105 protein-coding genes and 1 tRNA gene are annotated in these 112903 nt (G+C 67.5%); 52 read left to right on the forward strand and 54 right to left on the reverse strand.

What is annotated here, in order from left to right:
• Nucleotides 1-52: 52 nt before the first annotated feature.
• A complete protein-coding gene (locus FZP69_RS23035; protein WP_152041323.1) occupies nt 53-742 on the forward strand; it encodes a helix-turn-helix domain-containing protein in 690 nt (229 codons plus the stop codon).
• Nucleotides 743-902: 160 nt separating this feature from the next.
• Here FZP69_RS23035 and FZP69_RS10900 read toward each other — a convergent pair whose 3' ends face one another.
• Nucleotides 903-2513 (reverse strand): GMC family oxidoreductase, encoded by a 1611-nt coding sequence (locus FZP69_RS10900; RefSeq protein WP_152041324.1) that lies wholly within the window; start codon nt 2511-2513, stop codon nt 903-905.
• Entirely contained in the window at nt 2506-3108 is a 603-nt protein-coding gene (locus tag FZP69_RS10905; protein ID WP_152041325.1) for a gluconate 2-dehydrogenase subunit 3 family protein, read from the reverse strand. The genes FZP69_RS10900 and FZP69_RS10905 overlap by 8 nt, the downstream gene beginning before the upstream one ends.
• A gap of 119 nt (nt 3109-3227) precedes the next feature.
• On the opposite strand from FZP69_RS10905, the gene FZP69_RS10910 reads away from it, so the two are divergent.
• The 4 genes from FZP69_RS10910 to FZP69_RS10925 all read left to right on the forward strand — a co-directional run bounded on the left by FZP69_RS10910 (nt 3228) and on the right by FZP69_RS10925 (nt 7162).
• Entirely contained in the window at nt 3228-3905 is a 678-nt protein-coding gene (locus tag FZP69_RS10910; protein WP_192918541.1) for a zinc ribbon domain-containing protein, read from the forward strand.
• Between the two features lie 108 nt (nt 3906-4013).
• Nucleotides 4014-4727 (forward strand): metal-dependent hydrolase, encoded by a 714-nt coding sequence (locus FZP69_RS10915; protein ID WP_152041327.1) that lies wholly within the window; start codon nt 4014-4016, stop codon nt 4725-4727.
• Nucleotides 4728-4868: 141 nt separating this feature from the next.
• Entirely contained in the window at nt 4869-5315 is a 447-nt protein-coding gene (locus tag FZP69_RS10920) for an SRPBCC family protein (RefSeq protein ID WP_152041328.1), read from the forward strand.
• Between the two features lie 125 nt (nt 5316-5440).
• Entirely contained in the window at nt 5441-7162 is a 1722-nt protein-coding gene (locus tag FZP69_RS10925) for a sensor histidine kinase (protein ID WP_152041329.1), read from the forward strand.
• 97 nt (nt 7163-7259) lie between these two features.
• Here the strand turns inward: FZP69_RS10925 and FZP69_RS10930 are convergent, their stop codons facing one another.
• The 3 genes from FZP69_RS10930 to FZP69_RS23345 all read right to left on the reverse strand — a co-directional run bounded on the left by FZP69_RS10930 (nt 7260) and on the right by FZP69_RS23345 (nt 12779).
• Complete coding sequence (locus FZP69_RS10930; RefSeq protein ID WP_192918542.1) at nt 7260-11480, reverse strand: PKD domain-containing protein; 4221 nt, start codon at nt 11478-11480, stop codon at nt 7260-7262.
• A 165-nt stretch (nt 11481-11645) separates the two neighbouring features.
• The gene (locus tag FZP69_RS10935; RefSeq protein WP_152041331.1) at nt 11646-12269 is read right to left on the reverse strand and encodes a hypothetical protein; all 624 of its coding nucleotides are present in this window, start codon (nt 12267-12269) and stop codon (nt 11646-11648) included.
• Between the two features lie 306 nt (nt 12270-12575).
• Nucleotides 12576-12779: a hypothetical protein gene (locus FZP69_RS23345; protein WP_343198881.1), complete on the reverse strand. Its 204-nt coding sequence runs from the start codon at nt 12777-12779 to the stop codon at nt 12576-12578.
• 28 nt (nt 12780-12807) lie between these two features.
• Between FZP69_RS23345 and FZP69_RS10945 the strand changes: the two genes are divergently transcribed.
• Together FZP69_RS10945 and FZP69_RS10950 are read left to right on the forward strand one after the other, a co-directional pair.
• Nucleotides 12808-13077 carry a hypothetical protein gene (locus FZP69_RS10945; RefSeq protein WP_152041332.1) on the forward strand — a complete coding sequence of 90 codons (270 nt, stop codon included), beginning with the start codon at nt 12808-12810 and terminating at the stop codon, nt 13075-13077.
• Between the two features lie 29 nt (nt 13078-13106).
• Nucleotides 13107-13514: an OsmC family protein gene (locus FZP69_RS10950; RefSeq protein WP_152041588.1), complete on the forward strand. Its 408-nt coding sequence runs from the start codon at nt 13107-13109 to the stop codon at nt 13512-13514.
• Between the two features lie 105 nt (nt 13515-13619).
• Here the strand turns inward: FZP69_RS10950 and FZP69_RS22540 are convergent, their stop codons facing one another.
• The 4 genes from FZP69_RS22540 to FZP69_RS10965 all read right to left on the reverse strand — a co-directional run bounded on the left by FZP69_RS22540 (nt 13620) and on the right by FZP69_RS10965 (nt 17930).
• Nucleotides 13620-13760, reverse strand: a complete 141-nt coding sequence (locus FZP69_RS22540) for a hypothetical protein (protein ID WP_192918543.1) — start codon at nt 13758-13760, stop codon at nt 13620-13622.
• Nucleotides 13761-14425: 665 nt separating this feature from the next.
• Nucleotides 14426-15427: a lysylphosphatidylglycerol synthase domain-containing protein gene (locus tag FZP69_RS10955; protein WP_152041333.1), complete on the reverse strand. Its 1002-nt coding sequence runs from the start codon at nt 15425-15427 to the stop codon at nt 14426-14428.
• Between the two features lie 454 nt (nt 15428-15881).
• Entirely contained in the window at nt 15882-16814 is a 933-nt protein-coding gene (locus FZP69_RS10960) for a hypothetical protein (protein WP_152041334.1), read from the reverse strand.
• 327 nt (nt 16815-17141) lie between these two features.
• Nucleotides 17142-17930 carry an HAD-IIA family hydrolase gene (locus FZP69_RS10965; protein ID WP_152041589.1) on the reverse strand — a complete coding sequence of 263 codons (789 nt, stop codon included), beginning with the start codon at nt 17928-17930 and terminating at the stop codon, nt 17142-17144.
• A 76-nt stretch (nt 17931-18006) separates the two neighbouring features.
• Between FZP69_RS10965 and FZP69_RS10970 the strand changes: the two genes are divergently transcribed.
• Both FZP69_RS10970 and FZP69_RS10975 read left to right on the forward strand, forming a co-directional pair.
• Complete coding sequence (locus FZP69_RS10970; protein ID WP_152041335.1) at nt 18007-18282, forward strand: hypothetical protein; 276 nt, start codon at nt 18007-18009, stop codon at nt 18280-18282.
• A 163-nt stretch (nt 18283-18445) separates the two neighbouring features.
• On the forward strand, nt 18446-19237 hold the full coding sequence (locus tag FZP69_RS10975) for a GTP cyclohydrolase III (protein ID WP_152041336.1): 792 nt from the start codon (nt 18446-18448) through the stop codon (nt 19235-19237).
• A gap of 766 nt (nt 19238-20003) precedes the next feature.
• Here the strand turns inward: FZP69_RS10975 and FZP69_RS10980 are convergent.
• The 6 genes from FZP69_RS10980 to FZP69_RS11005 form a co-directional block, all read right to left on the reverse strand.
• Entirely contained in the window at nt 20004-20864 is an 861-nt protein-coding gene (locus tag FZP69_RS10980; RefSeq protein WP_152041337.1) for a hypothetical protein, read from the reverse strand.
• A gap of 521 nt (nt 20865-21385) precedes the next feature.
• Nucleotides 21386-22318, reverse strand: coding sequence for a hypothetical protein (locus tag FZP69_RS10985; RefSeq protein ID WP_152041338.1), 933 nt, complete (start codon nt 22316-22318; stop codon nt 21386-21388).
• A 511-nt stretch (nt 22319-22829) separates the two neighbouring features.
• Nucleotides 22830-23006 (reverse strand) — tRNA-Trp (locus FZP69_RS10990).
• A 56-nt stretch (nt 23007-23062) separates the two neighbouring features.
• Entirely contained in the window at nt 23063-23287 is a 225-nt protein-coding gene (locus tag FZP69_RS10995; RefSeq protein WP_152041339.1) for a DUF5795 family protein, read from the reverse strand.
• Between the two features lie 72 nt (nt 23288-23359).
• On the reverse strand, nt 23360-23758 hold the full coding sequence (locus tag FZP69_RS11000; RefSeq protein ID WP_394350150.1) for a secondary thiamine-phosphate synthase enzyme YjbQ: 399 nt from the start codon (nt 23756-23758) through the stop codon (nt 23360-23362).
• Between the two features lie 54 nt (nt 23759-23812).
• The gene (locus FZP69_RS11005; RefSeq protein ID WP_152041340.1) at nt 23813-24763 is read right to left on the reverse strand and encodes a DUF5794 domain-containing protein; all 951 of its coding nucleotides are present in this window, start codon (nt 24761-24763) and stop codon (nt 23813-23815) included.
• Between the two features lie 567 nt (nt 24764-25330).
• Here FZP69_RS11005 and guaB point away from each other — a divergent pair.
• Entirely contained in the window at nt 25331-26824 is a 1494-nt protein-coding gene (guaB, locus tag FZP69_RS11010; protein ID WP_152041341.1) for an IMP dehydrogenase, read from the forward strand.
• 62 nt (nt 26825-26886) lie between these two features.
• Here the strand turns inward: guaB and FZP69_RS11015 are convergent, their stop codons facing one another.
• Nucleotides 26887-27387, reverse strand: a complete 501-nt coding sequence (locus FZP69_RS11015) for a hypothetical protein (protein ID WP_152041342.1) — start codon at nt 27385-27387, stop codon at nt 26887-26889.
• A 7-nt stretch (nt 27388-27394) separates the two neighbouring features.
• Between FZP69_RS11015 and FZP69_RS11020 the strand changes: the two genes are divergently transcribed.
• The 3 genes from FZP69_RS11020 to FZP69_RS22545 all read left to right on the forward strand — a co-directional run bounded on the left by FZP69_RS11020 (nt 27395) and on the right by FZP69_RS22545 (nt 29678).
• Entirely contained in the window at nt 27395-28474 is a 1080-nt protein-coding gene (locus FZP69_RS11020) for a TrmB family transcriptional regulator (protein ID WP_152041343.1), read from the forward strand.
• Between the two features lie 166 nt (nt 28475-28640).
• Nucleotides 28641-29255, forward strand: a complete 615-nt coding sequence (locus FZP69_RS11025) for a response regulator transcription factor (RefSeq protein ID WP_152041344.1) — start codon at nt 28641-28643, stop codon at nt 29253-29255.
• A 282-nt stretch (nt 29256-29537) separates the two neighbouring features.
• Entirely contained in the window at nt 29538-29678 is a 141-nt protein-coding gene (locus FZP69_RS22545; protein WP_192918544.1) for a DUF7503 family protein, read from the forward strand.
• 12 nt (nt 29679-29690) lie between these two features.
• Here the strand turns inward: FZP69_RS22545 and FZP69_RS11030 are convergent, their stop codons facing one another.
• The 7 genes from FZP69_RS11030 to FZP69_RS11060 form a co-directional block, all read right to left on the reverse strand.
• On the reverse strand, nt 29691-31802 hold the full coding sequence (locus tag FZP69_RS11030; protein WP_240137553.1) for a hypothetical protein: 2112 nt from the start codon (nt 31800-31802) through the stop codon (nt 29691-29693).
• A gap of 90 nt (nt 31803-31892) precedes the next feature.
• On the reverse strand, nt 31893-32636 hold the full coding sequence (locus FZP69_RS11035; RefSeq protein ID WP_152041345.1) for a DUF7504 family protein: 744 nt from the start codon (nt 32634-32636) through the stop codon (nt 31893-31895).
• Nucleotides 32637-32722: 86 nt separating this feature from the next.
• Complete coding sequence (locus FZP69_RS11040; RefSeq protein ID WP_152041346.1) at nt 32723-33874, reverse strand: aminotransferase class I/II-fold pyridoxal phosphate-dependent enzyme; 1152 nt, start codon at nt 33872-33874, stop codon at nt 32723-32725.
• Nucleotides 33871-34359 carry an Lrp/AsnC family transcriptional regulator gene (locus tag FZP69_RS11045; protein ID WP_152041347.1) on the reverse strand — a complete coding sequence of 163 codons (489 nt, stop codon included), beginning with the start codon at nt 34357-34359 and terminating at the stop codon, nt 33871-33873. Before FZP69_RS11045 ends, FZP69_RS11040 begins: the two co-directional genes overlap by 4 nt.
• A 203-nt stretch (nt 34360-34562) precedes the next feature.
• Nucleotides 34563-35729, reverse strand: a complete 1167-nt coding sequence (locus FZP69_RS11050; RefSeq protein WP_152041348.1) for an FAD-dependent oxidoreductase — start codon at nt 35727-35729, stop codon at nt 34563-34565.
• Between the two features lie 7 nt (nt 35730-35736).
• A complete protein-coding gene (locus tag FZP69_RS11055) occupies nt 35737-36186 on the reverse strand; it encodes an ArsR/SmtB family transcription factor (protein WP_152041349.1) in 450 nt (149 codons plus the stop codon).
• A gap of 163 nt (nt 36187-36349) precedes the next feature.
• Nucleotides 36350-41404 carry a PAS domain S-box protein gene (locus FZP69_RS11060; RefSeq protein ID WP_152041350.1) on the reverse strand — a complete coding sequence of 1685 codons (5055 nt, stop codon included), beginning with the start codon at nt 41402-41404 and terminating at the stop codon, nt 36350-36352.
• A gap of 369 nt (nt 41405-41773) precedes the next feature.
• On the opposite strand from FZP69_RS11060, the gene FZP69_RS11065 reads away from it, so the two are divergent.
• The 7 genes from FZP69_RS11065 to FZP69_RS11095 all read left to right on the forward strand — a co-directional run bounded on the left by FZP69_RS11065 (nt 41774) and on the right by FZP69_RS11095 (nt 50001).
• Complete coding sequence (locus FZP69_RS11065) at nt 41774-42046, forward strand: hypothetical protein (RefSeq protein WP_152041351.1); 273 nt, start codon at nt 41774-41776, stop codon at nt 42044-42046.
• Nucleotides 42047-42264: 218 nt separating this feature from the next.
• A complete protein-coding gene (locus FZP69_RS11070; RefSeq protein WP_152041352.1) occupies nt 42265-44067 on the forward strand; it encodes a vWA domain-containing protein in 1803 nt (600 codons plus the stop codon).
• Nucleotides 44067-46463, forward strand: coding sequence for a vWA domain-containing protein (locus FZP69_RS11075; protein ID WP_152041353.1), 2397 nt, complete (start codon nt 44067-44069; stop codon nt 46461-46463). The genes FZP69_RS11070 and FZP69_RS11075 overlap by 1 nt, the downstream gene beginning before the upstream one ends.
• Nucleotides 46460-47101 carry a uroporphyrinogen-III C-methyltransferase gene (locus FZP69_RS11080; RefSeq protein ID WP_152041354.1) on the forward strand — a complete coding sequence of 214 codons (642 nt, stop codon included), beginning with the start codon at nt 46460-46462 and terminating at the stop codon, nt 47099-47101. The genes FZP69_RS11075 and FZP69_RS11080 overlap by 4 nt, the downstream gene beginning before the upstream one ends.
• Nucleotides 47101-48171 carry a DUF7502 family protein gene (locus FZP69_RS11085; RefSeq protein WP_152041355.1) on the forward strand — a complete coding sequence of 357 codons (1071 nt, stop codon included), beginning with the start codon at nt 47101-47103 and terminating at the stop codon, nt 48169-48171. Before FZP69_RS11080 ends, FZP69_RS11085 begins: the two co-directional genes overlap by 1 nt.
• Nucleotides 48172-48191: 20 nt before the next feature.
• Nucleotides 48192-49133 carry an AAA family ATPase gene (locus FZP69_RS11090; protein ID WP_152041356.1) on the forward strand — a complete coding sequence of 314 codons (942 nt, stop codon included), beginning with the start codon at nt 48192-48194 and terminating at the stop codon, nt 49131-49133.
• 7 nt (nt 49134-49140) lie between these two features.
• Entirely contained in the window at nt 49141-50001 is an 861-nt protein-coding gene (locus FZP69_RS11095) for a DUF58 domain-containing protein (RefSeq protein WP_152041357.1), read from the forward strand.
• Nucleotides 50002-50044: 43 nt separating this feature from the next.
• Here the strand turns inward: FZP69_RS11095 and FZP69_RS11100 are convergent, their stop codons facing one another.
• Nucleotides 50045-51265 (reverse strand): CaiB/BaiF CoA transferase family protein, encoded by a 1221-nt coding sequence (locus FZP69_RS11100; RefSeq protein WP_152041358.1) that lies wholly within the window; start codon nt 51263-51265, stop codon nt 50045-50047.
• Nucleotides 51266-51378: 113 nt separating this feature from the next.
• Nucleotides 51379-52770 (reverse strand): cytosine permease, encoded by a 1392-nt coding sequence (codB, locus tag FZP69_RS11105; protein ID WP_152041359.1) that lies wholly within the window; start codon nt 52768-52770, stop codon nt 51379-51381.
• Nucleotides 52771-52948: 178 nt separating this feature from the next.
• Between codB and FZP69_RS11110 the strand changes: the two genes are divergently transcribed.
• Nucleotides 52949-54229: a cytosine deaminase gene (locus FZP69_RS11110; RefSeq protein WP_152041360.1), complete on the forward strand. Its 1281-nt coding sequence runs from the start codon at nt 52949-52951 to the stop codon at nt 54227-54229.
• A 31-nt stretch (nt 54230-54260) separates the two neighbouring features.
• On the opposite strand, the gene FZP69_RS11115 is transcribed toward FZP69_RS11110, so the two are convergent.
• Nucleotides 54261-55037: an iron-sulfur cluster assembly protein gene (locus FZP69_RS11115; RefSeq protein ID WP_152041361.1), complete on the reverse strand. Its 777-nt coding sequence runs from the start codon at nt 55035-55037 to the stop codon at nt 54261-54263.
• A complete protein-coding gene (locus FZP69_RS11120) occupies nt 55037-56089 on the reverse strand; it encodes an amidohydrolase family protein (protein ID WP_152041592.1) in 1053 nt (350 codons plus the stop codon). The genes FZP69_RS11115 and FZP69_RS11120 overlap by 1 nt, the downstream gene beginning before the upstream one ends.
• 121 nt (nt 56090-56210) lie before the next feature.
• On the opposite strand from FZP69_RS11120, the gene FZP69_RS11125 reads away from it, so the two are divergent.
• Nucleotides 56211-57254 carry an NAD(P)-dependent alcohol dehydrogenase gene (locus FZP69_RS11125; RefSeq protein ID WP_152041362.1) on the forward strand — a complete coding sequence of 348 codons (1044 nt, stop codon included), beginning with the start codon at nt 56211-56213 and terminating at the stop codon, nt 57252-57254.
• 45 nt (nt 57255-57299) lie between these two features.
• Here the strand turns inward: FZP69_RS11125 and FZP69_RS11130 are convergent, their stop codons facing one another.
• The 3 genes from FZP69_RS11130 to FZP69_RS11140 form a co-directional block, all read right to left on the reverse strand.
• On the reverse strand, nt 57300-57899 hold the full coding sequence (locus FZP69_RS11130) for a thioredoxin family protein (RefSeq protein ID WP_152041363.1): 600 nt from the start codon (nt 57897-57899) through the stop codon (nt 57300-57302).
• A 284-nt stretch (nt 57900-58183) separates the two neighbouring features.
• Nucleotides 58184-58633, reverse strand: coding sequence for an RNA-binding protein (locus tag FZP69_RS11135; protein WP_152041364.1), 450 nt, complete (start codon nt 58631-58633; stop codon nt 58184-58186).
• Nucleotides 58634-58635: 2 nt separating this feature from the next.
• Complete coding sequence (locus FZP69_RS11140; RefSeq protein ID WP_152041365.1) at nt 58636-58845, reverse strand: DUF1918 domain-containing protein; 210 nt, start codon at nt 58843-58845, stop codon at nt 58636-58638.
• Between the two features lie 115 nt (nt 58846-58960).
• On the opposite strand from FZP69_RS11140, the gene FZP69_RS11145 reads away from it, so the two are divergent.
• Entirely contained in the window at nt 58961-59443 is a 483-nt protein-coding gene (locus tag FZP69_RS11145; RefSeq protein ID WP_152041366.1) for a dihydrofolate reductase, read from the forward strand.
• Between the two features lie 29 nt (nt 59444-59472).
• Here FZP69_RS11145 and FZP69_RS11150 read toward each other — a convergent pair whose 3' ends face one another.
• Nucleotides 59473-59862, reverse strand: coding sequence for a 2Fe-2S iron-sulfur cluster-binding protein (locus FZP69_RS11150; protein WP_152041367.1), 390 nt, complete (start codon nt 59860-59862; stop codon nt 59473-59475).
• 97 nt (nt 59863-59959) lie between these two features.
• Here FZP69_RS11150 and FZP69_RS11155 point away from each other — a divergent pair, with 97 nt between their 5' ends.
• The 5 genes from FZP69_RS11155 (at nt 59960) to FZP69_RS11175 (ending at nt 66628) form a co-directional block, all read left to right on the forward strand.
• The gene (locus FZP69_RS11155) at nt 59960-60604 is read left to right on the forward strand and encodes a DsbA family protein (protein ID WP_152041368.1); all 645 of its coding nucleotides are present in this window, start codon (nt 59960-59962) and stop codon (nt 60602-60604) included.
• A 135-nt stretch (nt 60605-60739) separates the two neighbouring features.
• Entirely contained in the window at nt 60740-61252 is a 513-nt protein-coding gene (locus FZP69_RS11160) for a TlpA family protein disulfide reductase (protein ID WP_152041369.1), read from the forward strand.
• A complete protein-coding gene (locus FZP69_RS11165) occupies nt 61252-61944 on the forward strand; it encodes a cytochrome c biogenesis protein CcdA (RefSeq protein ID WP_240137555.1) in 693 nt (230 codons plus the stop codon). Before FZP69_RS11160 ends, FZP69_RS11165 begins: the two co-directional genes overlap by 1 nt.
• Nucleotides 61945-61989: 45 nt before the next feature.
• The gene (locus FZP69_RS11170; RefSeq protein ID WP_152041370.1) at nt 61990-63558 is read left to right on the forward strand and encodes an outer membrane protein assembly factor BamB family protein; all 1569 of its coding nucleotides are present in this window, start codon (nt 61990-61992) and stop codon (nt 63556-63558) included.
• A gap of 235 nt (nt 63559-63793) precedes the next feature.
• The gene (locus FZP69_RS11175) at nt 63794-66628 is read left to right on the forward strand and encodes a right-handed parallel beta-helix repeat-containing protein (protein ID WP_152041371.1); all 2835 of its coding nucleotides are present in this window, start codon (nt 63794-63796) and stop codon (nt 66626-66628) included.
• 393 nt (nt 66629-67021) lie between these two features.
• On the opposite strand, the gene FZP69_RS11180 is transcribed toward FZP69_RS11175, so the two are convergent.
• Complete coding sequence (locus FZP69_RS11180) at nt 67022-68296, reverse strand: DUF7405 family protein (protein ID WP_152041372.1); 1275 nt, start codon at nt 68294-68296, stop codon at nt 67022-67024.
• Nucleotides 68297-68394: 98 nt separating this feature from the next.
• Here FZP69_RS11180 and FZP69_RS11185 point away from each other — a divergent pair, with 98 nt between their 5' ends.
• The 3 genes from FZP69_RS11185 (at nt 68395) to FZP69_RS11195 (ending at nt 71420) form a co-directional block, all read left to right on the forward strand.
• Entirely contained in the window at nt 68395-69072 is a 678-nt protein-coding gene (locus FZP69_RS11185; protein ID WP_152041373.1) for an SCO family protein, read from the forward strand.
• The gene (locus FZP69_RS11190; protein ID WP_152041374.1) at nt 69069-70124 is read left to right on the forward strand and encodes an iron transporter; all 1056 of its coding nucleotides are present in this window, start codon (nt 69069-69071) and stop codon (nt 70122-70124) included. The genes FZP69_RS11185 and FZP69_RS11190 overlap by 4 nt, the downstream gene beginning before the upstream one ends.
• Before the next feature lie 99 nt (nt 70125-70223).
• Nucleotides 70224-71420 carry an MFS transporter gene (locus FZP69_RS11195; protein ID WP_152041375.1) on the forward strand — a complete coding sequence of 399 codons (1197 nt, stop codon included), beginning with the start codon at nt 70224-70226 and terminating at the stop codon, nt 71418-71420.
• Between the two features lies 1 nt (nt 71421).
• Here the strand turns inward: FZP69_RS11195 and FZP69_RS11200 are convergent, their stop codons facing one another.
• Nucleotides 71422-72396 carry an aldo/keto reductase gene (locus FZP69_RS11200; protein ID WP_152041376.1) on the reverse strand — a complete coding sequence of 325 codons (975 nt, stop codon included), beginning with the start codon at nt 72394-72396 and terminating at the stop codon, nt 71422-71424.
• A gap of 256 nt (nt 72397-72652) precedes the next feature.
• On the opposite strand from FZP69_RS11200, the gene FZP69_RS11205 reads away from it, so the two are divergent.
• Both FZP69_RS11205 and FZP69_RS11210 read left to right on the forward strand, forming a co-directional pair.
• Complete coding sequence (locus FZP69_RS11205; protein ID WP_152041377.1) at nt 72653-73735, forward strand: bactofilin family protein; 1083 nt, start codon at nt 72653-72655, stop codon at nt 73733-73735.
• Between the two features lie 91 nt (nt 73736-73826).
• Entirely contained in the window at nt 73827-75449 is a 1623-nt protein-coding gene (locus tag FZP69_RS11210; protein ID WP_152041378.1) for an acyl-CoA synthetase, read from the forward strand.
• Between the two features lie 9 nt (nt 75450-75458).
• Here the strand turns inward: FZP69_RS11210 and FZP69_RS11215 are convergent, their stop codons facing one another.
• Nucleotides 75459-75812, reverse strand: a complete 354-nt coding sequence (locus FZP69_RS11215) for a hypothetical protein (RefSeq protein ID WP_152041379.1) — start codon at nt 75810-75812, stop codon at nt 75459-75461.
• A 61-nt stretch (nt 75813-75873) separates the two neighbouring features.
• Nucleotides 75874-76464 (reverse strand): response regulator transcription factor, encoded by a 591-nt coding sequence (locus FZP69_RS11220; protein WP_152041380.1) that lies wholly within the window; start codon nt 76462-76464, stop codon nt 75874-75876.
• Between the two features lie 249 nt (nt 76465-76713).
• On the opposite strand from FZP69_RS11220, the gene FZP69_RS11225 reads away from it, so the two are divergent.
• Complete coding sequence (locus tag FZP69_RS11225; RefSeq protein WP_152041381.1) at nt 76714-78225, forward strand: cryptochrome/photolyase family protein; 1512 nt, start codon at nt 76714-76716, stop codon at nt 78223-78225.
• A gap of 97 nt (nt 78226-78322) precedes the next feature.
• Nucleotides 78323-78967, forward strand: a complete 645-nt coding sequence (locus FZP69_RS11230) for a hypothetical protein (RefSeq protein WP_152041382.1) — start codon at nt 78323-78325, stop codon at nt 78965-78967.
• 21 nt (nt 78968-78988) lie between these two features.
• Here FZP69_RS11230 and FZP69_RS11235 read toward each other — a convergent pair whose 3' ends face one another.
• Together FZP69_RS11235 and FZP69_RS11240 are read right to left on the reverse strand one after the other, a co-directional pair.
• Nucleotides 78989-79612: a peroxidase-related enzyme gene (locus FZP69_RS11235; RefSeq protein WP_152041383.1), complete on the reverse strand. Its 624-nt coding sequence runs from the start codon at nt 79610-79612 to the stop codon at nt 78989-78991.
• A 243-nt stretch (nt 79613-79855) separates the two neighbouring features.
• Nucleotides 79856-80350: a metal-dependent hydrolase gene (locus tag FZP69_RS11240; protein ID WP_152041594.1), complete on the reverse strand. Its 495-nt coding sequence runs from the start codon at nt 80348-80350 to the stop codon at nt 79856-79858.
• 87 nt (nt 80351-80437) lie between these two features.
• On the opposite strand from FZP69_RS11240, the gene FZP69_RS11245 reads away from it, so the two are divergent.
• Nucleotides 80438-81583: a mechanosensitive ion channel family protein gene (locus FZP69_RS11245; RefSeq protein ID WP_152041384.1), complete on the forward strand. Its 1146-nt coding sequence runs from the start codon at nt 80438-80440 to the stop codon at nt 81581-81583.
• On the opposite strand, the gene FZP69_RS11250 is transcribed toward FZP69_RS11245, so the two are convergent.
• A complete protein-coding gene (locus FZP69_RS11250) occupies nt 81580-81804 on the reverse strand; it encodes a hypothetical protein (protein ID WP_152041385.1) in 225 nt (74 codons plus the stop codon). The two genes, FZP69_RS11245 and FZP69_RS11250, sit on opposite strands and share 4 nt — an antisense overlap.
• A gap of 293 nt (nt 81805-82097) precedes the next feature.
• Here FZP69_RS11250 and FZP69_RS11255 point away from each other — a divergent pair, with 293 nt between their 5' ends.
• On the forward strand, nt 82098-82778 hold the full coding sequence (locus FZP69_RS11255) for a DUF4013 domain-containing protein (RefSeq protein ID WP_152041386.1): 681 nt from the start codon (nt 82098-82100) through the stop codon (nt 82776-82778).
• Between the two features lie 99 nt (nt 82779-82877).
• Here FZP69_RS11255 and FZP69_RS11260 read toward each other — a convergent pair whose 3' ends face one another.
• Nucleotides 82878-83354 (reverse strand): chemotaxis protein CheW, encoded by a 477-nt coding sequence (locus tag FZP69_RS11260; RefSeq protein ID WP_152041387.1) that lies wholly within the window; start codon nt 83352-83354, stop codon nt 82878-82880.
• Nucleotides 83355-83569: 215 nt separating this feature from the next.
• Here FZP69_RS11260 and cheB point away from each other — a divergent pair, with 215 nt between their 5' ends.
• The 4 genes from cheB to FZP69_RS11280 are packed head-to-tail and all read left to right on the forward strand — an operon-like array spanning nt 83570 to nt 88643.
• Nucleotides 83570-84649, forward strand: coding sequence for a chemotaxis-specific protein-glutamate methyltransferase CheB (gene cheB, locus FZP69_RS11265; RefSeq protein ID WP_152041388.1), 1080 nt, complete (start codon nt 83570-83572; stop codon nt 84647-84649).
• Between the two features lies 1 nt (nt 84650).
• On the forward strand, nt 84651-86969 hold the full coding sequence (locus tag FZP69_RS11270; RefSeq protein WP_152041389.1) for a chemotaxis protein CheA: 2319 nt from the start codon (nt 84651-84653) through the stop codon (nt 86967-86969).
• Nucleotides 86969-87778 carry a CheR family methyltransferase gene (locus FZP69_RS11275; protein ID WP_152041390.1) on the forward strand — a complete coding sequence of 270 codons (810 nt, stop codon included), beginning with the start codon at nt 86969-86971 and terminating at the stop codon, nt 87776-87778. Before FZP69_RS11270 ends, FZP69_RS11275 begins: the two co-directional genes overlap by 1 nt.
• Before the next feature lies 1 nt (nt 87779).
• Complete coding sequence (locus FZP69_RS11280) at nt 87780-88643, forward strand: CheF family chemotaxis protein (RefSeq protein WP_152041391.1); 864 nt, start codon at nt 87780-87782, stop codon at nt 88641-88643.
• Nucleotides 88644-88922: 279 nt separating this feature from the next.
• On the opposite strand, the gene FZP69_RS11285 is transcribed toward FZP69_RS11280, so the two are convergent.
• The 7 genes from FZP69_RS11285 to FZP69_RS11315 all read right to left on the reverse strand — a co-directional run bounded on the left by FZP69_RS11285 (nt 88923) and on the right by FZP69_RS11315 (nt 96631).
• Nucleotides 88923-89957 carry a CheF family chemotaxis protein gene (locus tag FZP69_RS11285; protein WP_152041392.1) on the reverse strand — a complete coding sequence of 345 codons (1035 nt, stop codon included), beginning with the start codon at nt 89955-89957 and terminating at the stop codon, nt 88923-88925.
• On the reverse strand, nt 89954-91615 hold the full coding sequence (flaJ, locus tag FZP69_RS11290) for an archaellar assembly protein FlaJ (RefSeq protein WP_394350160.1): 1662 nt from the start codon (nt 91613-91615) through the stop codon (nt 89954-89956). The genes FZP69_RS11285 and flaJ overlap by 4 nt, the downstream gene beginning before the upstream one ends.
• A gap of 84 nt (nt 91616-91699) precedes the next feature.
• Nucleotides 91700-93382 (reverse strand): type II/IV secretion system ATPase subunit, encoded by a 1683-nt coding sequence (locus tag FZP69_RS11295; RefSeq protein WP_152041394.1) that lies wholly within the window; start codon nt 93380-93382, stop codon nt 91700-91702.
• The gene (locus FZP69_RS11300) at nt 93382-94131 is read right to left on the reverse strand and encodes an ATPase domain-containing protein (RefSeq protein WP_152041395.1); all 750 of its coding nucleotides are present in this window, start codon (nt 94129-94131) and stop codon (nt 93382-93384) included. Before FZP69_RS11300 ends, FZP69_RS11295 begins: the two co-directional genes overlap by 1 nt.
• Nucleotides 94128-94577, reverse strand: coding sequence for a CARDB domain-containing protein (locus FZP69_RS11305; protein WP_152041396.1), 450 nt, complete (start codon nt 94575-94577; stop codon nt 94128-94130). Before FZP69_RS11305 ends, FZP69_RS11300 begins: the two co-directional genes overlap by 4 nt.
• 1 nt (nt 94578) lies before the next feature.
• The gene (locus FZP69_RS11310) at nt 94579-95013 is read right to left on the reverse strand and encodes a fla cluster protein FlaF (protein ID WP_152041397.1); all 435 of its coding nucleotides are present in this window, start codon (nt 95011-95013) and stop codon (nt 94579-94581) included.
• Entirely contained in the window at nt 94997-96631 is a 1635-nt protein-coding gene (locus FZP69_RS11315) for a flagella accessory protein C (protein WP_152041398.1), read from the reverse strand. Before FZP69_RS11315 ends, FZP69_RS11310 begins: the two co-directional genes overlap by 17 nt.
• Nucleotides 96632-96935: 304 nt before the next feature.
• On the opposite strand from FZP69_RS11315, the gene FZP69_RS11320 reads away from it, so the two are divergent.
• Nucleotides 96936-97685 (forward strand): RAD55 family ATPase, encoded by a 750-nt coding sequence (locus FZP69_RS11320; RefSeq protein ID WP_152041399.1) that lies wholly within the window; start codon nt 96936-96938, stop codon nt 97683-97685.
• Between the two features lie 97 nt (nt 97686-97782).
• Here the strand turns inward: FZP69_RS11320 and FZP69_RS11325 are convergent, their stop codons facing one another.
• The 3 genes from FZP69_RS11325 to FZP69_RS11335 all read right to left on the reverse strand — a co-directional run bounded on the left by FZP69_RS11325 (nt 97783) and on the right by FZP69_RS11335 (nt 99756).
• On the reverse strand, nt 97783-98367 hold the full coding sequence (locus FZP69_RS11325) for an archaellin/type IV pilin N-terminal domain-containing protein (RefSeq protein ID WP_204959961.1): 585 nt from the start codon (nt 98365-98367) through the stop codon (nt 97783-97785).
• A gap of 15 nt (nt 98368-98382) precedes the next feature.
• Nucleotides 98383-98952 (reverse strand): archaellin/type IV pilin N-terminal domain-containing protein, encoded by a 570-nt coding sequence (locus tag FZP69_RS11330; protein WP_152041401.1) that lies wholly within the window; start codon nt 98950-98952, stop codon nt 98383-98385.
• 462 nt (nt 98953-99414) lie between these two features.
• A complete protein-coding gene (locus FZP69_RS11335) occupies nt 99415-99756 on the reverse strand; it encodes an ArsR/SmtB family transcription factor (protein ID WP_152041402.1) in 342 nt (113 codons plus the stop codon).
• Between the two features lie 155 nt (nt 99757-99911).
• Here FZP69_RS11335 and FZP69_RS11340 point away from each other — a divergent pair, with 155 nt between their 5' ends.
• From FZP69_RS11340 to FZP69_RS11370, 6 genes are all read left to right on the forward strand, one after another.
• The gene (locus FZP69_RS11340; RefSeq protein ID WP_152041403.1) at nt 99912-100463 is read left to right on the forward strand and encodes a DUF7500 family protein; all 552 of its coding nucleotides are present in this window, start codon (nt 99912-99914) and stop codon (nt 100461-100463) included.
• A 64-nt stretch (nt 100464-100527) separates the two neighbouring features.
• The gene (gene cheY / locus FZP69_RS11345; protein ID WP_152041404.1) at nt 100528-100896 is read left to right on the forward strand and encodes a chemotaxis protein CheY; all 369 of its coding nucleotides are present in this window, start codon (nt 100528-100530) and stop codon (nt 100894-100896) included.
• Nucleotides 100893-102077 carry a chemotaxis protein CheC gene (locus tag FZP69_RS11350; RefSeq protein WP_152041405.1) on the forward strand — a complete coding sequence of 395 codons (1185 nt, stop codon included), beginning with the start codon at nt 100893-100895 and terminating at the stop codon, nt 102075-102077. The genes cheY and FZP69_RS11350 overlap by 4 nt, the downstream gene beginning before the upstream one ends.
• Nucleotides 102077-102583: a chemotaxis protein CheD gene (locus FZP69_RS11355; protein ID WP_152041406.1), complete on the forward strand. Its 507-nt coding sequence runs from the start codon at nt 102077-102079 to the stop codon at nt 102581-102583. The genes FZP69_RS11350 and FZP69_RS11355 overlap by 1 nt, the downstream gene beginning before the upstream one ends.
• Before the next feature lie 89 nt (nt 102584-102672).
• The gene (locus FZP69_RS11360; protein WP_152041407.1) at nt 102673-103371 is read left to right on the forward strand and encodes a FlaD/FlaE family flagellar protein; all 699 of its coding nucleotides are present in this window, start codon (nt 102673-102675) and stop codon (nt 103369-103371) included.
• 4 nt (nt 103372-103375) lie between these two features.
• On the forward strand, nt 103376-104371 hold the full coding sequence (locus tag FZP69_RS11370; RefSeq protein ID WP_192918545.1) for a hypothetical protein: 996 nt from the start codon (nt 103376-103378) through the stop codon (nt 104369-104371).
• Between the two features lie 33 nt (nt 104372-104404).
• On the opposite strand, the gene FZP69_RS11375 is transcribed toward FZP69_RS11370, so the two are convergent.
• The gene (locus FZP69_RS11375) at nt 104405-105373 is read right to left on the reverse strand and encodes a carbohydrate kinase family protein (protein WP_152041410.1); all 969 of its coding nucleotides are present in this window, start codon (nt 105371-105373) and stop codon (nt 104405-104407) included.
• A 151-nt stretch (nt 105374-105524) separates the two neighbouring features.
• On the opposite strand from FZP69_RS11375, the gene FZP69_RS11380 reads away from it, so the two are divergent.
• Nucleotides 105525-105896, forward strand: coding sequence for a hypothetical protein (locus FZP69_RS11380; protein WP_152041411.1), 372 nt, complete (start codon nt 105525-105527; stop codon nt 105894-105896).
• A 29-nt stretch (nt 105897-105925) separates the two neighbouring features.
• Here FZP69_RS11380 and FZP69_RS11385 read toward each other — a convergent pair whose 3' ends face one another.
• Both FZP69_RS11385 and FZP69_RS11390 read right to left on the reverse strand, forming a co-directional pair.
• The gene (locus tag FZP69_RS11385) at nt 105926-108058 is read right to left on the reverse strand and encodes a histidine kinase N-terminal 7TM domain-containing protein (protein WP_152041412.1); all 2133 of its coding nucleotides are present in this window, start codon (nt 108056-108058) and stop codon (nt 105926-105928) included.
• A gap of 197 nt (nt 108059-108255) precedes the next feature.
• Nucleotides 108256-109398, reverse strand: coding sequence for an acyl-CoA dehydrogenase family protein (locus tag FZP69_RS11390; protein ID WP_152041413.1), 1143 nt, complete (start codon nt 109396-109398; stop codon nt 108256-108258).
• A 228-nt stretch (nt 109399-109626) separates the two neighbouring features.
• Between FZP69_RS11390 and FZP69_RS11395 the strand changes: the two genes are divergently transcribed.
• The gene (locus tag FZP69_RS11395; RefSeq protein ID WP_152041414.1) at nt 109627-110424 is read left to right on the forward strand and encodes an RIO1 family regulatory kinase/ATPase domain-containing protein; all 798 of its coding nucleotides are present in this window, start codon (nt 109627-109629) and stop codon (nt 110422-110424) included.
• Between the two features lie 46 nt (nt 110425-110470).
• Here the strand turns inward: FZP69_RS11395 and FZP69_RS11400 are convergent, their stop codons facing one another.
• The gene (locus tag FZP69_RS11400) at nt 110471-111253 is read right to left on the reverse strand and encodes a beta-ketoacyl-ACP reductase (protein WP_152041415.1); all 783 of its coding nucleotides are present in this window, start codon (nt 111251-111253) and stop codon (nt 110471-110473) included.
• A gap of 94 nt (nt 111254-111347) precedes the next feature.
• On the opposite strand from FZP69_RS11400, the gene FZP69_RS22550 reads away from it, so the two are divergent.
• Complete coding sequence (locus FZP69_RS22550) at nt 111348-111524, forward strand: hypothetical protein (RefSeq protein WP_192918546.1); 177 nt, start codon at nt 111348-111350, stop codon at nt 111522-111524.
• Between the two features lie 28 nt (nt 111525-111552).
• Nucleotides 111553-112632, forward strand: a complete 1080-nt coding sequence (locus tag FZP69_RS11405) for a hypothetical protein (RefSeq protein ID WP_192918547.1) — start codon at nt 111553-111555, stop codon at nt 112630-112632.
• Here the strand turns inward: FZP69_RS11405 and FZP69_RS11410 are convergent.
• Nucleotides 112517-112861 carry a DUF4112 domain-containing protein gene (locus FZP69_RS11410; protein WP_152041416.1) on the reverse strand — a complete coding sequence of 115 codons (345 nt, stop codon included), beginning with the start codon at nt 112859-112861 and terminating at the stop codon, nt 112517-112519. The two genes, FZP69_RS11405 and FZP69_RS11410, sit on opposite strands and share 116 nt — an antisense overlap.
• Nucleotides 112862-112903 lie beyond the last annotated feature (42 nt).

A 112903-nucleotide genomic window follows, 5' to 3' on the forward strand; every position in this document is an offset into this window, starting at 1 on the left:
GGGCGACGACAGTGCGGTCACCCTCCGACGCCCCGCGGCGCGGTCACACCCCATGATCGTAGAATTCGACATCGACTCCGACGTCCTCTCGCACGCGCTCCAGCACGCCCCGGAGATGTCCGTCGTCGTCGACCAGCTCGACGCGTCCGACGCGGTGCCGCTCCGGAACCTCTTCTGGGCGACCGGCGGGGCGTTCGAGACGTTCGAGGACGCCCTCGCCGAGGACCCGACGATCACCGCGTTCGAGTGTATCGCCGAAGAGGGTGACGCACGGCTCTACCGGGTCCAGTACACCGACGACGTCCCCGAGGTCGCCGCCTACCGTGCGTCGGTCGCACTCGACGGCGTCGTCCTCCGCGCGGAGAACGACGGCAGCGGCTGGCTCGTCAGGATGCGCTTCCCGGACCGCGAATCCATCGCCGCGTTCTGTGAACGCTGCTGGGAGTCCGGCTTCGACCTGCGTATCCGGGCCGTGTACGACCAGCGGAACGAGGCGCCCGAGAAACGGTACGGGCTCACCCAGGCGCAGTACGAGACGCTCCTCACGGCGCTCGAACACGACTACTTCTCTATCCCACGCGGCGCCTCGCTGCGGGACGTCGCCGACGAACTCGGTGTCTCGAGCCAGGCCGCCTCCGAACGACTCCGGCGAGGGATGAAGACGCTCGTCCGCGCGACGCTGGCCGATCCGGAGGAGTACAGCGACGCCGAGGCGGCGGCCGAGGCGAACGCCGATCAGTGAGTGGGTGAGCGGCGTGACCGACGGGACGGCGTGGACGACCGACTGACCGGTCGACGGGAGGACGTGGACGACTACCGCGACGAGATCCACGACGACCGGTCGTCGACGACGGCTCGGCGACGTGCCAGCAGTTCCGAACGTTCCGGAGTCGGCACCCGCCTCAGAGGTCGGCGTCGATCCGATCGGCCGCACGGAGCGCGAGCGCCGCGATCGTGAGCGTCGGGTTCATCGCGCCGCCCGTGGGGAAGACGCTCGACCCGACGAGCCAGAGGTTCGCGAGGTCGTGCGTTCTGAGCCCCGAATCGACGACGCTCTCGTCGGGGTCGGTTCCCATTCGCGTCGTCCCCATCTGGTGGAACGCCGGTCCGGTGTTCTCCGGACCGACGCGCCACTCGATCGTCGCGCCCAGTTCGTCGAGTACCGATCTCTGGACCCGGTTCGCTCGCCGCAGGGCCGCCCTCGTCGACTCGTCGAGCGACCACTGCACGTCCGGGACCGGGTTGCCGTGGTCGTCCGTTCGAGCGGGATCGAGCGTCACGCGGTTCTCCCGCCGCGGGAACTGTTCGACGAGCGCCCCCATCCCGACGTGGGTGCCGTACGCGTCGGCGACCGCGGCCTGCAGGTCGTCGCCCCACGTGCCCGCGGAGAGCGCCACACCCACCGGCGTCGGTCCGGCGTAGTTGAGGAACTCCAGTTTGACCCCGTTGATCGGCTCCGTGTCGTCGTAGAACTGGTGTGACTCGCTGGTGTTGAAGCCGACGTGGTGTTGCCGGGTGTCGGCGTCGAGCCGTCCGCCCATCCCCGCGAAGAGGTGGTCCATGAAGTACCGTCCTACCGCCCCGGAGGAGTTCGCCAGGCCGTCGGGATACGCGGGAGAACGCGACAGCAGGAGCAGGCGCGGGGTCTCGACGCCCCCGGCGGCGACGACGAATCGGCGAGCCGTCTGTTCGTGTTCGGTCCCGTCGGGTGTGGCGTACACCGCCGCCTCGATCCGGTCGCCCGCCCGGTCGTGGACCAGCCGCTGGACCGGGGCACGGTCGATCACGCGCGCTCCCGCCTCGACCGCCCGCGAGACGTGCGTCTCCGCGGTGTACTTCGCGCCCGAGGGACAGACCGGCTTGCAGGTGCCGAAGCCGACGCAGGCACCCCGACCGTCGTACGGTTCGGAGTTGCGCGCGTTCGGCACGGAGTGCATGTCGATCCCCAGTCGCTCGCAGGCCGGCGCGAACAGCGAGTCCGAGTACGACGGGGGGAACGCCGGGAGCGGAAACGGCTCCTCCCGAGGTGGGGCGTACGGGTTGTCGAGGGCCCCGGCGACGCCCAGTTCACGCTCCGCGTCGAGGTAGTCGGGGCGGAGTTCCTCGTACGAGAGCGGCCAGTCGACGCCGACGCCGTGTCTCGTGCGGAGCTCGAAGTCGCGCTCGTGGAGCCGCATCACCATCCCGTGCCAGTGGAGCGACGAGCCGCCGACACCCTTGACGCGCGCGGCGTTCAGGGGGTAGTGTCGTCGTCCCGACGACGTGTAGGCGTCGCGCGGGCCGCCCATCTCCCACGGGTTCGCCATGTCGGGCCGGAGGTGCGTCTCCATCCGTCCCCGGCGGTCGCCCGCGTCACCGTCGAACCGCGGCCCCGCCTCCAGGATCACGACGTCGTGGCCCGCCTCGGCCAGTCGACACGCGACGAGTGCTCCCGCCGGGCCGGAGCCGACCACACAGACGTCCGTCCGCGGCGAGGGGGTGCGGTCGCGGTCGTCACCGGACGGGTCAGCCATCGTCGAGCGCCTCCGGACCGCGCCGGTACGAGCCGATCCCGCCGGGGTAGCCCACGGGGTTCTCCGTGCCGATGAGCTCTCCTCCCGTTGGAGACGTGTACAGCGCGTACAGCAGGTCGTTCACGACGAAGAAGCGCAGGCGGGCCGAGATGGCACCCCCGGGATCGGGGTCGGCCACGTCCACGCCGAGGTCGCGCAGGAGTCGATCACGCGTCTCGGGGGCGAGCGAGGCGAACGCCTCGCCGTGCCAGTCGCGGGCGATCGCGTCCAGTTCGGCAGCCGCCGCTGCCACGCCGGCGCGGTGGTCGGGGTCGCTTCGGATCCGTCCCCGGACGTACGTCTCGACGAACCGCTCGTGTCCCTCGACCGCCGACGGGTAGAGCACCTCCGCGGCCGCGACGAGCACGCCGAGTGCGTCCTCGTCGACGCGCTGACGTCCGTCGGAGCGCCCCACGTCTCCGTCGCGGTCGTCGTCGTCACCGTCGTCGGCGACCGGCGGTCCGTGCGTCGCGAGTTCGCCGAGCGCCGCCCCGCCGCCGACGCTCACTCCGACGCCCGCGAGGACGGCGAGCGCGTCGCGTCGCGACAGTCTCATCGCCCCGATTTTGGTTAGCCTAAACTTATGGGTTGCCATCTCCGGTGGCACCGTCCCCCGGAGTCTCTCCGACCGGAGACGCCACCAGACGTATGTGGCGGCGGTCTCGAACGGGTGGCATGGGAGAGACGCACAGGGACCGGGCGGAGCGGGTGGTGGAATCGCTCGGGCTCGGACTCGGCGACGACGGCTTTCCGGACGTCGCGGTCGGACGCCGACTCGCGTACGCGACGGTGCCCGACTGGATCGACACGAGCACGCCCGGTTCGACACTCGAATCCGAGCGGACGAGCGGGCTGGACGGCGCTCGCGGCGTGGTGTACGAACTCCCGACGTTCGGCCTGCGCGTGCTCGTGTTCGAGGCCGGCGTGGTCGTCTGCCCGGACGCGTCGGACCGCGACGTGGCGGGGGCGGCGCTCACGGCGACGGTGACGAAGCTCGCCGGGACGCCGGTCGACCCCGCCGCCCTCGGGCTGCGGACCGTCTCGCTGTCCGCGGGACCGGACGGCACGTGGTCGCCGACGGCGGTCGAAGACGTGACCGGAACCCCCCTGCAGGAGGTCGAGCCCGACGACGGGGACGACGCCGAACGCGACCGCCCCGACGTCGGGACGGGCGTCGGCGTGACTCCGGGACCGTGTTCGGCGTGTGGGCGCGTCCCCGACGGCTGGGAGCAGTACTGCCCGCGGTGTGGGACGGATCTCAAGCCCGAACAGTGCGCGTCGTGCGGGGCGTCGCTCGCCCGCTGGATGCTCTACTGCCCGTCGTGTGGCGTCGACGTGACCGGATCGCTCTGATCGGGCGTCGCCGCCGCGACCGCCCTTCCCTGGTCGGCGTCCGGCGGCGACCCCATCCTGCCGACGCGGTATCATTTATACTCCTCGTGGCACAACTCCCGAACGCACATGGAACTCACCTGGCACGGACACTCCTGCTGGCACGTACAGGTCGACGACACCTCGCTGCTCATCGACCCGTTCTTCGACAACCCTCACACCTCGCTGGAGCCGGCCGAGGTCGACACGCCGGACTACCTGCTTCTGACACACGGCCACGCCGACCACATCGCCCACGCGGGCGAGTTCTCCGGGGCGACCGTCGTCGGAACGCCCGAACTCACGGGGTACGTGAGCGAGGAGATGGGGTTCGACGAGAGTATCGGGATGAACATCGGCGGCACCGTCGAGTGCGGCGACGCGTACGTGACGATGCACCGCGCGGACCACACCAACGGCATCATGACCGGCTACGAGTACGACGCCGGGATGCCCGCCGGCTACGTGATCTCGGACACCGTGCCGACGCAGGTGTCGGACGAGGAGTCGACGACGTTCTACCACGCGGGCGACACGGGTCTCATGACCGAGATGCGCGACGTGATCGGGCCGTATCTCGAACCCGACGCCGCCGCCCTCCCGGTGGGCGACCACTTCACCATGGGGCCGTGGCAGGCGGCCGTCGCCGTCGACTGGCTCGACGTCGACCACGCGTTCCCGATGCACTACGACACGTTCCCACCGATCGAGATCGACGTCGACGACTTCGTACGCGAGGTCGCCGGGACGGGCAGCGACGCCGAGGTTCACGTCCTCGCCGGCGACGAGACGTTCGAGCTCTGATCGGTCCGGCGACGACGAACGCTTCCGGACCGATAGTCGACCGTCCGAGGGCGAGGTCGTCCCCGGTTTCGGCGACCCGCCCGCATCCCGAGCCGGACAGCCAGCACGTTTTCGGCCGTCCGCGTCGAACCTCGACCGAGCATGGTGACCGTCTCGGCGACCACGCAGGTCGCAGTCTGCCCCGACCGCGCCTTCGCGTTCGTCGACACGCCGGCGAATCACGAACGGATCTCCCCGAGCATCGCGTCCGTCCACGACGTCGAGCCGCTCGACGGCGGCGGCCACCGCGCCGCGTACACCTACCGGATGGTCGGCGTCCCGCTCGGGGGCGAGATCGAAGTCGTGCGACACGATCCCCCTCGACGGCTGACGTTCGAGATCCGGGGCGGGATCGACGGCGAGATGGACTGGCAGTTCGAACCGAGCGAGGCGGGGACGCGCGTCACCTGCGAGGCGACGTTCGCGGTCCCCGGCGGCGCGCTCGGGTCTGTCGTCGAGCCGGTGATCCGTGCGTACAACCAGCGCGAACTCGACCGGACGCTGACGAACCTGGCGGCGGCGCTCGCGGAGTCGGAGCCGAGCTCGTAACACGACCGACCGCGGACGCCCCCGCCCGGTTCTCGGAGGCGATACTCGCGGCAGCGGCTTTTTACGATCACGCCAGCACTCATCGGTGAGTACGGCGACACCACGTGGTGTCTCTGTCGTGAGAGATGAAGCTCAGAACGAAGTTCGTCGTCGTGCTGTTCGTGGTCACGCTGGTCCTCAGCAGCGTCACCTACGGCGGGCTGGAGCTGTACAAGGGTGAGACGCTCGAACGGAACCAGGCGAGCGTCGACGAGTCGGCGCGGCTGGCGGCCGACCAGATCGACAGCGAGATCCGCGAACGTCGTGACTACGTCGGCTACGTGGCCTCACAGCCGGCGACCGCGGACTTCTCGCGGGGCGACGAGACGATCGGTGGCGTCGTCAACAACAGTCGGTTCTTCGCCGCACAGATCGTGGCGGCGAACGGGACGGTCGTCGCGTTCGGCGGACAGATCGACGAGACTGTTCGACGGGACGCCATCGGCTCCGACGTCTCCGACGAGGCGTACTTCGCGGAGGCGACGACGAGGAGTTCGTACGTCTCGGCCCCCGAGTCGGTTTCTTCGCGCGACCGATACCTGGTCGTCATCAGCGCCCCCATCCTCACCGAATCCGGACTCCACGGCGTATTCGCGGCCTCGATCTACGTCTCGACCGACACGCTACTCGACCCCGTCGCCACGCTCGACACGCGGACCCAGCGCGTGACCGTCACGGCCGGTGACACGGTCCTCTTCGATAGCGACGACCGGTTCGACCAGGTGCTCACCAGTACGGTCGCGGTCGAGGAGACCGGCTGGCAGCTCACCGTGGCGCGGGACCGTTCGCTGCTGAACGCACAGCTCCAGTCGCTCGCGGTCGCACAGGGGGTCGGGCTCCTCTTGGTGCTCGTGGCCGTGGTGGGGTTTTGGATGTGGGAGTACCGCATGAACCTCCGACAGACCGAGCGTCTCCTCGACGGCTTCTCCGCGCTGCTCGACGGCGACCACGGCCACTCGCTCGACATGGCGACGAGCGAGGAGTGGATGCAGATCGGCGAGGGGTTCAACGAACTCTCGGCGGGACTGGCCGCGCGGGAGGCGGCCGTCCACGAGCGCGAGGAGCGACTCGCGGTCCTGAACCGCATCCTCCGGCACAACCTCCGCAACGACATGAACGTCATCCTCGGCTACGCGGACGTCATCGCCGGTCGCGCCGAGCGCGAGGCAGTGGCTGCCGCCGCCGAGACCATCCGCGGGAAGGGGACGGACCTGGTCGATCTGAGCCAGAAGGCACGGTGGATCGACGAGGGGCTCGGCGACGGGACGGTCGAACGGCGTCGTCTCGACATCGTCCCGCTCGTCTCCGACGTGGTCACCGACCTCGCGGAGGCGTACCCGACGGTCGAGGTCGCGACGGCGTTCCCGGAGTCGGCGACCACGTTCGTCGCACCCACGGTCGAGACCGCGATCCGCAACGTCGTCGAGAACGCCTTCGAGCACAACGACGCCCCTGAACCGTTCGTGTCGGTGTCAGTCGAGGCTGCAGCCCCGCCCGCCGACGGCCGCGATCCGTGCGAGAGACCGTCCGAACCCCACGCGGCGAACGCACCCGAACGGGTGAGTGTCGTCGTCGCCGACAACGGCCCCGGTCTCTCCGACTACGAGCGAGAGGTGGTCGTCGAGGGCCACGAGACGGCGCTCGAACACGGCAGCGGGATCGGCCTGTGGCTCTCGCGGTGGCTCGTCGAACACTCCGGTGGACGGCTCCGGTTCGCGGACAACGAACCACGAGGGACCGTGGTCACCCTCTCTTTCCCGACGGCTGATGCCGACCTCCGCCGGGGACGCGGGACCGACCTCCGCTGAGGACGCGGGACCGATGAATCGACCGGGTCGCCGGAGCGTCGATGTCCGTTCGAGTCAGTGTCGATCGAGTCGTCAGCGGTCAGTGTCGATCGAGTCGTCAGCGGTCGGTCGAGTCCTCGACCCCGCCGTCGGTGTCCGGTGCGTCGTCAGTCGGGTCGTCGACGTCGTCGGCGTCCGTCGCCTCGTCGGTGGCACCGATCGATCGGCCCGAGTGCCGTCGGTAGTAGCCGACGAGCGTTCCCGTGAGTGCGAGCACGCCGAGGAGGACCGCTCCGACCGGCGCGACGTCGTCGGTGCCGACGGTCGCAGCCGTGTCGGTGGTGGCGTCGGTGGTGGTCGTCGTGTCCGTGTCGCCCGCTTTCGTCACGATCACCTCGCCGGCGACGGCGTCGTTCACCCGGACGGTGTAGGAGCCGACCGCCTCGATGGGGCGCTCGAACCGGACCTGTCGCCGCCCACCTGCAGCGATGGTCAGTTCGCGGCGCTCGACGACCGCGTCGTCGATCAGGAGGTTCGCGACGAACGAGCCGTCGGCCCCGCCGTCGTTGGTGATCCGGACGAACACCCGGAGGTCGTCCCCGACGCGGATCTCGTTCACGTCGACCCTGACGGTCTGGAGCGCGAACTTCGGCTGCTTCGCCCCGACGGCGAACTCCGAGAGGCCGGGCGACGACGCGCTGAAGGCGTAGCCGTCGTCGCGTTCGCCGACGACGGCCGTCGGTAACTCGGTCCACGTGCCGTCCTCGTAGCGGTAGAGGGCGACGTCTTCGGCGGGCACGCCGAGATCGGCGAGGCGCGCCTTCGAGACGCTGAACCCGACCGAGACGTCCGTGACGTCGGCGTCGTCGATCGAGTGGTCGACCCGTACGTGCGAGAGTTTCGCCGTGTTGTCCTCGCGGTCGAACGCCGGCGACCCGTCGAGGTCTCGCCCTGTCGTGACGCGGAGCGTGACCCGCTCGCTCACCGACGGCGTGAAGCCGATCTCCGTCACGCCGACGTCGCGATCGGCCTCCGCGTCGCCGCCGGCCAGTTCGATCGTGGCGGGGGTCCCTGCGGTCACGTCCGCCTCCCCGGTCCGGACCGTCGGGTCCGGGGACGACGCCGTTCCGGTCGGCGTCGACGTGGTGGGTGCGGGTGTCGGCGTCGGGTCGGCCGCCGTCGGTGGTGGCACACCCCCGGCCCCACCGCTCGTGCTCGTCGTGTCGGCCGTCACCGTGACCTGTATGGATTCGGAGGCGCGGTTGCCGGCCGCGTCGCGGACCGTGAGCGTCACCGACCGGGCGCCGGTCGACTCGAACGTCCGGGTCGTCGACGGGCCCGTCACGGTCTCCCCGTCCTCGAACTGCCACACGTACGCCGTGACGCCGACGTCGTCGGTGGAGCCGCTGGCGTCGAACTCGACGGACCTGCCTTCTGTCACCGTCCGGTCGCCCCCGGCGTCCGGCACCGGGTCGGTCGTGTCCGAGACGTACACCGTGACCGACGCCGTATCCTCGTTGCCGGCGGCGTCGGCCACGGTGAGGGTCGCGGTGTACGTCCCCGGGGTGTCGTACGTGTGGCTGGGCGTCGAGCCGGTCGTCGTGGTCCCGTCGCCAAACGCCCAGTCGTGCGAGTCGACGTCGGTGTTGTCGGTCGAGCCGGAGCCATCGAATGCGACCGATTCGCCGACTGAGACGGTCCGATCCGTGCCCGCGGCCGCGACCGGATCGGTCACGTCCGCGACGGTCACGGTCCGGGTGTCGTCGGCCGTGTTGCCCGCGTCGTCGGTGAGGGTGAGGGTCGCGGTGTAGCTCCCCGGCGTGGTGTACGTGTGGCTCGGCGTCGCCGCCGTCGACGTGTTGCCGTCCCCGAACTCCCAGTCGTACGAGACGACACCGACGTTGTCCGTCGCGGTCGCGGTCGCGAACGACACCGAGGTGTCCTCGTCGACGCTCGTGTCTGCCCCTGCGTCGACCGTCGGATCCGTCACGTCGCGGACCGTCACCACGGTCTCGTTCGAGCCGACGTTACCGACGTCGTCGGTGACGGTGAGGTTCACCACGTAGCTCCCGGGGTCGTCGAACGTGTACGTCGGGGTCACGCCGGTCGCGACGTCGCCGGTGCCGAAGTCCCACTCGTAGGAGGTGATGGTGCCGTCGTCCGTCGAATCCGACCCGTCGAATCCGATCGTCGTGTCCTCGTCGACGGTCCGGTCGGGGCCGGGCCGGGCGATCGGCGAGAACGTCCCGTTGACCTCGATCGTCGCGGTGTCGGTGCCCTCGTTGCCGGCGGCGTCGGTCGCGGTGAGCGTCACGGTGTACGTCCCCGTCGTCGTGTACGTGTTCGTCACGGTCCCCCCGCTCGTCGTGGTCCCGTCGCCGAAGTCCCAGTCGTAGGAGACGACGCCGACGTCGTCCGTCGACCCCGTCCCGTCGAAGCTGACCTGATCGTTCACGTGAACGGTCCGGTTCGCGCCGGCCTCTGCGACGGGGTCGGTCACGTCGGTCACGGTCACGGTCCGGGTGTCGGTGTCGGTGTTCCCGACCAAGTCGGTCACGGTGAGCGTCGCGGTGTACGTTCCCGGGGCGGCGTACGTGTGGCTCGGCGTCGTGCCGGTCGTCGTGGTCCCGTCCCCGAACGCCCAGTCGTAGCTGGCGATGCCGACGTCGTCCGTCGACCCCGTGCCGTCGAACCCGACCGCCGTGTCATCGTCGACCGTCACGTCGGCCTGCGTCGTCGCCGTCGGAACGGTGTCGTCCGTGATCGTCGCCGACAGCGCGGTCTCCGTGTCGTACGCGTCGGTCGCGGCGTCCGTCGTGAGCGTCGCCGACAGCGTGCCCGTCGTTGCGGGGGAGAGCGTCACGTCGACCGTCGTCGTCCCGCCCGTCGAGAGCGTGACGGGCGAGGGATCGGTCGAGACGGCGAACGACCCCGTGTCGCCGGCGAGCGCGAACGCGTCGACCGTCACGTCGCCGCCGACACGACTCTCGACCGTGAACGACTGCGACGCCGTCGAGCCGAACGCGACGCTGCCGAAGTCGTACGGGGCGGGCGTCACGTCGAACGCGGCCGTCACGTCCGTGAGCGGGTGGCTGTCGGTCGTCCCGCTCCCGACGGTGTACGACGTGTCGAGGAACGCGTCCCCGTCCGCGTTGTCGTACAGCTGGCTCGGGCCGTCGCCACCGGGGGCGGCCCAGTAGTTGCCACCGACGAGCGCCCCGCCGACCACGTTCGTCCCGGTCCGGCGCGAGACGTTCCAGTCGGTCGGCGGAACGTTCCCGGCGAACCGGACGTTCTCGGAGTTGTTCAGGTAGTTGTCGTAGAGGAGGTTGTTCTCGGGTCTGTCGTCCGGGAAGTAGATCCCCGCGGTGCCGCTGGCGTTGATCCGACTCCCGTGGACGACATTGTCGTCCGGTTCGTCGAGGTAGATCCCGTACTGTGAGCTCGACTCGACCGTGACGTTCGCCACGGTGTGGACGTGCTTTTTGAGACGAACCCCTTCGACGTTCGCCGTGAGTCGGCTGTCGTTCAACGTCGTCGTGGGCGAGGAGAGGTGAACACCGTGGGTGTTGCGGTCGGCGGTGACGTTCGTCACGACGGTGCGATCGCTGTGGTGGACTCTGACCCCCGCGTCGCCGTTGTCGTCCGCGACCGAGTCGACGACGCGACCGTCGAGCGCGTCCTCGACGTAGACACCGTGGAGCGTGTTCCCCGTCGCGGTGGCCTCGCGTACCGTCGACCCGTCGGCACCTTTGAGATGGACGCCGTGTTCGGTGTTCGTGTCCGCGGTGACGGCCGTCAGCGTCGCGTCGCCGCCGTCGACGAAGACGCCGTCCACACCGTTGCCCTGGACGGTGGTGTCGACCACGGTCGTCCCCGTCGCGTCCTTCAGGTAGACGCCGTACTCGGCGTTCGACGACGCCGAGACGTTGTCGACGGTCGACGACATCGTCCCGTCGAACTCGATCGTGTGCTTGCTCGAACGGCCGACGACGTCGCGAACCGTCGCGTCCGTAACGTCCTTGACGAAGACGCCGCGGTCCCAGTTCTCGACGGTGAGGTTCCGAACGGTGACGTTCGAGTACGATCCATCGACGTGGACCGCGTTGTTGTTCCCACCCCCCTCGAGCGTGTGTCCGTCGCCGTCGAGCACCACGTCGCTGGCCTCGATCTCGACGTAGTTGCCGTCCTCGTGCTCCTCGACGTTCCCGTCTATGACGTAACATCCCGGGGTGCTGACGACCGTCGCGCCCGAAATCGTGGTACAGTCGGCGCCGCGTGCGTCGCCGACGGGTCCGTGCCACGCGACGGCCGTGAGGACGACTGCGAGGACGATCACGAGAACGAGCCAACTGCGTCGTCGCGGGCGAGTCACTCCCGAATCCCCCGGTTGTCTCCGACCATATCGTCGTCTGCGTGCAGTACCGGCGGTCGGTTACAAAAACCCACTCTCGGTGCTATCACGAGTGATAGCCGAACGAGAGCGAGGGGCGAGCGACACCGCTTACAGCTCCCGCTCGACGACGGCGGCGAGGAGCGCGAGGAGCCAGCCGACGCCGAGCGCGACCGTGGCGACGACGGTCACGGACGGGAGCCAGGGGAGCGGTGCGTACGGTCCGCTGACGCCGTTCGAGGGCGACGCGAACGCGCGGACGGTGTCGACGCCGGCGTAGCCGAGCCCGAAGCCACAGAGCGCCGAGAGGACCGCGAGCGTCCCGACGCCGAGACCGACCATCGTGGCGACGTTGTCGACGGCGACGAGCTGGAGCGCCTCTCGCTCCGTGAGCGCCGCCTCGCGTGCGAGGAACGAGACGGCTGTGACGGCGACGCCGGCAGTGAGTTCTGCCGCGAGTCCGACCAGTCCGACGACGAGGATCGCGGGCGACGCCGCGAGTGGCATCCCGCCCAGATAGCCGTCCCGTACCCCGGGAGGAAGCGTCAGCCCGATCGGGAACAGGAGCGCCAGCGCGCCGGCCGTCGTGGCGAAGACGGTGAGTTTCCGGCGCTGTGAGAGCCTGGTGATCCCGACGGCGAGCCGTCGTCTGTGGAACGACGTCCCGTCGACGATCGTCCGGGCGACCGGGTCGTCGTGTCGGTCACCGGCGTCACGGCGGTCGTCGCCACTCATCGTCTCGACGCGCGCCCCGGTGGCCGTCGCGGTCGACCCGACGGATCGCCCGGTCGGTCGACGAGGCGGTCGGGTCGATGGTCGTCCTGCACCGCCAGATCCGGTCCGTTCTCGAACACGGTCGACGCTCGGGACCCGACACACCTAACTCTCATGGCAGGTTCGACACGCTGCGCGCGCCGGAACGGACGACCGCCGTCCCGGCTCGGATACCGGACACCGTGGACCGTTCGGGGTCGGGACGACCCGCCGACTGCCGACCGCCACGCGTTCGTGGGAGGACTCACCAGAGTGGCGAGAGAGCTATCACTCGTATGCCAGTTGGACGCTCGGAGGCGACGTGGGAAGGCGACCTGAAGAACGGCCAGGAGACGATGGCACTCGGCAACGGCGCGTACGAGGGGTCGTCCTCGTATCTCTCACGGCCTCCACGTCGAGGTGGACGTTCGCTTCCGCGTGGACGCGCTCCGGGTCGTGCCCGTCCGACGCGAGGTCGTTCGACAGCGCCATCGCGTAGCAGCCCGCGTGTGCGGCCGCGATGAGTTCCTCCGGGTTCGTCCGGTCGTCGTCCTCGAAGCCTCACGATCGACACATCGAACTCGTCGTCGAGGCCAGCGTGCCCGGCATCGACGAGGCGACGTTCGTGGAGTACGCCGAGGGAGCGAAGGAGAACTGCCCGGTGTCGCGCGTCCTCGCGGGCGCCGAGATCACGCCCGACGCTCCGCTGATCGGGCACGACGCGGCTCCGGCCCCGGACCAGGCAGCGAGGAGGTCGTGCACGGGCGGAGTCCGGAGTATCAGTTTTTAAGTCCGTCCGCTTCCGTGCGTATCATGTCTATGACGGATATCCAGACACACACCCTCAGTACCGAAGGCTTCGCCTCGAAGAGTCAGGTCGGCGACTTCATCCTCGACATCGACGCACTCGGCGAGGACGGTCCGACGCCGAACCAGGTGCTCGTCGCGGACTACGCCTCGTGTTTCCTGCCGGCGTTCCGCGTCGGCGGCCAGCAGACGGGCCACGACGACCTCGGCAAGATCCAGATCGACGCCGAGGCCGACCTCGACGACGACGACGACCTCTCGGCGATCCGGTTCGACATCCACGTTGAGGCAGACCTCGACGACGAGACGTTCGCCGACATCACGGAGCGCGCCGAGGGCATCTGCCACGTCCACGCGGCGCTCCGTGAGGAACTCCACGCCGACATCGCGGTCCACGGCGACGCCGAGATTCAGGGCTGACGGTTCGGATCGCGGCGAGGAACGAGACGACTCTCCCCACGTTTTCGCCCGCGACGAGCGCGGACAGCCACGGCTTGCGGAGACGCGCACCGTGGAGAAACCGTGCTACCGCCGGTACATCCGGTAGCTCATCGCGCGTCCGTCGACGATGACGACCTCGCGCTCCTCGGGATCGTGTGACGGGGGCGACTCCCGCTCCTCGCGGAAGACGTACGGACTGTTGGGTTCTTCTGCCGACTCGTTCATGTACATCGGTATCACACCACACGTATTTAATCCTTCGTCAGACGTTCCCGTGCGACGCGACTCCGTGGACGGCTCCGGGCGAGAGGAGTGATCGACCGACGCGTCCCAGAGCGACGAGCAGCAGTGTTCGTACGCTCCACCGTGGTCGATCGAGTACTGGTCGGATCCTCTCGACACCGGTACAGCAGATATGGTCGACGCCCGAGGCTCGTCTCTCACGGCGCTGGGGCGCGGAATACGCCGGCAGACGCAGGGGATCCGCTCCCTCCCCGCGTCGTCGGTACGGTGAGCAGTCGCGGCTCCAGCGCCGACGGGGTCGCCGTCGAGCGGGGGCGAGTCCAGTGTATCGGAGTCGCTCGTGGTCGCGTGCGGTGTGGAACCGGAACGAGGCCCGGTCGGGGGAAGACACTTGTCGCAACGTCTGGACGTTTTCGTCGTGGCCCCCGAGCCGACGGACTCGACGACGAGACGCGCCCTCTACACCGCGGAAGCCAGCCGAACCGCCGTGATGCTATCGGGACGTTCGTGTGGGGCACGGAGGCTGTATCGTGGACGTGTGTCGTCGGTCGCTCCAACGACTGTCGAAACCTCGTACTGAATGTAGCGGGGAGAGTCGTCCGCCCAGTCGTCTTCGTGAGCAGTCCGGGTGATACGATCCGACCGACTCACGGCCGCCATCCCCGGAGGAACGCGACTGCCAATCCGCCCCCAGCGAGCGAAACGCCGAGCCCGAAAGTCCGAACGACGAGCACGGCCGCGGCAGCGCTTGCTGCCGGTGCGCCGGTCGTGGCGACGAGCGCGCCGGCGAGTAACAGGTCGTACGCGCCGAGGCTACCGGGGATGGGGACGACGCTCGCTGCCTGTGGGAGCGGAACCAGCGCGACGACGGCGATGAGCGCGACGCCGGTACCGGTTCCCGAGAGCGCGATCCACAGCGCGCCGGCTGTGAGGAACTGCTCGAGCAGGCCACCCGCGGCGATAAGCGCGATCAGGCCCGGTGCGTCCACGAACGCGGCCGCTCGCGTCCGGAAGCGAGCGACCGCGTCCACGACCGCGTCTCGTCCGTGCGGTTCGGAACGGTACAGGCTCGATATCGTCGCGACGACCGGCGTGAGGACGACGACGACGGCGCGGGTCACCCAGTCGCGCGCGAGCACGACGGCGGCCCCCACGACGCCGAGTACGAGCGCAGCGCCGCCGAGCGTGAGGAACAGCGACCGCGGTGCGGAGCCCCCCACGAGGAGGACGCTCACGAGGAGTACCGACAGGAGCAACTGCGAGGCGGATTTGACGTACTTTGCGACGCTGCGGACACCCAGCGCTTCGCTGTAGCTGGTCCCCGTCGCGACGCCGAAGAACTGGGCCATAATCGGCTCGGAGCTGACCGGCCCCGCCGGGCTGAGCACGTCGAAGAAGTCACCGGCAAACGCGAACTGGACGCTCCGTCGCGCCGAAAGCCCGCCGTTCAGCGGGCGGACAGAAGCCCACACGCCGACACCGTCTGCGGCTGCCTCGGCGACGACCAAAACGGCGACGATGGCGACGGCCCACGTCGTGACGGCGGACGCGCGCGTGAGTACCGTCGTCGGGCCGACGTACCAGAGGAAAGCCGCAAGGGCGCCTCCGCCCAGGAGGACGCCGAGGACGAACCGCAGGTGTCGGTGCACGTTTCGGAGCGGGGCGGACAGCAGTAAAAAAGCCTCCGCAGTACGCCGGCTGTCGGAGAATCCGCCGTTTCGGAAGCGACGAGCGAGGGGACGGCCCTGGTCGCAGCCAGAGAGTCCCAACGAAACCACGGGTCCCACCGACGTGTTCCTCTCCGCCGGTCGTCTCCGTTCCCTGGTAGGCCCGTATCGATACAACTGAACGGAGCACGTCTGCGTGGCAGCGAGCATGCACAGGTACGCGCCGTCGTTCGTCGCGACCCCCGTGGGAGCGTTCGTCGGTCGTGGTTCTCGGCGCGAGAGACGCACACTGTCTTCGGCACGGTCTCGACAGACGGCCGGCAACTGTGGATTTCGACCGATCCGGTGGCACCGGATCCGGTGCGTCCGGTCACGATCCACGCGCGTGGCCCATCGCCGAGTGAGATGGGACTGAAAGGGGCAGCGAGGTCGACGATCACGCCGGATGGCTCGTGCCGGTGATCGTCACGAACCGGCCGTCGCGGGAGACCGTCGTCTCCTCCCACGTGCGCGTCGCGTCCGACTGCGGGTCCGAGGCAAACGCCTCCGCGGCGTCGCCCGTCGCGAACGCGAGCACTCGTGTAGCGTTCTCGGCCTCGGCGTTCGTACGGGCGGTGCCGCTCGCGACCGGCTCGCCGTCAGCGTCGTCGGCCCCGGCGGCTGGTGGCTCGACGCTGACAGTCATTCCGGTGCCGAGTCGACGGACGACACCCGCCAGGGTCTCGTCCGTGGCAGTGTACCGTCCCTCGCCGTCTCGAGCGTCGATGATCGCCTCGACGGCCGTTCGCTTGTCGCCCAGCGGGTCGGGTGCCATACTGGCGAACGCTTCGACGACGACCCCAGCCTCGACGCCGACGACCCAGTCGGTGTCGGGGGCACCGAACAGCCGATACCCGTCGTACTCGCCGAGACGGTCGAACGGTTCTCGAAGCGGCTCGCCCGACTCCGGGGTCTGAAAGGCCTCGACGATGTCGTCGGCGAGGAGATCCGTCTCCAGTACCGACAGTCCTCGCCCGCCGGTACGGATCTCCATATATGCCTGGCTCGGGTCGATGTCGAGTACCGGATGGGCACTGCCGTCCTGATACAGCGCCGTCGGCTCGAACGATTTTCCGCGGTCTTCGAGATACGTTGCCAGCTCGTCGAAGCGTCGAGCACGGAACGGGTACCACCGTTGCACAGGGTCGGCGTCCGCAGCGAAGACGCGGTCGGGCGCTGGGAGCCACGTGGCAGGGTACGGGACGTCGGGGCTCCCGTCGACGACTGATCCGATTCCCGAACAGCCAGCCAGGCTCGCGAGCGTCGCTGTCGTGGCGGCCGTCGTCCCGCGACGGAGCAGGCCCCGACGCGTGCAGGAGGGCTGTCGCATATACGGACGGCGATACCGTCCGCCCGGGTAAGTGTCTGATGGGTCGTACGGTCGGCGAATTCGCTGGACGGGTCGCCCGGCTCGACTCGTGAACGGCACCGTCCGTCTCTCTCGCTTCAGGCTACCGTCGGACGACGAGCGGCCAGTGACCGAGTCGCCCTGTATCCTGCACGGCCGTTCTGGCACGTCTGAGAGAGTGCAGTCGTAGAGTGGACGGATCCGACTGCGAATCCCTCCCGGGAACCGGATCGACGAGAACGGACGGACAGTGGACGAAACCAGGAAACCCACTGGAGATGGAGGCGGGGACGCGGTCGTGGCCGCGGCTCAGGCGAACTCGTCGATACCGGGGAGGTCGCTGAGCGAGTCGAGGACGTAGTCCGGTTCGACCGCCGATCCGGCGAGCGTCGCCTCGTCCGTGACGCCGGTCCTGACGAGCCCCGTCTTCATCCCCGCGTCGGCACCCATCGCGATGTCCGTGTCGAGGCGGTCACCGACGACGAGACACTCCCCGGGATCGAGGCCGATTCGCGACTGGACGAGGTCGCGGGCGAACGCCGATGGCTTCCCGAGGACGGCGTCGGGGTCGCGTCCGACGACGCCCGCGATCGCGTGGATGACCGCGCCCGACCCCGGGACGTCTCCCTCGGCGGCCGGGATGACCATGTCGGGGTCGGTGCCGACGAACGGGACCGACTCCTCCCGGAGCACGCGCATCGCCACGCAGAGCTCGTCGTAGTCGAACGCGCGGTCGATCGACGCGACGAGCACCGTCGCCTCGGCGGGATCGGCCGTGACGTCGAGACCGGCTTCCCGGAGGATCGACCGGAGACCCTCCTCGCCGACCACGTAATGCCGGTCGTCGCCGTGGCGCTCTGCGAGGTAGCGGGTCGTGACGGTCGCCGCCGTGAGCACCTCGTCGACGGCGACTTCGAACCCCGCACGGGCGAACCGCCGTTCGTACGCCGCCGGCTCCTTCGTCGGGTTGTTCGAGACGAACAGTCGACGGAGGCCCGCCTCGCGGATCCAGTCGAGCCCCTCTCGAGCGCCCGGGAGCGCCTCGTCGCCACGCACGACGGTCCCGTCGACGTCGAGGATCACACCCTTGATCATCACCGGAGGGTTGGAGCCGCCAGGGTTGAATGTCGCGGTCGGGGACATCGTTAAGTCGTGGTACGTGGTATCATCACACATGAAAGGGGAACCGAACGCCTGTGCGCGGCCAGGGGAGCGATCGGGGGTCGGACGCGTCGGACAGGCGACCTGCGGCGTCGTGAGCGTCGGGGTGGCGGTCGTCGCCCTCGTCTTCGGCTACTCGGGGGTCGTCGCCGTCGCGAGCGTCGTCCCGCTGCTGTCGACGACGGCCATCGTCTTCACGTGGGTGTTCCTGTGGCTGGTCGCGTGGCTCGTGCTCGTCGTCGCCCTGTCGCTCGTCCGGGCGCGTCTGACCGGCCCGATGGGCGCCTGACGACTCGGCGGGCGTCTGACCGACTCGACAGCCGGCCCCGACCGTGTCCAGTTTCGCGATAGTCGGGAGGCCCCACACGGGATCGTCTCACATTCGTGACGGGCGTCTCACGAGTGTGATGCGAACCAAAGGAGGCATATCCCCCCCGTCCTACGTGACAGTCGTGACGAATACGCAGCTGACTCTCGTCCAGATCGACAACTACGGGCCGTGGACGGTCACCCCCGAGCCTCGGCGCGAGATGGACCTCCAGACGATGCAGTCGCGGCTGTTCGCCGACCTCGCGAACTTCGTCGGCGCGCGCGACGGCTACGTCTTCTTCACGCGCTTCGACAACATGGTCGCGGTCACGAACGGCCTCTCGCGCGAGGACCACGCGCTCTTGCAGGAGTCGATCGGGAACCGGTATCCGGTGACGGTGAGCCTCGGCATCGGCGTCGACGCCGTACCGGCGGTCGCGCTCGAACGCGCCACCGAGGGGCTCCAGCGGATGGGGAGCGCACAGGACGGCGACCGCCGCCAGGTGCTCGAAGGCGCACCGCTCGCGCTCGCCGACCGGACCGACGACGACGTCCACATCGCCCACTTCGACGTCAACGACGCCACCGGCAAGTACACCGACCGGCTCAACGAGTTCGACTCGTTCATCGAGATCGAACAGGGGTACGCGACGCTCATGCGCTACATGCGCGAGGCGCACGGGGCGCTCTCGTTCTTCGTCGGCGGCGACAACATCATCGCCGTCTGCCCGACGCTGTCGGACGCCGACTACCGCGGGGCGATCGACCACGTCGAAGAGCAAGTCGGCGTCGAACTGAAAGTCGGCGTCGGCGCCGGGGCGACCGCCCACGACGCCGGGATGGCCGCGAAACACGCGCTGGAGACGTGTCGGCACGACGGGACCGAAGTGGAGTTCGGGCCGCACGCGGCACCGGCGGGAGTGGAGTCGGACTAACTCGGCATGGATCATAGTGGGAACGGAGCGAGTGCGGCGTATCGGTCTACCTCGAAACGAATCAGCAACGCAAGACAGCAAGGGACGACGGGAGGTATCTACAGAGCTTAGTGTGGTACTGATGTCGGAACACGCTGCTCACCTTGGACGATGGTTCCGAAGACGGAGACTAACCAAGCTCCGTGCTTCCCAAATGAGAGCCAAGCTGCCGGGGCTGCTGCTGGCGGGTCCATGCCATCCAAACGACACTGATAGTAGCCGCGTCGTATCGAAGCCCGTGGAATAGTTTTGACAACACGATACCGGGGTGGGGGTAATCTCTTATGTAAGTCCCCGCGTAGAATTTTTGTGAGAAGCCAGAGTTTTGTTGGGTCCCAGAGATCCCCTCGGGAGGAGACCGACGTATGGGGACTCAATGCCGTTCCAACTGGGTGAGCAAGGAACGATAGTGAATCCTGAATCCACCGCACGAGCGCAAGAGTCTGGGCGGTTGAATCATTCACAGAAGAGTCCAGTCTCAAAACCCCGGACGGAGTACACGGTTTCGGAGGGCTGACAAAAAGATCCGTACATTCGATCTTCTTGCTATCCACCGGCTGATAGGAACAGCGTGCGAGATACATAGGGTATATTCAGCAAAGAAAAGTAGTATTTCCAGCAAACTGGTGGTGAGCGACTGATACTTAGGTATATGAAATTACTTGGGGTATTTCGGCCCCGAAGATCGCGTATAACGTCAGTCGGGACACTGGTTCTGGTATCGAGTTTATATAATGAGAGTAAGACTGATAATCAGATGGGGGAGAATCAAAAGGAAGTACCAGGCTTGAGTGATGAACTGTCTCCACGTCCCAATTCGTGAATTGCTTGTTGCTTCTGAACGTTCATACAGATCGCCAAGGATCATCCGGACTCCTTGATGAGGTGGTTCGTCAGTGACCTTTCTAAGTAGGCTTTGCCGTCGGTTTTCGTCAGTCGGAAGCATATGTATCAATGCGATCATAAAGATGACTCCCGTTGACGTTCCAAGTCCATACAGCAACATAAGCGATTGGTACGTAACAGCATAAAAGAGCACTATCGCGAGCAAAAGATGAATGAAGAGCCATGTTAGATTCATGTAAGCATTTCTCAGGTCATCCTCGGCGGAAGCGATTGTTAATTGATTTGCCCGGATCCATCCAAGTTTCCCATCATCAGAGTTGGTCTGAATCTCATCCCCAACGATCGGATGCACAGCAAGACCATCCAGAGCAACTCTGATTCCGATTGTGGAGAGTAAGACCAATCCCTTAGCAAACGCCCAGAATAGATGAGTCAACATAATCACAAAAAGTAGTAGCCAAGACCAGAACCCGATCACCTCTCGTGCCGCGCCAAAATCTTCTAATTGGAAAACTGACGCAACAGACCCAGGCCCAAATACAGCAAGTCCCGTGAACGTGAGTCCGATCAATGTGAGGAGAACTTGACAGAGTCGAATTGTTTGAGTATAGAGGTGGATCGAGATATCCTTCTGCGCATTCAGCACCTCCCATTTCTCATCATTGTCTAACTGGTCAACGAAATCTGTAGATGAGTGTTTTTCATCATCGCCGATGTCATCATCCTGATTCTTACTAGTCACGCTCCAGGAGGAAGTGACACACAATGTTGAAAGTTCGGATAAAACGGTCCTTTTCAGAGGTCTAATAGGTACCTTTGAGAAAAATCGCTATACAGAAACGTCTCGTCTTGCTTATACGAATATTTCAGTCTGCGAGTATCCGAACCAGTATATTTCTGTACGTAGTGATCCTGTAACTATCCACGTTCAGCCACTCTATGGCCGACTCGCGCGTTATATTCAGCACGGCTGCTGCAATCTGTCACCACTTGGGGGTTTCAACAAGGACAGAATAACATATCTCGCGTCCTAACCTGAGAGGGGTTGTGCGTTGAGAAGACTCGACTTCCCTCGTCGCACATTGAATCAGTGTCTCCCTTCTGCAACAAGGCCCAATCGCCACCAGTCCTTGATCGGCCCTCCTTGTGTTCGTGTTCGGGCGACGGGCGACACGATGAGGATACTCATCTGCACAGAATCGCAGTTTGGACATGAAGCCGCGACTGACGGCGGACCGATGACCCCGGCGATACGCAGTTCAATCAGGAGTCAGGATCGCGGTCAGGCTCCTCAAGAGCGATGAAATATTCCTCAGAAAGGTCACTCTCTGCGTCAAGCAAAGCCCGCATCAAATCATCTATAAAATCTATCAGTTCCTGTTTAGTGTTCTTGAAAGTATCTAATTCTGACATATATGACTCGCTAAGTCCTATCGAATACTTCTCGCTTCCCCCATGGGTAGCTTGGATCTCCTGAGGGGAGAGGGACACCGCATCTGGTAGGTCAGATGTGCTTTTCCGATTGTTAACGATCTGCTCAATCACAGCATCAACAGCGTCGTTTTGTGTCTGTTTATCCTCTTCGGGCATTCTTGCACGCAACCAATCACGAATACCACGAGACAGAGCTTTTGAGAAAGTAGTCGCATCACTATCGAACTCATCGATCAAGTTGTCATGTTTGCTGAATGACTCGCTTAGTTCATCGAACTCGCTTTCGAAGACTCTGAGATTTGTTTCGTGAGTTTGTATATGATCGTGTATTTTTTTAAAATCAGATCCACCCTGTTTATTCCAGTTATAGGAATTTGATTCTAATTTTGTCTTATTCTCTTCAATCACATCTTTCGCAGGTTGGATTACCTGCTCGTGTATGACCTGATATTTTTCCTTCTTGTTCATTCGATCTAATTTGTCTACGCGTTCCTCCTGTAACGAGACGAGATCTTCATTTTGTTCGATCGTCAATCGGTTCTGCTTAACTGTCATAAGCGTAGAATAGGCCAGAAAGAGCGTTCCAAGCGCCCCGAGACCGGTCATAATTGCCCCAGTATTATTCGCGATCGGCTGTGTCCACAACATATACCCGATCAAGATCATCACAATCGCTAAAAGCACGATTACCACCACCCCTGGCATTCCCGCAGCTGTAAGTCGAGATTTGATGCGTGAAATAGGATTGTCCTCGGATGACATTATGATATTCACCGACTACCGGATTGTATCCTGTGCGAGGATAAAAATGATAGCCACAAACAAAAAGCGCCCACGGTCACGTCACAGCGACTCCATCTTAAATTACGCGAGCGCGGACGAGGAAGGGGTCGGAGAGTTGGCAGAGAGTCTGGAGGAGTTGTAAGCCTGGGCTACCCTGCGGTGGGGTGGCCCGATTTTTTATTTATTACCAGAACTTTTATCGCGAAACGGGCGTTGTGTTAATCCGCAGATGGCGTCGGGGTGACTCGATGCGGTATTCAAATCCAGCCAATTAATCTCGGGGCTAAATCGGGATTTGGCTGGTACAGCGGCTCTGCGGTGCGTTTGCGGTGGTTGAGAAACGGTAGTGGGGTCGGAGGGATTGTGAACCGCGAGGCCTTCGCTTCGCTCGGCCTCTGGGCACAAATCCTCCTCGTCAACGACGCACCGCGCTCACGGTGGGCGAGCACACGCGACGCGGTGCTCGCCGTGTAATTCGCGCGGAAAGTAGTGGGGTCGGAGGGATTTGAACCCCCGATCGACTGATATCTCCGGTCGCGCCTCGGTCCTCCAGAGGGTCGTCAACACGACCGATGATCAGTCGGTCGCTCGGTATATCAGTCTGGAGTGTCGTCACCGGGCGGTAGCCTCTGGAGTCAGTCGCCATGCCGGGCTTGGCCACGACCCCTGCACCACTCCGTATGGCGATTCGATTAAAAGGGCTTTCGATTCACGCGGTCCGGGTCAGCGCCGGTCGGCGTCCTTCCAGTCGCACTCTTGGCACTTGTACCCCGTCACGAACTCCGTGACCGAGGGCATGTAGCCCACCGAGAGCACGTTGCCGCCGCAGTCGGGGCAGTCGCGGTCGGCCTCCTCGATGCCGTCGGTCTCCATCGGTCGCGACCCCTCGACGAGTTCCGCGAGTTTGTCCGGCGTGACCATGCGACCCTGCACGACGCGATTGCTCATACGCGTCGATGGAGAGCCGTGCAAGTAAGCCTTCGTCCTCGTCGCTCGCGGGAGCGTCTCGGGTCGACGCGATCAGTCGACGACAACCCGTAGCGTCCGATCGCGCGGCCCGTCGCACTCGACGAGGAGGATCGACTGCCACCGTCCGAGTGCGAGGTCGCCGTCGACGACGGGGACCGAGGCGCTGTTCCCGAGCAGCAGCGCCCGCAGGTGCGAGTCGGCGTTCCCGTCCAGCCGGTCGTGGTCCCAGCCCTCGTCCGGGACGACCGAGCCGAGGAAGGTCTCCACGTCGCCGAGGAGCCGCGATTCGGCCTCGTTGACGACGACGCCAGCCGTGGTGTGTTCGACGAAGACGGTGCAGACGCGCTCGCTCGTGGCGTCGGACGTGTCGAGGGCGTCGGCGACCCTGTCGGTCACGTCGACGACGGTCAGTCGCTCGTCGGTCGAGACGGTGAATCGGCTCACGATCACACCGACACGGGGCACCGAGAAGGCTCTTGTTCCGAACGTGACCGTACAACCGACTCAGAGCCAGGGGAGCCGAGAGTCCTCGCTCCGGGGGTACCGGTAGGCGTCGCCGTCCGCCTCTTGGACCGGGTCGCCGTCGCCGCCGTCGGCGACGGCCGGGGTTCCCGTTCCCGCGGACACGGGCGACCGCTCCGGATCGGCGTCCACGTCGGTCGTCTCGTCGGCGGCAGCGTCGACGTCGTCCGGCTCGTCCGCGTCGCCGGCCACGGGCGCGGCCGAGCCGTCGGGATCGAACGAGAAGACGGCCGTCACGACGAGCACGCCGAGCGCGACGGGTGCCTCGGTCGGCATGAGTTCGAGCACCGAGAGCGCGAGCATCCCGAGCGCGACCGACGAGCCGAAGCGGAACCGATCGATGTCGACCACGCCGCGGAGCTGCGGGCCCGCGAGCGCGACGGCGAGCGCGAAGGCGACGCCGACGCCGGCGGTCGCCGCGGCCTTCCCCACGAGAACGGGGTCGGTGGTGACGACGAGGTCGGGGCTCCCCAGCTGGACGCTGGCGACGAGGCCGAGGCCGATGATGACCGCCGGTCGCGGGAGGTATTCGCCGACGCGTGCGGACGCGGTCTTCGCCGCGACGGCGACGATGACCAGCCCGGCGAACCGGCGGAACGTCTCCATGTCGAGCAGGCTCTCGATCGTCGGAGCCAGCGCCGCCTCCATCGCCGCGACGGGGACGAGCACCAGTCCCAGGAGGAGGATCGAGGGGACGATCTCGCGCGGCGATTCGTCCATCTCCGCGAGGATCACGGCCACGGTGGCCGACCCACCGAACACCAGGAGGCCGGTCTCGAGGATTCCGAACGGGTAGGTGAGGGCGCCAGCGAGGACGAGCGCGGGGAAGATGCCGTCGACGAGGGGGAGCGCCATCACCGTCGCGAGCAGGCGGGTCGACTTCCCGACCTGTCGCTCGACGGAGAGGGCGACCGGGTGACGAGAGACGCTCATCTCACGTCAGAGGCCGTCACCAGCGGCCAAACGGCGATACGGGCGCAAGCCCGACCCGGACTCCCTCGGGACCTCGGTGAGGTTGTGGCCGTTGGACGGTTTAAATGTGCGCTCCATCGCTGTAAAGAATCGGCTGCCGGTCGAACGGCTCGACTCACCGGCACGGCGCGTCGCGATGGAACGCTCGGAGTCCATGTGCCGAATGTGCCGGACTGGGATATTAAGCGTTGTGTGGGACGCGTCCGCACCTAGCAACAGAACGGCTGTCGAATGCGGTCCGTGCCGAACGATAGTCGCTGAAACCCGCGATAGATCGAGAGATGTTCGACGATGTGCCGTCTCGGTGGCAACGCTTGCGACACGTATTCCGACGCACGTCGGCCCGCTGGCGGCTACCGGACGACGACACCAGCGCCGACGGCCCGCCGTTGGGCCGGCCACGAGACACCGACGGTCGAGGCGGGACGTATCCACCACCGTGGACATCTCCCGGCGCGCGGATGCGAGCAACGCCCACACACGTGCAGTTCTCGCAACGCTTTTGTCGCCCGCTCGTTGACGGCTTATATGGCGAAGGACGCTGACTCCGATCCGTTCTCGGCGAAACTCCGTGTGCCGGAGGCGTTGACCTTCGACGACGTCCTCCTGCGACCGATGGAGTCGCGGGTCGAACCCGACGACGCCGACGTTGCCACACGCGTCTCCAGAAACGTCACGCTGAACATTCCCGTGTTGTCGGCCGCGATGGACACCGTCACGGAGGCCGAGATGGCCATCGGCATGGCCCGCAACGGCGGCCTTGGCGTGCTCCACCGCAACATGACGGTCGAAGAGACGACCGCGCAGGTCGAGGCCGTCAAGCGTGCGGACGAACTGTTCATCCGCCGCGAGGACGTCGTCACGGCGTCGCCCACACAGACCGTCCGTGAGGTCGACGAACTGATGGAGCGCGCGGGCGTCTCCGGCGCGCCCGTGGTCGACGACGACGACACCGTGCTGGGGATCATCTCCGGGACGGACATCCGGCCGTTCCTCGAAGTCGGCGAGTCCGATCAGGTTCGCGAGGCGATGACGGACGAGGTCATCACGGCGACGACGGACGTCACCGCGCGGGAGGCGCTCGAACTGATGTACGACCACAAGATCGAGCGCGTCCCCATCGTCGACGACGACGAGCACCTCGTGGGGCTCGTGACGATGCAGGGCATCCTCCAGCGCCGCGAGCACGAGGAGGCCGCCCGCGACGACGAGGGCCGCCTCCGGGTGGGGGTCGCCGTCGGCCCCTTCGAGGACGAGCGCGCCGTCGCCGCCGACGAGGCCGGCGCGGACGTCCTCTTCATCGACTGCGCTCACGCGCACAACATGAACGTCCTCGACTCGGCGCGGGCGATCAAAGAGGAGGTCGACGCGGACGTCGTCGTCGGCAACATCGGGACCCGGGAAGCGGCCGAGGCCTGTGTCGACTTCGCCGACGGCGTCAAGGTGGGGATCGGTCCCGGGTCGATCTGCACCACGCGCGTCGTCACCGGCGCGGGCATGCCACAGATCACCGCCGTCTCCGAGGTCGCCGACGTGGCCGCTCCGGAGGGCGTGCCGGTCATCGCCGACGGTGGCATCCGCTACTCCGGTGACGCGATCAAGGCCATCGCCGCCGGTGCCGACGTCGTCATGCTGGGGTCGTACTTCGCCGGCACCGACGAGGCCCCTGGGAGAGTCATCACGATGAACGGCAAGAAGTACAAGCAGTACAGAGGCATGGGCTCCGTCGGTGCGATGCGCTCGGGCGGTGGGGATCGCTACCTCAAGGACGCCGACGAGGGCGAGGAGTTCGTGCCCGAGGGCGTGGAGGCCGCCACCCCGTACAAGGGGACGCTCGCCTCCGAACTCCACCAGCTGGTCGGTGGGATGAAATCCGGGATGGGGTACGTCGGGGCCGAGAGCATCCCCGGGTTCAAACAGCGAGCGCGGTTCGTCCGGGTCTCCGCCGCGGGGCAGACCGAGGGGCACCCTCACGACGTGATGATCACGGACGAAGCGCCGAACTACAGCCCCGACCAGTAGCGTCGACGCCGGAGCGGACGGTCGCGTCCCGCCGCATCGAGGACGGTCGCGTCCCGCGCAGGTCACGGCACCAGCGACACCGCGCCGGTCCAGAGCGCCCCGAAGACGAGGGAGAACGCGGTCCCGAACGCCGCGCTCGTGACGACCACCTGGGCGGGATCGCGGCGCGGCAGCGTGTGTCGGAGAGACGAGATCGTCGTCAGCTCCGGCCGCGTGAGGGGGTAGTTCATCGAGAGGGCGAGCGCCGCGACCACGACCGGTCCCGTCGAGAGGCTGTTCGTCACGCTCGGCACGAGGTCCGTCGTCGCGTCGGCGAGCCGGGCGGTCGCGATCGGACCGAGTACCGTCGCCGGATCGGGAATCCCCAGCGGAGCGAGCAGGTCGCCGTACCGGGCGTACAGGAACAGCGCCGTCCCGGCGACGAGCGTGGCCGTGGGACGACAGTTCCGACAGGGAGGTGAGATGACGATCCCCCGTGCCGGCGATCGAGCGGTCCTTGTGACGGTTTCGACACGTCGCGGACGCGTAAGGAAGATTATTAATATCTGCGTCCGTGGTGACATACGTCCGATGAATACGGCCGAACTCCGCGCGGCACTCGAAGAGGCTGGTCTCTCGCAGTACCAGGCGGAGGCGTACAACACACTTCTCAGGCTCGGTGCCGCGAGTGCGACCGAGATCGCCGACGCCTGCACCGTCCCGACCGCACGGATCTACGACGTGCTCCGTGATCTCGAGTCGAAGGGGTACATCGAGACGTACGAACAGGACAGTCTCCACGCCCGGGCCCGGGATCCGGACGAAGTGCTCACGGACCTCAGAGAGCGCGCGACGCTGTTGACCGACGCCGCCGAAGAGATCGAAGACCGCTGGGAGGAGCCCGCAGTCGACACACACAAGGTGAGCATCGTCAAGCGGTTCGACACCGTCTTCGACCGAGCGGCGGCGCTCATCAAAAACGCCGAGAACGAGGTCCAGCTGGCGGTGACGCCGACGCAGTTCGAACAGCTCCGTCCCGCACTCCGCCGAGCGTTCGACAGCGGTGCGATCATCAAACTCTCGATTCACACCGACGAGGACGACGAGGAACTCCCGGACAGCGCGTCGTTCGACGGAGTGGTAACCGAGGTCCGACATCGGACGCTCCCCACGCCGTTCGTCGCACTGGTCGACCGCACGAACACGTGTTTCGCGCCGCACGCGCACTCGCTGAACCAGTACGGCGTCCTCGTCGACGACTACACCCTCACCTACGTCTTCCACTGGTACTTCCTCACCTGTCTCTGGGAGGTGTGGGACACGGTCTACTCCTCCCGGTCGGCGTCGCTCCCGCTCGACTACGCCGACATCCGCCACTGCGTCCGCGAGATCGAGCCGCTGTTGAGCGACGGTGCGCGGGTCCGTGTCGCGGTCGAGGGGTTCGAGACCAGCACGGGTCGGCCGACGTCGTTCGTGGGTGACGTCAGGGACGTCCGGTACTCGGGCGGCACCTCCTCCGACGGCGCGCCGGCGCTGTCACAGCTGGCCGGGCAGGTGAGCCTGACCGTCGCCACCGACGGAGACGTCTACAGCGTGGGCGGGTGGGGTGCCGTGCTCGAAGACGTCGAAGCGACGCGCATTACTGTCCGAGAGATGACTGGAGTGGCCTGAGCGAGAGGTAGTTATATGTGGCCCCACCTATGAAGTACGACACTGATGCGAGCGTTATGCCCGGGATTGCACACGACGACCCGGCTTCTCGACCGGACAGGACGTTCACTCGTCGTCGCAGTGTTACACCCATCGGGTCGCCGATCGACCCCACATCCTCCAACCCATGAGTGACGAGACACCGGTCGTGCTCATCGTCGAAGACGAGCCCGACCTCGCGGACCTGTACGCGACGTGGCTCGACGACGACTACCGCGTCCGCGTCGCGTACGGCGGTCGAGAGGCACTGGAGGAACTCGACGAGAGCGTCTCCGTCGTCCTCCTCGACCGACGGATGCCCGACCTCTCGGGCGACGAGACGCTGGCGGAGATCCGTTCGCGTGGCTTCGACTGTCGGGTCGCGATGGTGACCGCCGTCGAACCCGACTTCGACATCGTCGCCATGGGGTTCGACGACTATCTCGTCAAACCCGTCTCGAAGGACGCCCTCCACGACACCGTCTCGAACCTCCTCCTGCGCAACGCCTACGACTCCGGCGTTCAGGAACTGTTCTCCCTCGCGTCGAAGAAGGCCCTGCTCGAATCCGAGAAGGGACCGACCGCGCTGGCCGAGAGCGAGGAGTACCAGGAACTCGACGAACAGCTCACCTCGCTCAGAGAGCAGCTCGACGAGACGCTCACTCGGTTCGACGAAGGCGACGACATCACCTCCCTGTACCACGACCTTGGCCGGGACGCCGCGGAAGACGACGGGGACGACGACGCGACGGACCTCTTCTGACCGCCGTCCCCCTCCCGCCGACGGTGCGGGGGCGGCCCGCCGACGATCGCGCCCACTAGATGTAACTCGTCCGACATACGATCGGTCGCACCCGGGACCTGCTCTCCCTGATTTTTGAAAACTGTCTTTCATGTTCCGCGATCGGGCCTGCACCGCCGCCGAGAACCGCTCATCGCCTCCCTGTGCGTTTAGTGAGTTTAAATAGCTCTTAATTAAATAAATTTAGTATCAGAACTACACGAAAATATTCATCTCGTCGCGCCCTGACTGTCAGGACGTCCCATGTCGGATGACAACACCGCGCTGGTGGCGTACCTCACGGACCACCCGCGCATGATGGGTGCACTGTTCACGATCGTCCTGCTGCTGTCACAGGCGGGAAGCGCGCTCGCCGGTAACGCGGGCGTCACCTCGGGACCGTAGCCGGGGCCGGAATCAGAGCGACGCGACGTCGAGTTCGTCGCTCCAGCGGAGTTCGTTCTCGACGACGACCGGAGTCACCTCGAGCGACAGGAACTGGGCCAGTTCGTCGCGCGAGAGGTCGAAGGTGTCGATCGTCCCCGAGGAGAGGTAGTGCGTCTCGTTCGTCTCCAGGTACGGGATGATGAGGCTCCCCATCCCCCGGTCGGTCGTCGGGAACGCCCGGTACTCGAGTTCGAACCGGTCGTCGTCGACGCGACGGACGACGCAGACGTTCGGGACGCCGCTCTGGGACTGTGCGATGGCGAACCCACCGTCGCCGACCACGGCGTACTGGCTCCCGAGCGCACTGTCGTCGCCCGCGACGTCGAGGGCGTTGCCGAGCGGGAAGCCGCGGTCGAGGAGCCGGGCGAGCGTCTTGCCCATCTCGACGGCGCCACTGTTCACCACGTCGCTGAGCGTGACGATGCCGCCGATCGCCCCCGCGTCGACGAGGGCGACGCCCTGTTCGTACGACTGGCAGGCGTTCAGGAGGAACGCGTCGGGGCCGACGTCGTCGAGGGCGGTGGCGTCGAGCCGACCGTCGGCACACTCGAATCCATCGGCGTCGATGTGTCCGATGTAGTGGAGGAACTCCGCGTCCGTCGTGAGCAGGTCCCGGAGCTCCTCGACCGTGAGATCGTACGAGACCGTGACGTCGAACGGGAGCTCGTCCCGGGAGCCGTACACCCCGTCGACGACGTCGCGCTCGTCGACCATCCGCGCGTCGTTACAGACGACGGCGATGTCGATGCTGTCCGGCGCGGGCGATCGGTCGAGACGGTTGTGGAACGCCGCCTTCGTCGTCTTCGACGCGCCGAGGGGCGTTCCGTGACCCATCCAGGCCTGTTCGAGCGAGTCGGTGGTTTCCGGCTGGACGTACGCCCGACTGGTGGTGGCCGCCGAACTCCGGACCTCGCCGCCGTCCCCGGCGCGGAAGAACTCGCCGACCGCCGTCGACTGCACCTCCGACGTCGGAACGGCCGTCGCCTGCGGCGTCCGGACCACCGCGAGGTCGTTCACTGCGAACGGGAGGAGTTCGACGTTGTCCGGGCGGGGCGCGACGTGCGTCGTCAGTTTCCACTCGGGGATCTGGTCGCGGACCGTCCGGTACGGCACCGAGAGCGTGCTCGCCAGGCGCTCCGCGAGCGACGCGTCGTAGAGCGCGGCGAGATCGAGGTCGACGCGGGGTTCGACGGCCGCGCGCTCGTGGAGATCGACCCGGTAGTAGCCCTCCGTCCGGACGAGACAGTCGAAGAGGAACGTCTGCTTGAGCACCCGCTCGACCTCGCGTTCGAACCCACGGGGCGTCTCGAGCCGGTGCTCGAAGCCCTCGTCGGTGACGATCCGCGGAGTCCCCCCCGGGACGAGGTCGGCCCCGAGGTAGTACGCGAGCGGCGCGGCGACGTACGCGTGTTTCAGCGTCGGTGGGAGTTCGATCGTGACCCCGGTCGACGGCGTCGTCAACCCCGCCGGAATCGACACCGCGTCGCCGACCTCCACCAGCGGCGGGTGTCCCCGGAGCGTGGGGTACGACCGCTCGACCGAGGTGGTCTTCAGCGCCGAGGAGAACGTCGAGAGCACGCGCATCACGTCGGTCGGGTCGTCGGTCGTCGTCACCGTGGTCGCGGGCCGCTCGTGGTGCGAACGCCCCCCGACGAGGACCTCGGTCGGGCCGTCGAACGCGATTCGGGTCCGTGCGGCGTCGGCGGTCACGGCGACCGCTCCCTCGACACGGAGGTACAGCTTCATCGGCGCGCAGAGTTCGAGTTCGTACGTTCCCGCGTCGAAGGACTCGTCCGCGAAGTGGGCGGCCTCGGCGAGCATCCGCCCGTCGCCGTCGCGGACGTAGACGGAGACGACCGACGGCAGGTCGACGTGCTCCGTGACGAACCGGACGGCGTCGGCGACCGGGAACCGGAGCGCGGACGGATCGGCGGGCGACAACGACGGGGACGTGGACGTGAACAGGCGAAACCGGTGTCGCTCGATCGGATCGGTGACGAGCACTCCGGCGTCGTCCGCCAGCGGAGCGAACGATACGCCGAACCCGTCCGACGCGTGACGCTGCCCGCCCGTGTCAGACATACTCGTGACAGTACGCCACAGCGGTAAAAGCTACTGGTCGACGGACCGCCGCCGAGGCCGTGCGACCGTCGACGCCGTTCGCCCGTCCACTCAGTCGAACTCGAACCAGTCCGTGGAGACGTTCGCGTCGCGGAACTCCCAGCGCTGGGCGAGCCGCCCGTTGACCCGGAGTTCGACGACCGCGTCGAACAGCGGTTCGAAGAGCCGAACCAGCCACGCGTCGCGCGGCTCGGGGAGCCACACGTGGAGCATCCCCGAGGCGGCACGGACCTGTCCGGTCAACAGGGTGAGAAACCGGAACACCGTCTCGTCGTCGAACCGTTCGGTCAGCGACGGCAGGCAGTCGAACGCGACGCGAAGCTCCGCGGGTTCGAGGCCACCGGAGACCTCGCAGAAGCTCTCGATGGACCGACTGATCGCCGTCCCGAGTTCGCCGAGTGCTCCGTCGGTGCCGGTCTTCGCGTAGGGACCTGCCGCGTCCGGAATCCAGGTGGCCGGCGACGCGAAGGGGTCGTCGGTTGAGGCGTCGGCCACGACGCCACGCGCCCCGTCGCCGCAGGTCACGACGTGGGTCAGCTCGGGGGCGACGGGACCCGTCGCCCGCAACCGGTCCACGATATCGCGTCCGTGCGGCCCCGGTGTGACGAGCAGGCGTCGGCGTGGGGGGGTCGTGTCGCCGTCGCCGAGCATCGCTCGCGAGGCCGTGTGGTACGCCTCTTCGGGGACGGCTCCGACGACCAGGAGCGCGCTTCCCTGCCGCTTGAGCGCCGCGAGCGCGTCGACGAACGATTCCGTTCCCGCGTCTCCCGGCCGATTGTCCTCTCCGACTCCCATCTGTGTTACAGACCAAGCCGCCGGTTTAATATCTTACGTATTGAAAGGAATTTGTCATGATGCGGGCCGGCGCGACGGGTCCGGTGTCACACGGCCGTCCACCGCTCGGCGACGAACGTCTCGATGCGGTTCATCGCCTCCTTCAGCTCCTTCATCCCCGTGGCGTACGACACGCGGAGGTGGCCCTCCCCACCCGCACCGAACACGCTGCCGGGGACGAGCGCGACGTTCTGATCGCGGAGGAGTTCCTCCGCGAACCGTTCGTCGTCCCCACCGCAGTACGGGAAGGCGTAGAACGCACCCTTCGCCTCGAAGCAGTCGAGCCCCATCTCGTTGAACCGCGAGATGACGAACCGGCGGCGGCGGTCGAACTGGGTCCGCATCTCCTCGACCGCGTCGTCGCAGCTCCGTAACGCCTCGATCGCCGCGTGCTGGGCGGTCGTCGGCGACGAGAGCATCGTGTACTGGTGGATCCGGTTCATCGCCGTCACGGCGTCCGCGGGTGCCAGCGCGAACCCCAGCCTGAGGCCGGTCATCGCGTGCGTCTTCGAGAAGCCGTTGAAGACGATCGTCCGCTTGCGCATCCCCGGGAGCGTCGCGATCGAGGTGTGTTCGCCCTCGTACCGGAGGCCGGCGTAGATCTCGTCCGAGAGCACGACGACGTCGTGTTCGCGACAGAACGCCGCGACGTCGGCGAGCTGAGACCGGGACATCACCGCGCCGGTCGGGTTGTTCGGGTAACAGAGCATGAGCGCGTCGGCGTCATCGGCGCCCGCTTCGCGGAGGGCGTCGACCGTGAGCACGAAGTCGTCGTCGTCGGTGGTCCGGACGGCGAGTGGCTCCCCACCGGCGAAGGTGACCGTCGGCACGTACGAGATGTACGACGGCTCCGGGACGGCGACCGTGTCACCTGGATCGACGACGGAGCGGACGGCGAGGTCGACGGCCTCGCTCGCGCCCGTCGTCACGAGGATCTCCTCGTCGGGGTCGTAGTCGAGCTCCCACCGCTCGACGTACGCCGCGATCTCCTCGCGGAGTTCGCGCATCCCACGGTTGGCGGTGTAGGAGGTCCGCCCCCGCTCGAGCGAGTCGATGGCGGCCGTCCGCGCGGCCCACGGCGCGCTGAAGTCGGGCTCGCCCACCCCGAGAGAGATGACGTCGTCCATCTCCTCGGCGATCTCGAAGAAGCGTCTGATCCCCGACGGCGGGATCGCCTCGACGCGACGAGCCCGTTTCATGGCGAGTACGTCAGCCGGTCGTCGTCCGTGTGGTCGCCGAGCTCGATCCCGCGCTCCTTGTACGTGTCCATGACGAAGTGCGTCACCGTCTGGGTCACCTCGGGGATGGGCGCGATCCGTTCGGAGACGAACATCGACACGTCGTGCATCGAGTCGCCGACGACCTCGAGGGCGAAGTCGTAGTCGCCGGAGACGAGCTTCAGATCCGAGACCTCGGGGAACTTCGCGATGCGCGCGGCGATGTCGGTGTACTTCGTCTCGCGGTCGAGTTCGACGTTGAGCTCGACGATCGCCGTGACGCGCTCGGCGTCGACCGTGTCCCAGTCGACGATGGCCTGGTAGCCCCGGATCGTCCCCTCGTCTTCGAGTTCCGCGACGAGTGCTTCGACCTGCGCCTCCTCGATGCCGAGCTGCCGAGCGATGTCGGCGGTGCTCTCGCGCGCGCTGTCCAGCAGCAGGTCGAGCAGTTCCCGCTTCTCGTCCATACGAAGTCGCGGACCCGCATCCAGTAAAGCGTTTGCGAACCACGCGAGCCGACAGTCGCGGCGTGAGTCGCGAGCGTCCACAGCGGCAGAACGAGGGACGGCAGAGAGACGCGCTCCGTGGCACGCCGGGATCGTGCCCGAGGACACGTCAGGGCCGTTCCGGGGAGTCGTGGTGACGCGTCGGATCGTCGATCGTCGTCGGGTCAGAGACGGTCCACGACGTCCGCGGCCATCGCCGGGACGCGGCCGGCGAACAACGACCGGAGCAGCGCCGCCCGACGGTCACGGAGTCCGGCGAGACCGTCGGCGTCGAGCCGCCCACGGGCAGTCGCGTCGGCGAGCGGGACGCATCGTTCGAGCGCCCGCCGTCTCCCCCGTCGGCGGTGGGCGTACCGCTCGAGCGCCGCGAACGACGTCCCCGGAGTCGCGAGTTCGTCGGCGAGCACGTACGCGTCCTCGACCGCCAGCGACGGATCCAGCGGGACCGTCGGCGGGAACGACCGCGCCGCATCGCCGACGAGTGCGACCCGCCCGGCGATCCACCGGTCGGACCGGACGCCGTAGTCGGGCCGACCGTCGACGACGCTCAGCGCCGACGGGTCGACACCGCCTCCCGGGAACGCCCCCGGTGGAACCGTCCGCGATAGCAGGTCGGCGGCGGCACCGGGGTCGGGATCCTCACGCGAGAGGGCCGTGGTCACGAACCGGAGTCGGCTCGTCGTGCCGGGTGGCCCGGACACCACCAGCCCCTCGGTCGTCCACAGTTCTGTGACCGTCTCGGGCGCGCCGAGCCGACCGTCGGCATGGACGTCCCAGCTCGTCGTCCCCCACGCCGCGGGTGATTCGGTGTCGAACCGTGCGCCGCGGACCCACGAGCGGACCCCGTCGGCCCCGACGACGACGTCGAACTGCTCGCGGACGCCGTCGTCGAACTCGACGGAGAGGTCGTCGTCGGCCCCCTCCAGACGACTCGGCGTCTTCGACAGTCGGACGCTGTCGGCCGGGAGCCGCGATCGGAGGAGTTCGCGGAGGTGGGCACGGCCGACCGCGACGCACGGCCACTGCCCGTCGTGGGCACTCGTCAGTCGTTCCACCTCGTCCGCATCCCGTCGCACGTGCCACCATCTGATCGCCGGCGTCGACGCGACAAGATCGGCCGCGACGTCGAGTTCGTCGAGGAGGACGACGGCCGAGTTCCAGAGGACCACGTCCCGGTCGGTCTCGGAGACGTCGTTTCCTCCCGTGACGACGACCGGCGAGAGGCCGTTGCGGCGGAGGAATGCCGCCGTCGCGAGCCCCCCGATCCCGCCACCGACGACGAGCACCTGCCGGTCGGGCGTCGGGGAGGTCGATCCGGACAGTCCGGACATGTGGGCGTCAGTCGGACTGACCGACGACGAGCGGTGGCGTCTCTCCGTCGTCGGGTCGCTGGTCGTCGGTCCAGTCCGTCTCGCTACGGGCGTCCCTGGGGGACGGCCTGTCGGTCCCACCCGGCGCGATGACCAGCTCGTCGTGGGCCGGTGCGTACACTTTCATCTCGACGCCCCGAGACGAGTACCAGGTGTCGACGACGCGGATCAGATCGGAGTCGCGGAGCCGTTCGAGGTGGTAGTGGGCGTTCTGGAGCGACGTGTCGACGCACTCGGCGAGATCCGAGGCCGTCGTCGGCTCCTCGAACAGCTGCGAGAGGATGCTGGTCGCGGTCTCGGACGCGAGGCTCCCGCAGAGCGAGGCGGCCTCCTCGCTTCCGAGGGAGACGACGCGCGTGTCGCGCTCCGGTTCGTCGACCGGTGGACGGTGGGGGAGCAGTCCGGCGTTCAGTGACATGTACTTCTCACGTGGTGTCCCGTCCCCTCGGGCGTACTGTCTACGTGTGTTGCCCCCGCCGCGAATCGGGGGCTACACACGTCTCCCCACCCCTCTGGCGCGGATTCGCGACGTCTGCTCGCTGCTCGCCGGATCGTCCGTCGACAGTCCTTCGGCCCCCCGTTCAGTCGGGATACTCCCGGTTCAACAGCATCGAGAACGTCTTGCGCTCGGCCGATCTGAGGTGCTTGTTGAACGTCGGCTGAGTGATGTCGAGGAGTTCGGCGATCTCCTGCCCGCTCGACTCGCGCGGCCAGTCGAAGTAGCCCGCCGAGTACGCGGTCTCCAGCGTCTCCAGCTGCCGGGGCGTCAGCTGGTCGGAGAGGAGATCCTGGAGTTCGAGGAGTGTCTGTACCGAGCGTTCGCGGGTCCGCTGGGCGACCAGTTCGACCCCCGGGTAGCGCTCTGTGAACGTGGTGACGAGCGCCCGGACGTCCGTCGCCCGCGGTGCCTCGACGACGATCCGGCTCTCGTGGTCGTCATCGGTCGCCCCCTCGTCGGCCTCGGCCGTCCGGACGACGGCCCCGTGGTCGACGAACTCCGTCCCGAACCACGACGCCGTCTCGACCTCCACCAGACACGTCTCCTCGGCCGCGTCCGCGCCGACGAGCGTGACGTCCGCGACACCCCGGAGCGTCGTCGCCGTCTGCACGACCGCCTCGGGATCGGCTCCCTCGACGGTGTAGAACGCGCCGAACGCCCCGTCCGACCGCCGGACCGTCCGTTCGAGCCTGACCGTGGCGTCGGTCTCGCGGGCCAGCCTGACGAACCGGAGGTCGTCGTCACCGCCCGCGAACTCCAGTTCGGTGGTGGTGTCGGATTCGAGCGCCCGGCGTCGTTCGAGGACCGACACCGCGTGGCCGACCGACCGGCCGAGTTCGGTGAGGACGGTCTCGGTCCGCTCGTCGAACGCGGTCGGGTCGTCCGCGACGATGGTCAACACGCCGTGGACGGCGTCGTCGTGGCCGACGGGGACGGCGATCACCGACTGGAACCCCGCGCGGAGGATCGACTTCCGCCACTCGCCGCGCGACGTGCTCGTCGCGAGGTTCCGGACCGTCCGCGTCTCGCCCGTCGCGACGGCCTCGGCGGCCGGGTGCCGGTCGACGTCCGATCCGCCGAGGTCGACCGCGAGCGTGTCGACGTACCCCTCGTCGCTCCCGCTCTTCGTCCGGGTGACGAGCGCGTCGTTCCGGCGGTCGGGTTCGGCGATCCAGGCCACCCGGTAGGAGTCGATCGTCGTGAGCTGGTCGCAGACGACCCGTTCGATCGCCTCGCGGCTCGACTCCTCGACGGTCGCCTGTTCGATCTCTCGGATGACGGTGTTGAGCCGATCGAGCCGCTCGGCGCGCTCGCGGTGCTCGCGGAGTTCGGCCTCGCGTTCCTCGAGTTCGTGCTGGCCCCGGACGTGGTTGAGTGCGCCCTCGAGCGTCGCCGCGAGGATCTGGGCGAGTTCGACCGTCTCGGCGTCGAACTCCCGGTCGGGGGTGCCGACCAGCATCACGCCGTGCGAGCCGAGCGGCAGGACGAGGTCCGGGTCGGAGACGCCGTGGCCGTACAGCCCCGTCTCGGACTCGATCTCGGTCCCCCGGACGGACTCGCCGTCGACGAACACCTGCCACGGGAGCCCCTCGCCGGGTTCGAACGACGGCAGGAAGTCGAGCACCTCGCGGAGCCGGTCGGTCTGACTCACGGGCCGGAGCGCCCCCTCGGATTCGTCGTACAGGTGGACGCTGACGTGTGAGAGGCCGAGCACCCGGTCGGCCGCGTCGACGGCGACCTGGCTCGCCTCCGTCCGCGACCCGGCCTCGGTCAGTTCGCGCGTCGCCTCGTGGAACGTCTCGAGGGTGTCCTCGCGCTCCTTGCGCTCGGTCACGTCGCGGCTGACGACGACGAACCGGTACTCGTCGTCACCCCACTCGATCGGGTAGAAGTCCGACTGCACCCAGCGCGTCTCGCCGTCCGGTCGCTCGATGCGGTACTCCGAGGTGTAGCTGTCGTCGTGGTCACGGCGTTCGACCGCTTCGACCCGGTCGCGCAGGGCGGCCTGGTACGCCGCGCGGTCGTCGGGGTGGACGAGGTCGACGAACTCGGTCGAGTCGTCGGCTACGAGATCCGCGTACGACAGGCCGAAGACGTCCTCGTAGCCGGCGCTCGCGTACACAGACCCCGCCTCCTCGTCGAGCAGCCTGGTGCCGTCTGTGAGGAAGATGGCCTCGTCGATCCGATCGAGGATGGCGCTCATGCGGCGCTCGCTCTCGCGGCGTTCGGCGGCGCGCGCCACCCGGTCGAGCGCCGTCGTCGTGTGCCGCGCGAGGATGCGGGCGGCGTCGAGCACCACCTCGTCGAACTCCTCGACGCTCGGATCGGCGGCACCGATCACGCCGTGGTCGCCGATCGGCACCATGAGCGCGTGGTTCAGCGAGGTGCGGTCCCAGCGCTCGCTCGGGTCGTACACCGCCGACTCCCCGCGTTCGTACAAGTCGTACTCGAACGTCCCCGGTTCGAGCGGGCCGGGACCGCCGTCGAACGCCCACGCGGCGTCGCTCGCCGCGACCGGTTCGAGCACCGCGTCGTCCTCGCTCTCGTCTGCGTTGTCGCTCCCGGGGGCGCGATCACGCCGGAGCCAGCAGGCCGGCAGCGAAAGATCCAGCACCTCTTCCATGGCCGTCACGGTCGCCTCACAGACCGCCTCGGTCGTCTGCGCGTCCTGGATGCGCGTGGTCGTCTCGTGGAGCGCCCTGATCACCCGTTCGTGGCGCTTGCGCTCGGTCACGTCGCGCGAGATGCCCAGCACCCGCGGCTCGCCGCCGATCCGTGCGGGCGTCGTGTCGACCTCGTACCAGCGTCGCTCGCCGTCGGCCGTCTCGACGGGCCACTCCACCGTGACCGGTTCGCCCGTCTCCGCGACCTCCCTGATTATCTCCCGCGAGTGCTCCGCCGAGTACCCCTCCACGTCGGCCGTCAACCCCTCGACCCCGATGTCGACGATGGTCGACTCGTCGTAGCCGGCGGCCTCGACGTACGGCTCGTTCACCTCGAGCACCTCCCCCGTCTCGGGGTCGTGGACGCTGATGATGTCGTTGACGCCGTCGAAGATCTGTTCGTACTCGCGCTCGCGCCGTTTGCGCTCGGTGATGTCGCGGACGCTCGCGAGCACGCGCTCACAACACGCGAGCTCGACGATCGTGAGGCTGATCTCGGCGTGGAACGCCCCGCCGTCCTTCCGCCGGCCCTTCCACTCGAACAGCTGTGGCCCCTCGTCGCGGGCTCTCTCGATGAGCGACCTGGCCGCAGCCTCCGAGTAGTCGGGGTCGTCGGTCATCACCAGCCCGACGTCCGCGCCGACGAGTTCGTCGCGTGAGTATCCCGTGATGTCGCAGTACTGGTCGTTCACGTCGAGAATCTCGCCGCTGTCGGGTTCGTGGACGACGAGGCCGTCACTCACGTTCTCGAAGATGTACTGGTAGCTTCGCTCCAGCCGGCGCTCGTCGGTCACGTCGGTGACGGTGCCGACGACGCGATCGACGGTCCCGTCGTCGTTCTCGACGGGGTAGCGCGTGGCCCGGACCCAGCGGGTCTCGCCGTCGACCTCGAGCCGGTACTCGCCGTCGTACACCTCCTCGGGATCGCCGGCGTCGATGTCGGCGATCATCCGCTCGACGTCCCGCTCGTACCGCTCGCGGTCGTCGGGGTGGGCGGCCTCGACGAACGACGTCGGGCGGTCGGCGAGCGACTCGACCGGCTCGCCGTAGATCTCCTCGTACGCCGGGTTGATGTAGCGGATCTCGGAGAAGTCCGCGGTCGCGAGGTAGATCACCTCGTCGATGTGGTCGGCGATCAGCCGGAGCCGGCGCTCGCGCTCGCGGAGCTCCTCCCGGAGACGGTTTCGTTCGGTGACGTCGCGGGCGATCCCGACGATCTGTCGCACTTCGCCGTCGACGACCACCGGCGAGAGCTTCGTCTGCCAGACGTGCGTCCCGCCCGGCAGCGACAGTTCCTCCTCGTAGGTGATCGTCTCCCGGCGGTCGTAACAGCGGCGGTAGTTCGCCGCGACCTGGCTCCCCAGTTCGTCGCCGAACGTCTCCCGCGGCGTCTTTCCTCTGAGTTCGGCCGTCGACAGCCCCGTCTTCTCCTCGTGGGTCCGGTTGAGCCGTCGGTAGGTGAACCGGACGTCGCCGGCGTCGCGGTCGGCGTCGCCCTCGTGCGGTCGCGCGTCGGCTTCGTGTTCGGACGTGTCGCCCTCGTGCGGTCGCGCGTCGGCTTCGTGTTCGGACGTGTCGCCTTCGTGCGGCGGTTCCTCGACGTCGACGAGGAACAGCGCGTCCTGGGCGTTCTCGTACACCGTTTCGTACTCCCGCTTGAGTCTGCGGAGCTCCGTCTCCCGCCGCTTGCGCTCGGTGATGTCGCGGAAGGTCGCCATCGTCGCCGGCTCGCCCCCGTGGGTGATCCGCGAGACGGTGAGTTCGATGTCGACGTGGTCGCCCCCCGCGGTCCGAAGTTCGACGTCGTAGTTCGAGGGAGGCTCGTCGCCCTCGATGCGCTTCTCGTACCGTTCGCGGACCAGGTCGCGGTCGTCGGGGGCGAACACCTCCTGAAACGGGCTGCCCACGAGCTCGTCGCGACTGCGCCCCACGAGCTCGCAGAACCGGTCGTTGACGAAGGCGTAGGTGCCGTCCTGGACGATGACGACACCGTCGTCGCTCGCCTCGACGAGCGTCGTGTACTTCCGCCGCCCCTCGGCGCGGTGTCGCTCCCCCTCGTCGTGATCGGCCACGGACCGGCTGACGCTCACGATCCGCTCGACCGATCCCGCTTCGGTGACCGGATATCGCCGTACTCGGACCCGTCGACTCCCGTCATCGACCTCGAGCCGGTACTCTCCCGTGTACGCCTCCTCGGGGTCGCCGGCCGCGACGTCGGCGAGCAGCCGGTCGACGTCCGCCTCGTACTGCTCGCGGTCGTCGGGGTGGATCGCCTCGGCGACCGACCGTGGATCCTCGCCGAGCCGCTCGACCGACTGACCGAACAGCCGTTCGCCCCCCGGACTGACGTACTCGACCGTCGAGAACTCCGGGTCGGTGATCCGGACGACCGCGTCGACGGTCTCGACGAGCCATCGAACCCACTCCCGAGCCCCATCGAGTTCTCGGATCCGATCCGTTGTGGGTTCTGACATACGTCATCTACGCCGATGGAGCGGTAAGTATTGTCGGGGTCGTCGGTCGCCGGCGGCCACGAGTACCCCTCAGTCTTCCACGCGACGGGGGCCACGGCAGGAGCGGGTCGGACGTGTCGACCCTGCCGACTGGCGGTCGCTCGCACGCCGAGACGCGGCCGGGGCTAGCTGTATAGCCCCCTGGGACACGGTCTCGTCCACACACGTACACCGAACGGTCTGGTGGCCCGGGGACGTACGAGTGTGTGTGATCCGAACGTCGCTCGTCGACACGAACCGATGCGACCGACGCGACCGTCCGCACGACCGCTCACACGACCGTCCGCACGACGACCGACGTGCGTCCCGGGCCCGACGATGTATCCACCCGTGACACCCGACGCCCGACGGTCGGCGAGACGACCGCCCACCTGGCGCGGACTGGCCCTCGCCGCCGTCGTCGTCGCCGCGCTGCCGGTCGTCCTCTGGACCGCGACCCACCCGCTCGTGGCTGTCGCGGTCGTCGGCTGGCTCTGTGGCGTCGCCGTCCTCGCGGCGCGCTTCGCCGACCGCTGGCGAGGTCGCGTCGGCCGGTCGTCGCCTCCCGTCGGCGATCCGACCGCGTCCGCGGCGGCCGAGCGAACGGTGGCTCGCCGGCGATAAACCGTCCGGTCGTCCGGCACCTCGACCAACGGATCACGGACCCTCGCTTCGGCCCTCCCCTCCGACGACTCGTCGACCGCCGCGACGCCCCTCGCCACGAGTGGCCGCCCCACGTGTCGGCGCCGCCCGACACGAGGCGTCCCGACGGCGTCGCGGCGGTTCGGCGCGCACGAGCGAGAGCACAAAACCAATACGTACCGGGCTCATTCACCGTCCCAATGGTCCTCTCCGACGTCTTTCTCGCCCCCCTCGGGCTCGTCGCCCTCCTGACGGTGGTCCCGCTGGTGGTGCTGTACCTCGTCAAGCCCGAGCCCGAACGGGTCGAACTCCCCACGCTGCAGTTCCTGACCGAACAGCTGGGCCAGTCGGCGTCGAGCCCGCTGCTCGAACGGCTCCTGCGGAGCCTGCTGTTGCTCGTCCAGCTCGTCGCGCTGGTGCTGCTGGCGACCTCCCTGGCGACGCCGTACATCACGGTGTCGGAGGAGACGACGGTCGAAGAGACCGTGCTCGTCGTCGACGGCAGCGGCTCGATGACGGCCGTCGACGGCGGCACGACACGGTTCTCGCAGGCGATCTCTGCCGCCGAGAACGAGATCACCGGCACCACCTCGGTCGTCCTGGCCACGGGCGAGCCGCGGGTGACGGCCCGGGCGGTTCCGCCCGACGAGGCGACGGCTGCGCTCGACGAACTGTCGGTGACCGCGGCGAACGGGAACCTCCGGACCGCGATCTCCACGGCCTCGTCGATCGCCGGCGAGGAGGCACAGATCGTCGTCCTGAGCGACTTCGCCGACGAGTCCGACTGGCCCGACGCGGTCCAGTCGGCCCGCGCACAGGGGTTGCGGGTCGAACTCCGGCAGTTCGCCGGCGGCGGCGAGGACAACGTCGGCCTCATCGACGCGCGGTTCTCGGGTCGAGAGGTGACCGTCTCGGTCAAGAACTACGGCGACCGGCAGGTCCAGCGCACGCTCTCTCTGGGGAACCAGCAGACCGACCTCACGCTGGCGGCCGGCGACGTCGCCACCAGAACGTTCACGGTGCCGGCGGGTGGAGCGCCCCTCGAGATGACGCCCAGGGACTCGTTCCCGCTCGACGACACCGTCTACCTCGCCGCTCCCCAGGACGCGACGATCGACGTCCTCCTCCTGACGAACGACCGCAATCGGTTCCTCGCGACGGCCCTCTCCGTGATCCCGGAGGTGGAACTGACGGTGGACGACCCCCCGACGACGGTCGACAGCGACGACTACGACGTCATCGTCTACAGTAACGTCGAGCCCTCTCGCCTCCTGCAGGGCAACGTCGAGGCCGGCCGCGACCTGCTCGAGGAGGGCGGCGGCGTCGCGATCCAGGCACAGCCGAACCTCCCGGAGCGCTACGGCGACCTGTCGCTGGTCGAGCCGTCCGGTGTCGCACAGACCCCGTCGATCCGACGGACAGCCGACGACCCGCTCGTCCGTGACATCACGTTCTCCCCACCCGAGGCGTACGTCGCCGGGCCGCTCACGGACGGCCGGAGTCTCGTCCAGACGGGCGATGGCTCGCCGCTGATCGCGACCGCCGACCGTGGATCCGGGCGGATCCTCTACTACGGCTACATCGAGCAGTCGTCGTCGTTCAAGTTCAACTTCCAGTACCCCGTCTTCTGGAAACGGGCGGTGTTCTACCTCGCCGGCCGGGACACGCTGCCCGAACTGAACCGGGCGGCGGGCGACAGACTCCAGTTCGACGCCGAGACGACGGTCGAGACGCCGGGCGGCGTGGTGACCGAGACGGCCATCACCCTCGACCGGACGGGCTACTACCGGGTCGGCAGCCGTCGCATCGGCGTCTCGCTGCTGAGCGAGCCCGAGTCGGCCGTCGCGGCGACGCCGCTCGAGGAGCGAGCCGACGAGGGAGGTGTCCCCGCCCGCGAGGAGAGCCGGCTCGTCCCGCAGCCGGTGACGGAGTTCTTCGCCGGTGCGGCGCTTCTGGTGACGCTCGTCGAACTCGCGTACCTCCGCCGACGGGGTGACCTCTGATGGCCGGGTTCGCTCCCGCCGTCACGCGAGCGGTGCTCCAGACACAGGTCACGGTCGCCGACGCGGTCGTCGGCCTGCAGCGCCCGCTGGCGTTCGTCGCCCTGCCGGTCGCGGTCGTCCTGCTCTGGTGGCTCGTGTTCCGGGGCGGCGGGACCGCCTCGACGCGGAGCCGCCGGCTGCTGTTCGCCTCGCGGGTCGTGATCGCCCTCCTGCTCGTGACGGCCGCGGCGGGCCCGTTCACCGTCGTGACCCGCGAGACCACCGGCGACCCCCGCGTGACGCTCCTCGCCGACCGCTCGGACAGCATGGCGGTCAACGAGAACGTCACCGAGGGCCTCGTCTCGCGGATCGAAGACCAGGGCGTCCCCGTGACGGTCGCGACCATCGGCGACGAGACCCAGTCGCGGATCGGCGACGGCATCGCCGCGAACCTCCGGGAGAACGGGAGTGTGGTCGTCGTCACGGACGGTCAGGTGACCGGCGGGCGGAGCCTCGGTTCGACGGCCGATCTGGCCGCGTCGCTCAACGCGAGCGTGAGCACGGTCGACGTCGACGCCGACGAGCCCGAGCGGTACGTCACGGTGTCGGGACCATCGAAGACGAGCGTCGGCGTCAACAGCACGTTCCTCGTGCGCGTCGACGGGACCGAACTCGACGAGGGTGCCTCGCAGCTGACGGTGTCGGTCGACGGCGAGGAGGTGCTCTCGCGGGAGCTCGAAGCCGGCGGCGGCTCGGTCGAGTTCTCCCGGGCGTTCGAGTCGACCGGCTCTCACCGCGTCACCGCGACGGTCTCCGGCCCCGACACCTTCTCCGAGAACAACGTCTTCCGCAAGACCGTCCGCGTCGTCCCGCAGCCGAAGATCCTCTACATCTCGCGGGGGCGATACCCCTTCGAGAGCTACCTCTCGGAGCTGTACGACGTCGAGCGGGCGCAGTCCGTCCCCGAGAACCTCGATCAGTACTACGCGGTCGTCGTCCAGGACGTCGCCGCGGACGATATCGGGGACGTCGACGCCCTCCAGCGGTTCGTCATCGACGGCAACGGACTGGTCGTCGTCGGCGGCGACAACTCGTTCGAGAACGGCGGCTACGACGGGTCGTCGATCGCCTCGATGCTCCCGGTGTCGTTCGGCGAGGCGTCCGCGGGGAGCGCCCGGATCGTGATGGCGATCGACATCTCCGGCAGCGCCGAGTCCGGGATGCGGCTGCAGAAGTCGATCGCGCTCGACGCGCTCAACCAGCTCGGCGACGAGAACACGGTCGGGATCGTCGCGTTCAACTTCCAGGCGTACTCGGTCGCCGAACCACAGTCGCTGTCGGAGAACCGCGCGGTCCTCGAGGACCGGATCCGGCGGCTCGAGAGCGGCGGCGCGACGACGATCGCCGCCGGGCTCCGCGGCTCCGAGGAGATGCTCGCGGGCGAGCAGGGCACCGTCATCTTGCTCTCCGACGGGCAGGACCGCGTCGGCGAGGCGGCTACCGTCGCCAACCAGCTCGGCTCGCGCGGCACCCGCGTGATCACCATCGGGGCCGGGCAGACCGTCAACGAGGGGACGCTCCGGCGGATCGCCTCCCAGTCGGGCGGGACGTACTTCCGGGCCACGGAGACCGACCGCCTGCGCCTCTTCTTCGGGGGTGCGTCGAGACAGTTCGACGGGCAGGGACTCACCATCGTCGACCCCAACACGTTCGTCACCGCCGGCGTCACGCTCGAGTCGAACCCCGCACGGGCGAACGACGTCTCCATCCGCCGTGGGGCCGACTTCCTCGTCGCCACCAGCGACGGGACGCCCGCCGTCGCCACCTGGCGGTACGGACTGGGTCGGGTCGCGACCGTGACTGCGTACGGTGCCGACGGCACGCTCGACGGGCTCTTGCAGCAGCCGGATTCGCTGCTGTTGACCAAGACGGTGAACTACGCGATCGGCGACCCCGAACGCAAGAACCAGGACGTCACGGACGTCGCAGACACCCGCCTCGGGGAGTCGACGACGGCCGTCTACCGGGGACAGAGCCGGCCCGGCACGGACACGGTGGCGTTCCGACAGGTGTCGGAAGGCGTCTACCAGGCGACGATCACGCCCCAGGAGCAGGGGTACGACAGCGTGCTCGACGCGTCGTACGCGGTGAACTACCAGCGCGAGTACGGCGCGTTCGGCGCCACCGGCGAGCTCCGGTCGGTCGTCCAGACCACCGGCGGACGCCAGTTCGAGCCGGGCCAGGCGGCGGAGATCGCGCAGTTCGTGCGTCAGGAGTCGACGCGCGTCCGCGAGATCGAGCAGTCGTGGACCTGGCTGGCGCTCCTGCTCGCGCTCGTGGCGTACTTCGCCGAGGTCGCCGTCCGCCGTCTTCAAGTGTACCGGGGGCATAGCCGGAGCGAGAGTGGTCTGACATGAGCGCCCTCGGTTCCTCCATCAATCTCGCCCTCGTCGTCCTCATCGTCACCAGCGTCGTCGGGACCGCCGGTGCGACGATGTACTTCCAGCAGTCCGTCGAGCGGCTCGACTCCCAGAACACGGAGCTCCGCGAACGGAACGAGGAGCTCCGGAGCGAGCTCGAATCGACGCGCGAACAGCTCGAGTCGACCCGGACGCAGTTGAGTGAACTGAACCAGAGCCTCCAGACGACGCGCGGCGACGTCTCACAGGTGTCGGAGAACCTCGACCAGACCGAACAGCAGCTCGAGTCCACCCAGAGCGAGCTATCGGATACCGAGGGTGAGCTGTCGGAGACGAGAGATGAGCTGTCGACGACGCGCAACCGCGTCGAGTCGCTCCGCTCGGAGGTCCAGTCGCTCGAGGACGACAGACAGGAGCTGCAGGAGTCGGTCGACGAACTCGAAGAGGCGAACCAGGAGCTCGTCGACGAGAACGACGACCTCCAGGACAGGGTCGACAGCCTCCGAACCCAGGTCGACAACCTCCAGGACAACATCGACGATCTGAACGACCGCATCGACCAGCTGGAGGACGACATCGACACCATCTGCTCGCAGTGGCCCGCCGACCAGTCGAGGCCGGGGGCGTGTTCCTGATGGGAACGGACGATGATCGCGACGGGGCGACCGACGGCGGCGACTCCGAAGACGACGACGGGTGGCTCGCGCGGCGGCGTGCGAACAAACGCGAGAAGGCGGCACGGAGTCGCGACCGACGCGAACAGCGCGACGCCGCCAGACGGGACGAACAGTACCGGAAGGACCTCGACGAACAACGGTCGCTCTCGACCGAGGGCCGCGCCCCGGAGAACCGGATGCGGCGCGCGATCACACAGGTCCGCCGCGAGGGGTACAAGGTCGCGCTCATCTACGCCGTGGTGGACGCCGCCCTGGCGGCGCTCGCGGTGAACCTCCTGGTGCAGGTGGTCAAGCCAGCCGAACTCCCCACCACACTCCCGTGGCCCACGGCGCTCTTCGATGCGATCGTGCGCTACGCCGGTGCGCCGCCGGGACCGCTCCAGACCTCCATCGTCGTCGGGATCGCCGCCGGCGTCGTCGTCTTCGTCGTCGAGTTCGCCGTGCGGACGCGGCGACCGTTCGTCGAACAGTTCGAGGGGGCGAACCCCGAGGTACGGGAGGCGCTACGTACCGCCCGCGACACCGTCCGCGCCGGGAAGGACACCCGGATGGCGCTCGCCCTCTACGAGGACGTGCTGGCCCGTCTCCGCCGCACGTCGAGCGTCGGGCTCGTGAACCTCAAGCGTGTCTTCCTGACGGTGCTCGTCATCTCGGTCGTGAGCGTCGCCAGCATCCAGGTGGCCGTCGTCGACCTAGACATCGGCGACTTCGACGGCGCGGACGCGGGCGACGCCGGCACCGACCGGGAGTCGGAGTACGAGGGGCTCCAGGACGCGAACGACGTGCTCGGCGAACCGGAGGACGTCTCCGCCGGTGAGGAGACGCTCAACACGACGCTCTCGACGGAGGGTGGTGGTGACGACGGCAGCGCCTCCTCGGCTGCGGCGTACGAGTCGAGCGGCTTCTCCGGGACGGCGGACGTCGAGGGCCAGGAGGCGGGGTTCGCCGAGCGCGAACAGCTCGAGGACGCGGAGCTCATCAGAGAGTACAACCTGCGGATCCGTGCGGAAGACGACAGCGACACGTGAGTGTGAGTAATACGTAACATATGAGTGATATCGAACGGCTCCAGTCGAAGTTAGAGCAGGTCCGCGAAGAGGTCGGCAAACGCATCGTCGGACAGACCGACGTCATCGAGCAGATCCTCGTCTGCGTGCTCGCCGACGGCAATGCCCTCCTCGAATCGAACCCCGGCCTCGGGAAGACGTCGATGATCCGGACGCTCTCGGAGGTGACGGACCTCCAGTTCTCGCGCATCCAGAACACGCCGGACCTGATGCCCTCCGACATCACCGGCACCGAGATCATCCGCGAGACCGAACACGGCAGGGACTTCGTCTTCGAGAAGGGGCCGGTGTTCGCGAACATCGTGCTCGCCGACGAGATCAACCGCGCCACCCCGAAGACGCAGGCGGCGCTGCTCGAGGCGATGCAGGAGAAACAGGTGACCGCGGCGGGCGAGACGTACGACCTCCCGCGACCCTTCTTCATCCTCGCCACACAGAACCCCATCGACCAGGGCGGGACGTACGCCCTGCCCGAGGCACAGACCGACCGTTTCCTCCTGAAGATCCTCGTCGACTACCCGAGCTTCGAGGAGGAGCGCCGCATCGTCCAGCTGTACACGGAGGGCGGGCGGGTACCCGACGTCGAACGCGTACTCGCCCGCGAGGAGATCCAGGAGATCCAGCAGCTCGTCCGCGAGGTGCCGATCGCCGACGACCTCCGCGACCGCGCAGTACAACTGGCGCGGGCGACCCGCGACCACGACCAGATCGAGTACGGCGCGAGCCCCCGCGCGAGCATGGCGCTCGTCCTCACGGGGAAGGCCCGTGCGTTCCTCCGCGGGCGGAGTCACGTCAAGTGGGAGGATATCGAGGCGATGGCACCGCCGGTGTTGCGACACCGGATCATCGTCGACTTCCGCGCCGAGCGCGAGGGGCTGGACGCCGACGACGTGGTCCGGTCGATCGTCGCCGACGAGCGGTGACCTCGCCATGACGATCGACCCCGAGTTCCTCGACGAGCTCGATCGTTTCGACTCGTCGATGAAACGCGAGACGACGTCGCAGTACCAGGGCGAACAGGAGTCGCCCGACATCGGCGAGGGGCTCACGTTCTCCGACTACCGCCGGTACGCTCCCGGCGACGACACCCGGCTCATCGACTGGAAGCTCTACGCGCGCACGGAGGAGTACTTCATCAAGCAGTACGAGGAGGAACGGAGTCTGACGGTGCACGTCCTCGTGGACTCGTCGTCGTCGATGGACTTCGGCACGGGCGACGAACACAAGTTCGAGTACGCCGCCAAACTCGGGTTGGGGTTCTGTTATCTCACGGCCGAGGAGAACAACGACTTCCGCTTCTCGGTCTTCGGCGACGACTACGAACGGCTCGACACGGGCCGGTCGAACCGGGGCGAACTCCTCCAGCTCGTCGACCTGCTGAACGAACAGGAGCTCGGCGGGCGCACCGACTTCGCGAACGCGCTCGAGAGCTACGTCCCGACCATCTCGAGCCGGTCGCTCGTCGTCGTGCTCTCGGACTTCCTCGGCGACCTCGACGCCATCGAGGAGGGGATGGCCTCGCTGTCGCGGAACGAACTCGTGACCGCACAGGTGCTGTCGCCCGACGAACTCGACCCCGACGTGCTGGGCGACACCGTCTTCGAGGAGCCGGAGACGGAACAGGAGCTTCGCACGTACTTCGGGGGCCGCCTCGCTCAGCAGTACCACGACCGGCTGCAGACGTTCACCGACGAGGTCGCCGCCCGTGCCAGCGACCTCCGCGCCAGCCACGCACTCGTGAACACCGGCGACGACTTCTTCGACTCGTTCGCCTCGCTGTGGATCGGCTGAGGCGGCCGCCCACGCGAACGCCAGTCGGTGGTCTCCCCGCGGGTCACTCGGTGGGATCGCCGAACGCGCCCGCTGCGGCGAGTTCGTCCAGACGGTCCGCCGAATAGCCCAGCTCCGCGAACACCTCGCGGGTGTGTTCGCCCAGCTTCGGCGGCGGCGACCGGAAGCCGCTCTCAGCGTGGCGGAAGTTCAGCGGGTGCTCGATCGTCGGGATCGTCCGCTCGCCGTCGTCGTCGGAGACCTCGCCGACGACGCCCCGTGCGTCGGTCTGTTCGTTGTACAGCGCCTCCTCGACCGACTGGACCGGTCCGGCGGGGACGCCCGCGTCGACGAGGATCTCCATCCACTCGTCCGTCGGGCGTGCCGAGAGTGCCTCCTCGATCTCGGCTTCCAGCTCGGTCATCTGTTCGACGCGGTCGGCGTTGGTGGCGAAGCGCTCGTCCTCGGCGAGGTCGGGGCGGTCGATCGCCTCGCAGAACCGCCGCCACTGTCGCTGGTTCAGACAGGCGACGTTGAGGTGGCCGTCCTCCGTCTCGACGGTCTGGTACGGCGCGAGAACGGGATCTTTGGTGCCCATTCTCGACGGCTCCTCGCCGGCGAACACCTTCCCGGCCTGCTTCGTCAGCCAGGGGAGCGTCGCGTCGAGCATCCCGAGTTCGACCCGGTCGCCCTCGCCCGTCCGCTCGCGCTTCAGGAGGGCGTTGACGACCCCGAACGCCGCCCACATCCCCGTGATGAGGTCCGTCTGGGGCAGGCCGACCTTCACCGGACGACCGTCGGGATCCGGTTCGCCCGTGACGCTCATGATGCCGCTCATCCCCTGGACGAGGAGGTCGTAGCCGGGGCGCTGGCTCCACGGCCCCGAGTCGCCGTACGCGGAGATCGAGCAGTAGACGAGACCAGGGTTCTCCTCGGCGAGGGTGTCGTAGTCGACGCCGAGGCGGTCGGCCACTCCGGGGCGAAAGTTCTGCACGAAGACGTCCGCCTCGGCGACGAGGTCGACCAGCGCCTCCCTCCCGGCGTCGGTCTTGAGGTCCAGTTCGACCGAGCGCTTGTCGTAGTTGAGCGTCCAGTAGTACGGCGACTCGCCGTCGACGAACGGCGGGCCCGACTGTCTGATGTCGTCGCCGGTGCCGGGCCGTTCGACCTTCACCACGTCGGCACCCTGGTTCGCCAGCATGAGCGAACAGAAACCGCCGGTGACGAACGTCGAGAGGTCGACTACCCGCACGCCGTCGAGGATCCGCCCGCCGGTCGCGTTCATGCCGTACGGCGTCGTGGATGGACGAAAAGCGTTACCCACGGCAGGTCCATGACCGCGCGTCCGTCGCGGTCGTCGCCGACGGACGCCCCCACGCCGGGTCCGGCGCGTCGATCTCAGACGTAGTCGGCGTCGGTGTCGACGGTGTGGCCGTCGACGACGCCGGAGCGCTCGAGCGCGTAGTAGCCGACGACGTGGACGACGACGGCGGCGACGATGCCGTTGAGCGAGGTGATGCCGGGGAGCAGTTGCGGCGCGGCGACGCCCGGGATCATGGAGCCGGCGGTGAGGATGGCGACGACACAGCCGGCGACGTACGCCAGGATCGACACCCACCGGACGTTCGTGAAGGAGACGTCCTCCATCCGCGGGATGCGCCCGAGTCCCCACACGAGCAGGAAGTCGGCGATGATGACGCCGCCGATGGGCGGGATGTACTGCCCGAGTGTCGCCAGCCACGGCACGAGGAGGCTGTCGACGCCGACCAGCGCGAGGACGATGCCGACCGCACCGCCCGCGAGGACGAACGGCCGCTTGCGGTCGAGGTCGAACGCCTCGCTCCCGGCGACCCCGAAGGCGTACGCCGCGTTGTCGTTGGTCGTCCAGATGTTGAACACGAGCGCGACCAGACCGACGAACGCCAGCCCCTGCGCCGTGAGCACGGCGTAGAGGTCGCCCGCGGGCGTGACGTCGTAGACGGCGCCGCCGACGGCCCCGGAGAGGAACAGGAAGCCGTTCCCGACGAGGAATGCGATCAGCCCGGCCCAGAAGGCGACCCGTTTGTTCGCGGCGAACCGCGCCCAGTTCGGTGCCTGCGTCCCGCCGCTGATGAACGTCCCGACGACGATGGTGACGGCGGCGCCGAACGCCATTCCGCCCCCGCCGACCTGCGAGAGCAGCCCCCCGACGCCGCCGCTGTCGACGACGGCGATGCCGATCGAGAGCAGGCCGACGACGACGAGCGCCGGCACCGCGACGTACGAGAGCCGCTCCATCCCCTCGTAGCCGAAGTACGCCGTCGCGAGGTGGAGCAGCCCCCAGACGACGACGAGCGCCGAGACGAACATCGGCGTGTCGACCCCGAAAAAGGACGCCGTCGGGACGGCGATCAGGGGGATCGTGACGCCGAACCACCCGACCTGCGTGCCGCCGAGGAGGAGGTCGGCCCACTTCGCGCCTATCCGACCGAACGTGTACCGCGACAGCAACACCGTCGTCAGGCCGGCCTTCGCCGAGATCGCACACAGCGTCGCGACGTACACCCCGAGGATGGCGTAGCCGACGGCCATCGCCGACAGCATGGGGACGAAGCCCATCGCCGCGCCGACCTCCGCGCCGGCCCACAGCGTGCCGGCGAAGAAGACGAACCCCAGGAGGACGGCCGAGATGCTCACGAGTCCTTTGCGCTCGCTCTTCGGGACGTGGTCGACCGGCCAGTCCGGGTCGGGGAGGTCCTCGTCACCGAAGACGAACGTCCGCCAGTCGAAGCCGGAATCCTGTGTCGCCATCCCGCGGACGTGCCTGACGACCAGGTATATAGCTTCCCATAATATTCTGGAAGGAACCTCCGCAGTCCTTCGATTGTTCGCGACCGCATCGGCGTGACCACGTCGTTCGGCGCGTCCGTCGACTCGTCCGCTCCCCGTCCGGGGAAGGGTTGATGACCCCGCTCCGACTCCTCCCCCCATGGAGTACGTCGTCACCGACGCGACCACGCTAGCGGGCGACCGTATCGACGTCGAGGTCCGTGACGGACGCATCGACCGACTCGTCCCGGCGGGCGAGGGCGACCCCGAGGCGTTCGATCGCGACCGTCGACACGACGCTGGGGGTCGGCTAGTCACCCCGCCGCTCGTCGAACCGCACCTCCACCTCGACGCGACGCTCACCGCGGGAGAACCGCGCTGGAACGACCCCGGCACGCTGGCGGAGGGGATCCGGATCTGGGCCGACTACAAGGAGTCGCTCTCGAAGGCGGACGTGAAGGCGCGGGCGACGCGGGCGATCGAGTGGATGGCGGCCAACGGGATCACGCGCGTCCGCACCCACGCCGACACCACGGAGGAGACGCTGACGGGCGTCGAGGCGTTGCTCGAACTCCGCGCGGAGGTGTCGGACCTCGTGGACCTCCAGGTCGTCGCCTTCCCGCAGGACGGGGTCTTCACCCGACCGGCACACGAGGACCTCCTGCGGGAGGCGATGGAGATGGGCTGCGATCTGGTGGGTGGCATCCCGCACAACGAGCACACCCGCGAGGACGGCGTCTCGTCGGTCGCGGTGGCGATGGACCTCGCCGAGCGGTACGGGACCCCTCTGGATCTCCACATCGACGAGACGGACGACCCCGGCTCGCGGTTCACCGAGGTGCTGGCGAGCGAGGCACTGAAACGCAGCGTGGGGGATCGAACGACCGCGAGCCACACGACCGCGATGCACTCGTACCCGAACGCGTACGCCGCGAAACTGATCTCCCTGTTGAACGAGAGCGGCGTGAGCGTCGTCACGAACCCACCGGACAACAGCGTCTTACAGGGGCGGTACGACGACTACCCGCGGCGGCGGGGCCACACCCGGATCGACGAACTCCACGACGCGGGGGTGACGGTCGCCATCGGCCACGACTCCGTCGTCGATCCGTGGTACCACTACGGCGTCGGCGACCAGCTCGACGCCGCGTACGTCCTCCTGCACTACGCACACATGAGCGGTCACGGCGACGTCGAGACGCTCTGGCGGATGCTCACCGAGGCGAACGCGTCCGTGTTCGGAGCCGACGATTACGGCCTCACGGAGGGCAACGAGGGGTCGCTGGTCGTCTACGACAGCCCGGACCCGTTCAACGCGCTCCGGACCCGGGCACCGCGGACACTCGTCGTGCGCGAGGGACGCGTCGTCGCCGAGACCGAGCCGCGCGAGACGGTCGTCCACCGCGATGGTGAGGACCGTCGGGTCGACTTTCACCGCTGACGCCGGACGAGGGGGCGGGACGGAGCGTGGCTCAGTCGGCGTCGATCGTCTCCGGAGGCTCCCGGCCGAGCTTCCGGCGGCGGCTCTCGTTGAGCGCGTCGCAGATGCCCGCCTGGCCGGACATGTTCGTCTGTGCGAGCCGGCCGCGGCGGTGGACGACCTCGAACTCCTCGGGGTCGATCGGACCGCCCTCGGGCGTCCTGAACAGCGGTTCGTCCTCGGCGAAGACACCGACCGTCCGGGACTTCCGGAGGTACCGGCGGAGCGGGGCGGCGTCGACCGTGACGACCAGGGCACCGTCGTCGAGTTCGACCGCCGCACGGTCCGCCTCGTCGTCGAAGTCGAGGTCGAGATCGGACGGCGTCAGGCGACAGAGCTGGTCGGGTGCGACGCCGGCGTCGAGCAGCGCCTCGACCGCGTCGTACTGTCGGGCGACGCGAGCCTTGTCGTCGAGCGTCGCCCGGATCGCCTCGACGCCACCGTCGGCGTCGGGGAACACCTCCCCGAACGACAGCCGCTCGTTGACGCCGTGGTTGATCTCCTCGTCGTGCATGTGGTCGCGGAGCTGGATCCGCGCCTTGGAGATACCCGGGATCGACTCGATCCCGTCGCGGGCGTCCGTCGCCATCATCCAGGCGAACGCGGGCGAACACCAGGCCGTCGGGAGCGTAAAGCGGACCGTCACCCTGTCGCCGTCGACGTCGATCTCGTCGATGTAGCCGAGTTCGACGATCGATCGGTCGAGCTCGGGGTCCGTCACGCGTGCGAGCCGTTCGCGGACCGCGTCCACTGATGAGGCCGCAGACATCAGTCGGCCGCCGCGCCGCTGTAGTGGTCACCGAGGCCGAACCGCTGGGCGATCGCGTCGTCGGCGAACTCCCGCTTCTTCGCCTCGATGTCGATGTCGTACAGTTCGGCGGCGTTCTCACCCATCACCTTCTTCTTCACCTCGTGGCTCCACTCGACGCCGTACTCCATCTTGTGCTCCTCGGTGAGTTCGGCCTCCATCACGGTCTCGACCAGCCAGTCGGGGTTCCAGAGCGCGTAGTCCGACCCGAACAGCAGTTTGTCCTCGCCGAGCCACCAGAGGAGTTCGCTCATGATCTCGGAGAACTTCTCGGGGCGGTTCTGGGCGAACGGTGCCGCCACCGCGAGGCCGCCGTACACGTTCGGCTCCTGGGTGCCGATCCAGCAGAAGTCGTCGAGTCTGGGAAGCCCCACGTGTTCGACGATGAAGTTGAGGTTCGGGAACGACGAGGCAGCATCGTCGACGTCGCCCACGTCGAACGCGTCGCGGTTGAGCGGCCGAATCGTCGGCCCCTTGTGCGGGTGGATGTTCGTGATGCCGAGTTCGGCACACTTCTCGAGGAACTCGAACGCCTCGGGGGAGTCGAGGCGCCACCCCTTCGAGTCGCCCTTCCACTCGGCGGTGTATACCTTCGCGCCCTGGACGTCGTACTCTTCCTTCTGACGTTCGAGCTCTTTCAGACCCGCCTCGCCGTCGCGCGGGTCCCACCGACCGTTGGTGATGAACCGCTCGGGGTACTGCTCGACCAGCTCCGCGTCGTCGTCGACCGTGTTGAACCCGTTCTTGTAGAACTCGTGGAGGTGTGTCGGCTGGAGGATCCCCATGTCGACGGCACCGTTGCCGAAGAGGTCCTCGACCATCCGGTCGGCGCCGTACTTGCGGTACTCGTCCATGTCCCAGAGGCGGTCCTCGGGAGTGAACGTGGCGTGATAGTCGTAGAAACACTGGATGAACTCCTCACCGCCCTGGTGTTTGATGTTCTCCTCGCTCGCGTCCCAGAGGTGGAGGTGTCCGTCGATGACGAACACGTCCTCGCCTTCGTGGTGGTACATACGAGTGAGCATGGTAAAACACAGGATAAATAATTAACATAATTGTTCCTCAACGAAACGGCTGCAGGAAAGTGTCAGTGCCGGAGAGCTTTTTACGGTGTGTGAGGAGTATCAACCTGGCATGCAAGCAGCACGTTTACACGAGTACACCGACGATATGAGCGAGGCACTCTCGATCGACGAGGTCGACCGGCCGACAGCCACTGGGCCGAGCGACGTCATCGTCGAGGTCGAGGGCGCGGGATGGTGCCAGACGGACAACCACATCATCGAGGGGATGTGGACCGAGTACGTCGAGCAGGACCTGCCCATGACGCTCGGCCACGAGAACGCGGGTATTGTCGCCGAGGTCGGCGAGGACGTCACGACCGTCTCGGAGGGCGACCCCGTCATCTGCCACCCGGTCCAGACCTGTGGGACGTGCCGCCCGTGCCGACTCGGCGAGGACATGTACTGCGAGAACTCGCAGTTCAACGGGCTCACCACCGACGGCGGCTTCGCCGAGTTCCTGCACACGTCGGATCGCGCAGTCATCCCACTGCCCGAGGGAGTCGATCCGACGGACATCGCGCCGCACGCCGACGCCGGTATCACGGCGTACCACGCCGCGAAGAAGGCCGTCCACGAACTCAACCCCGGTGACACGGCCGTCGTTATCGGGGTCGGTGGCCTCGGTCACATCGGTCTCCAGTGTCTCCGGGCGATGTCGGCCGCCGACATCGTCGCGGTCGATCTCAAACAGTCGGCGCGCGACCTCGCCAGCGACCTCGGTGCCGACGAAACGATCGACCCCGAGACCGAGGACGTCGCGAGCGTCGTCGAGGAGTTCTCGGGCGGCGTCGGCTCCCAGCAGACGCTCGACTTCGTGGGTCGCGACCAGACGACGGCGCTCGCCCCCGACATCACGGCGGCAGGTGGCGACCACCACATCATCGGCTACGGTGGGCACATCCACGAGCCCGCGCAGGGGCTCGTCTTCGGCGAGTTCTCCTTCCGCGGGACGCTCGTCGGACAGTACACCGAACTGCAGGAACTCGTCGCGCTGGTCGATCGGGGCGACGTGACGCTCCACACCGAACGGCACGAACTCGGCGACGTGAACACCGTCGCCGAACGGCTCGAACACGGCGAGATCGACGGGCGGGCGGTCATCACGCCGCCCTGAGACGGGCGACCCGACCGCCGCTCGCAGGCCGGTGCACCGCCCCCCTTACACGTCGCTCCAGTAGTCGGGTTCGTTGCCCGTGCGCCACTTGATCGAACAGCCGCGCGACGGGTTCCACTCGACCGTCACGTCCTCGACGGCCAGTACCTCCTCGATCGCTCGCCGCATCTCGAACGCCGGATCGCCGGAGGGATCGTCGTCCGGGTTCAGCGCGTCGTCGAGACGGCCGTGGTACGCCAGTCGGAACGTCCCGCCGTCGTTGCGGAACAGGAACGGATCGGGCGTACAGACCGCGCCGTACGCGGCGGCGACCGCCTGGGACTCGTCGTGGAGGTACGCGTCGTACCCGATGCGGCCGGACTCGACGTACGCCTGCATCTTCTCGAAGGAGTCGTCCGGATACTGGTCGTCGTCGTTCGGGTTGATCCCGACGACCGCCACGTCGTCGTACTCGGCGGCGAGGGTGTTCAGCGCCTCCTCTTTCGCCTTCGCGTACGGGCAGTGGTTGCACGTGAAGACGAGCAACAGCGCCTCGCTATCGTCGAAGTCGGCCAGCGTGTGCGTCTGCTCGTCGGTTCCCCGGAGCTCGAAGCTCGGAGCCTCGTCGCCCCTGTCGAGGACGTGTCCGCTCTCTTTGGCGACCATGTCGACGGGTAAGAGCCGGAGCGGTAACTTTCTGTCCCTCCCTCACGCCGCCGCCGCGTGGCTCCGTCCACGGCACCGGTGACGGGGCAGACGGGAGTGTGTCGACGACGGCGAGGGTTTATCAACCAGTACGCGGCCACGGCTGTCCGTGACGTAACGACTCCGGCGGGACGGTCCGCGGTCGCGTGACACCCCGTCTCGTCGTCTCCGTGGGTCCATCCTGTGTCACCTGTCAGCTGCTCGCCTCACGGTCGCTCTCGTGGCCAGCCGACACACGCACCCGATCAGTCGCCGTCGGTCGCGTCGTCGCGGACGGCTTCGAGCGCCTCGCGGGCGTTCTCGAGAGCAGCGTCGCGCTTGGCGGGGTAGGCCTCGACCTTCGCACGGAACGTGATTCCCTCGCCGAGCCGGATCTCGTTCCCGAACGCCGCCTGCTTGTCGAAGCGGAGGAACAGTTCGCAGTTGTCGGTGATGCGGTCGTCGAGTTCGTCGAAGATCCGGTCGTAGTCGGGGGCGGCCGCGACCTGCGCGAGGACGTGACGGATCCCGTCGGCCCGCTCGACGCGAGCCGAGAAGACCACGATCCGATCACCGTGGTGGCCGCGGCTCTCGGCCCGCTCCACCTCGAACTCGTCGGGGAGAAACGTCCTGAGCGCCGCCTCGACCCGTTTCTCGTCCTCCGTCTCGTAGGAGAACGTCCGCAGGTCGACGTAGTGGAACGGGACCCGGGCCACGCTTACGCGTCGTCGTCCTCGTCTTCGTCCTGGGCCTCGGCCGCTTCGAGCTGATCCTCGGGGACGCCCGTCTCCTGCCCGTCGTCGAAGCTCACGGTGTACGTCGCGTCGCCGAACATCGTCTCCATGACCTGCGTCACGGTACCGACCTCGCCGTCGAACTCGCTGTGTTTGTCGTGCAGGACGACGGTGTCGTCTTTCTCGAAGCTCATGCCCACTGCTCCGAGGGGCCCGAATAAAAACTCCGTGATACGGTCACGCCATCACGCCGTCACACTGGCTCAGGGGCGAACGAACGGCTTTTGCCGCGACGCCCGAACGTCGGGTATGGAACTGGTTTCGGTCGCCGCGCTCACGGCGGATCGCGTCATCGGGAAGGACGGCGAACTGCCCTGGCCCAGTATTCCCGCGGACAAGGCACAGTACCGGGCCCGCATCGCCGACCATCCGGTGATCCTCGGTCGACGGACGTTCGAGTCGATGCTCGACGACCTCCCGGGAGCGGTGCAGATCGTGTTGAGCCGGTCCGAGCAGTCGTTCGACGTCGATACCGCCCACCACGCCACGAACGTCGACGAGGCGGTCGACCTCGCGGAACGACTCGGCACCGGCGTGGCGTACGTGATCGGTGGGGCCGGCATCTACGAGCTGTTCCAGCCACACCTCGACCGGATGCTGCTGAGCCGGGTGCCGGGCGAGTACGAGGGCGACAGCTACTACCCCGCGTTCGACGAGTCCGAGTGGACGCTCGCCGCCGAGACCGAGTACGAGGGGTTCACCCTCGAGGAGTGGACCCGCACCGGAGACTGACGTCACGGGTGACGACCATCTGACCGTCGCTATCCGTCGTCGGCGTCTCTCCCGTTCGGGCCGTCCGCTGGCTCGTCCACCTCGTCCACGGCGTCGTCCGCCTCGTCGACGTGCTGGCCCCAGAATCCGTCGAACTTCTCGACCGCGACGTCGCCGAGTACGCGGGTCTGACAGGCGAGCCGGAGTCCCGCGTCGGGATCGTGCGGTGGGACCGAGAGCCGGAGTCGTTCGCGTCGGGTCGGCTGCGAGACGGGACCGGAGACCGCGACGGCGCAGGTTCCGCAGCTCCCGTTCCCGCGACAGTTCACCAGACGCGCCCGGCCGTTGTGTGGCGTCTCGTCGGCGTCGAGCAGCGCGTCACGGAGCACCGCCCCGGCCGCGCAGTCGAGGGTGCGTCCACGGAAATCGATCGTCGGCATGTCCAGCGGGAGGGACGGGACGCGTAAATCGGTACGGGCTACCGGACACTCGCTCCGGACCACGGTGGATAAGTAGCCGAGACACCAGAGCTACGGTATGCAGACGACACGACGTGCTCTCCTCGCGAGCGGTGGCGTGGCCCTGGTCGGCACTGCCGGCTGTCTCGGATCGGTCACGGGTGGCGGCGCTACCGACACCGACTGCGACCTCTCCGCACGACCGACAGTCCAGTCCCTTCCCGCACCGTCGATGGGTCCCGACGACGCCGCGGTGACCGTAATGTCGTTCGAGGACTTCTCCTGCCCTCACTGTCGAACGTACCACCTCCAAGAGTTGCCGTCGATCGAGTCGGAACTGGTCGGTAACGACGTCCGCTACGAACACCACGACCTGCCGATCCCGGTGAGCGAACAGTGGTCGTGGGGCGCGGCCGGCGCTGCACGCGCGGTCCAGGACGGGATCGACGACGCGACCTTCTTCGACTACGCGGCATCCCTGTTCGAGAACCAGGATTCGTACTCGATGTCGCTCCTCCGCTCGCTCGCCGACGACGTCGGTGCCGACGGCTGCGACGTCCGCGCCGCCGCGACCAACGGGCGATACCGGCCGGTGCTAGAGGCCGACCGCCAGCGCGGGATCGACATGGGCGTACAGGGCACCCCGACGGTGTTCGTCGACGGCCAGCAGGTAAACGCGACGTTCGACGCGGTCCGAACGGCCGTCGAGAACGCCCGGTCGTAGCGAACGTCTCGACCGGAACGATGCGCACGCGAAACGCACAACACCACGCCGTCTATACCCTCGACGGAGGAATCACAGAACGATGAGCTTCGCCGTCGGCGCACCACACCACGTTATCACGGTGGTGACAAGTCTGTGAACCGTAGACAGCTCCTCGCCGCACTCGGCGGTGTCACCCTCACCGGCGGCGCGGGGTACGTCGCGTTCAACGGGGTCGGTGGCGGCGACGACGCCGTCACGGTCGACACCATCGACGCCCGCGGGTCGACGGCCGGCCGTCAGCAGCTCCCGGTGCCGGGCCAGCCGACGCTCGTCGACCTCTTCGCGACGTGGTGTGTCCCCTGTGAGGCACAGATGCGGAGCCTCGTCCCCGCGTACGAGTCGTTCGGCGGCGACGTCGCGTTCGTCTCGGTGACCAACGAACGGATCGGTGGCGGGCTCACCATGGACGACATCCGCCAGTGGTGGGCCGACCACGACGGCCGCTGGACCGTCGGCCACGACCCCGAGAGCCGCCTGATGAGCGAACTCGGCGCGGGCGGCCTGCCGTTCCTCGCGCTCGCGGACGACGCGGGCGAGATCGTCTGGACCCACCGTGGTGTCGCGAGCGAGTCGCAGCTCCGCGCGGCGCTCGAGGCCGTCGTCTGATGCTCGCAGTCGCGGTCGTGGGTCCGTTGCAGATGGACGCCGCGTTCGCCGGCACCCTCGCGTTCGCGCTCAGCGCGGGTCTGGCGACGTTCTTCGCCCCCTGTGCGTACCCACTCCTGCCCGGATACGTCGGCTACTACCTCAGCCAGGAGGAGGCGGACCTCGGCGGGGCGGTCGTCCGCGGAGGGGCGGCGACCGTCGGCGCGCTCGCCGTGCTCGCGCTCGTCGGTTGGGCGCTCGTCTCGCTGGGCACCCAGTTCGTCTCGGGGTTCGCGTTCCTCGAACCGGTCGTCGGCGTGGGGCTCGTCGCGCTCGGAGTGGTCGTCCTCTCGGGACGGGCCCCGAACGTCCACCTGCTGCTCCCCCGACACCGCTCGTCGGTCGCCGGCTTCGGCCTCTTCGGGGGCGTCTACGCCGTCGCCGCCGCGGGCTGTGTCGTCCCGATCGTCTTCGGCGTCGTGACGCAGGCGCTCACCCTCCCCACGGAGCAGGCGGCGGCGGTCGTCGCGGTCTACGCCGCCGCCGTCTCGCTCCCACTCCTCGGGGTGACACTGTTGTCGGCCGTGGGCAGCGACCTCCTGCGTGACCTCTCGGGACACGTCGGTTCCGTCCAGCGGATCGCCGCGGTCGTCATGGTCGTCGCCGGCGTCGCACAGATCGGGGTCTCGCTGTCGTACCTCGGCGTGGTCTGAGCCGTGAACCGCCCTCGTTTTTAACTCTCTCTCCCAAGTGACTATATGAACCGTCGCCGCCCGGCTTCTCGTCCTCTTTGGCGACTGCTCCGGCCACTGCTCGGCGTCGCGTCGACGCTGCTCGTCGCCACCACCACGGTCGCGGCCCACGGTGGGACGGACGCGACGACCGGGGCGGGGTCGTCGCTGGTCGCGTCCGTCCCGACGTGGCTGGGCGTCGCCCTCGGCCTCGCACTCGTCGCCTTGGGCGTCGCGCTCGTCGGTCGGGCAGTCGGGAACCGGGACAGGTGGGCGACTCACGCGGTCGGCGTCGTCGCCGTCGTCTTTCTCGCCGGCAGCGTGCTCGTCGTCGTGGTCGGCGCGACGGGCGTTGGCCTCCCCGACGCCGGTGGTGACGACGACCCATCGGTCGAGACGCCGCTCTGGGTGAGCGAGACCGGTCGAGCGATCGGCGGGAACCACCACGCCGCGGCGATCGCCGACGGTCGGGTGTACGCCCCGCTGAGCGGGCCAGGGACGTCCGAGGGCTGCGAACTCGTCGCGCTCCACGGGGGCGACGGCGGCGTGGTGTGGCGCGCGCCTGTCGAGACCAACTGCACCATCCACGCGGTGGCCGACCCCGCCGTGGCGGACACCGACGGTGACGGAACCGACGAGGTCCTCGTCGCCACGACCGAGGAGGACCTTCGCGTGTACGACCGCGACGGCGGTCTCCAGCGCCGGAGCGCGCTCACGGACTACGGCTACACGCGCCCGGTCGTCGCCGACCTCGACGGTCGAGCGGGAGCCGAGACGGTCGTCGTCGACGTCCGTGGGACCGTCGTGGTGGTCGACGAGACGGGCGAGACGGTGTGGCAGCACGCGCTCGACGACTACGTGTGGGCGCGACCGGTCGTCGACGACGTCGACGGCGACGGGTCGAACGAGGTGTTCGTCGCCCAGCGCGACGGGACGCTCACGCTGCTGTCGGGCACTGGTGGCACCGCGGGCGGAGAGGCCGACGCCGTCTCCGATGGCGAGACGGGTGCGACGGTCGAGTGGTCGACGACGGTCGGCGACAGCCCCGCCGTCTCGTGGCTCGCGGCGGGGCAGGCCGACGACGACCCCGCGCTCGAACTCGTCGTAGCGACGGTCGACGGCGGCGTCTACGCCGTCGACGGGGCTAGCGGTGACGCGGAGTGGACTCGGCGAGTCGACCGTCTCGCCTCCGTCGGCGGCTTCGGTGACGGCGACGGCGATGGTGAACCCGAGGTGTACGTCGCCGACCGCTCGGGCCACGTCCGGGCGCTCGACGCCGCCACGGGCGAGGAGGAGTGGGTGACACGCGTCACCGACGAGTCGGTCCAGATGATGCCCCCGCCGTCACTCGGCGACACGGACGGCGATGGCGCGCCCGACCTCGTCGTCCCCGCCCACGACGGCAGCGTCTCGAAACTCGATCCGCGCGACGGACACCTGTTGGCGCGGTACGAACGATCCGTCTCCGACGCGGCGAGCGACCGTGGTCGAGACCGTCTCTTCGCGCGTGCGACCCTCGGTGACGTCGACGGCGACGGCGACGACGACGCGGTCGTGATCTACGCGGACGGCACCGTCGTGGCGCTGGACTTCTGACGGCGGGGCCACGGGAGCGGAACGAACGAGGAGAGCGGGCGGGGACAGCCGTGTCGAACACCGATCGTACCGAACGGAGCGGAAGGACCCCCTTGATCCGGGATCCGGTGTTCCTGTTCTCTCCGGAGAGCTCAGACGTACTCTACTAGTTCGACTGGCCGCGAGGGATCCATCACGATTGATAGTATTGTAATTCCGTTAATACTAAAACGTAGACCGGAGTTATAGTGGGCGTATGTTCCCACTGGCTCGACGTGTCTTGGTCGTCGCGGTGGTCACACTGGCCATGCTCGGGAGCGTTCCCCCGGGAGTCGTCGCGTCAACAGCTGGAACACAGACGGGCGACACCGCGGCCGCCAATCGAACCGCGGCGTCGACGGGATCACAGTGGGGGATCCAGCCCGAACTCACAACCCTGCTGTGGGGGGTGGCAGCCGAGGACGAGCGCGTCGCGCTCGCGGCTCGGGAAGCGTTCGCTCCCGGCGAGGGAGTCGCAGCCATCGAACCCGTCGACGGGTGTCGCGTCATCGACAGTCCCGGCGCGTACGAACTCACCGCCGACATCACGAACAGCACGAACACGACGTGTCTCGACATCCGCTCGTCGGACGTGACTTTCGACGGGAACGGTCACACGATCGATGGGGTCGACGCCGACAGAACGGTCGGCGTGTTCGCCAACGGAACGGACGAGGCGCTCGAAAACGTCTCCGTGCGGAATCTCGCCGTCACCGACTGGTCCGACGGCGTTCGGTTCGAGGACGCGACCGGTGGGTACGTCGAGGACGTCGTCGCCGAGCGCAACGGGGACGGCTTCCACCTCGTCGAGTCGCCCGAAACGACGGTGTCGGACGCCTCCGTCGCCGACAGCGGCGCAGACGGGTTCCAACTCGACTCCTCCCCCGGGAGCCGGTTCACGAACGTCTCCGCGGTCGGAAGTGGCTCGCAGGGGTTCGGGTTCTCGGGTTCCGGGGGGAACACGCTTGCCGACGTCTCCGCCGAGGACAGCGGCGGCGACGGCTTCAGCTTCGAGGTCGGGTCGGGGGAGAACCGGCTCACCGACGTCTCCGCCGAGGACAGCGGCGGTTCCGGTTTCAGCTTCTCCTCCAGTTCCGGAGGGAACACCCTGGAGAACGCCACGGCCGAAGACAGCCGTGGGACCGGGTTCGAGTTCCTGTACGTGAGTGGAGAGAACACGATGCGGAACGTTTCCGCCGTCGACAGTGGCGGGGACGGCGTCTTCGTCGGCCTCAGAGGATCCGGGAACAACGTCTTCACGGACGTCACCGTGAGAAACAGCAGTCGGCACGGGTTCAGCTTCAACGCCGGAAACACTACGTTCGTGAACGTCACCGCCCAGGGCAACGATCTCGGCGGGTTCGAAGTCTTCGATGCCGGGAGCCACACGCTCACGAACGTCTCCGCAGTCGGCAACGGCGGGGCCGGTTTCGAGTTCAGATATCTCGTGTCGGACAACACGTTCACGAGCGTCTCGGCGCGAGGGAACGATGGCGAGGGCTTCCTGCTGGAGGACGCCAACCGAACGGTTCTCGCGGACGTGTCGGCGATCGATAACGAGGCGGGCGTGGTCGTCTCCGACTCCAGGGCGGTCGAGATCGACGGCGGAACCTTCGGGAACAACACCGCCGACGGAGTCCGCCTTGAGGGAGCACCGGACACGACGGTCCGAGGAGCGCAGTTGCTGGACAACGGTCGTGACGGCCTGCTGGTCGCGAACGGGAGCGACCGAACTCTCGTTACGGGCGTCACCGCCCGTGTGAACGCCCGATACGGGCTGTACGTGGTCGCGTCGAGCGACGTCCGGATCGTCGACAGCCGCGCCGAGACCAACGGCGACAGCGGCCTGGGTGTCGGAACTCCCCAGTCGGACCGGATGGCGACGAGCCGCAACGTCTCCGTCGAGAACAACAGCGCGCTCGGCAACGGCGAACACGGCGTCGAGATCGGTGACTCGGCGGTCGACGCCACGCTCGTCGCGACGAACGCCAGCGACAACGCCGTCGACGGCGTCCACGTCTACGGAGCCGACGGCGTCACGATGAGCGCCACTACCGCGGTCGGGAACGGCCGCTGGACGCTGTTCGCGGCCAACACGTCCGGGACCTACTCCGTCGACGGCCTCGCGACCGGTGGAGACGGCGTCTCCCTCACCGCGCGAAACGTGGCCGTCCGCGACGTGTCGGCACCGGAGACGGCGCTACCGAGTGGCCACGCAGGGGTGGGGATGTACGTGAACGCCACGCCGACCGGCCCGGACCCGTTCTTCGACGTGTCGATGTCGTACGGCCAGGCGACCGTCGACGCGGCGGGCGTCGACGAATCGACGCTCCGGCTGTGGAGGTTCGACGGGTCGACGTGGACGGAGGTGACGGGGTCGACGGTCGACACCGCCGCGAACACCGTGTCGGCGAACGTCACCGAATTCAGCGTCTTCGCCCTGGCCGGAACGGAGGAGTCGGAACTGGAGCCGACCCCCACTCCGACACCCGCGCCCGCGGCGACTGGTAGCGGTGGGGGCGGCGGAGACGCGAACGAGCCGCCGGTGGCCGCGTTCGACGTGTCGACGGACACCACCGAGACGGGCGCTTTGATCCGATTCGATGCCTCCGACTCCGACGATCCGGACGGCGTCATCGTCTCTTACCGGTGGGACTTCGACGGCGACGGGCGGGTCGACACGACGAGCGAGTCGCCGAGGGTCAGCCACACGTTCTCGACAGCGGATACGCACGAGGTGTCGCTGACGGTCGTCGACGGCTTCGGCGCCACGAACACGACCACACGCCCCGTCGAGGTGGCGACGGGACCGACACCGACCACGACGGCCACGGCGACCCCGACGGAAACCGAGAGACCGACGCCGACTGAAACGATGGCGGCGGGGACGACCGCAACGGTAACTGAGGAGGCGGCGATGGCGACCGAACCCCCGACCCCGACTTCGATGACGCTGTTCGGTACGTCGTTCCCTTGGTGGCTGTTCTTGGGGCTCCTCTCGGCAGTGGTCGCGCTGTACCTCGGTCGGACGAGGTGGGGTGGTCGGCAGTGAACGTCGCTCGGGCGTGAGCAGCCGGTCGGCTCGACCAGCAGTCGGACCGCCTCAGCAGACGGCGCACACGGCGCCCGCCGAACGCGGAAGCACTGACAGCCGAGTCGGTTCAGCCGAAGCCCCCGCCACCGCTCGGCGACGGGGACGGCGCACCCGCTCTCGTGTCCCGTTCACCACGACACCACGACACCACGTCCGGAACCCGTTCGTTCAGGGGGAACTGAGGGGCTTTTGCAACGTGTATCTGAACGGAATCCGCGGGGCGTTATTCGTACGTACACCCGGATTCCGACCGCGACGGGGGTGGACGGAACCGATACTCCGACGAGTGTCCGAAACGTGAGGTTCGGAACACCGGCGGACAGGTCGTCTCGGGCGTCCTTTTCCGGACGGTCACCGGTCGCCCGTCGGCGTCGGCAGCGCCCGCACCGACCGCGGCGGGACGAGGTAGTTCCCCCGGCGTTTGACGAAGATGTACTCGAGGATGCCGTTGTTGACGCGCTGTCGGATCGTGGGGACGTCGGTCAGGTCGGAGCCGTTCATCGCCTCGCGGACGGCATCGAACGACTCGATCCGCGTCTGGAGCGAGGGGAAGTGGAGGCTCGCCTCGCCGTCGTCGGTCGACTCGACGTGCCGCCGGAGGAGGAGCGGGTTCCCGTCGGCGTCGCGGTTCGCGCGTGCGGCCTTCTGGGCGTGGCCCACCCGCCCGTAGTCGCGCGCCTGCTCGCGGATCGTCTCGACGATCTCGTCGTCGACGCCGCTGAAGTCGCCGAGGTTCTCCCCCGCGCCCTCGACGAGTCCGCGCTCGGCGTGCAGCGGTGAGAACATCTCCATCACCTGTTCCTCGAAGTTCTGTTCCTCGTACCAGTCGTCGAGGCGCTGGCGGATGGTCGCGAGGTGTTTCGTGGTGCCGCCGGCGAACGGCCCCTCGTCGACGGTCACCGCGTCCTCTGTGGCCTGGTTCTTCCGGAACCCGGCTTTGAATCCCATGAACAGCGGCGATTCCTCGGGGACCGGCCCGCCCGCGGGGATGCCCGTCACCTCCCCCTGTCGTTCGGCGGGCATCCCGGCGCCCATGAACCCGGTTCGGCGGTTCGAGACGGAGAGGACATCCGAGAGCGGCGTCTCGACGTCGATCCCGTTCATTTGATCCTGCTCGCCGAGGAGCGCCTGCTCGGCCTCGAGGAGCGCGTCGGAGCGGTCGGACGCGAGGTGCAACAGCGCGTCCTGGGTGTCGAATTCGGGCGTCTCGAACGGGGAGAGGCGGCGCGGTTCGGGGAGCGGATACGCGAGATCGGCGTCGAACCGCGCGAAGTACGCGGGGGTGTACGCGAGCGACGAGAGGACGCCCGCGTGACTCCACTCGTACGCGCGGTCGAGCGTCGCCATCGCCGACGCGACTGCGTCGCGGTCGTCGTCGGTCGGCACCCCATCCGTCACGAGGTCGAGCGAGAGGAACAGGTGGTGTCGGGGGAGTTCGTGGTTGCTGGCGTCGTCCGTCGCGAGGAACTCGTTCCAGCGGTGCTGTCCGTCCGGAAGCGTCTCGGGGTCGTCGCCGCGGGGGACCGGCTCGTCGGCCGCTCGTAGGCAGGCCGACAGGGCCGTCGCCCCACCGGTCGCCACCGCGAGTTTCATCGCGTCCCGTCGGGACAGGTCGCGGTCGAACACGCGGAGTCTAGCGACCCGCGGAATAAATCGCTGTCGTCGGTTTCCTCGCCGCAGGAATGGGACAGTGATATTTATCCTCGCACCACTACGGTACGGTGATGAACAGACGTGCGTTCCTCGCGAGCGGTGCGGCGTTCGGGACGGCCGCGACTGCCGGCTGTCTCGGGACGGTCGGGTTCGGCGACCAGAACCCGAACGTCGTCCTCGGCGAGCCCGACCGGACCGCCGACGTGGCGAGCGAGGACCTCCCGTACCCCGCGTGGGGGCAGCAGGTCCCGGACGTGACCCTCCCCGCCCCGCTCGCCGACCGGTCGATCTCCCTCCGCGACATCGCCCACCCCTACCTGTCGACGTTCTTCTTCGCCAACTGCATGACGACCTGTCCGGTGTTGCTCTCCGCACTCAGGGAAGTGCAGGTCCACTCGGTGCAGGAGGGGTACGCCGATGCGGTGGGGTTCTACCCGATCACGTTCGATCCGGCACGGGACGACGCGGCGGCGCTCCGCGCCGAACTCGACCAGTTCAACGTCGACACGTCGGCGGGGAACTGGCAGTTCCTCCGACCCGAAGACGAGGCCCGGGCGGAGGCGGTCGTCACCGACGAGTTCGGCATCGTCTTCCAGCGACAGGAGATGGACGACGGTCCGGACATGTTCGTCCACCTCGGGCTGATCCTCCTGGTGAACGGCGACGGCTACGTCGAGCGCGCCTACCGTGGACAACAGCCCGACGAGGGACAGCTGATCGACGACCTCCGGCGGGTGAGAGGGGCATGAACCGCCGACAGTTCCTCGCGGCCGCCGGCGCGTCCTCCGCCGCCCTGCTCGCCGGCTGTGCGGGCTTCTCGACCACCACCTACAGCGCCCGAGCACCCCTGGTGGAGAACCGTCCCGACGCGGTGTACGTCCCCTCGCACGTCGAGGGGATGGAGATGGTCGGGATGGCCGAGGCGGGCGACGCGATGGTGGCAGTCACCTACAGCTACCCGCACCGCTTCTGGACCGTCGAACAGGAGGGGACCGACTTCACCACCCAGCAGGTCGAGATCGGAAGCGACGACGCGGTCCACCTGATGGCGACCGTCTGGGAGCCCGAAACGGGCGTCGTCGTCCCGAATACGGGGCTGTCGATCGAGATCTCGGCCGACGACGAACTCGTGAGTGAGGAGGTCGTCTACCCGATGCTCTCACAGCAGATGGGCTTTCACTACGGCGCGAACTTCCCCCTCGACGGGAACGACGTCTACGACGTGACGGTGAGCGTCGGCGCGACGTCGGTGAAGCGGTTCGGCTCGCTCGCCGGGCGGCTGACCGACCCGGCGACGGCGACCGTCTCGTTCGACTACCGCGAGGGCGCGCGTAACGAGATCGACTACACCGAGTTCGGCGAGTCACGCCGGGGCCAGCGCGACGCCATCCCCCCGATGTCGATGGAGATGATGCCGGTCGGTCGCGTCCCCGAGTCGATCCCCGGCGAATCGCTCGGGACGGCGACCATCGGCGATCTCGTGCTCCGCGGGTACACCGTCGAGGCCGACCGCTTCGGCGACGACCCGTACCTCGTTGTCACCGCGGCCACCCCCTACAACGATCTCGTCGTCCCAGGGATGGCGCTCGCCGCCCGCATCCCCGGCGACGGGACGCCCGCGTTCGCGGGTCGACTCGACCCCGGTCTCGACCCCGAACTCGGCTTCCACTACGGCGCACCCGTCGCCGGACGCCCGTCCGGAGCGGTCGAGCTCACCGTCGAGGTCCCTCCACAGGTCGCCCGCCACGAGGGGTACGAGACCGCGTTCCTCGAGACCGGCACGGTGCGTCTCTCGGACTGAACCGCCCGGGGACGGGACGGCCCGCCGGGCAGAGTGAGTCAGGTTCGAGACGGCGAACGTGCGACAACGCCTTTGACCGTTCGTGCCCTCCCCCGACACATGGGTTCGGAGCGTCGCGACCGCGTCGTGCTCGCGGTCGTCGTCTGGTGCGTCCTCGTTTCCCAGGTGCTGTTCTATCCGGGTCTCGCGGATCTCGTCGTCGCGCTCGGGGCGACCGGACTCGACGCCGCCACCGCCTTTCTCGTCGCCGAGTTCGCGGCGTTCGTCGCCTGCGCGTCACTCTGGGGGGCGCTCTCCGACGCCACGGGACGACGCCTCCGCTGGATCGTCGTCGGAGCGGTCGGCGGGGCCGGCTCGTACCTCCTGCTCGTCACGCTCCCCACCCTCGGCCTCGGATTCGACGTGGCCCTCGTCGTCCGCGTCGTCGGCGGGGCGTTCACCATCGGCGCGTTCTCGCTCGCCGTGACGACGCTCGCCGACCTCGAGGGGGGGAGCGGCCGGAACATGGGTGCGGCGGGGCTGGCGATCGGTCTCGGCGCCGCGCTCGGTGCGGTCGTCGGCGGGGCACTCTCGACGGTGAATCCGCTGGCCCCCGTCGTCGCTGCGGCGGGCCTACTGATCGTCGTCGCCGGTCTCGCGACGACGGTGACGGAACGCGCCCCGACGGGGCGGAACCTGGGCGTCGGGGTGATCGTCAGGGGGCTGAAGACGCGCCCTGCCCTCGCCGTCCCCTACGCGTTCGGTTTCGTCGACCGGCTCACCGCGGGCTTCTTCGCGCTCGTCGGCGTCTTCTACTTCCGCACGCAGTTCGGCCTCGACGCCGCGGGCGCGGGCGTCGTGCTCGCCCTGTTCTTCCTCCCCTTCGCCCTCCTCCAGTACCCTCTCGGCGTCGTCTCCGATCGGATCGGACGGTTCGTGCCGGTCGTCGTCGGCTCGCTCGCGTACGGTGTCGCCATCGTCGCGGTGGGGGTCGCTCCGTCGCTCCCGCTCGCGGCCGGTCTCATGGTCGTCGTGGGCTCGTTTGGGGCACTCGTCGCGCCCGCGACGATGGCGCTGGCGACCGACGTCGTTCCCGACGACGAGCGCGGCGTCGCCCTCGGCGGCTTCAACGTCGCGGGGTCGCTGGGCTTTCTCACCGGCTTCCTCGTGGGCGGTGGCGTCGCCGACAACGTGGGCTTCCTCCCGGCGTTCCTCGTCGTCGGGGGACTGGAGGTGGTCATCGCCCTGGTCGCACTGCGAGCCGTCCGGGCGTTGCGACCGTTCGAGGAGAACGAGACGCTCGGCGCGGACGACTGACTCACTCGTGGCCCGACACGCGCACGGGCTGGTACGGCTCCTCGAGCCACTCGACGTCCGACTCGGACAGCGAGATGTCGAGCGCCTCGACCGCGTCCTCGAGGTGTTCGATGCTGGTCGTCCCGACGATGGGCGCGTCGACCCACTCCTTGTGGAACACCCACGAGAGGGCGATCTGCGCCATCTTCACGTCCTTCTCGGCCGCGAGTTCCTGGACGCGCTCGTTCACTTCCGTGCCCCCGCCCTCGAAGTACGGGTGGCCGCGGGCGAGGTCGTCCGTCTCGCCGCGGACCGTGGCGTCGAACTCGTCGTGGGGACGCGTGAGATACCCCCGCGCCAGCGGCGACCAGGGGATGACGCCGACGTTCTCCTTCTCGCAGAGAGGGAGCATCTCGCGTTCCTCCTCGCGGTAGAGGAGGCTGTAGTGGTTCTGCATCGTGGCGTAGCGGTCGAGCCCGAGCCGTTCGGCGGTGTGGAGCGCCTCGGCGAACTGGTGGGCCCACATCGACGACGCCCCCAGATAGCGCGCCTTCTCTCTCCTGACGACGTCGTCGAGCGCCCGCATCGTCGTCTCGATCGGCGTGTCGTCGTCCCACCGGTGGGTCTGGAGGAGGTCGATCGTCTCCATCCCCAGTCGGTCGAGACAGTTGTCGACCTCCTGTTCGATCGCCTTGCGCGAGAGCCCACCCGAGTTCGGGTTCTCGTCGTCCATCTGGAAGTAGACCTTCGTGGCGACGACGTTCTCGTCGCGGCGCCCCTCGAGCGCCTTCCCGAGGACGCGCTCGGACTCCCCCAGCGAGTAGAGGTTGGCGGTGTCGAAGAAGTTGATTCCCAGGTCGATGGCGCGGTCGACGAGTTCCAGCCCCGCCTCCTCGTCGAGCACCCAGTCGCGCCACGACGAGGTGCCGAAGCTCATACAGCCGAGGCAGATGCGAGAGACTTCCATGCCGGTGTCGCCCAGAGTGGTGTACTCCATACTCCCCCGCTCTCCGGCGGAGAACAAAAATGAGAGGGAGGGTCACGGCACCGTTGGTTCGACGCAGCTCCCCGCGCTCTCGATCGATTCGCGGGACCGAGACACCGAAGCGGGCGCGCCCCTCGCCAGTCGAGTTCATCGACCGTCGAATCGTCCGGTCGAGGGATTCTCGTCCCGAGAGAAGCGCGAGCGCGGTTTATACTGTCAACCATCGTATGGATAACCGACGAGAGTGATCCCTCCGTCAGTGATTGCAATGCGCAGATCCGTACTCACAGTCCTGCTGGTCCTCGTGGTCGTCGTCGGGTTCGTCCCTGGCGTCGCGGCCGCGCAGGCGACCGGTGGCGAACGGCTCGGCGGCCTCGTCGAGGTCACCGAAGGGGAGACGATCACCGGCGACCTCAGCGCCGTCGGTGGAACAGTGGTCATCGCGGGCACCGTCACCGGGAACGTCGAGGCGACCGGCGGCTCGGTCGTCGTCGCCCCCACGGGCGTCGTCAGGGGTGACCTGTCCGCGGTCGGTGGCGCGGTACTCGTCGAGGGAACCGTCGGCGGCGACGCCGAGGCGTTCGGCGGGTCGGTCGTCGTGCGCGAGGGTGCGCGCGTCGGCGGCGCGTTCGACGCCGCGGCCGGGTCCGTCAGGCTGGATGGGCAGGTCGCCGGAGACGCCCGCCTCGCGGGCGAGACGGTGATGGTCGGGCCGACCGCCTCGGTGGGCGGCGACCTCCGGTACGACGCCGGTACGTTCACCCGGGCGCCCGAGTCGAGCGTCGCCGGTGCGGTCCGCGCCGAGGAGGACCTCGCGTTCGAGCCCCAGATTGCCCCGCCCGCCGTGCCGCGGGGCGTCGGTGCCGTCTACGGGCTGCTGGCGAACCTCGTGCTCGGTGCCGCGTTGCTCGTGGTCGTCCCGCGTTTCTCGACCGCCGTGACGGCCGTCGGCACCCGCGACTCGCTCCGGAGCGGCGGCGTCGGTCTGCTCGCGTTCGTCGGCGTCCCCGTCGCGCTGGTGCTCGTCGCGCTGACGATCGTCGGACTCCCGCTGTCGCTCGCCGGACTGGTCGCCTTCGGCCTCCTCCTGTGGGTCGCGTTCGTCTACGGGGGCCTCGTCGCCGGGACGTGGCTCCTCTCGCTCGTCGACCGGGAGGGGCGGTGGCCCGCACTCGTGACGGGGCTCGTCGTCGTCGCGCTCGTCGACCTCGTCCCGTTCGTCGGCGGCGTCGTCCGGTTCCTCGTGCTTCTCGTTGGGCTCGGTGCGTTCGTCCTCGCCGTCCGCGGTGCCCGCGGCGACGAGGGCGGCTTCGTCTTCACGGGACCCGAGGACGACTCGGCCGCCGCCTGATCGGCATCGGACGGTCCCGTCCCGTCGCTCGTGCGGGACGGCGAGACGAGTAACCCAAATAATTATTCAACGTGTTTTCGATGTGTGAGGTATGTCGATCGACTACGACGCGGCCTGTGAACGGTTCGAGTGGGACGTCCCCGACCAGTACAGCCTCCCGAACACGATCGAGTCCCACGCCGACGCGTTCGGTGACCGGGTCGCGGTCCGCTTCCTGTCGGCCGAGGGCGACCGGGTCGAGCGCACCTACGAGGACCTCCGACGGGATATGAACCGGTTCGCGAACGCGCTCGCCGATCGCGGCGTCGGACCCGGCGACCGGGTGATGCATCTCTTCCCGCGGCACCCCGACGCGTTCGCGATCCAGCTCGGGGTACTGAAACGCGGAGCGCTCCTGGTGCCGTGTTCGTCGATGTTGAAGCCGAAGGACATCGCCTTCCGCGCGTCGGACTGCGAGGCGTCGACCGTCGTCGCCCACGTCTCGCTGACCGACATGGTCGAGCCAGTCCTGAACGAGACGCCCCTCACGAACACGATCTGTCTCGACGGCGACCCCGACGGGTGGGAGTCGTTCGCCGACCTCGTCACGGGGGAGTCGGCGACCCACGACGGGCCCGACGTCGGCGCTGCGGACCCGATGTCGATCAACTACACCTCGGGGACGACGGGCCAGCCGAAGCCCGTGCTGCACAAACACCGCTGGATGCGGTGTTTCGAGCTCGTCAACGCCCCGTACTGGTGGGGGCTGTCGGGCGACGAGGACCTCTCCGACGAACTGATGTGGGCCACCACGGGTACGGGGTGGGCGAAGTGGTTCTGGAGTCCCGTGGGCGTCGGACTCACCACGGGGGCGACCCAGCTCGTCTACGACGGCGAGTTCGACCCCGAGCGGTTCCTCGACGTCATGGCCGAGGAGGGCGTCACGCGGCTCTGTGCGGTCCCGACCCAGTACCGGATGTTCGCCCAGCAGGACCTCTCCGACTGGAATCTGGCGCTGACCGACGCGCTCTCGGCGGGCGAACCGCTCAACCGCGAGCCCATCGAGGCCTTCGACGAGGCGGTAGGGGTGACACCGCGCGACGGCTACGGGCAGACGGAGACGGTCGCGCTCGTGACCAACTACCCCGGCATCGACGTCAAGGAGGGGTCGATGGGCAAACCCGCTCCCGGGATGGGGACGACGATTCTCGACACGATGGATGAAGAGCCCGTCGGCGACGGCGAGATCGGCGAGATCGCCGTCCCAGTCGACTGTCCGGGTATCTTCGACGGCTACTACCGGAAGCCGAACCTCGACGAACAGACGTTCTCTGGGCAGTACTACCGCACCGGCGACCTCGCCTCCCGGGACGACGACGGCTACTTCTTCTTCGAGGGGCGCGCCGACGACATCATCATCTCCGCGGGATACCGCATCGGGCCGTTCGAGGTCGAAGACGTGCTCGTCTCTCACCCCGCCGTCGCCGAGGCCGCGGCGGTCGCCTCACCGCACGACGAGCGGGGAAACGTCGTCAAGGCGTACGTCGTGCTCGCCGAGGGGTACGAGGGGGGCGACGACCTCGCGGCGGAGATCCAGGCGTTCACGAAGGAGGAGACGGCCCCGTACAAGTACCCCCGCCGGATCGAGTTCGTCCAGGATCTCCCGAAGACGTCGTCGGGGAAGATCCGCCGGATCGAACTCCGACAGCAGGAACAGGCGGCGTTCGGGGAGTGACGCGTCCGATCACTCCGTGGTGACGACCGCCGCGGCGATCGCCGTCCCCCCGACGACCACGAGGAGCGTCCCTAGCGCGTCGCCGTAGCCGAGGAGGCCGAGGAGGACCGTGGCGACGCAGAGCAGGCCGATACCGACGACCGCCAACCGCTGCACGCGGGGTGTCCATCGGCGCGACGACCGGAGCGCCCGCCGCAGTCGCCACGCGAGGAGCGCGATCGCGGCGACGACGGTCACGCGGGCGAGGAGTCGCCCCAGTTCGACGACCGGTCCGGCCGACTCCGGCCGTGTCTGGAGGACGAACGTCGCGGCGACGGCGACGCCGAGCGGGAGCAGCCACTGTGTGGTGGAGGAGTCGGGCATGGTAGGCGGTCGTCCGCTCCCCGGGAAAACCTTCGCACGGGGCGACGTCCGACTCGCCGCGTCACTCCAGCGGCTCGAAGTCGGGTTCGTTGGGGAGTTCGCGGAACGCCGCCTCGAACTCCTCGTTCGAGAACTGCGAGAGGGTGTCGTCGAGTTCTCCCCTGAGCTGGCGCATCCGTGCCGTGAGCCGCTCGTACTCGTCGCTGGACCCGTCTTTGGCGGCGCTCTCGAGCGTCGCCTTCTTCGACGCGAGGGCGAAGAACTCCTGGGTCCGGTCGTCGAACTGTGCCCGGGAGAGCAGCACCTCGACGACCGAGTGGAGTTCCTCGCGCGTGATGGGCTTGACAAGGTAGTCGTCGAACGGCATCTGGACGATGTCGAGGTCGGGTTCGACCGCGGTGATCATCGCCACGCGGCAGTTGACGCCCCGCTGGCGCAGTGCCGAGAGCACCTCGTCGCCGGTCATCGAGGGCATCCGGCGGTCGAGGAGGGCGACGTCGACGTCGTCGGTCGCCAGTTCGAGCGCCTCCTCGCCGCTCGTCGCCACCAGGACTTCGTACGAGTCTGCCAGCCAGTGGGCGTACAGCTCCGCGAGTTCGGCCTCGTCGTCGGTGACGAGCACGACTGGCCGGTCATCGTCGGCGCCTTCCATCTGTGTTCACTGTATCCACTCGCTCATGGTATATCATGGTGACGGCACCGATTCGTCCCGGTATCGGGGGTTGGACTGTCGGGGTGGATCCTCTCGGACGGGACGCAGTAGACGGATTACACGCCGCGTCTCTGCGCGGTCGACGACCGGGCGCTCCCGGACGGGGGTTGGTAGCCACAACAGATTACTGCGGGTGGCCGTTAGCGGTGATATGTCTTCGAGTACCGCGCCGAGTCGACGGTCGTGGCCATGACCGTCTGGCTCCTCGGCGATCAGCTCTCGCCGGACGCCGCACCCCTCGCGACCGCCGACCACGTCCTCATGATCGAGGCGCACGCGTTCGCCGACCGCCTCCCGTACCACCCGGCGAAGCTGACGGTCGTCTTCTCCGCGATGCGTCACTGCCGCGACGCGCTCCGCGAGCGCGGCTACGAGGTGACGTACGTCGAGGCCGAGACGTTCGGCGACGGCCTCGACGAGTACTTCGCGGCCGTTCCGGGCGATTCGCTCGTGCTGATGGACCCGCCGAGCCACGGCGCGGCGGCTCGTTTCGAGGCGATGGTCGAGGTACGCGGTGGAAGCCTGACCGTCGTCGAGAACGACCGCTTCCTCACCACCCCCGAGACGTTCGACGCGTGGGCCGGCGACCGCACCGTCGACGACGGCTTCCGACAGGAGCGGTGGTACCGTTTCGTCCGCCGCGAACTCGACGTGCTGATGGACGGCGACGATCCGGAGGGCGGCGAGTGGAACTACGACGACCAGAACCGCGACACGCCGCCGCCCGAGTGGTCGCCGCCCCCCGTCCCGACGTTCGAGCCCGATGCGATCACGCGCGAGGTCCACGAGTTCGTCACGGAGCGGTACGACGACCACTGGGGGAACCCGTCGCTCGACGCCGTGGTGTGGCCCGTGACCCGAGCGGAGGCACAGTCGGCGCTCGACCACTTCGTCTCGGCCCGCCTGCCCGAGTTCGGCGACTACCAGGACGCCATGGTGGACGGCGAGTGGGCGCTCTGTCACTCGCTCTTGTCGTCGTCGCTGAACCTTGGGCTCCTCCACCCACGGGAGGCGGTCGACTCTGCCGTGAAGGCGTACGAGTCGGGCGATGCGCCCCTGAACTCGGTCGAGGGGTTCGTCCGCCAGGTCGTCGGCTGGCGGGAGTTCATGCGTCACGTCTACCGGCGGGCGATGCCGGCGATGGGCGAGGTGAACCAGCTGGATCAGGAACGGGAGCTGCCGCCGCTGTACTGGGACGGCGAGACCGACATGACCTGTCTCTCCGAAGCGGTGTCGCACGTCGACGAGCGCGGCTACGCCCACCACATCGAGCGGCTGATGGTGCTGTCGAACTTCGCTCTTATCTATGGAGTCGACCCCCACGAACTCAACCGCTGGTTCCACCTCGGGTTCGTCGACGCCTACCACTGGGTGACGACGCCGAACGTCGTCGGGATGGGCTCGTTCGCGACTGATGTCCTGTCGTCGAAGCCGTACGCCTCGTCGGGCAACTACATCAACAGGATGAGCGATTTCTGTGCGGGGTGCGAGTACACGGTGTCGCGGACCACGGGTGAAGGAGCGTGTCCGTTCAACGCGCTGTACTGGGACTTCCTGCGGGAGAACGAGGAGGCCCTCAGAGGAACGGGGCGGATGGGGCTGATGTACTCGCACGTCGACAAGAAGGACGACGAGGAGTGGGAGGCGATCCGGGAGCGGGCGCGGGAGGTGCGGGAGAAGGCACGGGAGGGGGAGTTGTAGGATCGGACGTCAGATAGACACTATGAGACCGGCAAAAAGGTATCAATAGTGATTATCAGAGGGGGGTCGTTTATATTACAAAGAGTGATCCACATCCATGTCTCAGACCTGGTTCACGGACAGGAAACGGGGAAAACTCCGAGTCGTGCGACGCGACGACGGGTGGTACGTGGAACCCTCGGGAGTCGCTGGGGAGACGAAGTGCATCTTTTCGGATCTCGAGACGACGGTCAGCGATGCCGACACTCACTCGTTTGAGGTGGAGGTGACAGACTACTTTCAAGGAACTGGGAGTTCCGAAAACTACCTCTTTGCAGACATTATCACACGGAACGAAGAGAGAACGTCATCGGACACCAGAAAACCGTCTGCAGTGAGCAGTTCTTCCGATCACGAACTGGCACGGCCGACTGACTCGAAGGCATCACGGACGGGGGACGGTGCCCCGGTTCGAGGGTTATCCAGCCTGACCGGTTCCGGAGAGTACGTCACTATCGAGGCGGAGATCCACCACATCGAGTTCGTCGCGAAAAACAAGAAGAACACACCGGACGTGAGAGGCGTGTTGAGGCAAAGGGGCTCGGTCAAGAGGGTGCCGTTTGTCGTCGGTCAGGGTGTCAAACACCCGTATCTCGAGGAGGGCACGCGGTTCCGGTTTGAGAATGTTAAAGACCATCTCTACAGGCGACAGAACGAGGTACAGGTGTTCATTGACGAGGGGACAAAATTCACTGAACTATGATCGTCTCGAAGCGGTGTGAGTTCACTCCCGCGGCTGACGCCCCATCGTGTGGAACTCCTCGTTCGGCCGCATGTCGGCGAACATCGCCATCCGGTTCGAGAGGTTGAAAAACGCCGTCACCGCGGCGATGTCCCAGATCGCCTCCTCGGAGTAGCCCGCCTCCTCCAGCAGTCTGATGTCGTCCTCTGTGACCTCCGCCGGGTTCTCGGTCAGCTTAACCGCCACGTCGAGCATCACCATTCTCTGGTCTGAAACGTCCGCGGTCCGGTAGTTCGCCACCAGCTGATCCGCGAGGTGAGGGTCCTTCGCGTAGATCCGCGCGAGCGCGCCGTGGGCGACGTTGCAGTAGTAGCAGTGGTTCACGCCCGAGACGGCGACGACGATCATCTCCACTTCTTCCCTCGCGAGTGCCGTGTCGTCGACGAGCGCGTCGTGGTACGCGAAGAACGCGCGGAAGTGCGACGGCTTGTACGCGAACGCCGAGAAGACGTTCGGGGTGAAGCCCGCACGATCGGTCTCCTCGGCGATACGCTCCCGGAGGTCGTCGGGGAGATCGGCGAAGTCGGGAACCGGGAAGTTGCGCATGGCGTCGTCGTCGAGTTCGATCCCGTCGGAGTCCGTGGTCGTGTCGTCCGTGTCGGCCATGAGCGGGATTCAGCCGCGTGGGTGAAAGGTGCAGCGGCGATCCGAGGATCGCTGTCGGACGTCGGACGCACCGGGTACTGGGTCGTGGGAACCGGGAGGAGTCCCGAGGGTGGGTGTGGACGCACGGGGCCGCGCCAGCGCGCGCCACCGCTTCCCGTTTTGACGCGCCTGTTCGCCGGACGGGGCCGGTGACCCGGTACTCTGTCGGTACTGCGTGAGAGACGGACCGGCCGAGCCGCGACCTCACCCCACGAACAGGACGCTGACCCACACCGCGGTGACGAACACGCCGACACCGAACAGCCCGTAGTTGCCGACGGTGCTGTCGGCGGTGACGAGCGAGAGCGAGTACCGGCGCGCAGAGAGCGGACTGAACGGCCTGATCCCCATCGGCGTCAGCGCGTCCGCGAGGAGGTGTGCGCCGACCGAGACGAACCCGATGCCCGCGCCGACTGCGGCGAGCGTCTCCGGTCGGTACGGGGTGGCTGCCCCGGCCCGACCGGCGGCGAGACCGACCCCACCGAGGACGGCGGCGACGAGGAGCGCGAACCAGACCGTGTGGGTCGGCCCGCGGTGGGAGACTCCCGGCAGCCGGTGGTCGACGTCGGGGAGCATCGCCAGCCAGAGCGCCCCCGCCCCGACGAGGACGGCGAGGTCGACGAGCCCGGCCGAGACGAGCGCGACGCCGACCGGCGCGAAGACGAGCAGCGCGACGCCGTAGTGGCCCTTGCGGTACACGGTGGACGATCGCGTTCCGCCCAGGAGTACCTTCCGGCTCACGCGAACGTCGAAAACCGTTATATTCGTCGGCGTACGAGAAGAGTCGTGATAGACGCGGTGACTCGGCTGCTCGACGGACTGACTGCCTGGCAAGCGACGCTCGTCGTCCTCGCAATCTCGCTCGGGGCGGCGCTCGTCGTCGAGGTCGTCGTGATCCGGGGAGCGTCCCGGCTCGTCCGCCGCACGGACACCGAGTTCGACAACATCGTCGTCCGCAACGTCCGGTGGCCGCTGGTCGTCTCGGTCGCGCTCGCCGGGATCTACGTCCTGACCCGCACGCCCGCGGTCGTCGAGAGCACGCTCGTCACCGCCGATCTGCTGGACACGTTCTTCGGTCGACCCTCGCTCGCCGTCATCGTGCTCGCCTGGGCGTGGGCGCTCAACAACCTCGTCAACGAGGCGGTCGACGTGGTCAAGGAGAAGGGGAGCCGCTTCGACTTCGCACCCGTCTTTTCGAACGTCTGGACGCTCGTGGTGAGCGTGGGGACCGTCGCCGCCCTCTTGCGGCTGTACGACATCGACATCACGCCGCTCCTCGGTGCCGCGGGCGTGGCCGGCATCGCGGTCGGCTTCGCCGCCAAGGACACGGTCGCGAACTTCTTCGGCGGCATCGCGCTGTACTTCGACGACACCTACAAGCTCGGCGACTACATCGTGCTGGACTCGGGCGAGGCCGGCACCGTCGTCCAGGTCGGCATCCGGTCGACCACGCTGATGACGCGTGACGAGGTCCTGGTCACGGTGCCGAACTCGGCGCTGAACGCCGCGAAGATCGTCAACGAGTCCGCCCCCCAGCGACGTCGCCGGATCCGCGTCCCGATCGGCGTGGCGTACGGCACCGACGTCGACGCGTTCGAGGCGCTCGTGGTCGGAATCGCCGAGGCGGAGTCGCTCGTGCTCGACTCACCGAAGCCACGCATGCGCTTCCGCCGGTTCGGCGACAGCGCGCTGGAGTACGAACTGCTCTGCTGGGTCGCCAGTCCGACCCGCCGCGCCCGCGCGACGCACGAACTCAACCGGACGATCTACCAGCGGCTCACGGAGCAGGGGATCGAGATTCCCTACCCGAAGCGGGACCTCACCGTCACCAGCAGTCCGGGGTCGTCGAACCCGGCGACGTCGTCACCGCTGGCCGGCGAGGGGGAGGCGGTGTCAGGTGAGACCGACGGCGGCCACGACCGACGGGATTAGGTCAGTTCGGCGAGCGCGAGCAGGACACTCGGCGCGACCACGAGCACGACACCGACGACGACGAGCAGGGCTGGCAGGACCAGCAGTCCCGCCTCCGTGAAGAGCCACAGCCCGAGCCCCGCGAGGACGCAGACGAGTCCGGCGACGCGCAGGAGCCAGACGACGACCCCTTCCAGTTCCGAGTCCGCGACGAGTTCGGCGGCTTCGAGTGCTTCGTCCATGTCGGCCCCGGCTTCACGCTCGAACGGTTTATGTTCCCGACATTCAGGACGATCGACCCCCTCCGGACGGACCGTGAGACCCAAGACCTGTTAGTCGCTCCGCCCGACGGACAGGTGTGATCGTCGATACGCTCGTCTCCACGTTCGGTCCGTTCCTCATCCCGGCCGTACTGTTCGGTCTCGGCGTCGTCGGCTACCTGTGTCTTCTGCTCTGGGGTCGACTCCGGGGCTGAACTGGTCGGCGACGAGAGGGAGCAAGAGTTATGTGATGGTCTCTTGAGGTGTAAGATGCAATGGCACTCGACATTGAGGCACTCCTGACGTATCCGATGAAGTCCGACGACTGGCTCGTAACAGTGGTCATCGGCACCGTCCTGACCCTGTTGTCGTTCCTGTTGATCCCGGCCTTCCTGCTGTACGGCTACCTCGTCCGGGTGCTCCGCGCCGGGATGGACGACGCGCCCGAACCACCCGTCTTCGACGACTGGGGCTCGCTGTTCGTCGAGGGACTGGTCGCGACGGTGATCCTCTTCGTCTACCAGTTGATCCCGATCGTCGTCTTCGTCGTGACCGTCGGCGGATCGATCGGGGCGATGGCGACCGGGACGGAGGCCGGGGCTGGGCTCGGTGTGGCCGGGTTCTTCGGTGGGTTCGTCCTGAGCACCGTCCTCGCGCTGGTGTTCGGCTACGTCGGCCTCATCGGCGTCGCCAACTACGCCCGCGAGGGCGGAATCGGCGCCGGCTTCGACTTCGGTGTCATCGTCGACGTCGCGACGGACACGGCGTACGCCGTTCCGTGGGCGATCGGTGTCGTGATCCTGATCGTCGCCGGCCTCGTGGGGAGCATCCCGATCCTCGGACAGGCCGTACTGTTCTACGCGCTCATCGTCGCGATGAAACTCGTCGGGCAGGGATACGCCGCCGCCCGCGGGGCCAGCGGTGCGACGTCACCGGACGCGGACGTGACGGCCTGAGACACGGCCGACCCCGTCGTCTCGGGGGCGACCCCGTGATTGGCACATCCTGGAGAGAAACCGCCACCTGCACCTCGGTGAGACCACCCCGGGCGAGCGTCAGCCGAGCGCCGCGACCGGCGAGATCCAGATGACGAGTTCGCCGTCGCGCTTGATGATGCCCTGGATCGACTCGTCGTTGTCGAGCGGCGGCTGCTCGACGTCGTCCATCGACACGCGGACGACCTGGTACACCTCGTCGACCACCCAGCCGATGGCGGCCTCGTCGGCGAATCGGCCCGAGTCGAAGATGACGATCCGCTTCGGTTCCGACTCCCCGCGGAGGTTCAGGAGGCGCTTGGGGTTGACGATCGACGTGGTCCGCCCCCGGAGATCCATCACGCCGTCGACGTAGTGTGGTGCGTTCGGGACCGACGTGAGCGACCCCTTGTCGACGATCTCGGAGACGTAGTCGATGTCGACACAGTAGGTCTCGGAGCCGAGTTTGAACTCGAGCACCTGGATCTCACTGACTGCCTCGGTCTCCTCGTCGTGCGGTTCCGCCGGGGCCTGGTCCGGTCTCTTCTGTGAGTGCATATCTCTGTCAGGACGCTCACCGTGGCGTCTGATAGCCGATCAGTCGAGCGAACGGTATCTAAACCTACGCCTTGCGTTATCACGACTGATTACCGCCGGGGTGCGTTTATGTAACCCACAGTCGAACCACGGACAGAGATGCGACGTGGACCACCGGCTCCATCCCTTTCGTCCCACACGCCTCGCCCGACCGGCCGCCTCGAAAGGGGGTGTCGATGAACACGAGGAACGGTGAGACGCGGGCCGTCGTCGTCGACGACTCGCGGTTCATGCGGACGCTCATCAGACGCCTCCTCGAGGAGGAGGGAGTCGAAGTCGTCGCCGAGGCGGCCGACGGGGTGGCCGCCGTCGAGACGGTCGCCGAGCACGCACCCGACGTCGTGACGATGGATATCGAGATGCCGCGGCAGAACGGGATCGAGGCCGTCGAAGCGATCATGGCCGACTGTCCGACACCCGTGTTGATGCTGTCGGCCCACGCCGAGGAGAACGCCGACGTGACGTTCGAGGCACTCGACCACGGTGCCGTCGACTTCGTGACGAAGCCGGGCGGCGAGGTCACCTCGGAGATGCCGCGCGTGAAGCGCGAACTCGTCGAGAAAGTCCGAGCGGCCGCCGCGGTCGACCTGGACGCACGACGGCGGCAGTCGACGTCGACACCGACGACGCCGCCGGTGGCGACGGCCGGGCCGGTCGCTCGGTCACGCGCGCCGTGTCCGGACGGTTCGACGGTCGTCGTCGGAGCCTCGACCGGCGGACCGAACGTCGTCGAGGACGTTCTCGCTGGGCTTCCGCCGGAGGCGGGCCTCCGCGTCCTGGTCGTCCAGCACATGCCGGCGGGGTTCACGTCGCGGTTCGCGAACCGCCTCGACGGTCGGAGTGGGTACGAGGTCGCCGAAGCGCGCGACGGCGAACGGATCGGTGCGGGTCAGGCCCGCGTCGCGCCCGGTGGCTCACATCTCGTGGTCGACGACGACAGGTCCGGACAGCTCCGACTCCGGCTCCGCGACGGCGACCGGCTTCACGGCGTCAAGCCGGCGATCGACCTCACCATGGCCTCGGCCGCCGAGACGGTGAGTGGCCCACTGACCACGGTGCTCCTGACGGGGATGGGTCGGGACGGCGTCGACGGGATGGGCGCGGCGAAGCGGGCCGGTGGGACGACCATCGCGCAGGACGAACACACGTCGGCGATCTTCGGCATGCCGAAGCGGGCCATCGAGGCCGGACACGTCGACGAGGTGCTCCCGGCCGGAGAGATCGCCACGGCTATCGTAACGACACTGAGACAGTAACATGGACGAGGAACTCTACCAGGCATTCATCACCGAGAGCGAAGAGAGTATCACCCAGCTGAACAACTCGCTGCTGACGCTGGAGTCCAGCCCCGACGACGACGAGGCCATCGACGACATCTTCCGCCGAGCACACACGTTGAAGGGGAACTTCGGGGCCATGGGGTTCGACGAGGCGGCCACGGTCGCCCACGCGATCGAGGACCTCCTCGACGAGGTCCGGCAAGGAGAACTCGAGGTGACGCCCGAGCGGATGGATCTCGTCTTCGAGGGCGTCGACCTGATCGTCGACATCCTCCACGATATCGAGGCGAACGGCGAGACGACGATCGACCCCGAGTCGACGGTCGACCGCCTCCGTGCCGCGGCGACGGACGGGGGAGACGACGAGACGGACGACGCGACCGAGGGGGTCGGTGCGGACGCGGCCGACGACGATGTCGCGGACGAGGCGAGCGAACGCGAGCCGAGCGAACCGGACGACGCGGCCGACGACCACGCCCGGTCGAGGGCCGACGACGCGGAGGATGCGGTCGACGAGCCCGACGAGGACCCGACCGCCCGCGGATCCGAGAACGACGGACCGTCGGCCCGAGCGGCGCTGATCGAGACCGCGGTCGAGACGGTTCCGACCGAGACGCTCGCCGGCTACGACTCGCTCTTCCACGCCGAACTCACGCTCGAACCAGGCGACATGAAGAGCGTCGACGCGGGTCTCTTCGTCGACGGCATCCCGCCAGAGGTGACGGTCGCCGGGGCGCGCCCGTCGCTCGACGAGATCAGGGAGGGGGCGTTCGACGAGCGCGTCGAACTGTTCGTGGCCAACGCCGACGCCGACGGGGTCGCGGCGTCGCTCCGTGACCTGTGGTCGGTGTCGGACTGCGACGTCACGGACGTCTCGACGGCGATCACCCGCGTCGGTGGGCGACTCGACGACGGGGCGGGGGCAGTCGAGACACCGACCGTGGACGCCGACACCCGTGACGGTAGACAGGCCACCGACGAACTCACCGAGGACGGAGGGATCGGAGGGGCTGAAGCAACCGAAACGAGCCAGGCGGATCGACGGACCGACACGGTCGACGCGGACGCCGAAGACGACGGCTCGAAGCGACAGATTGCCGAGGTAAAATCGGTCCGCGTCGACGTCGACCAGCTCGACGAACTCCACGAGCTGGTCGAACAGTTGGTGACCTCTCGAATCAAACTCAGACGGGCCGTCGGCGCGGACGAGACGAAGGGGGTCGACACGCTCGACGAGCTCGACAAGATCTCTTCGAACCTCCAGAACACGGTGATGGACATGCGGCTCATCCCGCTGAAGAAGGTGTTCGACAAGTTCCCCCGGCTGGTGCGCGACCTCGCGCGCGAGCAGGACAAGCGCGTCGACTTCCGGGTCACGGGGCAGGACATCGAACTGGACCGGACGATCCTCGACGAGATCTCGGATCCGCTGATGCACGTCCTCCGGAACGCGGTCGACCACGGGATCGAACCGCCCGAAGAACGCACGGCGGCCGGCAAGCCCGAACAGGGCGTCGTCGAACTGTCGGCACGGCGCGAACACGACACGGTCGTCGTCGAGGTCGCCGACGACGGCGGCGGGCTGGACGTCGACCGGATCCGCGAGAAGGCCGTCTCGAAGGGCGTCGTGTCGCGCGAGGCGATCTCGACTATCCCGGACGACGAGGTGTTCGACTACATCTTCCATCCGGGATTTTCGACCAACGAGGAGATCACCGACGTCTCCGGCAGGGGCGTGGGGATGGACGTGGTGAAGACCACGGTCGAGGCGCTCGACGGGTCGGTGTCGGTCAGTTCGACGCTCGGCGAGGGGACGACGTTCGAGATCCGACTGCCGGTGTCGGTCGCGATCATCAAGGTGCTGTTCGTCACGGTCGGCGACAGGCAGTTCGGGGTCCCGATCAAGTACATCGACGAGGTCGCCCGCGAGAGTCGGATCGAGACGATCAACGGGACCGAGGTCGTCGTCCACGACGACCGGGTGTACCCACTCATCCGGCTCCGGGACGCCCTCGGTGTCACCGCGAGCACTCCCGAAACCGGGATGGTCGTCCGGATTCGTCCGCAGGACCGACAGGTCGCGCTCCGGTGTGACGGCGTGACACGACAGGAAGAGGTCGTGGTCACGCCTTTGCAGGGTCCCCTGTCCGGCTCCGACGGGCTGTCGGGGACGGCGGTCATCGGCGACGGCAACGTGATTCCCATCATCGACGTCGGGACGCTCGCCGGGGCGGATAGCGAGCAGCCCGTCGGGCGGCCCCGTGGTACAGCCGCCGACGGAGGGGTGGTCGACTGATGTCCACCGCCGAAGGTCGCGGCTTCGGCCGCCTGCTCGAATACATCGAGTCGTCGATGGGGTTTGCGACCTCGATGTACAACGACGCGTATCTCGACCGCCGGATCTCCGCCCGGATGCGTCGAAACGACTCGCCCGACTACCGCGCCTACCAGCGCCTACTCGAGTCGGACGACGAAGAGCGACAGGCGCTCCTCGACGCGCTGAGCGTCAACGTCACCTCCTTCTTCCGGAACCCCGAGGTGTGGGAGGCCCTCCGTCCGGTGCTCCGCGACCTCACGGCGTCGGGGCGGACGAGCGTGTGGAGCGCGGCCTGCTCCGACGGACGGGAGGCGTACTCGCTGGCGATGCTCGCACACGACGACCCCGACGTCCGCGCGGACCGGATCCGGATCGTCGGGACGGACATCAAGCGCGAGATTCTCCGCGCCGCGAGGCGTGGCGAGTATCTGGCGTCCGAGACGAACGACCTCGCGTCACAGCTCGCCCCGCTCGACGACTACGAACGCTTCGTCGAGCGAGACGACGACTGTTACCGCGTCTCCCGGTCGCTGAAACGGATGGTCGACTTCCAGAGACACGATCTCATCCGGGAGTCGCCACCCGACCAGTTCGATCTCATCCTGTGCCGGAACCTGTTCATCTACGTCGACGCCGACGCCAAGCGCACCGTGTTCGAGACGCTCGGCTCCGGACTCCACCCCGATGGCTACCTCACGATCGGCATGACGGAGACGGTTCCCTCCGAGTGTCGCTCCTGGTTCGAACCGATCGAGAAACGTCTCCGCATCTACCGCAACGCACGCTGATATGAAGCGGGGTGAGCACAAACTGTCCGACACGCGTGGCCGCTTCCTGCGTGCCGAGAAGAACGGCCGTGAACGGGAGGACGCCGCGTGGACGCGCGGACGGATCCTCCTGTCGAACAAGCGGCTCATCCTGGCGGGATCGGGCGGCAAGCGGACGTTTCCCCTCTCGGCGGTCGAGGGGGTCGAGGGGCGGTACGACGTCAATCAGGACGTCGCGAGCGTCTCCGACTACCTCTCGCTCCGGATCCCGGACGGTGTCGTGCTCGTCGCGCCGAAAGAGTACGAGACGTTCGAGCGGGACTTCTTCGGGGCGATCCTGAACCAGGGGACCTTCCTCGCGCGGCACCCCGCCGTCGAGGGCGGCGTCGTCCAGAACACGGAGTGGGAGCGGTCGCGGCTCAAAGTCGAAGCGGAGGCGGTGAGTATGGCGACCGTGAGCGGAACGTTCGTCGAGATCAGGCTCAACGACATCGGAGACATCGCCACGGGTCGGCGGACCGTCCTCGACGACAGCCGCCTGGTCGTCGAGGTCGAACACTCGGACGAAGAGACCAGCGTCCAGACGTACATCTCGGGGACGGATCGACAGATGTCGTTCCTCGAGACGCTCCTCCGCAAAGGTGAAGAACAGTCCGAGACGTCGCTGGAGCTGTCGGAGACGGACAAACAGGTGCTGACGGCGCTGTACTCCGGCGTCTCCCCGTTCGACATTCCCTCGTTTCTCGGCCTCGACGCCGACGAGGTCGAGGAACTGTACGTCCGGCTCATCGACCACGAGGTGCTCAACGAGGTCCGGATCAGACACGAGGTGACGCTGAACGCGCGCGGCCGCAGCATCGCGAGCGACGTCATCTCCGACCAGTAACGCCGGGGCACGAGACGTATCTGATCCGGGACAGGGCGTACGAGACCGTCTACACCAACGTCCCATCGAGAGGGCCGGGGAGAGCGGCACGCTCTCCTCCCCGACCGGCCGTCGGAAGACGGCCACCGGGATCGGCTGGATCGACGGGGACGACGTCTCGTACGAGGGAACGAGCGTGCAGAGCGTGCCGTTCGAGCCGCCGGGGAGGCGTGACGACGTCTCGATGGATCCGTCCTCGTGGACGAGCGCTTCGAGGGGTGGTGCCTCGCGCGTCGGCCGTTAGAAGTTGACGTCCTCGAACCGTTCGTTGATCAGGAACTGCGCCTGCGGGGTGAGCTCGTACGGCGGGTCGACGCTCTCGACGAGGCCGTCGTCGTGGAGCGCCTGCGTGTGTGTCTCGACGGTCGACTCCTCCATGTCGAGCAGCGAGGCGAGGTCGACGTCCTCACCGAGACCCCCCGTCGAGTACAGGCCTACGAGGACTTCGAGCTGCTCGTCGGAGACGTCGAGGCTCCGGACGTCGGAGACGAGGTAGTGGTACATCTGCCTGAGGTACCGCCCGAGGATGTTCATCTTCCGCCGGGACTCCATCGACACCTCCGTCGTCACCGTCTGATCCTGGGTGATGTGCTGGACCGAGAGCACCAGTCGCTTCTGGCCCTTCACGGTCCGTTCGAGTACCTGGAAGAAGACGACGTCGGCGAGGTCGACCGAGAACGCATCGTCCCCGATGGTCAGGTCCTCCGTCCCGGGGAAGAGGACTCGATCGGTCTCAAGGTGGAGACCGACTTCCCGGACCGGTTCGTCCTGGAACCGCCCCCCGATCTTCGCGGGGTGTTTCAGCGCGACCGTCGATCCCCGAAGCGTCGCCCGGTAGAGGATGAGCGAGAACTTCTCGACCGTCTCGCGGTCGCCACCGACGACGGTCGTTCGCTGGACGCCGTCGACGACGTAGCCGATCATCACGGTGTGGTCGAAGAACTGTTCGACCTCGGGTGGCACCTGCCCGACGGCGACGTCGAACACCGACGTGAGTGGGACGGTCGTCTTCGAATCGGACGTCACCAGGATGAGCCGTCGTTCGCTCATCAGGACCCGCCCTCTGAGCGGTTCGAACGTACCAGAGCCGCCGGCGACGAAGTTCGCCACGAAGTCGACGACGATCGACTCGCCCGACTTGGTCCGTTTGAGCTGCTTCCGGGCCTTCTTTTCGTCCTGGGCGGCCTCGCTCGCCGCCTGCCGCTTCCGCTGGTTCTCGGTCGTCTCTGCGCCGGCGTGCGAGTTCGAGTTCGAGGACGAGGGTGCGTCGCTCATGCCGAGATCAGCGCTCCCGCGAGGTGTGACGTCACGACGGCGAGGATGCTCCCGATCCACGCGAGCGCGACGAAGTGGATGTAGGAGTTGGCCTTGTGGCCGCCGTCGACGACGCGGATCATCAGCGAGGACAACAGCGCGTTGAACAGGATGGTGACGGTCAGGAGGTACTCGATAGTGGGGACGTGGTAGACGTTCGAGTGGATGATCGTCCCGACACTCGTCCCGGAGAGGTCCATCTGTGCGGAGATGCTCACCAGGATCTCGACGACCTCGAGCCCGATGAAGAAGGCGAAGGCGGCGGAGGCAGTAATCCCGTAGAGGACCCCGATGAGCGTGATCGTCGCCTGCTGACGCTGTCGGCGGAGCTGGAGGACCTCGTTCATGTTGCGGCTGATGAGTTCGCCGAGAAGCTTCGGACTCCCGCCCATCTGTCGGCCGACGAGGTACATCTCGGAGAACTTCTGGACGAGGTAGGAACTGGCCTCGGCAGTGAAGTAGAACCACGCCCGGGTCGGCTCGATCCGCATCTTCAGCCGGGTGTACAGCCGGTCGATGTCGGCCGAGAGCGTGCCGAAGTCCTTCTTCCGGAGAGTCTTGAGCACCGCCGACGTCGTCGCCTGCTTCGCGCTCTCCGAAGAGCCGAGTGCGCGGATGAACCCCGGGAACTCCTGGTCACGGTCCTTGATCGAGTTCTCGTGCCGACGCGCGAGGATGCCCGGGATCGCCAGCGGCGTGATCGGCGCGGCCATCAACAGCGGGATCGGGACGCCTTCGAGCACGCCTCGCATCGCTCGGCCGACGGGCGTGATGCCGAACGTCCCGAGCGCGAGCGCGAAGATCAGGATCAACGACAGACCCACGGCACCGTAGAGACTGATGTCGACCTGGCGGACCGCTCTGGTGCGGTAGTCGTCCTGAAGGTACCAGAGGGGGTCGTACGGGGACATGGTCCGCATGACGAAGTAAAAGCCCAGCTGGACGAAGACGAAGAGGACGATGACCGCGAGGACGGTGGTGGTCGCGTCCGTCCCCGTGAGGATCGGGAGGACGATCGCGTTGATCAGCCCGAACGTCATCGAGAGGATCATCGACAAGTAGAGGTCCTTCATCACCTCGAGGTTCTCCAGCGCGCCTTCGTACACCGTGATGTACGACTGGATCATCGCCTCCTGTTCGCCCAGGAGGAAGTCGTCGATGCCCTGCCCGGCGTTCAGCGAGTACGCCAAACGGTCGAGGAAGTCAGCCATCGGTTTCGACGGCACCTCCCGGGCGCGGCGCTTGCACGCGTCGTCGAGTGACTGGTTCCAGGTGTCGACCAGCTGGACGATGCGGTTCATCTCGGTCGCGAGCTCGCCGTACTCTTCCTCCCGGGAGAGCGCCCGGAACACCTCGACGCGGTCGATGTTCGTCGTCGACAGCACCGTCATGTGGGTGATGAGCAGATGGAGCTGGTTCTCCAGCCCCCGTCGCTGCTGTTCGATGAGGAGACGCGGGTAGAGGACGGCCGTCGCGACGAACAGCGCGCCGAGAAAGAACATCGGGAGCCGCACGAGGAGCGGAAGCGGGAGGACGACCGTGCCGAGCGTCAACAGCAAGAAGAACAGCACTGCCGGCGACACGACGACGAGGAGGTACCGCTCGATCTGCATCGGCATCCGCTGATACGACTCCCAGACGGAGTCGACGAACTCCTTGAGGCGGGCGGTTCCTGTCGCGACGTTCGTGCTTGATGCCATCTGTCATCGTCTCAGTGAGGCCATGTCGAACGGGAGACCCTCGACCCCGTCGCGCTGGAAGTCCTCGATCAGTTCGTTCACGTCGTGGTAGCCGACGATGTTCTCCTGGATCGCGCGTCTGATGATCTCCGCGCGGAACTCGATGTCGTCGTAGATGTCGCGCGTGTCGGCGTACCCCAGGAGCTGGGCCACCTTCTCCTCCATGATGTAGGAGTTGTTCATCCCTTGGAAGACGATCTCGTCGTCGACGGGGTCCCAGTAGAACACCTCGCGGGTGACGACCCCGCCCATCTCCTTCGAGTAGCCCTCGATCTCGACGACGCTCGTCACCCGACGGAGGATGTCGTCACCTCGCCGAACGCGGTTCTGGAACAGCGCGATGTCGGCGTTGTCCATGAATGTCTCGGGGACGTTGATCGGATCCCCGGTGAAACGCTGGATCATCGAGACGATGTCGGAGGCGTGGAACGTGAGGATCACCGGGTGACCCGTCTGAGCGGCCTGGAACGCCATCCGCCCCTCCTCGCCACGGACCTCACCCACGATGATGTAATCGGGGCGCGACCGGAGGGCGGCGGCCACGAGGTCGAACATGTCGACCTCGGAGTCCTGCCCGCGACCCTCGCGCGTGAGCAGCTGCTGCCACGTGTTGTGTGGCGGGAGCACCTCGGAGGTGTCCTCCGCGGTGTAGATCTTCGAGTCGCGGGGGATGAACGACAGCATCGCGTTCAGTGTCGTCGTCTTCCCCGACGCCGTCTCGCCGACGACGAAGATCGTCCGCTCGTTCTCCAGCGCGACCCAGAGGTACGCCGCGAGCTCCGGCGAGAGCGTCCCCCACTTCGTGATCTGGTAGATCGACAGCGGGACGTCGTCGCCCTGGCGGATCGTCAGGCTGGAGCCCTTCAGCGAGATGTCGTCCGAGTAGATGATGTTGATACGCGACCCGTCGGGGAGCGTCGAGTCGACGATCGGGTGGGCGTCCGAGACGGGGTCGCCGATGCGCTCGCCCATGTTGCGGAGCCAGTTGTCGAACTGTTCGGTGGAATCGAACTCGACGCTCGTCTCCAACAACCCGAAGGTGCCGTGGTCGACGTCGACCTGGGTGGGGCCGATGACGTGGATGTCCTCGTTCTCCGGGTCACGCATGATCGGTTCGAGCGGTCCGAGCCCGACGATGTCTCGGACCAGCCGGTACTCGATCTTCTCGTACGTCCGCTCGGGGACGGCGATGCGACCGAGGTCGAGCTTCGACTTCAGCTGCTGAAGCGACGTCTGTTCCTCCTCGGGGACCGGTTCGCGGACCACGACGATCTCGTCGAGCAGCTCCTCGATCCGTTCTTCGTAGTCGGCGTTGGCCTCTGGGGCGGGTTTACGGACGCTGTACTCGAGGATCTTGTTCTTGATCTCGTCGAAGACGACGCGTTCGTCCTCGTCGAGCTCCGGTTCGATGGTGTAATATTTGGTCGTCTCACCGAAGTTGCCGTACACCTGACAGTAGATGGGGCCGCCGAGCGGGTAGAGCACGTTCGGACGTCGCGATTCGTAATCACCGGGCTCGTCCACGAGGAGTGGGAACTCGCCGGTGATCTTCTTGAACCGCTTGAGGTGGTCCCGGAGGTGGTCGTAGCGTGACGCGTGCTGTTTGAGTTCCTCCGAGATCCGTGCCGAACCGTGCTCCGTCGCCATCAGGCCACGCTCCGCGACTCGATGACGATGCCGATGCCCGACCGGACCGAGAATCCGATCCGGTCGCCGACCTGTTCGCCCATGCCCGCGAACCGCTTGACGAAGATGTTTCGCCTGACGTCGTTGCCGACCTCGACCATCTCGAGTTCGATGAACACGTCGGCGATCGAGCGGAACGGGCCCATCGTCTCCTCGTCGACCGTCGTCGGATCGACCGTGAGGATGATCGTCTTCCCCTGCGAGGTGATATCCCTGAAGAAGGAGATGATCTCGAGGGCCGCCTGTCGCTCCTCGTTCTGTCGAACCAGCGCCTCGAACTGGGGGTCGTTACGGAGGATGGCGTCGAACGTGTCGACGATGATGACGTCGCCGTTCCACACCGTCTCCGCCTCCATCAGCCGTCGGAGGAGTTCCTTCCGGTCGCGATCCTGTCCCGAGAGCGCACCGCCGGAGTCGAGTTCGGCGTGGACGTAGAGGATCTCCTCGTTCAACAGCGGCTTGACCATGTCGTACTCGAGCGAGTGCATCTGGTCGAGGAAGCCACGCACGTTCAGCTCCGTCGAGATGAACGTGACCGTGATGCCCTCGTCGGTGAAGCCGTAGCTGAACCGTTGTGAGAGGACGCTCTTGCCGGCCCCGTAGTCGCCCTCCATGAGGACGATGGCTCCGCGGGGGATCCCGCCACCGAGCTCCTGCTTCAGTCGGTCGTGGTTGTCCAGGCCGATCGGAAACTGATTAGAGTCTGTCATGAAGTTCTGAACTCGAATACCTCCTCGTCGGTGTCGACGACGAGCTTCACGCGGTGATCGCCGGCAGACAGCGAGACCTCCGAGACGGTGAGTTCGATCACTCCGTTGGGTCTCCACTCCGACCCGTCGACGACCGTGACCGACGTGTTCGTCCGATACCGACCGTCGACGAAGACGTCGAGAGTGTTCGCGTCCGCGGGGAGGGTCCGGATGCCCGTGTTCTTCACGTACAGCGTGATCGTGCCGTTCGCGTCGTCGTAGACGCCCGCCTCCGGGTCGGAGATGACTTCCGCGTCCGTCTTGATCGACTTCGAGACGTCGCCGCCCCTGTCGTCGACTGCGCTCGAGATCCCGCTGACTGTGTCGACGAGCACGCCGGCGACGCCGGCCGCAATCACGATGCTCGCGATGAACAGGATGAGCGTGGGCACGGATATCTCCGCCATCTCACGTCACCGTCACGTCGCTCGCGTCGGCGACACCGAACTCGGTGACGACCTTCACCCGTGTGGGCTGGGTCGTGGTGACGTTCAGCGTCAGCGTCTCGCCGGGTTCCCAGAGATCAGTGGCCGCGTTCCCCTCGACGCTCGCTGGCGCGGTCGGTTCGTACTCGTTGTCCACGAGCACGGTCGTCCCGTTCACCGAGAGCGTGGTCGATCCCTCGTTCGAAGCCGAGAGGTTCAGGCTCCCGGACGTGGTGTTGTACGTCGCGTTCGTCACGGTTATCGCCGTGTTCCGTCGATCGAGGAGCTGTTCCTGCCGGCTGTCCTGTGCGTCGTCGACCTCCTCGAACGTCGCCGAGGTCGTCGTGTACATCGTCCCCGCGGCGATGAACAGCCCGAGGAAGATGATCGCCGTCGCCCCGCTAACGCCGAAGCCCATCGTGGCTCCCTCCGTCGGTCGCGAGCGCCTCGAGTGGGGTCGCGTCGGGTGTGCGGTCGCCGAGTCGACTCACGTACGAGAGGCTCGTCTCGTGGTGTTTCACCGAGAGCGGTGCGTGGTGACCCTCGTCGTCGGGGTTCGCGGCCAGTCGGACGTACGTGTCGAGCGTTCGCCGGACGTCCGCGGAGATCCAGCCGAAGTCCTGATACTGACGGAGCGCTCTGGACGCGCCGAGGAGCCCGCCAGTGGAGACGAGATACCGCATCCACTCCATCGCGACGGACTCGGCTACGTAGGTCGAGGGGAGCGCCGAGAGGTGGGCGTCCGACGCGTCTGCCCGGGACGCACCCAGCCGTTGCCGGCCGATCACGTCGTCCGACTCGGAGCCGTCAGCCGTTCGACCTTCGCCCGTCCCGGTCGTCCGGTCGGGTTGGACGAACATCCGGTCGTCGGTCACCGCCTCTGCCGCCTCGACGGTGGGTGTCTCCCCGGCGGGAGTGGCCGGTTCGTCCGCCACACCGTCGGGGTCGTCCGGCTCGTCGACGACCGTCTCCGTCGGGGAGTCGTCCGGCGAGATGTCGACTCGCTGGACCTCGTCGCCGACGTCCTCCGTCTCTATCCCGGCCACTTCGTCTGCGTCCGCGTCCTCGTCGGTGTCGTTCTCACCCCCGTCGTCGGGGTCATCCGCATCTTCGGCGGTGTCGTTCTCGCCCTCGTCGAGTTCGTCCGCGTCCTCGTCGGCGTCGACGGCTCCCGCGTCGTCACTGATCTCCTCTCCAGCGTCGGTGGGGTCGTCGTCGACGGCGGGGTCGTCTTCCCAGCCGTCGCCGTCGTCGTACTCCGCCTTCAGCTCCTCGAACGAGGCGCCGCCACCAGAGCTGTCCGTCTCGGCAGGATCCGCGTCGGCACCCGCGTCGAGGTCCGGTTCGTCCGGCTCCTCCTCGGCGAGCTCGTCCTCCGCGGCGTGCTCGGCGTGTTGCTCACCGGCTTCTGCGTCGAGTTCGCCGAAGTCGTCGTCGAAGAAGCTCTCGGCGTCGGCACTGGCGACATCGGAGTCGAGGTCGTCTTCTTCCTCCTCTTCGGAGTCGAAGAGGCCGAATGCGCCGTCACCGTGTTCGAGACCGCCCATCTCCCGAGCGTCGTCGACGAACGGATTGATCCCTCGCGTCACCATCTCGTAGATGTCGAGGAGTTTTCGGATGGTGTCGTCGAGTTCGTCGACCGTCTCGCCGATCTGTTTGTTCTCCTCACGGACGGTGTTCATCGTCGAGGAGATCGAGCCGACCTCGGTCTCCAGTTCGCCGATGCGGTCCTCGAAGTCGGCGAGGCGTTCGGAGACGTCACTGCTCCCGCCATCAGCTCCGCCTCCACCGAAGCCGTCGTCGAAGTCGTCGTCCGCCCCGGCGTCTCCACCACTCTCCGGGTCCGACGACTGGTCGAAGTCGTCGAAGTCGTCGTTGAGGTCGTCGTCGAAGTCGTCGAGGTCGTCGTCGAAGTCGTCGAGGTCGTCGCCGAAGTCGTCGAAGTCGTCGAGGTCGTCGGTGCCGTCTTCGTCCTCGGCGTCGTCCGACAGCTCGTCGTCCTCGTCGCCGTCTTCCACCCAATCCATCATCCCCATTCGTCTCGCCTCCCTGGCGGTCGGCAGCTGACGGATCCATCCCGCACTGTCGGCGCGAAGTCGACCCGGCGCGGTCGGGAGCCACCGGACGCGTCTCCCGGGGGCGGGGGAACAGGTAGCATTGATTGTCACGTATCCGTGAACGATACATGAAGCTTCCCTCCCGACTATCGTGGGTGATAATGCACTCTGGTGTGTCGATTTTCATCGTGTTCAAGCCGCAGAAATCCCCGAGGATGTAGCTGCGGTGAGAAGAGTTATCTGGGCCGGAGACGACGATGCACAAGTCCGAGGCCAAAACCCAATGCCAGAACTCGTCGAAACTGGAATCGAAGGACTCGATTCCATCCTTAACGGTGGTATCGTGAAGAACGCAGCAGTGCTCATCAGCGGCAACCCGGGGACCGGCAAGAGTATCCTCGGGATGCAGTATCTCTACTCCGGTGTGGCCGACCACGGTGAAGGGGGGATCTATCTGACGTTCGAGGAGTCCGAGGCCGACATCGAGGAGGCCGCGCTCTCGATCGGCTTCGAACAGTGGCCCGAGTTCGTCGAGAACGGGGACATCAAGGTGTACGACAAGCGGACACTCCTGCGCGACGGCGACTTCTCCGGAACGCTTGACCGCATCCTCGACGACCTCCAGTCGACCAACTACGACCGGCTCGTGCTCGACTCGCTGACCATGTTCCAGCTCTTCTTCGAGGACGAGAAAGAACAGCGACACTACCTCCTGAAGTTCATCGACATCCTCAAGGACTCCGGGCTGACGTCGCTCCTGACGACGGAGCAGTCCGCCGTCTTCCCCGAGACCGAGATCGGACTCGAGAACTTCCTCACCGACGGGAACATCTACCTGGTGCAGTCGCCCGCCGGCTCCACCAGTAACCGGTACGTGTGGGTGGCGAAGATGCGCAAACAGCCGATCAAGAACTCGATGTTCCCGATGGAGATCGGACACGGCGGCATCAAGGTGTACGAACAGGCCGCCGGCTTCTCGATGGTCGGCGAAAGCGCGCCGTTCTTCGGCGGCGGCGAACAGCCCGAGCGGTAGCTGCGTCCCCGGTCCGTCACCGGCGACGCCGTCCGCATCGCAGGGACGACGCCGTCGCTGTCCGGCCAGTCGTCGAAAAAAGAGCCGACGGGTCGACCTACAGGAAGATCGTGTCGTCGCTCCCGATGTCGCTCGGGATGTTCACCTGGACGGTCGTGGACGCGCCCGACGGCGTCGTGATCCGGATCGTCCCCTGATCGCCGGCCGCGAGGTCCGTACCCAGGAGGGTACCGTCGCTGACCGTCACCGCGAGGCTGTACTTGTCGGCCGAGTCCGTGATGACCTCGGTGCTTCCGACGCTGCCGGACGTGACCTTGGTCACCTGCACCACACCGGAGCCGGTGCTACCGACCTCGACCGCGCCGGCCCGGTTCTCGCCGACCCACTCGACCGTCGAGGCCGAGAGGTTGACGTTGTCGGATCCGGGGGCCCGCTGGACCACGATGTTGACCGTGCCGGCCGTCCCGCTCGAGAACGTCGTGTGAGCGTTCACCACGTTGAGACGGTCACTCACCTCGCCCTGCGCCTGTTGGCCCGTCTGTTCCGCGTTCTCCTGCAAGAATCCGGCCGTGTTGACCAGGACCCCGGCCGCGATCGCTGCGACCAGCACCATCGCGATGAACACGATGAGGGTCCCGATACCGACCTGACCTCTATCGTCGTCAGTGTTGAGTAGTTGCATCATTGTTCTCGACTCCTACAGTGCCACCAGTCCATCGGCCTCGGCTGTCGACGGGAGCCGACCCTCGACGACGGTCGTCGCACCGGAGGCGGTCGTGATCCGCATCTCGAAATCGTCTCCGGGGCTGAGCGCGCCCGACCCGAGATCGGTTCCGAGCTGGAAGCTGAGCACGACGCGGTCAGACTCGTTCCGGAGCGTGTTGCTCTTGATCGGCGTCACCGACACGATCTCGTCGGTCGTGACCTGGAAGTCCGTCGTCGTGCTGGGTCCGAGGTACGTGACCGTGGTCGTCGTCAGGTCGACCGGACCGGAGCCGGCTGCCTTCTTGACCGTGAGGTTCAGCCGGTTGTAGTCGGCCGTCCCGTCGCTGGATGGGTCGGTGTCGTTCAGGTGACTGCTCACCACGTTGAGCCGATCACTCACCTGGCTCTGTGCTTCCTGTCCGGTCTGTTCCGCGTTCTCCTGCAAGAATCCGGCCGTGTTGACCAGAACCCCGGCTGCGATCGCCGCAACCAGTACCATCGCGATGAACACGATGAGGGTCCCGATACCGACCTGACCCCTGTCTGTTTTGTCTTCGAACATTTGGGTAGTCTCGGCCGGATCCCTCCGAGAGGGTCCGTGCCTTATTCGCCCCGAGCGGTGGCCGGTACATAATCATACTCCCCTGATTATCACGGGAGAAAACTGGTCGAGGAAGCAGACACTCACCGTAGTACACACGTACGGGTACGGGAATGATACCCTGTGCTCACCGTCCGGGAGGACGCGAGATCAGCCGTCCCGTGGTACCCTGTGGAGTCACGATCGGTCAGGGAGCAGGTGTGGAACACGGCGGTCGCGACTCCGTTCGACGGAGCGTGAGCAGCCGATCGAAGAGAACCAGGGCACGAGCGGAAGCGATAGTAGACTCTGAGACTCTTCGCAGCCGGTTGCGCCGCTCTGACCGTCCCAGCGGGTTCACAGCAGGTCTTGGCAATCGAGTGAGTGGACTCTTTCGAAGTCTACTGTAGGCTGCACCGTTCGGTACGCGAGCCGGCGAACCGATCAGTTGTCCTGGGCGATCCGTCGCCAGACGTCGTCGAGTTTGTTCTTCACTTCGGGCCGCTCCGTGACGTTGAGGACCAGTTCGTCGTCGTCGAACCGGACGTTGATCTCGTCGATCTCCCGGCGGTAGACGTTGGTTCGACGGTGCTCGTCCGAGAGGACCCGATCGTGGAGGGTCAGCAACCCGGCTTCGGAGAGCTCCTCGATTCGCCGATAACAGGTCGCGATGGGGATGTCCAGCATGTCGCTGAACTCCTGGGCCGAGTGGGGCTGGTACGCGGATCTGAGGATGTCCGGATTGTAGTCGTTCCCAAGAGCTGCGAGTGTCCTATCTGGATCCATCAGTGTTTTCGGTCATGATACCGAGTAATGTCAATGTATTGGTTACGCGTCTGACGGATACGGATCTCTCCGGTCGTCGATCCCCCCGGTCCGAATTCGCCTGCGGAGAGTCACGCCCCCGGTGGGCTTAATATCGCGTCTCGTCCACGTACTGTATGGCACCGCGCGGGCCGAACGACGAGGAAGGGGTCGTCGACCCCGACGACCTCGACATCACGAAGAAGGACGACGTCCACGAGTTGCGCGACGGCCAGTACGTCATTACCACGGAGAACGCGGGGGTCGACGATCTCGACCTGGAGGAACTCCGCGCGGACTTGCACGCGGAGTCGGAGTCGGCCGCCGCTCCCGACCCGCGCGCGGCGCTGGTCGAACACCTGGAGTCGCTGTCGACCGCCAACGGACTCCTCGTCGCGGGGCGCTTCGACGGCGAGGTCGACGTCCACGAGAGCGCCTCCGACGACCTGGGAACGGTCTTCGGGGAGCTCCTCACCTGGTATGCGACGAACGTCGACGCCGACACGCCGACGGGGGAGGTGCTCGGCATCCTCTGTCTCGCGGCCGACGTCCGAGTCCGGTACCCCCTCAGGACCGTCGCCGACGTGCTGGCAGCCCACGGCCTCTCGCCCGACGACTCGATACGGGATCTCGTCGACGCGCTGGGGGCCGATGGGCTCGTCGTTCCCCCCGAGAACGGCGATTCGTAACAAAGTATCATCACTGATAGCTGGTAGGAAGTGCTTATACGGAGACTTCGGGAATCGTGATTGTATGGCGAACACAGTACTGGTCGTCGACGACTCGGCGTTCATGCGGAACCTGTTGAAGCAGCTTCTCGACGGGGAGCACGAGGTCGTCGGAGAGGCGGAGAACGGTGTCGAGGCGGTCGAGCTGTACCGTGAACTCGAACCCGACGTCGTGACGATGGACGTCGTGATGCCGATCAGAAACGGCATCGAAGCGACCACCGAGATCAAGGAGCTCGATCCGGGATCGTCCGTCATCATGTGTACCAGTGTCGGTCAGGAGGAGAAGATGCGTGAAGCGGTCGAGGCGGGTGCAGACGGCTACATCACCAAACCGTTCCAGAAACCAAACGTCCTCCAGGCCATCGACGACGTCGCGAAGGCGAAGGCATGAACCTGGACGTCCACGCACTCCAGACGTTCAGTCGACTGGCCCACTCGGGCGCTGAAACGGCCGCGTGGTCGCTCTCGCAGCTGACTGGCATCGATACCCGGGTGAACGTCACCAAGATCGAACTGGAGACTGTGGCCGATGTGGAGTGCGAGTTCCGCGAACACGACTTCGTGAGCGTCCGGATCGGATTCAGTGGCGGGCTCGACGGCCAGACGATCCTGGCGTTCGACCGCGAGGCGGCGTCGAACGTCGTCGACGCGATCCTCCCCGGCAGTGCCGCCGAGGACGAACTCGCACGGTCGGGGCTGAAAGAGGTCGGCAACATCATGCTCGGCGGGTTCATCGACGGCTGGGCCGACCACCTCGGCACGTCCATCGACATCACGACGCCGACGTACATCGATGTCGACAGTGACAGTCTACTGGAGGAGGTGGACGTCGAGGACGAGGGGCCGGAGGAAGCGAGAGACCACATCCTCGTCTTCCGAAACCAGCTCGAGACCACGGCGGACGCCGTGACGTTCTACCTCTACATGCTCCCGACCGCCGGGGCGATCGAGACGATCGGTGACACGGCGACGGACGCCGAGGAGGCGGTCCCGATCGAGACGTTCACCACGTTCAGCGAGATGATCGACGACGGTGCCGAGCAGGCGTCGGAGGACATCTCGGCGATGACCGGCACGGAGACCGTCGTCGACGTCTCGCGACTGAGTTTCGTCCCGATCGAAGGTGTGCCGATGCAGCTCGACGACGCGACGCGCATCGGCGTCGTCTTAGAGTTCGAGGGGGTGCCGAGCGGCTACATCGCCATCCTCTTCGACGAGACCTCCGCCGAGCAGATCGCCACGGCGCTCCTGCCGGGAGCCGACGCCGACGACGCGATGCGACAGAGCGCGATCCAGGAGATCGGTAACATCATCACCTCGGGCTTCATCGACGGCTGGGCGAACCGCCTCGAGACGACTATCGAGATCTCACCGCCGCAGTTCGTCCACGATCTCGGGCCGGCCATCGTCGATCCACTGGCCACCGAACTCGCCCAGGAACAGGACTACGCGTTCCTCATCGACTCGACCATCCGGACGAACGACGACGAGTTCACCTGCGACATCTACGCGCTGCCGAACGAGAGCGAACTTCGCGAGGCACTCGACCAGCTGTCGGCACAGCCAGCCTGATGGAAGTCTACAGGAGCGATCCACCCACTCGACGGACGACCGACCGTATCAAGGTCGGCATCGCCGACCTCGCGGTCGGTGACCGCGAGAGCCGGCTCTCGACGAGCGGGCTGGGCTCCTGTGTCGGCATCGCGCTGCACGACGCCGACGCCGGGATCAGTGGACTCGCTCACGCGATGCTCCCAGCGGGAGAAGGAAAAAGCGACGAGGCGAAGTACGTCGATACGGCACTTCACGCACTCGTCGCGAAGATGGAAGGTGAGGGGGCGTCCCGACGCCGGATCCGTGCGAAACTGGCCGGTGGGAGCACCATGTTCGAGTTCGACTCGACGAACGAGAGCGTCGGTGAACGGAACGTTACGGCGGCCCGTCAGACCCTCGCGGTGCTCGACATCCCGCTCGACGCCGAGGACGTCGGCGGAGAACACGGCCGATCGCTCGAACTGGACGGTGAGACCGGCGACCTCCACGTCCGATCCGCGTCGGCCGGCGAACACACGCTGTGAACTACTATCAAAACGGATAGTCGGCGGCGTAAGTTTATACGCGACGAAATGGTCGGTTACGCTAACAGTCAGTTTCGCGAGACTACATCATGAACGTCAACCCCGAAGATTACGAGCCCGAGGAGTTGCGACAGATGGCAGCGGAGCGGCGGCCACCGGGCCGCTCCGGGGGTCGGGACCAGTACGAGGAGGATCCGGCTTCCCGGCGGAACGACGACTCGTCGACACGGAGGAACGGTGACGAGAGCGGGCGGCACGACGAACGCTGGAGTTTCGGAAGCGAGCGAACCTCACCCGCCGAACGTGGCGCGTCGGAGGACGCGAGCGATCGTCAGGAACGAGCCGCTGTCGGTCGGGGAGACGGCCGGGGGCACCCCCAGCCGACGCGCGACGAGCCGAGAGAGCCACGGGGCAACCCACGGCCTGCCCACAGTCCCACTGCCGACGCGCTCCGGTCGAACCAGCTCGAACAGCTGTTCCTCCACCAGTCGGCGATGATCGCCGAGCAGATGACGAAACCGTACCTCGGCACGATCCCGCAGAAGTACGCCGCCGAGCGCGTCATCTTCGACTGGCTCGAGTTCCTCGTCGTCAAGTGTGGCTTCAAGCGGACGATGGACGCGTTGCGGTACTACCGGACGATCGACTGGATCACGGAGGACGTCGAGGCGGCGCTCCAGGACTACCTGATCGGGTTCTCCGACGACGGGGTGGGCGCACACACGCTCGACGTCGACGACCACCAGCTCAGCCTGTTGTACGTCGCCCGGCTCGCCTCGATGAGTTGAGCACGTGGGCACCGAGCGGCCCCCCACGTCAGACGAGGACGGCACGGAACCGACCGACGACGAGACCGGAGCCGAGACGAACGAGAGCGACGACGCCGACACCGACCCCTACCCCGACTCCGACCCCCTCGACGCCGGCCGTGGTGACGGCGACGGTCCCTCGAGACGGACATCTCGTGAGGGCGCCACAGAGTCGACGTCGACGGGGGAGGCCACCCCGTTCGTCTGGAACACGACCGACGACTCGGGTGGCGAACACCCCGTCGACGCCGACTCCGTCGAGGGCGACACGATCGACGAGAGAGTGGGCGGCGCCACGGTCGACGAGGGAGCGGGCGACGACACGACCGACGAGGGAGCGGGCGACAACGCGATCGACAACGGGGCGTCTGACGACGCGACCGACGAGGGAGCGGCGATGCTCACTCCCGACCGCTACCTGCTCGCGGGCGAGTCGGTGGTGGACCGGCTCGACGTCGGCCGCGGCTGGGTGGCCGCGACGACCCACCGAGTGCTGGTGTTCGACCCCACGTCGGACGGACCGCGGTTCGCCGCCGTCGACCGCCCGAACGTGGTCGGCGTCCGGACGACGCACGGCGGCGACCCGACCGTCCTGACGCACCTCTCACGCGCGGTCGTCTACTGCGTGCTCCTCCTCGGGGCGGGGGTGGCCGCCCGATCGCTCGGCTTCGAGTCGCTGTTCGTCCTCGACACGGGGGTGGCGGACACGCCGGGGATCGGCGGGCTCGTGTCGATGCTGTCGCTCGCCAGGTCGCTCCTCGGCCTCTTCGTCGACGCGCTGTTCGTCGGTGGGGTCGTCGCTGGCCTCGCGGCGTTCGTGCTCGCCGGCTGGTACCTCCACGGTCGCGAACCGACGCTCGTCGTGGAGCGGGCCGGCGACGACGACCTCTCCGTGCGGCTCCCCTCCCACGAGACCGGCGACCGGGCGGTCGAACGGCTCGAACGACTGCTCGCCGACGAACTCGCCGTCGGGTCCTGAGGAACTGGGCCGAACTCGCCCGAATCGATCGCCTCAGGCCCGGTCGGCCCGGAAGGACGCGATCGACTCACGGCTCGGAAACGCCGTCATCGCGCCCTGTGCCGTCGTCGTCACGGCGGCGACGGCGTTGGCGAACGCCAGCCCCTCGGCGAGGTCCGCGCCGTCGACCAGCGCGGCGACGACGCCCGCGGTGAACGCGTCGCCGGCACCGGTCGTGTCGACGGGGTCGACCGTGTACCCCTCGTGGAAGACGCTCGTCTCGCCGTCGGCCCACGGTGCCGCCGCGGTCGCGGCCGCGACCGCCCCCTCGCCGCCGAGCGTCAGGCAGACGGTGTGGGGACCACGGTCGAGCAGGCGACGGGCCGTCGGCTCGGGACCGTCGTAGTCGACGTCCGCCGCCGCGAGGTCGTCGGGTGTCGCTTTCAGCACGTCGACCCGACCGAGGAGGTCGGCGACCGTGTCGGCGAACGAGAACGCGTCGTCGGCCCACAGCTCCGGCCGCGCGTTGGGGTCGAACGAGACGGTCGCGCCCGCTCTTCGGGCTCGATCGACGAGGTCGAGAGTCGCCGTCCGTGCGGGCTCGTCCGCGAGCGTGACGCCGCCGACGTGGACCCACTCGACGTCGGCCAGGGCCGCGTCGTCGATCCGGCCGGGCTCGAGGCGCGTGTCGGCGCTCTCGTGCCGGTGGAACGAGAACTCGCGTTCGGCCGTCTCGCCGAGGCTGACGAACGCGAGCCCGGTCTTCGCCGACGGGTCGACCTCGACGTACGTGTCGTCGAGACCGGCGTCGTCGAGGACGGTCGTGAGGTGGTCGCCGAACGCGTCGTCGCCGACGCGCGTCCAGAAGTCCGGGACGACGCCGAGGTGAGCGAGCCCGACGGCGACGTTGGCTGGCGCGCCACCCGCTCGACGCGAGAACGTCTCGACGGACGCGAGCGGCCCGGTCTGCCGTGGGATGAAGTCGACGAGCGTCTCCCCGGCGACGAGGATATCCCGAGTCATACCACGGGGTACACCGAGAGGGGAGTTGAAACCCCGTCGTCTCGGTCGCTCTTCGTCGACTCCCTCCCGACGTCTCCGACGGAGTGCCGCCACGCGCGACCGTCGACTGCGACCCGTCGCCGTTTTATCTGTCGGCCACCCGTCTCGACGTATGACGCGCGACCCGCTGGCACCGTTCGACGACAGCGTCCTCACCGCGGTCGCACGGGACCACGGTGTGACGGTCGGGGCGCTCCGTGGCCTCGTCCGGCGACACCAGGAACTGGTCAGACGACTCCCGGGAGTCGACGACGTCGTCTACGAGTGGCGACGGGGGTTTCCCAACGACCCCGTGGTCGAGCGACGGCCCGACGCCTACTTCCTCTCGGTCGCCGACACCGTCTGGCCGGAGTACGTGTCGGCGCTCTCGCTCGACGAGCGCGAGGCGGCGGCATTGCGGGCCGTTCACCGGCGACAGCTCGAGACCAGCGTCGGGGACCGGCCGACCGGCGACCGTGGCGCGATGGTGCTCGCCCGCGAGTAGCGGACGGCTCGTGGTCCCGGCGGCCGCCGTCAGTCGGTCGAGACGGCGGACGGAGCCGAATCCGTGGCGCTGTCCGGCAGTGGAGACGACTCCCGCGACCGGTCCGGTGACGTCTCGGGCAGTCGAATCCGGACGACCGTGCCGCGCGGCTCGTTCTCCTCGAACGAGAGATGTCCGTTCGACCGGGTGACGATCCACTCGGTGAGCCAGAGACCGAGGCCGCTCCCGTGGCTCAGCGGCGTCTCGGTCCCTTCGACGAAGACGCGTCGTTCCGATTCGGGGATGCCCGGTCCGTTGTCGGCGACGCACACCTCAACGTAGTCGACGCCGTCGTGTGTGACCCGATCGACCGTGACCGCGATCTGGGGGACGACGCGGTCGTTGTGTTCGATCGCGTTGTCGACGACGTTCACGAGTGCGGAGTCGACGAGATCGTCGGCGAGCACCCACTGCTCGTCGGGGAGCTCCCGGCTGATGATGGCACCGGGGAACTCCACCTGGATCTCGTCGAGTCGCTCGCGGAGCGGGGCCGTGATCTCGAACGGCTTCTCGACCCCGTCGGTGCTGTGGAGCGTGTAGTCGATCTTGCGGGTCTGCTCGCCGAGTTCGGCGAGCGTCTCCGCCTTCCGGCGGATCACGCGGACGTGCTCCTTGTTCTCGACCGTGAGCCGTCCGTCGAGGAGCAGATCCGCGTGGCCCTGGATGACGTTCACCTCGTTTCGCAGATCGTGCCGGAGCACCCGGTTCAGCACCCGGAGCCGCTGCTCGTAGCGCCGTCTGCCGGTCACGTCACGGGCGTTCACCACGACCCCCTGGACCGTCGGATCGGAGACGAGGTTCACCCACACCGCCTCGAACGTCCGCCAGGAGCCGTCGGTGTGGCGTGCGCGGTACTCGACTCGGGTCTGTGTGCCCCGTTCGCCGGCGAGGAGGCGCTCGAACACCTCCCGTGTCGCCGACCGATCCTCCGGGTGTATCAGCTCGAAGGCGTCGCAGCCGACGAGGTCGTCGGGAGCGTAGCCGAGCACGCGCTCGAACGAGGGCGCACAGTACACCCGGGTTCCGTCCGGCGCGAGCACCGTGATGAGGTCGCGGGCGTTCTCGATGAGCGCGCGGAACTCCGCCTCCGTGTGTCGGCGTTCCGTGACGTCGCGGAGGACGATCAGCTGTCCCGGATCGTCGTCGTACGGACCGTCGAAGTGGCTAGCCGTCGCCTCGAAGAAACGTCGGCCGTCGCCACCGTCGACCACGAACTCCTCGCGGTCGACGTCGCCGTCGGCGACGCTCTGGAGCGACGGCCCGTGCGTGGGGACGTCGGTCAGTCGCTCGCCGAGGAGTGCGCCGTCGTCCGTCCCGAAGAGCTCCCGTGCACGAGGGTTCGTCTCGACCACCCGACCCCGGCCGTCGACGACGATCACGCCGTCGCGAAGTTGGCCGACCACCACGTCGCGGGCGATCGGTGTCACGTCGAACAGCTGGTACCGGTAGATCCCGACGAGCACCGTCCCCGAGGAGATCGCGAACGACGTCGGGGTCAGGTCGACGGCCGGCGTGGGAGCGACGCCGGAGACGACCACGACGAACGTGCAGAGCGGTATCAGCGCGGCAGTCAGCACGACCGCCGTCTGTCGTCGGTACACCTGGCGCGAGCGTGCGGCCAGGCGGGCCAGGACCGCGATCCCCGTGACCACGAGTACGACGCTGTACACGACGTGGAACACGGGGAGCGGATCGGGAACGGCGACGCTCGCCTGGACCGACCGTTCGGCGGTGACCCCCGCGAGTGCGGGCGTCAGCCCCTCGCTCGTGAACACGAGGGCGGCGACGACCCCGGGTTCGATCGCCAGACACGCCCCGGTCACCGGCGTGAACAGGTCCGACTGGCCGGCGTACGAGAGGACGAACACGAACCAGAGCGTCGCGATCGGGGCGGCACCGAGCCACGAGACCCGCAACCAGAACAGCGACTCGCCGGCCGTCGGTGCCAGGAGGGAGAACCCGTACGCGGTCGCCCACACGGCGGCCGCGAGCGTGGTCACGGCGAACGTGAGTGGGACCTGGTGGGTGTGCGATCGCACTCGACCGACGACGACGATCGCGGTGACTGCCGACACCACGCCCGCTGCCAGCAGCGCGGCCGCGTACACCACGTCCAGTATCATCGTATCTTCGCACCTCTCCTGCAGTCCAGCGACGGAACACGCCAGGAACGGCTCTCTGCTACGGCTGTTCGAGTCGTTCTAATTAAATGGTCATACTCGAATATCAGAACGAATAACCTCGCTCCGCGTACCACGTTCCCGACCGAACGGGGCGGCGGCCGGCACGGTTCGAACGCGGAGCGCCGAGCAGGTACGAATCAGAGACCGAGCTGTCTGCCGAGGACGAGGTGCTGTATCTCGGAGGTGCCTTCGCCGATCTCCATCAGTTTCGCGTCGCGGTAGAAGCGTTGCGGGGCGAAGTCCTCCGTGTAGCCGTACCCGCCGAGGACCTGCACGGCGTCCTCGGCCACCTCGCGGGCGGCCTCGCTGGCGTCGAGTTTCGCCAGCGACGACTCCGTCGTGACCCGCTCGCCGGCGTCGTACCGCACGGCGGCCTTGTGGGTGAGCAGTCGTGCCCGCTCCGTCTTGCGGTACATGTCGACGAGCATGTCGCGGACGGCGTCGAACTTCGAGATCGGCTGGCCGAACTGTTCGCGTTCGCGGGCGTAGTCGTGGGCCGCGTCGTACGCGCCCTGTGCGAGGCCGACAGAGAGCGCCGCGATCGAGATCCGACCGCCGTCGAGCGTCTTCATCGTCTGTTTCCACCCCTCGCCCTCCGCGCCGAGGAGCCGGTCCGTCGGCAGGCGGCAGTCGTCGAAGCGGATCTCACAGGTGGGCGAACAGTTGAGCCCCATCTTGTCCCAGACGTTCTCGACGTGGAAGCCGTCGTCCTCGTCGGGGTCGACGACGAACGTCGAGATGCCGTCGTACCCCTCGTCGGGATCGGTGACCGCCTTCACCAGGATCGAGCCGGCGACGTTCGCGTTGGTGATGAACTGCTTCGTCCCGTTCAGTACCCACTCGTCGCCGTCCCGCTCGGCCGTGGTGTCCATGTCGCTCGCGTCGGAGCCGCTCCCCGGCTCCGTCAGCGCCCACGCGCCCATCGCCTCTCCGGTCGCGAGCGGGCGGAGCCACCGCTCTTTCTGCTCCTCCGTGCCGAACAGTTCGATCGGTTTCGATCCGAGCGAGACGTGGGCGGCGTACGACAGGCCGATACCGCCCGAGACGCGCCCGAGTTCCTCGGTGACGAGCGCGTACATCAGCTGATCGCCGCCGAGACCGCCGTACTCCTCCGAGATCGGGACGCCCATCACGTCCAGCGTCCCGAGCTCCTCGAACACCTCCCGCGGGAAGCGGTGGTCGTCTTCGAGCTCCTGTGCGATGGGAGCGATCTCCTCCTCACAGAACTCCCGGACCTGCTCTCGGACCATCCGGTGTTCCGCGGGAACCTCGAACTCCATAGGCAACGCTTGCCGGAGCGCGGGCATAAAGTCAGCGACGGATCGGGAACCGGCCGACGTCCGCTGGACACACCTGCTGTCGTGTGATCCGCCACTCGCCGACCGGTTCGTCGCTCTCGGTCCACCCCGTCGAGCGGGACGAACGGGGACCCCGACAGCGGACGATCCGTGATCGTTCACGTGGCCTCGCCCGCGAACTTATGCGTCTCCACACCGAACGAGCGGAGCGTGGAACTGCGTCGTCTCGTCCGCGGTCGCCTCGACTGGGCCCAGCTCGAACGAGTCGTCCGGACCCTCCAGGAACGGTACGACCGCGAACAGGCGCATGTCCGCTTTCTCGACGCGGACAACTGGCTGTCGACGCCGATGGTGATCGACGAGGAGCTGTTCGTGAAGGTCATCTCACGGCAGAACTCGCTCGTCCACGCGCTCATCACCACCGGGCGGAACCTCGGGGCGTTCTCCTCGGGCACGGAGGGCTTCTTCGAGCATTTCGGCACGCCGTACGAAATGGCCGAGCACGAACTCGAGGCGACGCGCCGCATCCGGGAGCTGGGGCTGAACGCCCCGAGGCCGATCGAGGCGCTCGAGGTCGACGACCTCGGCGTGGTCGTCCTCGAATACCTGCCGGAGTTCCGTCCGCTCGACCAGCTCGACCGCGAGGCCGAGGCGGCACTCGCACCCGGTCTGTTCGCCGCACTCCGCACGATGCACGACGACGGCCTCGCCCACGGCGACCTCCGTGCGGAGAACGTGCTCATCCTCGACGACGACCTCTACTTCATCGACGCGACGCGCGTCCGCGCCGACGCCGCGCCCGACGCCCGGTCGTACGACCTCGCCTGCGCGCTGGCGGCGCTCGAACCGCTCATCGGTGCCCGGGCGACGGTCGAGGCGGCGCTGTCGGCGTACACGGTCGACGAACTCGTCGCCGCCCTGGAGTTCCTCGACTTCGTCAACATCCGACCCGACCACGACTTCGACGCGGCGCGGCTGAAGGGCGAGATCGAGAAACGGGCGTCGTAGCCGGCCTCCCCCGGGTTCGGCGGCCGCGTCGGACGAGCCGCCCGTCCTACCACTCCATCCCGCCGTTGATGCCGAGCACCTGCCCGGTCATGTAGCTGGACTCGTCGCTCGCGAGGAAGCGCACCATCCCCACGAGATCCGCAGGGTCGGCGAACCGATCGAGGGGGATCCGCGCGCGGATCTTCTCTCGCACGCGATCGGGGACCTTCTCCAGCATGTCGGTCTCGGTGAACCCGGGCGCGACGCAGTTCGCGGTCGAGTCGTGGCGCGCGAGCTCCAGCGCGAGCGTCCGCGTGAACGCGAACAGTCCTCCCTTGGAGGTGGCGTAGTTCGCCTGGCCGTAGTTGCCCTGCTGACCCACGACGCTCGAGATGTTGATCAGTCGTCCCTGGTCGGCCGTCTTGATGTCCTCGAAGAACGCCTTCGTACAGTTGAACGTCCCGCCCAGATTGACGTTTATTACCCGGTTCCAGTCCTCGTACGTCATGTCCTCGAACTTCCGGTCGACCGTGATGCCCGCGTTGTTGACCAGGACGTCGATCGACCCCAGCCGGTCGTGGACTTCGGCCGCCATCGCGTCGACCTCCGCGGGGTCCGCGACGTCCGCGCCGACGGCGATCGCGGTCTCCCCGTCGGCTTCGATCGTCTCCGTGACCGCCCGCGCCGCGCCGTCGGAGTGGCGGTAGTTCACGACCACGTCGGCCCCACACCGCGCGAACTCGAACGCGATCTCTCGGCCGATCCCGCGGGACGACCCCGTCACTACGCAGGTGCGACCGGCGAGCGGCTTCGGATCCAGCGGCTCCAGACGCTGCGTCGTTTCGGACATGGTACGCTATCAAGGCCGTGACGTGTGTTAACTGTTGGTGTGGCCGTCCCGAACGGGCGGCCCGAGAGACCTCGACCCGGCGACCCCAAAGGATTTGTCCGTCGCTCGACTGCCGGGCGGTGATGCCCTCCACACGCTCCCCACGCTCTCCACGGTCCACCCGGACCACTCGGACTACACCGATCACACGCTCGACGTCGACGTCGCTGCCCCCGCACGGACGTGGCCCGCGCCGACCGCTCGCGCCCCGACGACGGTCTGGATACCGTGAATCGTCCGGAACGCGGTGACCGGCGACGATGCCGGCGTTCACCACGCGGCTCGGCGACGGCTGGCGGCGGGCACGCCGGTCGTTCCCGCTCGCGTTCGTGCCGCTGCTGTTCGCGCTCGCGGACGTCGAAAAACTCCGGGCGGTGACCGCCTTCGACGGCGTTCACGTGGGGTTCCGACTGGGCCTCCCGGCGTCGGTCGTCACGCTCTGGCAGTTCGTGAGCGTCCCCCAGTCCGGGGTGAACGTCGACCCCGGCGTGCCGCTGTCGGCGCTTCCACTCGTGCCCGTCTCCGTGCCCGTCTTTCTGGTCGTCCAGGCGTTCCTCACGGCGGGGTACTTCGGGAGCGTCGCGGAGCGACTCCGCACGGGCGAGTACCGGTTCGTCCACCACGCCACGGCACACTTCCTCCCGTTTCTCGTGCTGACCGCGCTCCCCGTCGCCGTCTTCCTCCCGCTGGCGCTGGGACTGGTCGAATCCGGAGCCGCGACGGGCGAGCCGGCGGTGTCGGTCCCGTTCGTCGTACTCGGGTTTTTGCTGGTCGTGGTGGTCTCTTACCTGTTCTACGCGACACCGTACCTGCTCGTCCTCCGCGGGTCGGGGCTGGTCGACGCCGCCCGTGGTTCGTACGCGCTGGCCGTCGCCGGTGGGCCGTACCTCTCGTACTCCGTCGGCGTCGCCCTGTTCGTGCTCGCGGTCTCACCGGTCGCGTCCGCGGTCGTCGTGACCGTCCCGGTCCTCGGGCTCCCGGTCGGTCTCGCGGTCGGCAGTGTGCTCGGGCTCACGGTGAACGTTGCGACGATGCGGTTCGTCGCCGACCTCGATCGGGAGTCGCCGACGGTCGCCGACTGGGGCGACGACGGGACCGACAGACGAGCCCCCCCGGACGCCGAGACGGCCGACGGTGAACGACACGCCGAGCACGTCGCAGAGGACGAGAAACGAGCGACGACCGGCTTTTCACGGCGTACTCGGGTGAGCGCCGGGTATTCGGTCAGTCGCCCGCGCCCACTGCCCGCTCGAAGAGCCGGACGTTGCGCCGGTTGGCCTTCCAGAACACGTCGAAGAGGTCGCCGGCGACCGGGATCGAGCCGACCGCCGCGTCGATAGCGACGTTCACCAGCATCCGGAACACGGTCCGGCGTGGCACACCACTTCGAATCGCCTCGAAGACGATGTACAGCGAGCAGATCGCGGCGGCGATGTCGCCCGAGACGGGCAGGAGACCGACCAGCGCGTCCAGTCCGATCTTGACGTTGATCACGGGGATCGTGACGGCGTCGTCGAGCAGCGTCGCGACGTACCGCGCGCGTCGGAGCCCGGGCGGTGTCTCGTCCATACCACCCCGCACGGCAGCCGGCGTCAAGGCTCTGGTGGCGAC

Origin of the sequence: Salinigranum salinum (genome assembly GCF_009176545.1) — an archaeon.
GTDB lineage: Archaea > Halobacteriota > Halobacteria > Halobacteriales > Haloferacaceae > Salinigranum > Salinigranum salinum.

Bases quoted from the DNA above. Each gene is read 5' to 3' on its own strand.
- FZP69_RS23035 (WP_152041323.1), top strand. From the start codon at position 53: ATGATCGTAGAATTCGACATCGACTCCGACGTCCTCTCGCACGCGCTC.
- FZP69_RS10900 (WP_152041324.1), bottom strand. From the start codon at position 2,513: ATGGCTGACCCGTCCGGTGACGACCGCGACCGCACCCCCTCGCCGCGG.
- FZP69_RS10905 (WP_152041325.1), bottom strand. From the start codon at position 3,108: ATGAGACTGTCGCGACGCGACGCGCTCGCCGTCCTCGCGGGCGTCGGA.
- FZP69_RS10910 (WP_192918541.1), top strand. From the start codon at position 3,228: ATGGGAGAGACGCACAGGGACCGGGCGGAGCGGGTGGTGGAATCGCTC.
- FZP69_RS10915 (WP_152041327.1), top strand. From the start codon at position 4,014: ATGGAACTCACCTGGCACGGACACTCCTGCTGGCACGTACAGGTCGAC.
- FZP69_RS10920 (WP_152041328.1), top strand. From the start codon at position 4,869: ATGGTGACCGTCTCGGCGACCACGCAGGTCGCAGTCTGCCCCGACCGC.
- FZP69_RS10925 (WP_152041329.1), top strand. From the start codon at position 5,441: ATGAAGCTCAGAACGAAGTTCGTCGTCGTGCTGTTCGTGGTCACGCTG.
- FZP69_RS10935 (WP_152041331.1), bottom strand. From the start codon at position 12,269: ATGAGTGGCGACGACCGCCGTGACGCCGGTGACCGACACGACGACCCG.
- FZP69_RS23345 (WP_343198881.1), bottom strand. From the start codon at position 12,779: ATGGCGCTGTCGAACGACCTCGCGTCGGACGGGCACGACCCGGAGCGC.
- FZP69_RS10945 (WP_152041332.1), top strand. From the start codon at position 12,808: ATGAGTTCCTCCGGGTTCGTCCGGTCGTCGTCCTCGAAGCCTCACGAT.
- FZP69_RS10950 (WP_152041588.1), top strand. From the start codon at position 13,107: ATGACGGATATCCAGACACACACCCTCAGTACCGAAGGCTTCGCCTCG.
- FZP69_RS22540 (WP_192918543.1), bottom strand. From the start codon at position 13,760: ATGAACGAGTCGGCAGAAGAACCCAACAGTCCGTACGTCTTCCGCGAG.
- FZP69_RS10960 (WP_152041334.1), bottom strand. From the start codon at position 16,814: ATGCGACAGCCCTCCTGCACGCGTCGGGGCCTGCTCCGTCGCGGGACG.
- FZP69_RS10970 (WP_152041335.1), top strand. From the start codon at position 18,007: ATGAAAGGGGAACCGAACGCCTGTGCGCGGCCAGGGGAGCGATCGGGG.
- FZP69_RS10985 (WP_152041338.1), bottom strand. From the start codon at position 22,318: ATGTCATCCGAGGACAATCCTATTTCACGCATCAAATCTCGACTTACA.
- FZP69_RS10995 (WP_152041339.1), bottom strand. From the start codon at position 23,287: ATGAGCAATCGCGTCGTGCAGGGTCGCATGGTCACGCCGGACAAACTC.
- FZP69_RS11005 (WP_152041340.1), bottom strand. From the start codon at position 24,763: ATGAGCGTCTCTCGTCACCCGGTCGCCCTCTCCGTCGAGCGACAGGTC.
- guaB (WP_152041341.1), top strand. From the start codon at position 25,331: ATGGCGAAGGACGCTGACTCCGATCCGTTCTCGGCGAAACTCCGTGTG.
- FZP69_RS11015 (WP_152041342.1), bottom strand. From the start codon at position 27,387: ATGTCACCACGGACGCAGATATTAATAATCTTCCTTACGCGTCCGCGA.
- FZP69_RS11020 (WP_152041343.1), top strand. From the start codon at position 27,395: ATGAATACGGCCGAACTCCGCGCGGCACTCGAAGAGGCTGGTCTCTCG.
- FZP69_RS11025 (WP_152041344.1), top strand. From the start codon at position 28,641: ATGAGTGACGAGACACCGGTCGTGCTCATCGTCGAAGACGAGCCCGAC.
- FZP69_RS22545 (WP_192918544.1), top strand. From the start codon at position 29,538: ATGTCGGATGACAACACCGCGCTGGTGGCGTACCTCACGGACCACCCG.
- FZP69_RS11030 (WP_240137553.1), bottom strand. From the start codon at position 31,802: ATGTCTGACACGGGCGGGCAGCGTCACGCGTCGGACGGGTTCGGCGTA.
- FZP69_RS11035 (WP_152041345.1), bottom strand. From the start codon at position 32,636: ATGGGAGTCGGAGAGGACAATCGGCCGGGAGACGCGGGAACGGAATCG.
- FZP69_RS11040 (WP_152041346.1), bottom strand. From the start codon at position 33,874: ATGAAACGGGCTCGTCGCGTCGAGGCGATCCCGCCGTCGGGGATCAGA.
- FZP69_RS11045 (WP_152041347.1), bottom strand. From the start codon at position 34,359: ATGGACGAGAAGCGGGAACTGCTCGACCTGCTGCTGGACAGCGCGCGC.
- FZP69_RS11050 (WP_152041348.1), bottom strand. From the start codon at position 35,729: ATGTCCGGACTGTCCGGATCGACCTCCCCGACGCCCGACCGGCAGGTG.
- FZP69_RS11055 (WP_152041349.1), bottom strand. From the start codon at position 36,186: ATGTCACTGAACGCCGGACTGCTCCCCCACCGTCCACCGGTCGACGAA.
- FZP69_RS11060 (WP_152041350.1), bottom strand. From the start codon at position 41,404: ATGTCAGAACCCACAACGGATCGGATCCGAGAACTCGATGGGGCTCGG.
- FZP69_RS11070 (WP_152041352.1), top strand. From the start codon at position 42,265: ATGGTCCTCTCCGACGTCTTTCTCGCCCCCCTCGGGCTCGTCGCCCTC.
- FZP69_RS11075 (WP_152041353.1), top strand. From the start codon at position 44,067: ATGGCCGGGTTCGCTCCCGCCGTCACGCGAGCGGTGCTCCAGACACAG.
- FZP69_RS11080 (WP_152041354.1), top strand. From the start codon at position 46,460: ATGAGCGCCCTCGGTTCCTCCATCAATCTCGCCCTCGTCGTCCTCATC.
- FZP69_RS11085 (WP_152041355.1), top strand. From the start codon at position 47,101: ATGGGAACGGACGATGATCGCGACGGGGCGACCGACGGCGGCGACTCC.
- FZP69_RS11090 (WP_152041356.1), top strand. From the start codon at position 48,192: ATGAGTGATATCGAACGGCTCCAGTCGAAGTTAGAGCAGGTCCGCGAA.
- FZP69_RS11095 (WP_152041357.1), top strand. From the start codon at position 49,141: ATGACGATCGACCCCGAGTTCCTCGACGAGCTCGATCGTTTCGACTCG.
- FZP69_RS11100 (WP_152041358.1), bottom strand. From the start codon at position 51,265: ATGAACGCGACCGGCGGGCGGATCCTCGACGGCGTGCGGGTAGTCGAC.
- codB (WP_152041359.1), bottom strand. From the start codon at position 52,770: ATGGCGACACAGGATTCCGGCTTCGACTGGCGGACGTTCGTCTTCGGT.
- FZP69_RS11110 (WP_152041360.1), top strand. From the start codon at position 52,949: ATGGAGTACGTCGTCACCGACGCGACCACGCTAGCGGGCGACCGTATC.
- FZP69_RS11115 (WP_152041361.1), bottom strand. From the start codon at position 55,037: ATGTCTGCGGCCTCATCAGTGGACGCGGTCCGCGAACGGCTCGCACGC.
- FZP69_RS11120 (WP_152041592.1), bottom strand. From the start codon at position 56,089: ATGTACCACCACGAAGGCGAGGACGTGTTCGTCATCGACGGACACCTC.
- FZP69_RS11125 (WP_152041362.1), top strand. From the start codon at position 56,211: ATGCAAGCAGCACGTTTACACGAGTACACCGACGATATGAGCGAGGCA.
- FZP69_RS11130 (WP_152041363.1), bottom strand. From the start codon at position 57,899: ATGGTCGCCAAAGAGAGCGGACACGTCCTCGACAGGGGCGACGAGGCT.
- FZP69_RS11140 (WP_152041365.1), bottom strand. From the start codon at position 58,845: ATGAGCTTCGAGAAAGACGACACCGTCGTCCTGCACGACAAACACAGC.
- FZP69_RS11145 (WP_152041366.1), top strand. From the start codon at position 58,961: ATGGAACTGGTTTCGGTCGCCGCGCTCACGGCGGATCGCGTCATCGGG.
- FZP69_RS11150 (WP_152041367.1), bottom strand. From the start codon at position 59,862: ATGCCGACGATCGATTTCCGTGGACGCACCCTCGACTGCGCGGCCGGG.
- FZP69_RS11155 (WP_152041368.1), top strand. From the start codon at position 59,960: ATGCAGACGACACGACGTGCTCTCCTCGCGAGCGGTGGCGTGGCCCTG.
- FZP69_RS11165 (WP_240137555.1), top strand. From the start codon at position 61,252: ATGCTCGCAGTCGCGGTCGTGGGTCCGTTGCAGATGGACGCCGCGTTC.
- FZP69_RS11170 (WP_152041370.1), top strand. From the start codon at position 61,990: ATGAACCGTCGCCGCCCGGCTTCTCGTCCTCTTTGGCGACTGCTCCGG.
- FZP69_RS11175 (WP_152041371.1), top strand. From the start codon at position 63,794: ATGTTCCCACTGGCTCGACGTGTCTTGGTCGTCGCGGTGGTCACACTG.
- FZP69_RS11185 (WP_152041373.1), top strand. From the start codon at position 68,395: ATGAACAGACGTGCGTTCCTCGCGAGCGGTGCGGCGTTCGGGACGGCC.
- FZP69_RS11190 (WP_152041374.1), top strand. From the start codon at position 69,069: ATGAACCGCCGACAGTTCCTCGCGGCCGCCGGCGCGTCCTCCGCCGCC.
- FZP69_RS11195 (WP_152041375.1), top strand. From the start codon at position 70,224: ATGGGTTCGGAGCGTCGCGACCGCGTCGTGCTCGCGGTCGTCGTCTGG.
- FZP69_RS11200 (WP_152041376.1), bottom strand. From the start codon at position 72,396: ATGGAGTACACCACTCTGGGCGACACCGGCATGGAAGTCTCTCGCATC.
- FZP69_RS11205 (WP_152041377.1), top strand. From the start codon at position 72,653: ATGCGCAGATCCGTACTCACAGTCCTGCTGGTCCTCGTGGTCGTCGTC.
- FZP69_RS11210 (WP_152041378.1), top strand. From the start codon at position 73,827: ATGTCGATCGACTACGACGCGGCCTGTGAACGGTTCGAGTGGGACGTC.
- FZP69_RS11215 (WP_152041379.1), bottom strand. From the start codon at position 75,812: ATGCCCGACTCCTCCACCACACAGTGGCTGCTCCCGCTCGGCGTCGCC.
- FZP69_RS11220 (WP_152041380.1), bottom strand. From the start codon at position 76,464: ATGGAAGGCGCCGACGATGACCGGCCAGTCGTGCTCGTCACCGACGAC.
- FZP69_RS11225 (WP_152041381.1), top strand. From the start codon at position 76,714: ATGACCGTCTGGCTCCTCGGCGATCAGCTCTCGCCGGACGCCGCACCC.
- FZP69_RS11230 (WP_152041382.1), top strand. From the start codon at position 78,323: ATGTCTCAGACCTGGTTCACGGACAGGAAACGGGGAAAACTCCGAGTC.
- FZP69_RS11235 (WP_152041383.1), bottom strand. From the start codon at position 79,612: ATGGCCGACACGGACGACACGACCACGGACTCCGACGGGATCGAACTC.
- FZP69_RS11250 (WP_152041385.1), bottom strand. From the start codon at position 81,804: ATGGACGAAGCACTCGAAGCCGCCGAACTCGTCGCGGACTCGGAACTG.
- FZP69_RS11255 (WP_152041386.1), top strand. From the start codon at position 82,098: ATGGCACTCGACATTGAGGCACTCCTGACGTATCCGATGAAGTCCGAC.
- FZP69_RS11260 (WP_152041387.1), bottom strand. From the start codon at position 83,354: ATGCACTCACAGAAGAGACCGGACCAGGCCCCGGCGGAACCGCACGAC.
- cheB (WP_152041388.1), top strand. From the start codon at position 83,570: ATGAACACGAGGAACGGTGAGACGCGGGCCGTCGTCGTCGACGACTCG.
- FZP69_RS11270 (WP_152041389.1), top strand. From the start codon at position 84,651: ATGGACGAGGAACTCTACCAGGCATTCATCACCGAGAGCGAAGAGAGT.
- FZP69_RS11275 (WP_152041390.1), top strand. From the start codon at position 86,969: ATGTCCACCGCCGAAGGTCGCGGCTTCGGCCGCCTGCTCGAATACATC.
- FZP69_RS11280 (WP_152041391.1), top strand. From the start codon at position 87,780: ATGAAGCGGGGTGAGCACAAACTGTCCGACACGCGTGGCCGCTTCCTG.
- FZP69_RS11285 (WP_152041392.1), bottom strand. From the start codon at position 89,957: ATGAGCGACGCACCCTCGTCCTCGAACTCGAACTCGCACGCCGGCGCA.
- flaJ (WP_394350160.1), bottom strand. From the start codon at position 91,615: ATGCCGATGCAGATCGAGCGGTACCTCCTCGTCGTCGTGTCGCCGGCA.
- FZP69_RS11295 (WP_152041394.1), bottom strand. From the start codon at position 93,382: ATGGCGACGGAGCACGGTTCGGCACGGATCTCGGAGGAACTCAAACAG.
- FZP69_RS11300 (WP_152041395.1), bottom strand. From the start codon at position 94,131: ATGACAGACTCTAATCAGTTTCCGATCGGCCTGGACAACCACGACCGA.
- FZP69_RS11305 (WP_152041396.1), bottom strand. From the start codon at position 94,577: ATGGCGGAGATATCCGTGCCCACGCTCATCCTGTTCATCGCGAGCATC.
- FZP69_RS11310 (WP_152041397.1), bottom strand. From the start codon at position 95,013: ATGGGCTTCGGCGTTAGCGGGGCGACGGCGATCATCTTCCTCGGGCTG.
- FZP69_RS11315 (WP_152041398.1), bottom strand. From the start codon at position 96,631: ATGGGGATGATGGATTGGGTGGAAGACGGCGACGAGGACGACGAGCTG.
- FZP69_RS11320 (WP_152041399.1), top strand. From the start codon at position 96,936: ATGCCAGAACTCGTCGAAACTGGAATCGAAGGACTCGATTCCATCCTT.
- FZP69_RS11325 (WP_204959961.1), bottom strand. From the start codon at position 98,367: ATGCAACTACTCAACACTGACGACGATAGAGGTCAGGTCGGTATCGGG.
- FZP69_RS11330 (WP_152041401.1), bottom strand. From the start codon at position 98,952: ATGTTCGAAGACAAAACAGACAGGGGTCAGGTCGGTATCGGGACCCTC.
- FZP69_RS11335 (WP_152041402.1), bottom strand. From the start codon at position 99,756: ATGGATCCAGATAGGACACTCGCAGCTCTTGGGAACGACTACAATCCG.
- FZP69_RS11340 (WP_152041403.1), top strand. From the start codon at position 99,912: ATGGCACCGCGCGGGCCGAACGACGAGGAAGGGGTCGTCGACCCCGAC.
- cheY (WP_152041404.1), top strand. From the start codon at position 100,528: ATGGCGAACACAGTACTGGTCGTCGACGACTCGGCGTTCATGCGGAAC.
- FZP69_RS11350 (WP_152041405.1), top strand. From the start codon at position 100,893: ATGAACCTGGACGTCCACGCACTCCAGACGTTCAGTCGACTGGCCCAC.
- FZP69_RS11355 (WP_152041406.1), top strand. From the start codon at position 102,077: ATGGAAGTCTACAGGAGCGATCCACCCACTCGACGGACGACCGACCGT.
- FZP69_RS11360 (WP_152041407.1), top strand. From the start codon at position 102,673: ATGAACGTCAACCCCGAAGATTACGAGCCCGAGGAGTTGCGACAGATG.
- FZP69_RS11375 (WP_152041410.1), bottom strand. From the start codon at position 105,373: ATGACTCGGGATATCCTCGTCGCCGGGGAGACGCTCGTCGACTTCATC.
- FZP69_RS11380 (WP_152041411.1), top strand. From the start codon at position 105,525: ATGACGCGCGACCCGCTGGCACCGTTCGACGACAGCGTCCTCACCGCG.
- FZP69_RS11385 (WP_152041412.1), bottom strand. From the start codon at position 108,058: ATGATACTGGACGTGGTGTACGCGGCCGCGCTGCTGGCAGCGGGCGTG.
- FZP69_RS11390 (WP_152041413.1), bottom strand. From the start codon at position 109,398: ATGGAGTTCGAGGTTCCCGCGGAACACCGGATGGTCCGAGAGCAGGTC.
- FZP69_RS11400 (WP_152041415.1), bottom strand. From the start codon at position 111,253: ATGTCCGAAACGACGCAGCGTCTGGAGCCGCTGGATCCGAAGCCGCTC.
- FZP69_RS11405 (WP_192918547.1), top strand. From the start codon at position 111,553: ATGCCGGCGTTCACCACGCGGCTCGGCGACGGCTGGCGGCGGGCACGC.
- FZP69_RS11410 (WP_152041416.1), bottom strand. From the start codon at position 112,861: ATGGACGAGACACCGCCCGGGCTCCGACGCGCGCGGTACGTCGCGACG.